General features: G+C 44.3%; 95 protein-coding genes, 1 tRNA gene and 1 pseudogene (2 of these 97 only partly in view). 52 read left to right on the top strand and 45 right to left on the bottom strand.

All coding sequences use genetic code 11. The annotated features are described in order from the left end of the window. The 6 genes in view from KFE98_19155 to KFE98_19130 are tightly spaced (at most 9 nt apart) and all read left to right on the top strand, a layout consistent with a single transcriptional unit that may run on beyond the window. Nucleotides 1–860 carry the 3' portion of a type II/IV secretion system protein gene (locus tag KFE98_19155; protein ID UTW62102.1) on the top strand. 517 nt of this gene lie to the left of the window's left edge, so the window shows 860 of its 1,377 coding nt (coding positions 518–1,377); its start codon lies off the left edge, out of view; it ends in the stop codon at nucleotides 858–860. A gap of 9 nt (nucleotides 861–869) precedes the next feature. Further along, nucleotides 870–2,795 carry a hypothetical protein gene (locus KFE98_19150; GenBank protein ID UTW62101.1) on the top strand — a complete coding sequence of 642 codons (1,926 nt, stop codon included), beginning with the start codon at nucleotides 870–872 and terminating at the stop codon, nucleotides 2,793–2,795. Next, nucleotides 2,795–4,012, top strand: coding sequence for a hypothetical protein (locus KFE98_19145; protein ID UTW62100.1), 1,218 nt, complete (start codon nucleotides 2,795–2,797; stop codon nucleotides 4,010–4,012). The genes KFE98_19150 and KFE98_19145 overlap by 1 nt, the downstream gene beginning before the upstream one ends. Continuing rightward, nucleotides 4,002–4,529 carry a hypothetical protein gene (locus tag KFE98_19140; GenBank protein ID UTW62099.1) on the top strand — a complete coding sequence of 176 codons (528 nt, stop codon included), beginning with the start codon at nucleotides 4,002–4,004 and terminating at the stop codon, nucleotides 4,527–4,529. Before KFE98_19145 ends, KFE98_19140 begins: the two co-directional genes overlap by 11 nt. Continuing rightward, nucleotides 4,510–5,472 (top strand): hypothetical protein, encoded by a 963-nt coding sequence (locus KFE98_19135; GenBank protein ID UTW62098.1) that lies wholly within the window; start codon nucleotides 4,510–4,512, stop codon nucleotides 5,470–5,472. Before KFE98_19140 ends, KFE98_19135 begins: the two co-directional genes overlap by 20 nt. Next, on the top strand, nucleotides 5,469–5,951 hold the full coding sequence (locus tag KFE98_19130; protein ID UTW62097.1) for a hypothetical protein: 483 nt from the start codon (nucleotides 5,469–5,471) through the stop codon (nucleotides 5,949–5,951). The genes KFE98_19135 and KFE98_19130 overlap by 4 nt, the downstream gene beginning before the upstream one ends. A gap of 100 nt (nucleotides 5,952–6,051) precedes the next feature. Here KFE98_19130 and KFE98_19125 read toward each other — a convergent pair whose 3' ends face one another. From KFE98_19125 to KFE98_19110, 4 genes are all read right to left on the bottom strand, one after another. Next, nucleotides 6,052–6,489, bottom strand: coding sequence for a DnaJ domain-containing protein (locus tag KFE98_19125; GenBank protein ID UTW62096.1), 438 nt, complete (start codon nucleotides 6,487–6,489; stop codon nucleotides 6,052–6,054). Nucleotides 6,490–6,508: 19 nt separating this feature from the next. After that, complete coding sequence (locus KFE98_19120) at nucleotides 6,509–7,066, bottom strand: DnaJ domain-containing protein (protein ID UTW62095.1); 558 nt, start codon at nucleotides 7,064–7,066, stop codon at nucleotides 6,509–6,511. Nucleotides 7,067–7,660: 594 nt separating this feature from the next. Continuing rightward, nucleotides 7,661–7,747 (bottom strand) — tRNA-Ser (locus KFE98_19115). A gap of 105 nt (nucleotides 7,748–7,852) precedes the next feature. After that, nucleotides 7,853–8,503, bottom strand: a complete 651-nt coding sequence (locus tag KFE98_19110; GenBank protein UTW62094.1) for a hypothetical protein — start codon at nucleotides 8,501–8,503, stop codon at nucleotides 7,853–7,855. Nucleotides 8,504–8,896: 393 nt separating this feature from the next. Between KFE98_19110 and KFE98_19105 the strand changes: the two genes are divergently transcribed. Beyond that, on the top strand, nucleotides 8,897–10,834 hold the full coding sequence (locus KFE98_19105) for a T9SS C-terminal target domain-containing protein (protein UTW62093.1): 1,938 nt from the start codon (nucleotides 8,897–8,899) through the stop codon (nucleotides 10,832–10,834). A 1-nt stretch (nucleotide 10,835) separates the two neighbouring features. Here KFE98_19105 and KFE98_19100 read toward each other — a convergent pair whose 3' ends face one another. Further along, nucleotides 10,836–12,905: an HDIG domain-containing protein gene (locus KFE98_19100; GenBank protein ID UTW62092.1), complete on the bottom strand. Its 2,070-nt coding sequence runs from the start codon at nucleotides 12,903–12,905 to the stop codon at nucleotides 10,836–10,838. Between the two features lie 170 nt (nucleotides 12,906–13,075). On the opposite strand from KFE98_19100, the gene KFE98_19095 reads away from it, so the two are divergent. The 7 genes from KFE98_19095 to KFE98_19065 all read left to right on the top strand — a co-directional run bounded on the left by KFE98_19095 (nucleotide 13,076) and on the right by KFE98_19065 (nucleotide 20,603). Then, the gene (locus KFE98_19095; GenBank protein ID UTW62091.1) at nucleotides 13,076–14,131 is read left to right on the top strand and encodes a PA0069 family radical SAM protein; all 1,056 of its coding nucleotides are present in this window, start codon (nucleotides 13,076–13,078) and stop codon (nucleotides 14,129–14,131) included. Between the two features lie 58 nt (nucleotides 14,132–14,189). Continuing rightward, nucleotides 14,190–15,293: a DUF3179 domain-containing protein gene (locus KFE98_19090; GenBank protein ID UTW62090.1), complete on the top strand. Its 1,104-nt coding sequence runs from the start codon at nucleotides 14,190–14,192 to the stop codon at nucleotides 15,291–15,293. A gap of 140 nt (nucleotides 15,294–15,433) precedes the next feature. Then, nucleotides 15,434–16,282: a transporter substrate-binding domain-containing protein gene (locus KFE98_19085; GenBank protein UTW62089.1), complete on the top strand. Its 849-nt coding sequence runs from the start codon at nucleotides 15,434–15,436 to the stop codon at nucleotides 16,280–16,282. After that, nucleotides 16,282–17,160, top strand: a complete 879-nt coding sequence (gene prmC, locus KFE98_19080) for a peptide chain release factor N(5)-glutamine methyltransferase (protein ID UTW62088.1) — start codon at nucleotides 16,282–16,284, stop codon at nucleotides 17,158–17,160. The genes KFE98_19085 and prmC overlap by 1 nt, the downstream gene beginning before the upstream one ends. A 30-nt stretch (nucleotides 17,161–17,190) precedes the next feature. Beyond that, a complete protein-coding gene (locus tag KFE98_19075) occupies nucleotides 17,191–17,733 on the top strand; it encodes a hypothetical protein (GenBank protein ID UTW62087.1) in 543 nt (180 codons plus the stop codon). Further along, entirely contained in the window at nucleotides 17,723–18,604 is an 882-nt protein-coding gene (locus KFE98_19070) for a 4-hydroxy-tetrahydrodipicolinate synthase (protein UTW62086.1), read from the top strand. Before KFE98_19075 ends, KFE98_19070 begins: the two co-directional genes overlap by 11 nt. A gap of 52 nt (nucleotides 18,605–18,656) precedes the next feature. Continuing rightward, nucleotides 18,657–20,603, top strand: coding sequence for a T9SS type A sorting domain-containing protein (locus KFE98_19065; protein UTW62085.1), 1,947 nt, complete (start codon nucleotides 18,657–18,659; stop codon nucleotides 20,601–20,603). Here the strand turns inward: KFE98_19065 and KFE98_19060 are convergent, their stop codons facing one another. The 5 genes from KFE98_19060 to KFE98_19040 are packed head-to-tail and all read right to left on the bottom strand — an operon-like array spanning nucleotide 20,604 to nucleotide 24,860. Beyond that, the gene (locus KFE98_19060) at nucleotides 20,604–21,347 is read right to left on the bottom strand and encodes a shikimate dehydrogenase (protein ID UTW62084.1); all 744 of its coding nucleotides are present in this window, start codon (nucleotides 21,345–21,347) and stop codon (nucleotides 20,604–20,606) included. Then, entirely contained in the window at nucleotides 21,347–22,336 is a 990-nt protein-coding gene (locus tag KFE98_19055) for a DUF368 domain-containing protein (protein UTW62083.1), read from the bottom strand. Before KFE98_19055 ends, KFE98_19060 begins: the two co-directional genes overlap by 1 nt. A gap of 2 nt (nucleotides 22,337–22,338) precedes the next feature. Then, nucleotides 22,339–22,662 (bottom strand): rhodanese-like domain-containing protein, encoded by a 324-nt coding sequence (locus KFE98_19050; GenBank protein UTW62082.1) that lies wholly within the window; start codon nucleotides 22,660–22,662, stop codon nucleotides 22,339–22,341. A gap of 6 nt (nucleotides 22,663–22,668) precedes the next feature. Next, entirely contained in the window at nucleotides 22,669–23,454 is a 786-nt protein-coding gene (locus KFE98_19045; GenBank protein UTW62081.1) for a phosphosulfolactate synthase, read from the bottom strand. A 2-nt stretch (nucleotides 23,455–23,456) separates the two neighbouring features. After that, nucleotides 23,457–24,860 (bottom strand): tetratricopeptide repeat protein, encoded by a 1,404-nt coding sequence (locus tag KFE98_19040; GenBank protein ID UTW62080.1) that lies wholly within the window; start codon nucleotides 24,858–24,860, stop codon nucleotides 23,457–23,459. Nucleotides 24,861–25,024: 164 nt separating this feature from the next. Between KFE98_19040 and KFE98_19035 the strand changes: the two genes are divergently transcribed. The 8 genes and pseudogenes from KFE98_19035 (at nucleotide 25,025) to KFE98_19000 (ending at nucleotide 35,183) form a co-directional block, all read left to right on the top strand. Further along, on the top strand, nucleotides 25,025–26,107 hold the full coding sequence (locus tag KFE98_19035) for a class I SAM-dependent methyltransferase (GenBank protein ID UTW62079.1): 1,083 nt from the start codon (nucleotides 25,025–25,027) through the stop codon (nucleotides 26,105–26,107). Between the two features lie 129 nt (nucleotides 26,108–26,236). Beyond that, the gene (gene glmM / locus KFE98_19030; protein UTW62078.1) at nucleotides 26,237–27,625 is read left to right on the top strand and encodes a phosphoglucosamine mutase; all 1,389 of its coding nucleotides are present in this window, start codon (nucleotides 26,237–26,239) and stop codon (nucleotides 27,623–27,625) included. Continuing rightward, a pseudogene (locus tag KFE98_19025) lies at nucleotides 27,622–28,753 on the top strand (cysteine desulfurase). The gene glmM and the pseudogene KFE98_19025 overlap by 4 nt, the downstream one beginning before the upstream one ends. A 9-nt stretch (nucleotides 28,754–28,762) precedes the next feature. Beyond that, nucleotides 28,763–30,157, top strand: a complete 1,395-nt coding sequence (locus KFE98_19020; GenBank protein UTW62077.1) for an MBOAT family protein — start codon at nucleotides 28,763–28,765, stop codon at nucleotides 30,155–30,157. Next, entirely contained in the window at nucleotides 30,154–31,260 is a 1,107-nt protein-coding gene (locus tag KFE98_19015) for a hypothetical protein (GenBank protein UTW62076.1), read from the top strand. The genes KFE98_19020 and KFE98_19015 overlap by 4 nt, the downstream gene beginning before the upstream one ends. Further along, a complete protein-coding gene (locus tag KFE98_19010; protein ID UTW62075.1) occupies nucleotides 31,250–32,773 on the top strand; it encodes a glycosyltransferase family 39 protein in 1,524 nt (507 codons plus the stop codon). Before KFE98_19015 ends, KFE98_19010 begins: the two co-directional genes overlap by 11 nt. Next, nucleotides 32,770–33,531, top strand: coding sequence for an MBL fold metallo-hydrolase (locus KFE98_19005; protein ID UTW62074.1), 762 nt, complete (start codon nucleotides 32,770–32,772; stop codon nucleotides 33,529–33,531). The genes KFE98_19010 and KFE98_19005 overlap by 4 nt, the downstream gene beginning before the upstream one ends. Nucleotides 33,532–33,533: 2 nt before the next feature. Continuing rightward, a complete protein-coding gene (locus tag KFE98_19000; protein ID UTW62073.1) occupies nucleotides 33,534–35,183 on the top strand; it encodes an endonuclease in 1,650 nt (549 codons plus the stop codon). Here KFE98_19000 and KFE98_18995 read toward each other — a convergent pair. From KFE98_18995 to KFE98_18960, 8 genes are all read right to left on the bottom strand, one after another. Beyond that, nucleotides 35,180–35,725 (bottom strand): hypothetical protein, encoded by a 546-nt coding sequence (locus KFE98_18995; protein ID UTW62072.1) that lies wholly within the window; start codon nucleotides 35,723–35,725, stop codon nucleotides 35,180–35,182. The two genes, KFE98_19000 and KFE98_18995, sit on opposite strands and share 4 nt — an antisense overlap. Nucleotides 35,726–35,810: 85 nt before the next feature. Next, nucleotides 35,811–37,406: a peptide chain release factor 3 gene (locus KFE98_18990; GenBank protein UTW62071.1), complete on the bottom strand. Its 1,596-nt coding sequence runs from the start codon at nucleotides 37,404–37,406 to the stop codon at nucleotides 35,811–35,813. 167 nt (nucleotides 37,407–37,573) lie between these two features. Beyond that, the gene (locus KFE98_18985; GenBank protein ID UTW62070.1) at nucleotides 37,574–39,451 is read right to left on the bottom strand and encodes a T9SS type A sorting domain-containing protein; all 1,878 of its coding nucleotides are present in this window, start codon (nucleotides 39,449–39,451) and stop codon (nucleotides 37,574–37,576) included. Nucleotides 39,452–39,553: 102 nt separating this feature from the next. Then, a complete protein-coding gene (locus tag KFE98_18980; GenBank protein ID UTW62069.1) occupies nucleotides 39,554–40,315 on the bottom strand; it encodes a response regulator transcription factor in 762 nt (253 codons plus the stop codon). 7 nt (nucleotides 40,316–40,322) lie between these two features. Continuing rightward, nucleotides 40,323–43,229, bottom strand: a complete 2,907-nt coding sequence (locus KFE98_18975; GenBank protein ID UTW62068.1) for a histidine kinase — start codon at nucleotides 43,227–43,229, stop codon at nucleotides 40,323–40,325. Nucleotides 43,230–43,298: 69 nt separating this feature from the next. After that, on the bottom strand, nucleotides 43,299–43,958 hold the full coding sequence (locus KFE98_18970) for an alpha/beta fold hydrolase (GenBank protein UTW62067.1): 660 nt from the start codon (nucleotides 43,956–43,958) through the stop codon (nucleotides 43,299–43,301). After that, the gene (locus tag KFE98_18965; protein ID UTW62066.1) at nucleotides 43,925–44,173 is read right to left on the bottom strand and encodes a hypothetical protein; all 249 of its coding nucleotides are present in this window, start codon (nucleotides 44,171–44,173) and stop codon (nucleotides 43,925–43,927) included. Before KFE98_18965 ends, KFE98_18970 begins: the two co-directional genes overlap by 34 nt. Further along, on the bottom strand, nucleotides 44,170–44,763 hold the full coding sequence (locus KFE98_18960; GenBank protein UTW62065.1) for a TetR/AcrR family transcriptional regulator: 594 nt from the start codon (nucleotides 44,761–44,763) through the stop codon (nucleotides 44,170–44,172). The genes KFE98_18965 and KFE98_18960 overlap by 4 nt, the downstream gene beginning before the upstream one ends. Before the next feature lie 126 nt (nucleotides 44,764–44,889). Between KFE98_18960 and KFE98_18955 the strand changes: the two genes are divergently transcribed. Both KFE98_18955 and KFE98_18950 read left to right on the top strand, forming a co-directional pair. Continuing rightward, the gene (locus tag KFE98_18955) at nucleotides 44,890–45,414 is read left to right on the top strand and encodes a DUF2911 domain-containing protein (protein UTW62064.1); all 525 of its coding nucleotides are present in this window, start codon (nucleotides 44,890–44,892) and stop codon (nucleotides 45,412–45,414) included. 193 nt (nucleotides 45,415–45,607) lie between these two features. Beyond that, a complete protein-coding gene (locus KFE98_18950; GenBank protein UTW62063.1) occupies nucleotides 45,608–46,441 on the top strand; it encodes a hypothetical protein in 834 nt (277 codons plus the stop codon). On the opposite strand, the gene KFE98_18945 is transcribed toward KFE98_18950, so the two are convergent. The 3 genes from KFE98_18945 to KFE98_18935 all read right to left on the bottom strand — a co-directional run bounded on the left by KFE98_18945 (nucleotide 46,438) and on the right by KFE98_18935 (nucleotide 51,744). Beyond that, entirely contained in the window at nucleotides 46,438–49,788 is a 3,351-nt protein-coding gene (locus KFE98_18945; protein ID UTW62062.1) for a gliding motility-associated C-terminal domain-containing protein, read from the bottom strand. The genes KFE98_18950 and KFE98_18945 overlap by 4 nt on opposite strands. Nucleotides 49,789–49,903: 115 nt before the next feature. Beyond that, on the bottom strand, nucleotides 49,904–51,145 hold the full coding sequence (locus KFE98_18940; protein ID UTW62061.1) for a permease: 1,242 nt from the start codon (nucleotides 51,143–51,145) through the stop codon (nucleotides 49,904–49,906). A 35-nt stretch (nucleotides 51,146–51,180) separates the two neighbouring features. Further along, nucleotides 51,181–51,744 (bottom strand): peroxidase-related enzyme, encoded by a 564-nt coding sequence (locus tag KFE98_18935; protein ID UTW62060.1) that lies wholly within the window; start codon nucleotides 51,742–51,744, stop codon nucleotides 51,181–51,183. Between the two features lie 182 nt (nucleotides 51,745–51,926). Between KFE98_18935 and KFE98_18930 the strand changes: the two genes are divergently transcribed. Continuing rightward, nucleotides 51,927–52,559 (top strand): DsbA family protein, encoded by a 633-nt coding sequence (locus KFE98_18930; protein ID UTW62059.1) that lies wholly within the window; start codon nucleotides 51,927–51,929, stop codon nucleotides 52,557–52,559. A 604-nt stretch (nucleotides 52,560–53,163) separates the two neighbouring features. Here the strand turns inward: KFE98_18930 and KFE98_18925 are convergent. The 7 genes from KFE98_18925 to KFE98_18895 form a co-directional block, all read right to left on the bottom strand. Next, nucleotides 53,164–53,550 (bottom strand): DUF4280 domain-containing protein, encoded by a 387-nt coding sequence (locus tag KFE98_18925; GenBank protein UTW62058.1) that lies wholly within the window; start codon nucleotides 53,548–53,550, stop codon nucleotides 53,164–53,166. A gap of 12 nt (nucleotides 53,551–53,562) precedes the next feature. Then, on the bottom strand, nucleotides 53,563–53,754 hold the full coding sequence (locus KFE98_18920) for a hypothetical protein (GenBank protein UTW62057.1): 192 nt from the start codon (nucleotides 53,752–53,754) through the stop codon (nucleotides 53,563–53,565). Between the two features lie 111 nt (nucleotides 53,755–53,865). After that, complete coding sequence (locus tag KFE98_18915; GenBank protein UTW62056.1) at nucleotides 53,866–55,629, bottom strand: hypothetical protein; 1,764 nt, start codon at nucleotides 55,627–55,629, stop codon at nucleotides 53,866–53,868. Between the two features lie 179 nt (nucleotides 55,630–55,808). Then, the gene (zupT, locus tag KFE98_18910) at nucleotides 55,809–56,612 is read right to left on the bottom strand and encodes a zinc transporter ZupT (GenBank protein UTW62055.1); all 804 of its coding nucleotides are present in this window, start codon (nucleotides 56,610–56,612) and stop codon (nucleotides 55,809–55,811) included. Nucleotides 56,613–56,618: 6 nt separating this feature from the next. After that, entirely contained in the window at nucleotides 56,619–57,002 is a 384-nt protein-coding gene (locus KFE98_18905; GenBank protein ID UTW62054.1) for an acyl-CoA thioesterase, read from the bottom strand. 97 nt (nucleotides 57,003–57,099) lie between these two features. Beyond that, nucleotides 57,100–57,924: a mechanosensitive ion channel gene (locus KFE98_18900; protein ID UTW62053.1), complete on the bottom strand. Its 825-nt coding sequence runs from the start codon at nucleotides 57,922–57,924 to the stop codon at nucleotides 57,100–57,102. A 66-nt stretch (nucleotides 57,925–57,990) separates the two neighbouring features. Further along, complete coding sequence (locus KFE98_18895) at nucleotides 57,991–59,133, bottom strand: aspartate aminotransferase family protein (GenBank protein UTW64747.1); 1,143 nt, start codon at nucleotides 59,131–59,133, stop codon at nucleotides 57,991–57,993. Nucleotides 59,134–59,274: 141 nt separating this feature from the next. Here KFE98_18895 and KFE98_18890 point away from each other — a divergent pair, with 141 nt between their 5' ends. Genes KFE98_18890 through KFE98_18880 form a run of 3 tightly spaced genes read left to right on the top strand, consistent with a single transcriptional unit; the run spans nucleotide 59,275 to nucleotide 61,219 of the window. After that, entirely contained in the window at nucleotides 59,275–59,886 is a 612-nt protein-coding gene (locus KFE98_18890; protein ID UTW62052.1) for a rhomboid family intramembrane serine protease, read from the top strand. Continuing rightward, nucleotides 59,886–60,368 (top strand): HAD family hydrolase, encoded by a 483-nt coding sequence (locus KFE98_18885; protein ID UTW62051.1) that lies wholly within the window; start codon nucleotides 59,886–59,888, stop codon nucleotides 60,366–60,368. Before KFE98_18890 ends, KFE98_18885 begins: the two co-directional genes overlap by 1 nt. Continuing rightward, nucleotides 60,365–61,219: an aminotransferase class IV gene (locus KFE98_18880; GenBank protein ID UTW62050.1), complete on the top strand. Its 855-nt coding sequence runs from the start codon at nucleotides 60,365–60,367 to the stop codon at nucleotides 61,217–61,219. The genes KFE98_18885 and KFE98_18880 overlap by 4 nt, the downstream gene beginning before the upstream one ends. Here KFE98_18880 and KFE98_18875 read toward each other — a convergent pair. Beyond that, nucleotides 61,212–61,823 (bottom strand): YqgE/AlgH family protein, encoded by a 612-nt coding sequence (locus KFE98_18875; GenBank protein ID UTW62049.1) that lies wholly within the window; start codon nucleotides 61,821–61,823, stop codon nucleotides 61,212–61,214. The genes KFE98_18880 and KFE98_18875 overlap by 8 nt on opposite strands. A gap of 11 nt (nucleotides 61,824–61,834) precedes the next feature. Further along, nucleotides 61,835–62,425, bottom strand: a complete 591-nt coding sequence (locus KFE98_18870) for a tRNA-(ms[2]io[6]A)-hydroxylase (GenBank protein UTW62048.1) — start codon at nucleotides 62,423–62,425, stop codon at nucleotides 61,835–61,837. Nucleotides 62,426–62,651: 226 nt separating this feature from the next. Between KFE98_18870 and KFE98_18865 the strand changes: the two genes are divergently transcribed. Then, entirely contained in the window at nucleotides 62,652–64,115 is a 1,464-nt protein-coding gene (locus KFE98_18865; GenBank protein ID UTW62047.1) for an aminoacyl-histidine dipeptidase, read from the top strand. A 79-nt stretch (nucleotides 64,116–64,194) separates the two neighbouring features. On the opposite strand, the gene KFE98_18860 is transcribed toward KFE98_18865, so the two are convergent. Further along, nucleotides 64,195–65,475 (bottom strand): sodium:proton antiporter, encoded by a 1,281-nt coding sequence (locus KFE98_18860; protein UTW64746.1) that lies wholly within the window; start codon nucleotides 65,473–65,475, stop codon nucleotides 64,195–64,197. Between the two features lie 430 nt (nucleotides 65,476–65,905). Between KFE98_18860 and KFE98_18855 the strand changes: the two genes are divergently transcribed. The 5 genes from KFE98_18855 (at nucleotide 65,906) to KFE98_18835 (ending at nucleotide 69,323) form a co-directional block, all read left to right on the top strand. Further along, nucleotides 65,906–66,433 carry a hypothetical protein gene (locus tag KFE98_18855; GenBank protein ID UTW62046.1) on the top strand — a complete coding sequence of 176 codons (528 nt, stop codon included), beginning with the start codon at nucleotides 65,906–65,908 and terminating at the stop codon, nucleotides 66,431–66,433. Nucleotides 66,434–66,509: 76 nt separating this feature from the next. Then, nucleotides 66,510–67,388 carry a hypothetical protein gene (locus KFE98_18850; GenBank protein ID UTW62045.1) on the top strand — a complete coding sequence of 293 codons (879 nt, stop codon included), beginning with the start codon at nucleotides 66,510–66,512 and terminating at the stop codon, nucleotides 67,386–67,388. 39 nt (nucleotides 67,389–67,427) lie between these two features. After that, nucleotides 67,428–67,901 carry a hypothetical protein gene (locus KFE98_18845; protein UTW62044.1) on the top strand — a complete coding sequence of 158 codons (474 nt, stop codon included), beginning with the start codon at nucleotides 67,428–67,430 and terminating at the stop codon, nucleotides 67,899–67,901. A gap of 3 nt (nucleotides 67,902–67,904) precedes the next feature. Further along, nucleotides 67,905–68,801 (top strand): hypothetical protein, encoded by an 897-nt coding sequence (locus tag KFE98_18840; GenBank protein ID UTW62043.1) that lies wholly within the window; start codon nucleotides 67,905–67,907, stop codon nucleotides 68,799–68,801. 6 nt (nucleotides 68,802–68,807) lie between these two features. Next, nucleotides 68,808–69,323: a hypothetical protein gene (locus KFE98_18835; protein UTW62042.1), complete on the top strand. Its 516-nt coding sequence runs from the start codon at nucleotides 68,808–68,810 to the stop codon at nucleotides 69,321–69,323. A 259-nt stretch (nucleotides 69,324–69,582) separates the two neighbouring features. Here the strand turns inward: KFE98_18835 and msrB are convergent, their stop codons facing one another. The 3 genes from msrB to tsaD all read right to left on the bottom strand — a co-directional run bounded on the left by msrB (nucleotide 69,583) and on the right by tsaD (nucleotide 71,892). Further along, nucleotides 69,583–70,062 (bottom strand): peptide-methionine (R)-S-oxide reductase MsrB, encoded by a 480-nt coding sequence (msrB, locus tag KFE98_18830; protein ID UTW64745.1) that lies wholly within the window; start codon nucleotides 70,060–70,062, stop codon nucleotides 69,583–69,585. 71 nt (nucleotides 70,063–70,133) lie between these two features. After that, nucleotides 70,134–70,868 (bottom strand): hypothetical protein, encoded by a 735-nt coding sequence (locus KFE98_18825; GenBank protein ID UTW62041.1) that lies wholly within the window; start codon nucleotides 70,866–70,868, stop codon nucleotides 70,134–70,136. Beyond that, nucleotides 70,861–71,892 (bottom strand): tRNA (adenosine(37)-N6)-threonylcarbamoyltransferase complex transferase subunit TsaD, encoded by a 1,032-nt coding sequence (gene tsaD, locus KFE98_18820; protein UTW62040.1) that lies wholly within the window; start codon nucleotides 71,890–71,892, stop codon nucleotides 70,861–70,863. Before tsaD ends, KFE98_18825 begins: the two co-directional genes overlap by 8 nt. 66 nt (nucleotides 71,893–71,958) lie before the next feature. Between tsaD and KFE98_18815 the strand changes: the two genes are divergently transcribed. Next, on the top strand, nucleotides 71,959–76,485 hold the full coding sequence (locus tag KFE98_18815; GenBank protein ID UTW62039.1) for a translocation/assembly module TamB domain-containing protein: 4,527 nt from the start codon (nucleotides 71,959–71,961) through the stop codon (nucleotides 76,483–76,485). Here the strand turns inward: KFE98_18815 and ribB are convergent. Beyond that, entirely contained in the window at nucleotides 76,482–77,615 is a 1,134-nt protein-coding gene (gene ribB / locus KFE98_18810; GenBank protein UTW62038.1) for a 3,4-dihydroxy-2-butanone-4-phosphate synthase, read from the bottom strand. The genes KFE98_18815 and ribB overlap by 4 nt on opposite strands. 209 nt (nucleotides 77,616–77,824) lie before the next feature. Here ribB and KFE98_18805 point away from each other — a divergent pair, with 209 nt between their 5' ends. Further along, nucleotides 77,825–78,382 (top strand): hypothetical protein, encoded by a 558-nt coding sequence (locus KFE98_18805; protein UTW62037.1) that lies wholly within the window; start codon nucleotides 77,825–77,827, stop codon nucleotides 78,380–78,382. Here KFE98_18805 and KFE98_18800 read toward each other — a convergent pair. After that, the gene (locus tag KFE98_18800) at nucleotides 78,363–79,454 is read right to left on the bottom strand and encodes a hypothetical protein (protein ID UTW62036.1); all 1,092 of its coding nucleotides are present in this window, start codon (nucleotides 79,452–79,454) and stop codon (nucleotides 78,363–78,365) included. The genes KFE98_18805 and KFE98_18800 overlap by 20 nt on opposite strands. 110 nt (nucleotides 79,455–79,564) lie before the next feature. Here KFE98_18800 and KFE98_18795 point away from each other — a divergent pair, with 110 nt between their 5' ends. The 3 genes from KFE98_18795 to KFE98_18785 are packed head-to-tail and all read left to right on the top strand — an operon-like array spanning nucleotide 79,565 to nucleotide 81,812. Then, a complete protein-coding gene (locus KFE98_18795) occupies nucleotides 79,565–80,590 on the top strand; it encodes a quinone-dependent dihydroorotate dehydrogenase (GenBank protein ID UTW62035.1) in 1,026 nt (341 codons plus the stop codon). A gap of 42 nt (nucleotides 80,591–80,632) precedes the next feature. After that, nucleotides 80,633–81,046, top strand: a complete 414-nt coding sequence (locus KFE98_18790; GenBank protein ID UTW62034.1) for an Rrf2 family transcriptional regulator — start codon at nucleotides 80,633–80,635, stop codon at nucleotides 81,044–81,046. A 55-nt stretch (nucleotides 81,047–81,101) separates the two neighbouring features. Then, on the top strand, nucleotides 81,102–81,812 hold the full coding sequence (locus KFE98_18785; protein ID UTW62033.1) for a phosphoadenylyl-sulfate reductase: 711 nt from the start codon (nucleotides 81,102–81,104) through the stop codon (nucleotides 81,810–81,812). Here the strand turns inward: KFE98_18785 and KFE98_18780 are convergent. After that, the gene (locus KFE98_18780; GenBank protein UTW62032.1) at nucleotides 81,809–82,507 is read right to left on the bottom strand and encodes an RNA methyltransferase; all 699 of its coding nucleotides are present in this window, start codon (nucleotides 82,505–82,507) and stop codon (nucleotides 81,809–81,811) included. The two genes, KFE98_18785 and KFE98_18780, sit on opposite strands and share 4 nt — an antisense overlap. Before the next feature lie 195 nt (nucleotides 82,508–82,702). Here KFE98_18780 and KFE98_18775 point away from each other — a divergent pair, with 195 nt between their 5' ends. After that, entirely contained in the window at nucleotides 82,703–83,470 is a 768-nt protein-coding gene (locus KFE98_18775) for a hypothetical protein (GenBank protein ID UTW62031.1), read from the top strand. Nucleotides 83,471–83,532: 62 nt separating this feature from the next. On the opposite strand, the gene KFE98_18770 is transcribed toward KFE98_18775, so the two are convergent. After that, the gene (locus KFE98_18770; GenBank protein ID UTW62030.1) at nucleotides 83,533–84,138 is read right to left on the bottom strand and encodes a superoxide dismutase; all 606 of its coding nucleotides are present in this window, start codon (nucleotides 84,136–84,138) and stop codon (nucleotides 83,533–83,535) included. Between the two features lie 215 nt (nucleotides 84,139–84,353). Between KFE98_18770 and KFE98_18765 the strand changes: the two genes are divergently transcribed. From KFE98_18765 to pdeM, 5 genes are all read left to right on the top strand, one after another. After that, nucleotides 84,354–84,962: a 2,3-diphosphoglycerate-dependent phosphoglycerate mutase gene (locus KFE98_18765; GenBank protein ID UTW62029.1), complete on the top strand. Its 609-nt coding sequence runs from the start codon at nucleotides 84,354–84,356 to the stop codon at nucleotides 84,960–84,962. A 25-nt stretch (nucleotides 84,963–84,987) separates the two neighbouring features. Continuing rightward, the gene (locus KFE98_18760; protein UTW62028.1) at nucleotides 84,988–85,416 is read left to right on the top strand and encodes a hydrolase; all 429 of its coding nucleotides are present in this window, start codon (nucleotides 84,988–84,990) and stop codon (nucleotides 85,414–85,416) included. After that, on the top strand, nucleotides 85,413–85,748 hold the full coding sequence (locus KFE98_18755; protein UTW62027.1) for a hydrolase: 336 nt from the start codon (nucleotides 85,413–85,415) through the stop codon (nucleotides 85,746–85,748). Before KFE98_18760 ends, KFE98_18755 begins: the two co-directional genes overlap by 4 nt. 81 nt (nucleotides 85,749–85,829) lie before the next feature. Beyond that, the gene (locus tag KFE98_18750) at nucleotides 85,830–89,018 is read left to right on the top strand and encodes a hypothetical protein (protein UTW62026.1); all 3,189 of its coding nucleotides are present in this window, start codon (nucleotides 85,830–85,832) and stop codon (nucleotides 89,016–89,018) included. Continuing rightward, the gene (gene pdeM / locus KFE98_18745) at nucleotides 89,018–89,656 is read left to right on the top strand and encodes a ligase-associated DNA damage response endonuclease PdeM (GenBank protein ID UTW62025.1); all 639 of its coding nucleotides are present in this window, start codon (nucleotides 89,018–89,020) and stop codon (nucleotides 89,654–89,656) included. The genes KFE98_18750 and pdeM overlap by 1 nt, the downstream gene beginning before the upstream one ends. A 9-nt stretch (nucleotides 89,657–89,665) precedes the next feature. Here pdeM and KFE98_18740 read toward each other — a convergent pair whose 3' ends face one another. Then, nucleotides 89,666–90,409 carry a response regulator transcription factor gene (locus KFE98_18740; GenBank protein ID UTW62024.1) on the bottom strand — a complete coding sequence of 248 codons (744 nt, stop codon included), beginning with the start codon at nucleotides 90,407–90,409 and terminating at the stop codon, nucleotides 89,666–89,668. 21 nt (nucleotides 90,410–90,430) lie between these two features. Further along, nucleotides 90,431–93,379: a histidine kinase gene (locus KFE98_18735; protein ID UTW62023.1), complete on the bottom strand. Its 2,949-nt coding sequence runs from the start codon at nucleotides 93,377–93,379 to the stop codon at nucleotides 90,431–90,433. Nucleotides 93,380–93,607: 228 nt separating this feature from the next. Between KFE98_18735 and KFE98_18730 the strand changes: the two genes are divergently transcribed. Continuing rightward, nucleotides 93,608–98,743 carry a zinc-dependent metalloprotease gene (locus KFE98_18730; GenBank protein ID UTW62022.1) on the top strand — a complete coding sequence of 1,712 codons (5,136 nt, stop codon included), beginning with the start codon at nucleotides 93,608–93,610 and terminating at the stop codon, nucleotides 98,741–98,743. A gap of 123 nt (nucleotides 98,744–98,866) precedes the next feature. Next, on the top strand, nucleotides 98,867–101,320 hold the full coding sequence (locus KFE98_18725; GenBank protein ID UTW62021.1) for a ligase-associated DNA damage response DEXH box helicase: 2,454 nt from the start codon (nucleotides 98,867–98,869) through the stop codon (nucleotides 101,318–101,320). On the opposite strand, the gene KFE98_18720 is transcribed toward KFE98_18725, so the two are convergent. Continuing rightward, entirely contained in the window at nucleotides 101,309–103,576 is a 2,268-nt protein-coding gene (locus tag KFE98_18720; protein ID UTW62020.1) for an inorganic phosphate transporter, read from the bottom strand. The genes KFE98_18725 and KFE98_18720 overlap by 12 nt on opposite strands. A 213-nt stretch (nucleotides 103,577–103,789) precedes the next feature. Here KFE98_18720 and KFE98_18715 point away from each other — a divergent pair, with 213 nt between their 5' ends. Further along, nucleotides 103,790–105,565 carry a DNA mismatch repair protein MutS gene (locus KFE98_18715; protein ID UTW62019.1) on the top strand — a complete coding sequence of 592 codons (1,776 nt, stop codon included), beginning with the start codon at nucleotides 103,790–103,792 and terminating at the stop codon, nucleotides 105,563–105,565. 37 nt (nucleotides 105,566–105,602) lie between these two features. On the opposite strand, the gene KFE98_18710 is transcribed toward KFE98_18715, so the two are convergent. After that, entirely contained in the window at nucleotides 105,603–106,109 is a 507-nt protein-coding gene (locus tag KFE98_18710; GenBank protein ID UTW62018.1) for an OmpA family protein, read from the bottom strand. Between the two features lie 26 nt (nucleotides 106,110–106,135). Beyond that, nucleotides 106,136–109,639 carry a TraB/GumN family protein gene (locus KFE98_18705; GenBank protein UTW62017.1) on the bottom strand — a complete coding sequence of 1,168 codons (3,504 nt, stop codon included), beginning with the start codon at nucleotides 109,637–109,639 and terminating at the stop codon, nucleotides 106,136–106,138. A 143-nt stretch (nucleotides 109,640–109,782) separates the two neighbouring features. Here KFE98_18705 and KFE98_18700 point away from each other — a divergent pair, with 143 nt between their 5' ends. Further along, nucleotides 109,783–110,559: a hypothetical protein gene (locus KFE98_18700; protein ID UTW62016.1), complete on the top strand. Its 777-nt coding sequence runs from the start codon at nucleotides 109,783–109,785 to the stop codon at nucleotides 110,557–110,559. Nucleotides 110,560–110,568: 9 nt separating this feature from the next. Here KFE98_18700 and KFE98_18695 read toward each other — a convergent pair whose 3' ends face one another. Further along, entirely contained in the window at nucleotides 110,569–111,570 is a 1,002-nt protein-coding gene (locus KFE98_18695; protein UTW62015.1) for a site-specific DNA-methyltransferase, read from the bottom strand. 178 nt (nucleotides 111,571–111,748) lie between these two features. Here KFE98_18695 and KFE98_18690 point away from each other — a divergent pair, with 178 nt between their 5' ends. Both KFE98_18690 and KFE98_18685 read left to right on the top strand, forming a co-directional pair. Then, nucleotides 111,749–112,960: an ABC transporter ATP-binding protein gene (locus KFE98_18690; protein UTW62014.1), complete on the top strand. Its 1,212-nt coding sequence runs from the start codon at nucleotides 111,749–111,751 to the stop codon at nucleotides 112,958–112,960. Then, nucleotides 112,957–114,645 (top strand): hypothetical protein, encoded by a 1,689-nt coding sequence (locus tag KFE98_18685; protein ID UTW62013.1) that lies wholly within the window; start codon nucleotides 112,957–112,959, stop codon nucleotides 114,643–114,645. The genes KFE98_18690 and KFE98_18685 overlap by 4 nt, the downstream gene beginning before the upstream one ends. 4 nt (nucleotides 114,646–114,649) lie before the next feature. Here KFE98_18685 and KFE98_18680 read toward each other — a convergent pair whose 3' ends face one another. Further along, nucleotides 114,650–115,063: a hypothetical protein gene (locus tag KFE98_18680; protein UTW62012.1), complete on the bottom strand. Its 414-nt coding sequence runs from the start codon at nucleotides 115,061–115,063 to the stop codon at nucleotides 114,650–114,652. A gap of 214 nt (nucleotides 115,064–115,277) precedes the next feature. Between KFE98_18680 and KFE98_18675 the strand changes: the two genes are divergently transcribed. Next, on the top strand, nucleotides 115,278–115,343 hold the start of the coding sequence (locus tag KFE98_18675) for a sigma-70 family RNA polymerase sigma factor (GenBank protein UTW62011.1). 489 nt of this gene lie beyond the right edge of the window; the window shows 66 of its 555 coding nt (coding positions 1–66); the start codon lies at nucleotides 115,278–115,280; its stop codon lies off the right edge, out of view.

Genomic DNA, 115,343 nt, shown 5'->3' with positions numbered 1-115,343 from the left:
ATGGCGAAAAGGTGGTGATGCGTTTGTTGAACAACGACGCAACCAATATCGATTTGGATACCCTCGGTATGCGTGATTTGGAAAAAGATTACTACCGGGAGGCTATTCGTAAACCCAGCGGGATAGTTCTAATCAGTGGTCCTACAGGCTCGGGAAAAACGACCACACTGTATGCTACACTGAAGCTTTTGAATAAAGAAAACCTGAATGTGGTTACCGTTGAAGACCCCATTGAATACACACTTCCTGGAATCAATCAGGTACAGGTAAAGGAATCCATTGGATTGAGCTTTGCCAGTGCCTTACGGTCTTTTTTGAGGCAGGATCCGGATGTGATTATGCTGGGGGAGATTCGGGATGCTGAAACGGCTAATATGGCCATCCGTGCTGCACTTACCGGGCACCTCGTTTTATCAACAGTGCATACCAATTCTGCTTGGGGAACCATTTCCCGATTACGTGATATGGGCGTACCGGCCTTTTTGCTGTCCGGAACGTTAAATGCTTCCATTGCCCAGCGATTGGTTCGAAAACTCTGCCCCCATTGCAAACGGGAAGAGGCTTTTGATTTAAAGAAATTTCCGCTTGCCTACAAACCACCGCGGATCTTGCAACACATTCATCAACCGGTGGGCTGTATTCATTGCCACCATAGCGGCTATCAAGGAAGATTGGCCCTGTACGAAATTATTCCGGTATACCGAGAATTGGTAGAATCGATCAAGAACAACGAAAACAACATAAGCGATTACCTCCTTAAATGGAAGATCAAATCCTTGTCAGATAACGCATTTGACGCTCTTGAGTCAGGTATAACCAGCCTGGATGAGGTCTATCCTTATTTAACCCATAACCACTAAATGAAAAAATTGACCATCATAATTCTGCTTTTTACCTGCTTGGGAGGCTGGGCTCAGAACGGTAATCGTTTTGTGGACCTTCGTCAGAAGCTGGTTAAAATGTCGGAATCCGAACCGGGGCTCAAAGAACAGGTAGAGCTATCTGTGAGCGAGATAAGTATCCAGGAATTCTTGCGAGGAATTGCTGAAGCTCATCAGCTCAATGTGAGTGTGGATCCTTCGCTGCAGGTGGAGGTGACCAATAACTTTTCTGACGCCGATGTTATTGATGTTTTGATGTATCTGTGTCGGCAGCATGATCTGGATATCGTTTTTATTGGCAGTATTTTGTCTTTTTCCGCTTACGTTGCTCCTGAGAAAGAGCCCGAACCATTGATTGCCCGAAAGATTAATGTGAAGTACGAGGTAAGGACCAACTTCCTTTCTGTGGATTTGAAGAAGGATACCCTGGCTCATGTCGCTAAGGCTATTACCGAAGTAGCAGGAATCAACGTGATTCTGGCTCCGGGAATTGATCAGCATATTGTAAGTGCCTTTATTCAAAATCGCCCGTTTAAGAATACCCTGGAGAAACTGGCTTATGCCAATGGATTAAAACTCAAGGAAACCACCGATAATTTCTTCATTCTCGAAAAGGTAGATGATCCCGAAAAAACAGCAGAGAAGCAAGATCCAAGGACGGTTCAGAAGAACAAGCGAAAACCCCTAAAACCAGATATGGATCTCGATCTCAAGATCAATGATCAACTGATTACCCTGGAGGCAGAGGATACGCCTATCAAAGATTTGATTAAACTGGTGTCGGATGAATTGGATAAAAACTTCTTTCTGTTCAACGATCCTGACGGTAAAGCAACGCTCTACATTGAGAATGCGACTTACGACGAGTTTCTGACTTACCTGCTCAACGGAACCGATTATACCCACAAAAATGAGGGCAATATTTACCTGATTGGTAAGAGACAATTGGAGCGGTTGAGAACTACCGAATTGGTTCAAATGCAAAACCGTACCATAGAGTCGGTGATGGACGTGATTCCGGCAGAGCTCAAAAAGGGTGTTGAAATCAAGGAGTTTGTGGAATTGAACGGATTGATTCTTACCGGATCTTATCCGAATGTGAACGAAGTAAAGGCCTTCTTAAAGCAAATAGACAAGGTAGTACCTGTGGTGATGATCGATGTGATGATTGTGAACGTGAGCAACAGTAAAACCCTCTCTACAGGCATTTCCATGGGAATTGGTGAAAATACCGGTAACGGGACTTCCACTACGGGCCCATCTGGCCAAACACGTTCCAGCCAATATTTGCCCGAGTACAATGTAAATCTCAATGCAGATGATGTGAACAAGGTGATCAATGGAATCAATGGATTTGGGATTCTAAACCTAGGTAAGGTTACCCCGGATTTTTACCTAAGCATCAAAGCCATGGAGGCCAATGGAATATTGAAGATGAGATCTACACCAAAGCTGGCCACCATTAACGGACATGAGGCCAATATGACCATTGGTCAGACCGATTATTACCTGGAAACATCAAATACCATCAACTCCGGGATCAATAATGTGGTTACCTCTCAACAAAACTGGAAATCGGTTCAAGCCGATTTGTCCATCACCATTAAGCCCTTTGTATCTGGGGATGAGCAAGTGACTTTGGAAATTGAAGTAAGTCAATCCGATTTTACGGGCAAGAGTGGTGTAAATGCTCCACCGGGAAGTGAAACTCGGCAGTTTAACTCAGTGATTCGGGTACGAAATGAAGAGATGATATTGATGGGAGGTTTGGAACGAAAACTCTCCAGCGAAGAAGGGAAGGGCCTACCGCTAATTTCCCGGATACCTGTGTTAAAATGGATTTTTGGACAACGCACCCGAGAGAGTGACAAGTCTAAATTGAATGTATTTATCAAACCAACCATCATCTACTAATGAAGGCCAAAGAATACCTGGAAAAAATGCTGAAACCTTCCGAAACGATCGGAATGGAGGTGAGTTTCTTTTCCCGGGATTCATGGGTCATTCATTTGGTTGCCCTTAAACGAAAAGGGGAGTCCGTTGAGCTTCTTTGGGAAGAAGGAAATATTAGAACCCTCGAAGATTTACCTCTTGATAAGCTCAAGCAAAAGCGACTGTTTGTTTCCGTATGTGGAAAAGGAGTATTGAGTAAGGAACTCTTTACTGACTCCAACGATTTGGAAGACTTGATGAAGAAGGCTTTTCCAAACATAACTCCTGAGGATTTTATGACTCAGGTAGATGCTCAAGAAGGATCGACTCAAGTTTCATTGCTGCGCTTGGATCAGATTAATCCGGTATTAAAAGAATTAGAAGCCGCTGGTGCTTCGGTGATCAATATGCGACTTGGTCCAGGTGTATTGTTTCCTTTTCTGCGGGAATCGAAGCCTGAAAGAGTGGGATATTATAGCCTGAATTGGACTGACCATGGCCACGTTGAAGCATCGGGGCCCATCACCGATCCCAATACAGATTACCTGGAATACCATGGTGAAACCCTTCGGGGCCCTCAAGTATTGGCCTATTTTTCGGCTTTAGCCGGATTGGTGGGTATTCCCGTATTGCTGGGAAGTCATCGTGAGCAATGGGTGACTAAGGAGCTTAATCTTAAGGGCAATCAGATAATTAAAAAGGTAGGAATTGGATTTATCGGATTCCTGCTGCTCATGCTTACCATTAATGTACTCGTATTTAGTCATTATGATCAAAAGGTAGCTTTGTTAGAGGGAGAGCTTACCTTACTATCCGGTGATATTGATCAGTTGGAAAAATTGAATCAATCTATTCAGGATAAACAGCAGCTTCTCGAAAAAATAAACTTCTCTGGGCAAAGCCGTTATGCCCGGTTTGCCGATGAAATTGCGGCCACGGTACCCAAACGACTTGAGCTATCTAAGATGGAATTTGCTCCTGTTCAGGAAAAGATTAACCGAGGTAAGAAGGAGCTCGCTTTCCGTACAACTACTTTGGTATTGCAAGGACAAATCAAGCAAAGTGACGAATTGCAGAGTTGGACCCGAGAACTGATGGAGTTGCCCTTCATTGCTGATTTGAGCATTGAGCAATTTTCCTACGATTTTGATAAGCGCACCAATTTTTTCATTCTAAACCTGACTTTGCATGTGGGATAAGCTCAACATAAAGCAGCGGTTTGCCGTGTTGTTAGGTGGAATGGTTGGAGTGCTGTGGTTGGTATGGTCATTTAGCCTTTCCAATACGCTGGATCGCTACCAGCGCTATCAATCTCAACAAGAACAAATTCGGCAGTATCAGGAAATGAAGGTTCAATTGATGACTCAAAAGAATCAGGTGGAACAACATTTGGCCGCCTTGAATCAACCCGAGGGGGAGGCTATTTCTGATTTTCAGGAGCGCATTCTCTTTCGATTGACTCAGGAATTGGAAAATCGAAAAGCTCGAATTGCTGAGTTTCCTCAATTGCATGAAGAAGAAAACAAACAACTGCACGTAAAGACCCAACATTTTGTGTTGGAAGGCAACTACTTTGATCTTCTGGAAGTGCTTAACCAGTTGGAAAATGGCCCTTATGTGGGAAGCATTGCCTCGGTTCACTTCTACAAGAAGAAGAATAAGCGCCTAAAGAGGGTGCAGTTATTTATGAAAGTCTATGTACAAGAAATTGCTTAATCATCATTCAGTCTGGTTTCTGGGGGTGTTAATCCTTCTCGGGAGTTGCCACCAAGCCATTTTGGAAGATATAACCGAAGCCCGTGTCACGTTGGTTGCTCCTTCTAACGGAGTGCAGATTGAAGATCAAACCATTACTTTCCTATGGAACGAAGTAGAGGGAGCGAGCTCTTATCGCTTACAGATTGGCAAACCAAGTTTTGATTCTTTGGCCACCGTGGTATTGGATTCTACCGTTGAAGCCAATAGCTATACTTACACCCTTAACCCGGGGAACTATGAATGGCGGGTTCAGGCCAAAAACTCCGGTTATGAATCTGGTTATACCACCTACCGAATTCGGGTAGATAGCTCTGAAAACCTGAGTGGGGCTCAAGTGGTACTATCCTCACCGGTTGATAGTTTTTTCACGGCTTCATTATATCCTCAATTTAGTTGGGAACCGATTGCTCTATCATCGTTTTATGGCTTTCGAATCGTTCGGGGAAGCGATTTTGAAAATGGCGAACTGTTTACGAGTAAAGTCGAAACCACCAACAATAGCCTTACCTTGACCAAGGCCTTGGAAAATGGAAAGTTTACCTGGGGAGTTAATGCGGAAAATGCCAAGTCTAAAACGGGCTATAGTAAGCGTTTCATTTGGTTTGATAATATCTCGCCTGTAGCTGCTACACCCAACAATCCACAGGATAATGCTACTCAGCCAGATGGCAACGTGGTGTTTACCTGGACCCGACCATCGGATAGTGGAACACCGCTTTACGATAGTTTGTTCCTTTATTCTGATCCCGGATTAACCACGTTGATCAAAAAGGTTTCGGGAGCCGGACAAACCTATTCTGATTCCCTGACAGCTGGAGACTACTATTGGCGAATTAGAGCCACGGATCGGGCTGGAAATGTGGGAACCTTTTCAGTTTCTCGTAAAGTCACCATTCCATGAAAAGCAAGCCGGTCAAAATAACGTTGCTGATCGGTGTGGTGGCCATTTGGGGCTTGATTGCCTACCAAATATTGGCACCTGCTTCTATAGAAGATGATAACTTGACTTTTGCGATGAACAGGCCTGTAGCACAAGTTTCTGAAGAAAAGAGAGAAGTCGTGGATCTCCAGAAGAACTATGCGGATCCGTTTTTTAAGAAGATGGCTTATCAACCTCCAAGTAATCCGATACAACCTGTTACGCAGAAGAAGCGCGCTAAGCCAGTTATAGCTAAACCTGTTAAGATTTGGCCTCCTGTGGTTTACAACGGAACGGTAAAAAACCACACAACGGGTAATTTGTATGCCTTCTTCGAGATCAATGGCCGCAAAGAGGCCTTGGAGGAGATGGAGGAATTTGAGTCGATCAAGGTGCTTAAAATCTGGAAAGATTCTGTTTTGCTGGAATTTGAAAATCAGCAACGCACTATTCACAAATAGCTAATCTACCAAGGGCCACGAACTTGTCGTCCGATATAGGTGCTTGCCAGGTAACCCAAATAGCCAACCCCGCCAGCAGCCGCAAAAACTACCAAGGTTGTTATAATTTCCCCAGAGTAAAAGCTATAGAATACCGGGTATAGAAACATAAGTGCGCAAAATCCAAAAATGATTCTATTCGCCCATGGAAAGGGGGAGGTTTGGGTTGAGCTTCTTCAAACTGCGAGTAGTTCATTTTGGCATAGCGCTCAGCCCGTTTGCGCGGATCTCTACGTCGACGTTGCTGTTTTCGAATATGATCCCGGTATTGTTGCCTTTTTGTTTGAGTTGATTGTCTGTTTACGCGCGGCGCAGGACGATCCAGACGTTCCAGGATTTTTTCATAAGCCAAGGTAATTTCCACAAAGCGTTCATGTGCGTCGGGAACTTTGCTGATGTCTGGATGGTATTTCTTCGCCAATTTCCGATAGGCGTTTTTGATCACCTTTTTATCGGTAGTTGGTTTTATTTCAAGGGTTCTGAAATGGCGTTGTAGCATGGTCGGGTAAAAATAGGATTTAATCCTGGGCCTCTAAGGCGTGTTTTTGATCTTTTCTCCAGCCTGTAAACCGCTTGAAGCATACGAAAAATACATAAACACTTGCGGCAACCTGAGCTGCGGATACGGGGTTGTGAGACTCAATAAGAACTATGGAGCTCATAAAGGTGAACCACCCTGCAAATAGCGTAATAAAGAAAAAAGCTACATAGTAGAACCATTTGTAGAATTTCAACTCCTCTGGGCTCTTGTAGGCAGAGCTTTTCTTTTTGTAACGTTGGTAGTTTAGTTCCGAGTATCCTGCTGCTCGATCACGTGGATGAATACGACTTTTACGAGCTTTACGCACCTTTTTCCGAATGGTCTTTTTGGATTGAATTCGGTAACTCAATGGTCGCTTTCTGCGCTCCAGAATGCGCTCATAGGCCAAGGTGACTTCAATAAACTTTTCCCGAGTGCCCGGGTCATTGGAGGAGTCAGGATGGTATTGACGAGCCAAAATTCGGTAGGCCTTTTTGATTTCCTCCAAACTCGCCTCCGGCGTGACTCCTAAGATTCTGTAATAACGTTGATACAATTTTTCTGCTGAGAATTATCCTAATTGGTTAGTATCAAATATAACGCTTGTAAGTACATTTTAGTTTTTGTGAAGCCATTAATCAGGTGAAATTCACCTTTTATTCGATTGGGGAAGAGGGGGGCTGGATTTGAGCAATTCAGGATTACCTCACTTTGTTCGGTGATTCCGGTTGGGGGAGCTTTATCAAAACCCTTTGTTTGGCACGCCAAACGGTTTTCTTTTTTTCGTTTTTGGATTACCTCACTTTGTTCGGTGATCCCTGTTGGGGGAGGCTTTATCAAAACCCTTTGTTTGGCACGCCAAACGGTTTTCTTTTTTTTCGTTTTGGATTACCTCACTTTGTTCGGTGATCCCTGTTGGGGGGAGGCTTTATCAAAACCCTTTGTTTGGCAAGCCAAACGGTTTTCTTTTTTTTTCGTTTTGGATTACCTCACTTTGTTCGGTGATCCCTGTTGGGGGGAGGCTTTATCAAAACCCTTTGTTTGGCAAGCCAAACGGTTTTCTTTTTTTTAACGCTCCTTGAAAACGTTTGTTTTCGTCGCTTAAAAAAAAAGAAAACCCCTCTGTCTGTCGACAGAAGGGTTTTGGTAGCGGAGAGAGGGGGATTCGAACCCCCGGTACGCGTTAACGTACGCATGTTTAGCAAACATGTGGTTTCAGCCACTCACCCACCTCTCCGGAAGGAGGGCAAAAGTAACACTAAATGGGATTTAGACAAGCTTTGTGGGATAGGAAATTTAAGGGAAAGTTTGAATTTGCTGAGATAGTGAAACTTAGATGCGATCAATTCGTGCGTCTTTCCCAGTTTTCGTCCAGTTTTTGCTCATCAACTTCAGGCGGATGCTCAAATAATCGATTGACTTTTGGTTGAACGATCCAGATCCCAATGGGATTAAACCAAATCAGAAAAAATTCACCGACGAATTCTGAGAAATCGACCTTACGTTGCATTTCCGCCGTTTTTATCGTTTTGGCAACCCAGTAGAGGCTATGGAACATTCCAAACACGGAAATGAGGTGAAGAGGAATTACAATTGTCATTGCCATTCCGATGAAAACGGGCTCTATTTCTCCGGCATCACTAAAAAAACTATTGATGAACGATAAAAAATAAAACAGCAATAGAGCTATATAAATAGCTGGAAAGAGCAAAAAGAATCTGAATCGATTGTCGGGAAACTTGATTTGGGCAGGAAGGCTTTTTTTAAGCCCAAAGTAGATGGACCAAAACCAGCCAAACAAGCCAAAAAACGATAAGGTAGCAACCCCAACAAACCCGCGAAAAACCCCAATAGCGTTATCGAATTCAGGTGTATTGCTTCCTACTGTATTCAAAATCAACTGCGTCATATTGAAGGAATGGACTCCAAATGGAATGGCAACGAAGAGTAGAAAAAATTGCCAGTGTTTGGCTCGAAGAAATAGGGATATCATGGTTTTGGTTTTATCGTTGATCGAAGATACACTATTTGGTTTCAGCAGGCTTAAATTGACTGATTCAAACACATGAGCCAAGTGTCACCCAATCACCATGAAATTTAGCACCCGTTGAAACGCACTTTTCTTGGACCTATGAACAGGGTGCTTTGTAAGGGGTGTATTCCTGTTAGGTAGTTTCGCGGCGAGAGAATTTTATGGTGCGAAACGTGGAAGGTTTAACAGATTTAAATCTTCTATTTGGTTCTAATTGATTGATATCAAGTCATGTGGGGTGTGTAGGAGCGTCTTTTGATATCCGTTGATTAGCGTTGTAGAACAGGGGTTTTAGCTGGGATTACTTCCACAGAACGCAACTTTTGATAATTAGACATCGTATTCCAGATGGTAATGAAGTTGCCCAACAACCCCTTAAACACCCCTCGGAGTGGTCGTCGTTATGCCACAATGATTCATGCCCTGAACTTGATTTGGGTTGCCCTAATCCTAATTTCCTGTATTCCCGTATTCGGACAAAATGTGAACGCCTATGCCACGGTAACGGGTATTGTTGGATCCACGTTGACCATTGATATGGTCGATGAAACGGACGACACTTTCGAAGATGGAGAATACGTGGTCATCATGCAAATGCAAGACGATGTTATTGGATCCAATACGTCCAATAATTCCAGTTTCGGAAACTTGAGCAATATCGCATCAGCTGGATTATATGAAATTCGACAGATAGATTCCCATACGGAATCAGGTGGAAGTCCTAATTCAATAACCCTCACCGGCAGTTTATCTAATAGCTATAATGTAGGGTCCAACTCTCAGGTTCAGGTGATCAGCTTTCCCACTTTTGGAAGTCCTGATTATACAACTACCCAAGAATTGTCAGCCAAGGCCTGGGATGGTAATAATGGTGGGGTACTGGCTTTTCAAGTGGAAGGTGTTTTAACCATTGCCCATAACATGAGTGTTGATGGCCTTGGTTTTAGAGGCGCCTCAGGCAACGGTGGTGGATCCACCGGATGCAGCGGTTCATCTAATTATCGCCTGGCAAGTACCGATCATTTTGCGGATAAAGGTGAAAGCATTTACCGAGTTTCAAACTCCAATTACGCTGCCGGGCAGGCCAAAATTCTGAATGGCGGCGGAGGCGGAAATAGTCACAACGGTGGTGGCGGTGGTGGAAGCAATGCTACCGCTGGTGGAGAAGGTGGCCCAGGTTGGCCCAATTGCTCTCCGTCGGCTGGAGGAGTAGGGGGTATTTCCCTGGATGCACATATTTCGGCCAGCCGCATTTTTATGGGTGGCGGCGGCGGAGCTGGTGAAGTAAACAACGGTGGTTCTGTAGCTGCTGGAGATGGAGGTGGAATCATTCTCATTAGAGCGGATGAAGTAAGAACTGGCGGCGTGTGTGTAGGAAGAACCATTCAAGCCGATGGAGAAACTGTGACCCAAGGTAGTGGAGGTGATGGAAACAGCGGCGGCGGCGGCGGCGGCTCGATAGTTTTTCAGGTTGGAGCCTGGAGCGTTTCTGCAACTTGTCCAATAACCGTTCAAGCCAATGGTGGCGGAGGGGGTGATGTAACCCATGCTCATATCCATGGTGCAGGTGGTGGTGGTGGAATGGGCGCTGTCATTTACAATACCTCGGAGCCTACCACGAACGTAACCACGAATACCCAAGCGGGAATGGGAGGCATTAATTGTAATGCATGTGGCCGTGCAGATAATGGCGCCGGAAGCAATGGTGACGGTATTCAAGATGGAATAACCGGGCCATTACCCGTGGAACTGGTTGAATTTGATGCGGACGTTTTAAGCACCGACGAAGTGAGAATACATTGGAAAACGGCCAGTGAAATCAATAACGATTACTTTGAATTGGAAAAATCGACCGATTCGGAGAATTGGAATTTCCACAGTTTGCGATCCGGACAAGGCAATACCAATGAATCGACAGAATATGAGGTCATTGATTCCGATCCAGCCTTACTCAACTATTATCGTCTAAAACAGGTAGATTTTGATGGAACGGCCACCTATTCACAGATTCGGATGGTTCAGTTTGACGCCAAGGAGACCTTAAAAAGTTTGTTTCCCCTGCCTAACGACGGTAAGTTTAGCCTGGTGTTGCATGCTTCTCAAAATACCTCGGCAGCGTTAATTGTGTACAATCAGCTTGGTGAAGAGGTGCATCGCGAAAGTGTTCAATTGAGTCCCAATGCCAATGATTTGACGTTCAATTGGTCGTTTTTGGGTATCGGCCATTACTTGATTCAGGCTGTTTCGCTGGACGGCTCGATGTTGGATACTCAACCTTTGATTATCCGATAGATTAGTCCTTGGGATATTCGATGCGAACATGGTATATGTTCAGTAGCATCTTCGTAAAGATTTTCTTTATTGTGCTAATGTCTTTAAACGTAATATCGGCATTGGCAAATTGACCTTGATCTGCCTGGCTATCGATAATTCCATTAACCAGCTTTCCAATACTCTCCACACTGTAATTCGGTAAACTACGCGAAGCAGCCTCACAGGCATCGGCCATCATCAAAACGGCAGTTTCCTTCGAAAAGGGGATAGGTCCGCGATAAGAAAAGCGGCTCAGGTCTATTTCTTCATCCGGATGCGCCTGTTGGTATTGGTACAAAAAGTACTTCACTTGGGAGGTGCCGTGGTGGGTCCGAATGAAATCGATAATGACTTCTGGAAGCCGACTTTTTTTGGCCAATTCTATACCTTCAAGTACATGATCGAGAATGATTTCGGCACTTTCCTCAGGAGCCAATTCGTCGTGAGGATTTACACCACCTACTTGATTTTCGATAAAGTAGTGCGGTTGTTTCATTTTACCAATGTCATGGTACAAAGCTCCGGTGCGAACGAGTAGCGGATCACCACCAATATTCAGAATGGCTCGTTCTGATAGATTAGCTACCTGCATGCTGTGCTGAAACGTTCCAGGAGCACGAGTCGCCAATTCTCGTAGCAATTTTGAATTGGTATCGGCCAGTTCCATCAGGGTAACATCGGAAAGGAAACCAAATAGCTTTTCAAACAGATAGATCAAAGGATAGACGAGTAAAGTAAGAATGGCGCTACCGGCAAACCAATACATATTTTGCCACTCGATGTTGTGCCAATCTCCTTCCTGAACGATAAGCAGGGCCAAATCCGATGCAACGTAGGTCACAAAAATAACCAGGGTGGTAGTGATCAGCTGAGATCGTTTTCGCACCGTAACCAGGCTAAATATGGCAATGAGGCCGGCCATAGATTGAAGGAAGACGAACTCATACCCATTCGGTGCTACGAAGCCAATCAATATCATGGCGAGTACATGAATGAAGGCCGCCAGTATTTCGTCATAGAATGCCTTGATAAGAATGGGAAGGAGGCAAAATGGCAGTACATAAATGGGAACTTGCTCGATATAGAGCGGAATGGTTCCCATGAGCACAATAAGGGTGAAGGTAACGAGGATAAAGAATACCCGGTTGCTCACGTTGATAATGTGTTGCCGGAAAATAGACAGGAACAGGACCAAAACAAGCAGGATCATTCCTACCAATAGGATTTGTCCAGCCGCAATGTAATATTGACTTCCAGCCCCTCCTTTACGCTTGAGGTATTCCCGTTTCAGAGACTCCAATCGTTGATAAAGCGGTTCAGTAACTACATTTCCTCGGGAAATAATGAGCTCATCTTTTTCGACCTTACCGCGTGTCGGGGAGATGGCTTCTATGCGTTCCTGCAATACGGCTTCTGTTTTTTCCGCATCGTAAAACACGTTATGAGACATGTTTCGAATTAACAGATCCTTCAGCAATTGCCTTTGCTCATCATCATCGATTCTATTGTACTGGGATTTGAGGTATTCCAAAACCGATGAAATCGTGTACAAATCACCCAGCACTTTTTCCTGGCCCAGGTTGTCACGACTAATCACAACCAACTGATCTTCTTCCAGATCTTCTATTTCGGAAACGGGTTTAACGATGCCTCGCTTGTAAATATGGGCTAATGCAGAGCGACCAATGGGGAGTAAGCGGTTGTAAATTTTCCGTTCTTTCTTTCTGCTGGTATCCAGCCGGCTTACCAGGTCTTTTTCGAACTGACGTAAGGCCTCTTCGCCCACAATTTCTTCCTGATCGAAAAAATATTGGGAGTTTCGGGTAACCGTCTCCCGTTCTTCCTGCATTTCCTGATCTGATTTGTAGATGGCAAAATCGTAAGGAGCCAACAGGTTTTCGTGAAGCCAGGGTTTTCCAACTTGAAATTCGTATTGAAACTTGGCCTCCTTAGGCAGGAAATAAACGATGGTGACCAAGCTGACCAAAAGCAACAGGCCTTTGAAGATGATATCGTGGCCGTCACGCAGCTTGTTGAGCAGTTCTTTCATCACCACGAAAATAGATAATGTTGCCTGAATTTGTAGTAAAATGCCCCCTTGTTGGAATTCTCGTTTATTCCCTGTCTCTTTGTGCTTCGAAGCGGCAGCTTAAGTTCCATTTAGGCTGCTATTCATGGGGATTATTCGTGTACCAAACCTAAAACCATGAAGGCCATATTATGTCCCATTCGCCACAGGCCGTTAAAGGCCAGGGAGCCCAGTCTAAAGTGCATAATCCCTATCTCGAGCACCGTTATGTTAGAGAAGAATATGATGGGTTAGATGTCCCCGATTCAGAAATTACAGAACCCACGATCTATCAGGAAGTTTATCCAAAATCCATTCTTAACAAGATTGATAGCCCAGATATTCCCTATCGTTGGGGATTAAATCCCTACCAGGGGTGCGAACATGGTTGCATCTATTGCTATGCCCGGCATACCCATAACTATTGGGGCTATGATGCCGGGGTAGATTTTGAGCGAAAAATTATGGTGAAAAAGACAGCACCCACCTTGTTGAGAGCCAAACTGCGCAGTCGCAATTGGGAAGGTGAGCCGGTCATGTTATCAGGAAATACGGATTGCTATCAACCTGTTGAAAGAGAGCTTGGAATTACCCGACAGCTGCTTGAAGTGTTTTTGGAGGAAAGGCACCCAGTAGGAATGATTACCAAAAACGATCTGATTCTGCGGGATTTAGATATTCTTAAAGAGCTGGCTTCCCGTCAATTGGTAACCGTGGCAGTATCGATAACTACTCTGGATGAGCGCCTTAGAAGAGCCTTGGAGCCTCGAACTTCTACTGGTTTACGCCGGTTGAATGCGGTTAAACAATTGAGTGAAGCTGGGATTCCGGTAACCGTGATGATGGCTCCTGTGATTCCTGGATTGAACTCTACTGAAATTCCTGAAATAATTCAGCGATCAGCAGAGGCAGGAGCTTCCGGTTTCCATCATTTGGTGGTACGTCTGAATCATCAGAATGGCACCCTGTTTGAAGTATGGGCTCAGCGCCATTATCCAGATCGGGCGAACAAATTGCTTAACCAGATTAAAAAACTGCATGGAGGAAGTCTAAGTGATTCTCGATCAAAAATCAGAATGAGGGGAGAAGGTGCTGAAGCTGATGCGATATCGGCCTTGGCTCGTATTCATCGAACCCTTCATTTTAAAGACCGGAAGCCAGCCTACCAACTAAGCCCCAAGAAGCCTGATCAACTTTCTCTTTTTTAGCTCTTTCTGTCTGTTGATTAACCTTTTGCATTGGGTGAAATGTTCTACTTTCACCCTCATGCTTCGCCCGCTGTTCTATAGTTTGATCTTTGTGTTGTGGTCTTCGGTGTCTTTTGGGCAAATTCGAGATCCACGAGAGGTTAACCAGTCTTGGAATACGGATACGCTCGAAGCTGAAGTGCCCTTGGATGAATTTCTGTGCCTGTTGCCACGTGACGGAATTCCACCCATTGATGATCCCTATTTTGTGGATGGGGCTAAGGCTCTGGTGCTTGGAATTCCTCAAGAGCCCGTGATCGTGGTAGAGCGAGATGGCGAGGCTAAGGCTTATCCCTTAAGCATATTGATGTTTCATGAAATTGTGAATGATCGAATTGGCGGATTAGGTATCACTGTTACCTTCTGCCCGCTTTGCCATGCATCCATCGTTTTTGATCGTAATCTGGATGTGAATGGCCAGCCCTTGGAACTGGATTTTGGTGTTTCAGGAATGTTACGCCATTCGGATCTGGTAATGTGGGATCGGCAGACGGAGTCGTGGTGGCAGCAAATGACAGGACGAGCTATTGTTGGAGAACTGTCCGGACAGGAACTCACTATACTTCCGTCCGAGATTACTTCTTTGGAGGACTTTGTTCAGTTTTATCCGCAGGGAAGAGTACTGCAGTCAAAAGCGGATAATAGCTATGGATCCAATCCCTACCATCATTACGATAGTCTGGGAAAAAAGCCTTTTCTTTTCCATGGTGAAGTGGATGACCGACTTCCTCCAACCGAGTATGTGGTGAATTTATATGGGCAGCGTATTCCCAAGGTCTATCTCTTAAGCGTAATTCAAAATCAACATTTGATTCAAGATCAGCACGAAGGGCAGGGGATTCTCTTGTTGCACGAGTCCGGACAACTTTCGGTGATGGATGAAAAAGAAATCCGTGAGTCAAAGGACTTGGGTAAAATTGCCGTGTTTGATCCAGGAGAGGACACTTTTCTATGGAAGGAGGGAGCGATTCATGATGAGCGCAGTCAGTCTATTTGGAATCATCGCGGTCAGTGTATTTCAGGTGATCGAAAAGGGGAGCAACTGAACCGATTGGCTTATGGAGTCCATTTTGCTTTTGCCTGGTTAAACTTCTATCCAAACTCACAGATATACGGCCAATAGTCCGTCCTCGGAAGGAGAAAAACCCACATTATCCCAAAGCGAAGATTGTGTGAATTTAGAATCGGTCTGTCTTAGGCTTATTCGTCGGTTCAGGGAATAGACTTACTTTTGCCGCAAATCTTGAACAGGTTATGAAATCGATGCGGATAATAGTTTGTATGATATTGATGTTGAGTGGGCTACAAGCTTTTTCTCAACAGATGGTTTATCAAAGTTGGAACAAGGTTGCTACTCAAAAGAATGGAGTATTGAACGCCTATTATTTCAACAATTACCCTTTTGCTTATCAGGATCCAAATGGCAAAATGATGGGGGTTGAAGTGGACATCTTATCGGAATTCTCCAATTGGTTGATGAAGTACAAAGGTGTACAGTTAGAAATCAACTATGTGAAAAATGAAGGCTTCAATAAGTTCTATGATGTTATCCGCGATGGTGGTAATGGAATGGTTGGTTTAGGTTCTGTAACCATCAATGCTGAGCGTAAAAACTCGGTTCAATTCTCTCAGCCCTATTTAAAAAATGTAGCAGTTCTTGTATCTGCTCTTGAGGTGAATTCGCTGGAAAGCGTAAAGGATTTTTCCGTTGTATTCAAAGATCGTGTTGCCTTGGTGGTAAAGGGATCATCACATGAAAAGGAATTGTTGAAGATTCGGGAAGATCATTATCCAGGAATGCAGATTAGTTACGTTTCCTCACCCAAGGAGATGTTGGTTAAAATGAAAGACGATCCCATTTATTATGGGTACGTAGATATCATTACCTACTGGGCCTTTACGAAAGAACAAGGAGGTATTTTACGGGTGCATCGCAACGCTGATTTAAATGGAGAACGATTTGGATTTATCTTCCCTCCAAACAGCGATTGGAACGATATTTTCAACGAGTTCATGGTCGGTGGTTTCGGTTTTGCCGCTACCGCTGAATACCACAGCATTCTGGACAAATACCTCGATTTGCAAGTGATCAACGAGGTGCAGATTCGTTAATGAAAGCCAGAGACAACACCCTCAAAAGTTTAGACCAGTACCTTCAATTACAGCTCGAGGAATTCTTCTCCAAGGAAGAAATTCGCGTGCTTCGAAATCGCTTTTTTGAGCACTACTTCCGGGTAAATGCCGCGGATTACCTGCTGGAACCCAATAAGCGGGTAAGCGAATCCGAAATGCTACTCATCGTTAAGGCTGCAAAGGCTTTGAAGCGAAATGAGCCTTGGCAATACATCGTTGGTGAAGCTGAATTTTACGGACGGATATTTAAAGTGGATGGATCGGTTTTAATACCCCGACCTGAGACGGAAGAACTCTGCCAGTGGATTATTGATGATCATCATAACGAGGCGGGACTGAAGGTTTTGGATTTGGGTACCGGTTCCGGTTGCATTCCGATTACCCTTCAGCAAGAATTAAATGGAGTAGAGGTCCACGCATGCGACCTATCTGCAGAGGCTTTGGAAACCGCCAGGAAGAATGCTGGCTTAAATGATGCTGAGGTTAACTTCCATGCGAAGGATATCCTACAGGATTCTTTCCAGCTGATCGACGGGGAGAAACCCTATGATATTTGGGTATCAAATCCGCCCTACGTATTAAAATCGGATGCAAGCGATATGCAGGCCAACGTTTTGGATTACGAACCCTCATTGGCCCTTTTTGTGGAGGACAATGATCCCTTGATCTTTTACCGCCGCATATCCGAAGAGGCTCAAAAGGCCTTAAAACCGAGAGGAAAGCTCTATTTTGAGATTCACGAAAAATACGGCCAAGGGGTAGTGGAGCTCCTCGATAGTCTTGGTTATGAGAACGTTTGCGTTCGTCAGGATTTATCGGGTAGAGATCGAATGGTTCGGGCGCAAAAAGGCCATTAAAATTGGCGTTGAAAGGAATATATTTGCGCTATGTTCTGGAGTTTTAGAGAACGGATTGGTAATGGACAGGTCAACAAAGCCCTTCAAGGTGCTGTGGCCGGTGGTTTCTTGCCCTTGGCGCAGATGAAAAGCCTGCTTATCATTCTGGATCCGGAAACACTTAAAGGTTTGGACCAGAAGAAGTTGCTGAAGGTTATTCATCAGGAAAATGCCCAAACGACGGTTCATTTTCTTTGCTTCGACAAAACCTTCAAACCCACGAAAACCGAGAATGGCCTTCAATTTGATCCTCAAATCATTTCTCCCAAAGAAGTAGGAACCTGGTTAAAGCCTAAAGCGGATAAGATTCCTAAGGTGGACGTATTCGTGGATTTAACCGAATCTTTTTCCATCCCAATGGCCTACAGCAGATTGATGTGCCAGGCAAAATTTCATTGCGGTCGGGAACAGGATTGGAACAAGGAATACCTTGATTTGATGATTGGCCTGAAAGAAGGAGAAGGACCTGTGGAGTGGGTAAAGCACTGGATACATTACATGAAACTGATAAACAATAACAATCATGCAGCATAATTTCAAAGGGCTCGGAGTAGCCATGGTTACTCCCTTCACCGACAAGGGTGAGGTAGATTACGCCGGGTTGGAAAACCTGACAAATTATTTGGTAGAAGGTGGCGTGGATTACTTGGTTGTTCAAGGAACAACTGGAGAATCAGCGACCATGACTTTGGCCGAAAAACAGGAAGTGTTGCGTGTAGTCAAACAGGTGAATCAGGGGAGAAAACCTGTGGTATTCGGTCACGGTGGAAACAACACTGCCTCGTTGGTAGAAGGTTTCTCCAATTTTGACCTGGACGGGGTATATGCCATTTTATCGGCAAGCCCTTATTACAACAAGCCTACCCAAGAAGGTATCTATCAGCATTACAAAGCTTTGAGCGAAGCTTCGCCATTGCCTATCATTCTTTACAATGTTCCTGGGCGCACAGCGAGCAACATGTCGGCCGATACCACTTTAAGATTGGCTCGGGACTTTGATAACATCATCGCTGTGAAGGAAGCTTCCGGTGATTTGGTTCAAATCGTGAAAATTCTCAAGGACAAACCCGAAGATTTTAAGGTTATTAGTGGTGATGACGCCTTGGTTGTTCCACACATTGCAGCCGGTGGAGACGGAGTTATTTCCGTTATTGGTAACGCTTTACCCAAGGATTTTGGAAAAATGACCCACGCTGCACTCAACGGCGATTATGCAGAAGCACAGCGTATTCAAAACCGCGTTTCTGATTTGATTGATCAGCTGTTTGTTCAAGGGAATCCCGCGGGAATCAAGGCTGCTCTTAAAATGAAAGGGGTTTGTGGAGAAGCGGTTCGCTTGCCTTTGGTGAATATTTCAGATGACCTTCGTACGGCCATGGAAAAAGAGCTGGAAGGCTTGAACTAATTCCCGTCATTTCTCAGACGTATTGAATGGCCTGCGCTGCTATATTTGTAGGATGCGCTGGCTCCTAATCATACTCTGTCTTTATTTCCCGTCTGTTTTACTTGCTCAAATTGAGTTTAAGCATCAATTGGGGCCCATTAGTAAGGCGGAGCAAAGTCGGTTTGCCGTGAGGCAAGCTGATCAAACGCAGGTTTATACTCAGCGGGGAAAGTTTGATGTAAGAGAGCAGAGTCTCTTTTTGCGGGTTGATCCTGCCGTCCACTATATCGAAGGTACGGTTCAAACGAAGGTGAAGGTAGTTGCCGAAGGACTCGATACCATTCAATTGGATTTGAGTAATGAACTGCAGGTGGACACTGTATTGGTTGCCAATCAGCTGATGGCCATTACCCATGAAAATGATGTTATCACCATTCCGCTGGACTCGGCCCTTCCATTAGATATGGAGCTGGACATCGTTATTCTCTACAAGGGGGAGCCGACTCGATCTACCCGCTCTTTCCAAACCGATACAACTGGGCAGGGAATTCCGGTTCTATGGACACTTTCTGAACCCTATGGAGCTAAGGATTGGTGGCCTTGTAAACAAGATCTTACCGACAAAATAGAGAAGCTTCAGATCTCCATCACCGCTCCATCAGCTTACAGTTCCGTTTCCAACGGATTGAAAAAACTCGTTGAGGACAAGGGGAACGGCTGGAGCAAAACGGTTTGGGAGCACAATTACCCCATAGTGAGTTACCTGGTTGCCATTACTGTGGCTCCCTATGCCTATTTTGAGGAGGATATTCCGGTAGGCGACAAGTCCTTACGTTTTGTCAATTACGTGTATCCTGAAGATTCTGCTGAAGCGGTAAATGATTTAGTAGACTTCGATCAAACCCTTCATTTGTTTGATTCTTTGTTTGGAACCTATCCTTTTATTGACGAGCATTATGGCCATGCCCAATTTAAGTGGGGTGGTGGTATGGAACACCAAACCATGAGTTTTATGTACCATTTCAAACACGGCTTGGTGGCCCATGAATTGGCGCATCAATGGTTTGGGGATCAAATTACTTGTGGGTCCTGGCAGGACCTGTGGTTAAACGAGGGATTTGCTACCTATTTGGAGGGCTTGACTTATGAGTTCAACATTCCTGTTCTTTGGAATGCCTGGAAGGAGGACAAAATAAGTTTGATTACAACCCACCCTGGGGGTTCCGTTCATGTGCCAGATACGAATAATTTAGGGCGTTTGTTCGATCCCAAGTGGACTTATGCCAAAGGTGCTTACTTGCTTCACATGCTTCGCTGGAAAATGGGAGACGAGGCCTTTTTTGAAGCCATTCGCAACTACCTCAACGATGAGTCTCTTAATTATGGATTTGCCCGGACCGAAGATTTGATACGTCACCTGAAAGAAGCCGGAGGACAGGGGATTGATGAATTTTTTAACGATTGGTTCTACCGTCAGGGCTGGCCCAGCTATACCATTGAGTGGTATCAGGACCGGCAATACAATCTCTATTTGATTTTGAACCAGGAGCAATCCTGGGTATGGGAAGGTACCTTTTTCGATATGGTGTTGCCTATCCATGTGGTAGGTGATAGAACAGATACCTTGTTGCGCCTCGATCATTCCTACGACAGGCAAGAGTACAAAATACCGCTGGAGGGGCCCGTAAGGGTTGTTTCCTTTGATCCTAAGAGGTGGATTCTATCGGCCGACAATGAGGTGATACATGTGGATTACAAGCATCAACCCGTAAGCTATAAAATTGCACCCAATCCTGTTCAAGATGACGTATTGACCGTGATTTACTCGGATGCTATTCTCCCATCCTTGCAGATTAGAATCTTTGATATGTCCGGAAGAATGGTCATGGAAAAGCAGGTCACCACGCAGCTTTCGGCTGAATCTTTTTCGCTTTCACTTGCCGGAATTGGCAAGGGGCAGTACTTGATAGAGATTAAGGACTTTTGGGAAGAAACGACCCTCAAGTTTCAGAAACAATAGCTAACTGTTCCAAATCTCCCAGCTTTTTTCAGCCTGGAGAACGAGCATTTCAAGCCCATTTTGAATGGTGGCACCTTGAGCTTCAGCTTGAGCTAAAAACAAAGATTTTTCGGGGTTGTAGACTAAATCGAAACAGAGATGGTCGGCTCCAATGACTTCGTACGGAATGGGTGGACATTCGTCTACATCAGGCCAGGTACCCAAAGGTGTAGCATTGATAATCAACTGAACATCGGCCACTCGCTGAGGCTTGAGGTTGTAGTAGTTGATTCTGGCCAATGGATCGCGACTAACGGACTTGTGTTTAATTTTCATTCGGTCCAGTACCCATTGCACCGATTTAGCCGCTCCGCCTGTTCCAAGGATCAAGGCAGTCTTAACTCGGTCGATACCTGGCATGTTTTGTAAGGATGTTTGAAAGCCATAGACATCCGTATTGTGGCCAATCCAAAACACGTTTTCTCCTTCGCGAACAATCTTAACGCAATTAACGGCTCCAACGGCACTGGCCTCTAGGGTGTGCCGATCCAAAAAGGTAACCATCTCTTCTTTGAAAGGTATAGTTACATTGAATCCCATTAATTCGGGATGTGCCTCAACGATAGGGGGGAGTTCCTCCAAATCATTGATTTCAAAATTGAGGTAGTCGTGATCCGTGAGATTTAGGCTCTCAAACTTATCCAGAAAGAAGTCCCGGGAAAAAGAGTGAGCTAAGGATTGCCCAATTAATCCAAACTGGGGCATTAGGCAGCCTCTTGATTTTCAGGAGCGAAACGATCCAAAATCATGATCAGTCCAAACCCAGCCAATGCCAATAAAATGGCAAAAAGAAGTTGAGGGTCACCGTTAAAAGCCTGTGGCAGCACGTTTTCTTCCACCATAGGAACTACCCGTTCGTTAGGTTCGCCCGGATGAAGGACAATCGATTCCAGGGTATGTTTCCAGGGCCACACCTTGTTGAGTGATCCAATTAGAAAACCGGTTAGAACGGCTACCGTGAAGTCATGGGCTTTTTTGAACAACCAGCTCAAAGCGCCACTAAAACCTAACAGACCTGTCAAGCATCCCGCTGCAAATACAGCGATGAGTGTAACACCGGATACCATTTCTCCGAACTGTCCATTTTTTAGGAATTGAATCAAATCGCTGACAGTGCCTAACACGGTGGTATAGGCGCCAAGCAGCAACAGGATAAAACTACCTGAGATTCCAGGCAAGATCATGGCCGTAATGGCGATAGAACCGCAGAAAAAGATGTAAATCAAGTTTTGGCTTTCTCCCGTTGGTGTGGCCAGGGTGATAAAGTAGGCGATCACCGTACCGGCTATCAGTCCTATTATATTAATAGGAGCTTTAAAGTTTCGTACCTGTTTTCCAACCAAAAAGACGGAGGCGATAATCAACCCGAAGAAAAAGGACCAAAGCAATACCGGTTGTTCGCGAAGCAAATACTTAATCACCGTGGCCAGCGAGGCAATACTGATCAATATTCCCAGAAAGAGTGCAACGATAAAGTTTCCGTTCAGTTCTTTCCAAAAGGATTTTAATCCCTCTTTTCTTAAAACCGTTATCAAGCGGGGACGAACTCCGCTAATGGTGCTCAAAAGTTCTTCGTAAATACCAGATATAAAAGCGATTGTTCCTCCAGATACTCCAGGAACTACGTCGGCTGCTCCCATGGCCATCCCTTTCAGGGTTAAGACCATGTAATCTTTAATGGATCGGTTGGACATAATTAGCGTTCAGCTACTTTTTCGGGGGCGTATTTATCCACCCAAGCTTCAATACCTCCAGTGAGGTTGATTAGGTTGTTAAATTGAAAGTTGCTTTCGAGAACATCGATCAGGGCTTCGGCACGTTTACCTGAATTGCAGTGCATTACCACCTCTTTATCCCGGCTAATTCGATCGACCTGATTCAGAATTTCTCCCATTGGAATAAGCTCACACCCTTCGATGTGGCACCAATCGTATTCATAACGCTCACGAATATCGATAAGCTGAAAATCCACCTTATCATCCATCCATTGCTTGAGTGTACTTACTTCAATTACTTTCATCCTGTATTAGTCCTGATGTTTTTCAACGATATTTTCCGGAAGGTAGGTGAAGAAGGTATCTCCACGAAGGCCCAAACGCAAGGTTTCCAAAGGAATAACCTCTTCCGGACCAATGTTACCCAAGTTTACGTTAGCACCCAACAACTTGATAAACCAAACCTGCTGCGGTTTTTTCGGTGCTTCCCAAAGAATATCATCTTGATTGACTTGAGCTAAAATCTTGTTTACCAATACGGTATGAGCTGTTCCATTGGGCCTGTAAATACCTACATTACCCGATTCCCGAGCTTCTGCGATCACTTTCCAGGAACCAGCTTCAAGCTCATTGGTCATCATACTAATCCATTTTCCAGGACTGATGAAAATTCCTTCTTCTTTACTACCCACTTCGCTCAGGGTAAGAAAGTCCTTAGCCATATCGCGGATAAGCTCACATTTTAGGTCATGTGCAATGGAGATGGAACCATCAGATACCTCACAAGCTCGAATGTCTAAGTCGTTCAACAAACGCTTGTAGTCATCCAACTTATCGCGAACCAAGAAAGCTTCAAACAAGGTTCCACCTAAGTAAACTTTGATATCCGCTTCGTGATACAGTTTGATTTTTTCCTTGAGCCTATTGGTGAGGTAGGAGGTACCAAATCCCAATTTTACAAAATCGGTAAGGTGTCCTGATTTCTCTATGAAATTTTCGGCCTCGCGAATGCTCAGCCCTTTATCCATCATCATGGTTATTCCCTTGTCCCTGGGCTTAGTGGCACGTTCGGGAATAAATGGTAACTCAAAATTCATTGCTAAAAATTTTCGAAAAACTCCTGTACTTCTAAAAGGTTTTGAAGTTCTGAGCAGTAGTCAAAAACCTGAATAAAAGCCTGGGGGTTCTCCATTCCGGCGGTGTTCCAATGATCGAAGGCCTTACTTTTCATTCCCATCAAATAGCAGTATGTTCCAGCCCTATAGGCCAATTCAACTTTATTTCCGGTAAGTGTAATGCCACTTTCAATCACAAACAGTGCCTCTTCTTTCTCGTCGTGTTCAAACAGCAGGGCCGAATAATCGAGGTAAACCTCCCAGTTATCCGAATCTGCTTGAATAACTTTTTTATAGGCTTTTCTGGATTCCTCGACAAATCCCAGACCCTGACAAACCTCGGCAAAAATATAGTTTGCCTGCGGATTAGAGGAGTCTAATTTGCAGGCTTTTTCACTATAGTTAAGTGCATTCTCTAAATTGTTCAAATCCAGATAGATATTCGCTGCACCTATCCAGGCTTCCAGGTATGATTCGTCGTGATCCAGTGTTTTTTGGTAGTAGTCAAGTGCATTTTGGCTATCCTCGAGGTTTTCATAACACTCGGCCATATTGCAATAGGTGGGGGCAGAAGGCCCCTCCAATTCAAGGGTTCGGCTGTAGCATTCGATGGCTTCCGTATAGCGGTCCAATTTGCTCAGCAACGTTCCTTTGTTGTACCACCCGGAAGAAAACTCGTCGTAACTCAATACAGAATAATCATAGGAGACCAAAGCTTCTTCTAATTGATCATTGGCGGTGTACAAGTTTCCCAGGTTAAACCAAATGTGGTGGTTGTATGGGTTTTGTTCCACAAACTGCTGAAAGAAGGAAATTCCTTCCTGAATACGGTCTAAGCTCTCAAAACACAAGGAAAGTTCGTAGAGCCCTTCGATGTTCTCCGGCTCTTCTTTAAGAAGGGTTTTGAGCCAGAATAAACTTTGAGCCGGCATATCCAAAATCTGGCATTCAGAAGACATCTGCAACAACACATCGCTACGGGCGTCATCCATTTTACTCAAGGCTTGTTTGTATGCGGCCAAGGCCTTAACATGTTGCCCAAACCGGCTGTAAACCGATCCCTGCATCATGTTTAATTCAGGATCAAAAGGGTAGGAGGTTTCCAGTTTTTTAAGAAGGGCTATGGCTTGGGCAGGCTTTTTATTTTCAGCGAGTACTTCGGCTTCTTTAAGCATCAGTTCCAAGTTCATCGGATGCTGATTTTGAGCGAAGGTGAGCGCCTTTACGGCTTTGTCCAATTTGAGTGAAGAAAGGTAGTGTTCGATGATGCCTTCCCATTCGTTAACGTCGAAGTAGTAATAGGCCGCATCGGCGAACATATCTTCCAATTTGATCAGGCGGTCATCGTTGTTTCTTTCGTCAAAAGAGGGGTCGAAATCTTCCTTCATATACTAAGACTCGAATAGGGGTACAAACAAATGTAGAAATTTTGAATCCTGGTACATTGTGGGCATTTATAAGTTGTTAAAAAGAAATTAACAGCGTGTTTTCTCCCGGAATAACTGATGGTAGTGCCGTTTTTCGGCCTCAATAAATGTGCTAATTTCGCGACATGATTGGCTCCATGCTCAAAGGCTTACCGGCCCCTTTAACGGGTGAAAAATGCGTTCGCAAAGAACCATGCCGGGTATGTGGTTCTCAGGAAGGAATTAAAATTGGTGAAGTTGATTATTGGGATATTCAATCTTCGGATTTGGTAAAGTGTCCCAACTGCCAGCACACCCAATTGGATCCCATGCTTAATGAAGAAGAAACGGCTCGCGGCTGTTTGGCTTACTACATAGAAGAGGGCCTTCGCTCAGGGCAACAAGAAATGCAGCGCAACGCGGTTCGCAATTTTCGTCGGGGTGTTCTTTTCGCCCGTGGATTGCAGAAGCGGGGCGAGCAGCCTCAACAGATTTTGGAGCTAGGTCCTGGATCGGGGTACTTTAGTCAGGGGATCCAATTTGTATTTCCTGAGGCACAGGTAACCGTTATGGATGTGAATCAGGAAGTGTTGGATTTCAATAAGAGCCATCATGGATATGCCACTGTTCAGGGAATACCCGATAGGCATGTGGTTGAATTGGACAATCGATTCGACCTGGTTATCGCCCGAGATATTTTAGAGCACGTTACCGATGTGCGACTGGTGGTGCAGCAGGTGAAAAAGTACCTGAAGAAGGGTGGACTCTTCCATTTTATTACCCCCAATGGCCAGGAGGATGTTTGGAAGCATTATTTGCGATACAAAAACCATCACGAGCCTTCCGAATTGCTCATTAACCACGTGAACTATTTTGATGGTAAAGGCCTAAAGGAATTATTGAAACAGGAAGGACTTAATCCTGTCGAGTACTATACCTATAAGATCAAAACCTCATTGAAGGGAAAGGGACGGAAAAACAAACCTAAACTGGTTGCCGATTCTTCCAAACGCCGGGCGGCAGGTGATTACATTGGTCGTGAAAAAGAACTTCAGGCAGAATCTTGGGATAAGCAATCCATCCTAAACGAGTGGTACATCAATCCCCAAAACAAAGGACTTGCTTATGCTTACAGTTCCTTTCAGCACGGGGTGTTGTTTAAGATTAATCCCGAGTATAATGTCGGTCACGAATTCTACGGTATTTTTAGAAAAGAATCCAGCAAATAGCCCCTTGTTTTTCTCACCGATAAGCTGTTAAAAAACTGGCTCAAATAATCCTATAGCCAGCTATTGGACACGTGAGATAAATTTATATTTGTTCGCTTGTTTTGCCCCATTAGGCAGTAAAGAAAACAGATGACACTGATAAAATCAATTTCAGGAATTCGCGGCACCATCGGGGGTGCACCAGGCGAAGGATTGACCCCTCCCGATATTGTAAAATTTGCTTCTGCGTTTGGTACCTGGGTTAAGGATAGAAATGCCGATAAGCGACTGAAGATCATCATAGGACGTGACGCCCGGATTTCCGGAAATATGGTTAGCCGATTGGTTACCGGATCTCTTCAGGGATTGGGCATAGACGTAGTAGACCTTGGACTAACCACCACGCCAACTGTAGAAGTGGCAGTGGAGATGGAAAATGCCGATGCCGGAATCATTCTTACGGCAAGTCATAATCCGAAGCAATGGAATGCGCTAAAACTTTTGAACGAAAAAGGTGAATTCATCAGTGCTAAGGATGGTGCAGAGGTTTTAGCCATTGCTGAAAAAGAAGACTATCAATTTGCTGATGTAAAAGACATCGGTTCTTATACCCAGGATGACTCTTACCTGGAAAAACATATTGAAAGTATTTTGGCTCTACCCTTGGTAGATGTTGAAGCTATTCGCAAAAAGAATTTCCGCATTGTAGTTGATGCTGTGAATTCAACCGGTGGAATATATGTTCCGGCTATGCTTAAGGCCTTAGGCGTTACAGAGGTTCATGAGCTGCATTGCGAACCTACAGGACACTTTGCTCATAATCCAGAGCCGCTTCCCGAAAACCTAACGGAGATTTCTTCCATGGTGACGAAGTATGATGCCCACTTGGGTATTGTCGTGGACCCAGATGTTGATCGTCTCGCCTTGGTTTGCGAAGACGGTGAAATGTTTGGAGAGGAATACACCCTGGTTGCTGTTGCGGATTACATTTTGGGACATACTCCCGGAAATACCGTTTCCAACCTATCATCCACTCGTGCTTTGAGAGACATTACCACCAAACACGGTCAGAGCTATGAAGCTTCAGCTGTGGGTGAAGTAAATGTAGTGGAGAAGATGAAGTCCATCGACGCGGTAATTGGTGGAGAAGGGAATGGCGGAATCATTTACCCGGAATTGCACTACGGTCGTGATGCTTTGGTTGGAATCGCTTTGTTCCTTACCCATTTGGCCAAGTCCAATAAAACGGCTTCAATTCTAAAAGCGACTTACCCGAACTACCATATTTCCAAAAACAAAATCGAGCTCACTCCAGAGATTGATGTAGATCGGGTATTGGTAGAGATTGAGAAGAAGTATAAAAAGTACCCTGTTAACAAGATTGACGGCGTAAAAATTGACTTCGACAACGAGTGGGTACATTTGAGAAAATCAAATACAGAACCCATCATTCGGATTTACACAGAAAGTGAAAACCTGAATACGGCCAACAACCTGGCTAATAAAATTATTAGTGATATTAAGGAGATTATTAAATGAAAATCAAGCACGTATACCTCGATAATGCAGCCACCACGCCCATTGATCCACTCGTAGTAGAGGAAATGATTCCGGTATTGCAGGAGGGCTTTGGCAATCCTTCGTCAACGCATTCCTTTGGCCGTAAAATCAAAGCTAAGATTGAGGTAGCGCGCCGTCAGATTGCGGCCATGCTTCACGTAACACCTGGAGAGATTATTTTTACTTCTGGGGAACAGAAGCCGATAACATGGCCATTCGTAATTCACTAAAACACCTCGGAGTAAAGCACGCCATTACCTCTGAAATTGAGCACCACGCGGTGTTGGATACCATGGAGGAAGCGGCCGAACTGGAAGGGATTAAGTTGAGCAAGGTTCGCTTGGATGAAAATGGGTACGTTGACCTGAATCACCTGGAAGAACTTCTGGCCAACAACGAGAAGTCTTTTGTTTCGCTGATGCATGCGAACAATGAAATTGGAAACCTGCTTCCAATTAAGAAAGTAGGGGAGTTGTGCAAAAAATACGACGCCATCTTCCATTCCGATACGGTTCAAACCATGGGGCACTATGCCTTCGATTTTAGTAACCTCAATGTACATTTTGCTACTTGTGCCGCTCATAAGTTTCACGGTCCAAAAGGTGTTGGCTTCTTATATGTAAATAAGAGCCTACACATTCCTTCATTGATTACCGGTGGTGGTCAGGAAAGAGGTTTGAGAGCGGGAACGGAAAACGTATACGGTATTGTAGGTTTGGCTAAAGCTCTGCAATTGGCCAATGATCATGTGGATGATCACATCGAGCATGTTAAAGGCTTGAAAATGTATATGATTGAGCAACTGGAGGAGAAGATTGAAGGCATTGCTTTTAATGGTGATCCTAAAGGAAGTTCCTTGTATACGGTATTGAATGTTTCCTTGCCACCCATGGATAAAGGGGAATGTTGCTGTTTAATCTGGATATTATGGGAATTGCTGCTTCTGGTGGTAGTGCCTGTTCCAGTGGTGCGGCTAAAGGTTCTCACGTATTAGAAGGTATTGGTTCAGATGGTATGCGACCAGCTGTACGGTTTTCATTTTCCCGGTTTACTACCCGCGAAGAAATTGATTATGCCGTGGAGAAGCTGGCTGATTTTTATGCCTAATCTCACCAAGTGCTTTTTAACTCCTACGAATTCATTTTTGTTTTCCTTCCCATTGCGGTAGGAGTCTATTTTATTCTCGGTCGATTATCGGCCTCTTTTTCCAAAGCTTGGTTGGTGTTGGCCTCCTTGGGCTTTTATGCCTGGTGGAAGCCTGACTTTCTCATCGTTCTGCTGTTTTCCCTGTTCTTTAATTATGCTTTGGGGCGGCAATTGGTGATTAAGCGATCCAAACCATTGCTCATTCTTGGTATCGTCGTTAACCTGGCTTTGTTGGGTGTTTTTAAGTACACTGATTTTGTACTTACCAATATCAATTTTCTGAATCTATTGCCGGAGCCTTTACCACTCACGCATTGGATTCTGCCCCTGGCTATCAGCTTCTTTACCTTTCAGCAAATTGCCTATTTGGTGGATTCATACAAAAGGGTAACACGGGAATCATCCTTTCTCAATTATGCCCTTTTTGTCACCTTTTTCCCTCAACTCATCGCAGGCCCCATCGTCCATCATTTGGAGATGATGCCTCAATTTGCCCAGTCATGGGTTAATCGCATTCGTTGGGACAACATTGCTAAGGGGAGTTATATCTTCTCTATTGGTTTGGCCAAGAAAGTTTTGATTGCCGACAATTTTGCCCGGCTCGCCACAGTGGGTTTCGATCAACTGCCCGTGTTGAGTTTTGAGGATGCCTGGGTAAGCAGCCTTTCCTACACCTTGCAGCTCTACTTTGATTTTAGTGGTTATACGGACATGGCCATTGGTCTTGCCTGGATGTTTAACATTAAACTTCCCTTCAATTTCAATTCACCTTACCGGGCGGTTGATATTCAGGATTTCTGGAAACGCTGGCACATGACTCTGAGCCGCTTTCTTAGAGATTACCTATACATTCCCATGGGAGGGAATCGCTCCGGAGAAGGGAAGACCTACCGCAACCTGTTTCTCACTTTTTTGTTAGGTGGTATTTGGCATGGCGCAGGGTGGACCTTTGTCATTTGGGGTGTTCTGCATGGAATTGCAACAGTGATTCATCGACTTTGGACAAAGGTGGGCGTTCGGCTTCCTAACCCAATAGCCTGGCTGATCACCTTTTTGTTTGTTCATATAGCTTGGGTCTTTTTCCGAGCTACGAGCGTTGATGATGCCTTGAAGGTATTTAAGGGAATGCTTGGACAAACGGGAATGGGTTTTTCCTGGCAGCTATCTCATGTCAATGCTTTTCCCATTGATCCGGGTTTATGTATTGTTTTGGCGCTTGCCTTTATCTGGCTTGTGCCCAACACCAATAAGCTGGCCGAGTCATTCCGTCCTACCTGGTATCGTTTGGCTTTTCAAGTGGCCACGTTTTCAGCGGTGATCATGAGTTTAAATGAAATTTCAGAATTTATTTATTTCGGATTTTGAAGCGCTCTCTGATATACCTGATCCTCTTTCTCGTTTCCTTTTTGGGAATCGGCTACAGTGTGTTTCAATACAACTGGAAGGTAGATCCTTATCGATTTGCTTCGAAAGCCTCCACTGAATCTGATCGTTTTTACAAACCAGATTACCACCGATATACCCGTTCCTTGAAGCCCTTGCAATGGAGTATAAAGTCCGAAAAAAGAGTGTTTCTGGGGACTTCCAGAATGGAGTATCTGGCTCCGGATATTTCGGCATTTAGCGGTGAAACAAATCCTGGTTTCAATCTGGCCTTAACAAGCGGCAGTACCTATGAAATGCACAAGGTGCTTCAGTTCGCTTTAAACAACGAAGACCTGGAAGAGGTGTGGTTTGGCCTGGATTTCTACTCCTTTAGTAATCTGTCAGAAGAGAAAGACTCCCTCTTGGATTTAGAACTTCTGGAAGGAAGGAAATGGGCGAAGTTTGAAGTCATTAAGAAATACCTATCCTTTCAAGGACTCAAAGATTCTGAAGCTTGCCTGCACTATAATACCACTCGTGGCGATTCACTGGGGCTTGATATTCAATATCAATACAACAACCGAGGTTCACGAACCGGAGGGTGGAGAGAGTTAACGTTAAGCAAACGCGGCAATGGCTGGTTGAAAGAAGTCATGGATATTTCCAGAAATCAGTATAAAGGATTGTACAACCGGGACACTTTGGAGATGAGCAGTGCCAACTTAAAGTGGTACAAGAAAACGGTGCAATCCTTGGAGGAAGAGAACGTTAGCTTTTATCCATTTGTGAATCCACTTTCAGCCGGGCATTTTAAAGAGTTGCTGATTTCTGATGGTTTCGATGATTACAAGCAATGGCTTGACTCGCTGGCCTATACGGGTGGGATGTATTATTTTGGAGGGGTGAATAAATGGACCTCTGATTCAAGTTTGTATTGGGATTCTCACCATGCCCGAAAGGAAATGTTCCCCATACTAAAACAGCGAATGGAAACCCGCCAAAAAGAATTAAGACCTGATATCTTTGGCGTTTGGATCGACGAACAGAATGTGGAGGAGTTAAAGGCAGAACTTGATAAACTCAGAATGATCTATGATAAGTAGTAGTTGGGCTGATAAATGGAACCTGAAACCCTTGACCGCTTTGTTAATTCTGGCGACCATACCGAGGCTGGTTTCTATGTTGTTTTCTCAAGGGTACGGCATGCATGATGATCACTTTCTGATCATTGAAGCTGCCCAAAGTTGGTTAGATGGAAAGGATTACAACGCCTGGCTTCCTCAAAACAGACCCGATGCCACACCTACAGGTCACTCCTGGTTTTATGTAGGGCTTCATTACTACTTCTTCATGTTTTTGGAATCCATAGGCATTACCGCCCCAGCGGCTAAAATGTTTCTGGTTAGAATTATTCATGGATTCTATTCCTTACTGCTCATTCCTCCTTTCTACCGTTTGGTGAAAAAATACGGTGGCGAAGAACGTGCTTGGAATGCGACTTTGATCATGGCCCTGTTGTGGTTTTTACCCATTTTGAGCGTTCGGAACTTGGTGGAGTTGGTTTGTGTGCCGCCGTTGATGTGGGCGTTTTGGCTGCTACTCAAGGAAGATAAGCAACCCCTAAAGCATGTGATTTTTGCCGGATTTCTGGTCGGTGTTGCCATGGCATTGCGCTTTCAGATTATTCTGTATGCAGGAGGTATTGGCTTAGTATTGCTGTTTCAAAAGAAGATTGGCAAGGCCGTTCTGTTTGGAATAGCTCTGTTAGTGGCTTTATTCTTTACCCAAATTGGTGACCTCTTTTTGTGGGGAAGGCCTTTTGCTGAGATTACGGAGTACATCATGTACAATTTCAGGAACTCAGAGACCTATTTTAACCGGCCATGGTACATGTACTTTGGAACTCTGGCAGGTCTGCTGCTGCCACCTTTAAGTGTGGCTTTGATGTTTGGTTACGGACGAATGGTTAGAAAATACGTGATGCTGGCCGTTCCGAGTTTAATCTTTTTTGCCTTTCACAGCTACTTTCCCAATAAGCAAGAGCGGTTTATTGTTCCATTTATTCCCTTCTTGATTCTTTTGGGATACCTGGGGTGGACGGAATGGATTGAATCGCCAGGAAGAAAAGAGATTTGGAAAAAGGTACACAAGTTTTCCTGGACCATGTTTTGGGTGCTCAACGGTATTCTGTTGTTAGCTGTTACCCCTGCCAGTACCAAGAAAAGTAGGGTAGAGGTAATGACGATTTTAGGCGAACAACCCAATTTCAACGGTGCCATTGTAGAGCGCTCCATCGAATACAGCACCTTTCTATTGCCCGTATTCTATGCACATGACACTTCCTGGAATAGCGTATTCTACATCACCAAATCCAACTACGACGAAGAGGCTGCCATCATTTTGAATCGCCCAATAGATCAACGAGCCAAGTACCTGGTCATGTTCGAACCCGATGAATTAGATAGTCGATTGGTGCGTTTCGAGCAAACCTTTAGTGCGAAGCTTACCCCAATTGCCGAAGTAGAATCCAGCTATTTGGATCGATTGCTACATTGGCTCAATCCGAACAACGACAACGAAAAAGGATTCATTTACAAAATTGAATACCAACGATGAGAATGACCTTTTTAGGCACCGGAACCTCTCAAGGTATTCCGGTAATAGGGAGCACTCATCCGGTTTGTCTCAGTGACGATCCCAAAGATACCCGCCTAAGGAGTTCCGTATGGATTGAGGTAGATGGCCGCTCTTGGGTAATTGACACCGGACCCGATTTTCGGCAGCAAATGCTGACCCATAAGGTTCCTAAGCTGGATGCTATTTTATTTACCCATGAGCACCGGGATCATACGGCTGGTTTTGATGATGTGAGGCCATACAATTTCATGCAGAAGAGACCGATGGAGATCTATGCTCAGCCCAGGGTCTGTGAAGCCTTGAAACGAGATTTTGCCTATGTATTTGCCGCGAATCGTTATCCAGGTGCACCCAGTGCAAACTTGCATGAGTTGGACGGGTCTCCCTTTCAGTTAGACGGAATAGAGGTGACGCCTATTGAGGTGATGCACATGAATTTACCTGTGTTGGGCTATCGTATTGGTGATTTGACCTACATCACCGATGCAAAAACCATTACATCAGAGGAGAAGGAAAAAATCAAAGGGAGCAAAGTATTGGTTTTGAACTCCTTGAGAATTGAGGAGCATTATTCCCATTTGAACCTGGAAGAGGCATTGGCTTTGGTGGAGGAGTTAAAACCAGAGCGTGCCTACTTTACCCACATATCGCATTTGCTTGGTTTTCACCGGGAGGTGTCGGCTGAGTTGCCTGAAAACGTATATTTAGCCTACGATGGCTTAACTGTAACTATTTGATCATGAAATCATTTTATTCATTTGCAATCTTTGTTCTGGTAGGTTTCTACGCTGTTGCTCAACAGCATGACACCCTTCATTTTGCGGATCAGAACGAATTGTCTGATCAAACCATCTCTTACGCTTTACAAGACAGTGCCTATGCAGATTCCACACTTACTGTGACTGCTTGGAACTACTACCGCTACCCACTCACTTTTAACGCTACAGCCCAGGTGACCTTGGGATCGGATGGAAAGGGAAATCAGGATGTGGTATTTGGTCCGGATCATAATTTGTTTCACTCTGGGCTATTACTGGTCGAGTCCAAGCGTCACATTCTACGAGCAGTATACTTGGATGGCCAAGGAACCTATTCCAATAACTACTACCAGTCTACCCAAAACCTTAGTGAGCAAGCGCTGAGAGATGAATTGGCCAGAATTGTTTCAAACGGCTATGTAAGTTTGGGTTACACTACGGCACGTGATCGTATGTATGGTCAAATTGATAACCACAACGGCGATATAGAATGTGTGTACACGGGAACTAAAGCGACCTTTAATACAAGAGCTGGGGCTAACTCCAATGGTTTCAATTGTGAGCACACCTATCCTCAAGGGTTCTTCAATAAATCAGAACCAGAACGCTCGGATATCCATCATTTGTTTCCAACTACCGTTACTTCCAACTCCCGAAGAGGTAACGATCCCTTTGCCCGGGTAACGGGAACTCCAACCTGGCAACAGGGTGGATCAAAATCCGGAGGTGGGAAATTTGAACCTCGCGATGTACACAAAGGGGCCTGCTCGAGAGCAATGATGTATTTCGTACTTCGCTATAAAGACTATAAAGATGGTGGAGGACAGTACTTTTTCGAACATCAGGAAAATACCCTAAGAGGCTGGCACCACCAATATGCACCCACTGCTGCGGAAAAGCAACGTAACGACGATATTTTTAGCTACCAAAAGAACAGAAATCCGTTTGTAGATTATCCACAATTCGCTGATCGCATTTCAAGGTTGGTTAATGGCACTTCAGGTGAATCACAGAACCCAGGAATGAAGGTGAGTCAAACTTTTACCAATCACGTTTATTCGGATAGCATTTCCCGATACAGCTATCAGTTCCTGTGGTATAACTACGGTAACAAACCGATTAAGATAGAGTCCATTGAGTTGGCTGTCGGCCTTCGAATGGATATGGATACATCTGAGCACTGGACCCGAGAAATTCAACCTGGAGAGTACAGCTACCTGGAAGTTCATGCCACTGGTGATCTGAATGGCTGGGTGGATTATGACGATTCCCTTATCGTTAAGTTTGATTTGTTTGGACACGAGAGAGAGGCTATTCGTATCAAAGGCCGCTGGAACAACGGTTCTGGTGGAGGATCTGGACCTGATGGTATAAAAGAGGAATCTTTGGTTAATGGTTGGTCCATTTACCCAAATCCGGTAGGAGCTGAGCTTTTTGTAAATTTTGAAACGATGCCCACCGAGGATCTCAACTACAGGGTAGTGAGTTTAAATGGTCAGGAGATTCTTACAGGCACTATTCAATCCAAAGAGTTCATTGACGTTAGTACTTTGGATGCTGGCTGGTATTTGCTCAAGATAGAGGATATGAATGGAGAAGTTGGTACACAGAAGTTTTCCAAACTTCCTTAATCACGTACCCACCAAATAAGGGTGTACCCCTTGTAATAGCCCCCTTTTAAGATCAGAGTAGAAGAGTTGAACAGAACGATAGGGTAGTTCACATTGCCTACTGTTAGCGTGGCTGTGGTATCGTTGTAGCTGTAGGTCAACTCATCGTCAAAAAAGAAGAAGCTCTCGTTTTGATGACTCACTGCGATGTTGGTGTCAGCCACCGAGTAGGACTCTGGAATAATTTGGGTATCCACTTTTTTGTTTTGAAACACACTTAAGTTGGGATCCAGAAACAATTCTTCATACCATTCTACACGCTCCAGTTTCCAATCTCCTTTTAAGTCTTCCGCATTGGGAGCTACAACAGTGACCTCATCCAAAGCAGTGGCACTTTTGTTGGAATTTCGGCTAAAGGATTGCAAAGACACCGTATAGGTCCCAGGGCTATGGTAGCGGTGATAAGTGGTTTCAATATTAACCAGGCTTGCTCCGTCGCCGGGCTTCAATATGTTTTCATGGCCATATTTGGAGCAGTCGGTAAACTCTACTTGAGCACCCAATGAAACCCGCTGATTCGAAATAGAAATGCAGGGTTTGGGTTGCCGGTTACAGGCGGTTAATACAAGCAGGCTAGCTATCCAAAGGCTAAATGGCCATTTTAAACTCTGAGGTCTTATGGAATTCGAGGTCCGGATAGTTTTCTCTTGCTTTTTCCAGCATCCAGGCTGAGGGCGCTAAAAATACGTAATTTCCATCTTTGTCAGTCGCAATCTCTGTTGACTTCACCCGAATAAATTGATCCAATTGAGGCTGATTATCAGTGGTGATCCAGCAGGCCATGTGAAAAGACAGCGGTTTGAAATCGACGGTGGCGCCATATTCATTTTTTAAACGGTACTGAATCACCTCAAACTGGAGGTTTCCAACCGTTCCAATGATTTTGATATTACCCGGTTGACGGGTAAATAATTGAGCCACTCCTTCCTCGGTCAATTGTTGCAGTCCTTTTTCCAATTGCTTGGTCTTCATCGGATCCTTGTTAATCACTTCCCTAAAAATTTCAGGAGAGAAACTTGGAATTCCTTTGTAAGACATCGTTTCACCTTCGGTGAGGGTATCGCCAATTTTGAAGTTCCCCGTATCGTACAATCCGATTACGTCGCCCGGGTAGGCCTGTTCAATGATTTCCTTGGACTGAGCCATAAAGGAGGCCGGGTTGGCAAACTTTAATTTCTTGTTTAAGCGAACGTGATGGAGGAATTTGTTTCGCTGGAAAGTTCCAGATACAACTCGTAAGAAAGCAATTCGATCCCGGTGATTGGGGTCGATGTTGGCGTGAATCTTAAATACAAAGCCAGAAAATTTGCCTTCGGTTGCCTGAACTTCACGAAGATTGGTTTCGCGTCCCTGAGGGAAAGGGGCGATATCGCAGAAGGTGTCGAGCATTTCTTGAATACCAAAGTTGTTCAATGCTGATCCAAAAAACACAGGAGCAACAGCGCCAGCCTGGTAATCTTCTTTGTTGAATTCGTCATATACGCCGTCGATCAACTCTACGTTTTCACGTAATATTTCGGCGTCTTCCTCTCCAACATATTTATCCAAAACAGGGTCGGAAAGGTTCTCAATGGAAATACTGTCTTCGCTTACCTTGGTTTTTTCTGTCCCATCAAATAGGTTGAGCGAGTTGTCGTATAACTTGTAGACTCCTTTAAAATCCTGGCCTCCGTTAATTGGCCAACTGAGGGGTCTTACTTTGATGTTTAACTTTTCTTCCAGCTCATCCAACAGGTCAAATGGGTCCTGACCCGGGCGGTCCATTTTGTTGATGAAAACGATCACCGGAGTATTTCGCATGCGGCAAACTTCCATCAATCGTTCGGTTTGTTCCTCAACGCCCTTTACGCAGTCAATCACCAGGATTACACTATCCACAGCAGTTAGTGTTCGGTAGGTGTCTTCAGCAAAGTCTTTGTGACCTGGGGTATCCAGAATGTTGATCAACAGATTGCGGTAGGGGAAGGTCATAACCGAGGTCGCTACCGAAATCCCCCTTTGTTTTTCAATCTCCATGAAATCCGAAGCGGCGGTTTTCTTGATCTTGTTCGACTTAACGGCACCGGCCACCTGAATGGCTCCTCCAAACAGAAGGAACTTCTCGGTCAAAGTAGTTTTACCTGCATCCGGGTGGGAAATAATGGCAAATGTTTTCCTGCGGTTTATCTCTTCAGTTAACTTCATGGACGTCAAAAATGGCTGCAAATATACAATTCGCCTCGGTAAAAGGGTCAGGGAAGAGGGTAGGAGAATTACCGTTAAATGGGATCAACGATTCACGTTACAACCAAAAAAAACGGCCTTAGAAAACTAAGGCCGCTTCGGGGGCAGAAATGGTTTTACGACATGAATCACTGCTTCATGATTTTTCTGATTTCTACACCATCCGTAAAATCCACGCGCAAAACGTAGGTTCCTGGTTCTAAAGATGAGGTATTCAATAGATACCCACCGTTTTGCTGTACAGTCGGAGAGTTGATAACCCTGCCCTCAATAGATATCAGCTGTACTCGAGTAACTCCATCCGATTCAACATGAAGTTGATCCTTTACCGGATTAGGGTAAACATGAATGGATCGTTTGTCCGCCAATTCGGATATTCCCACAGTTTCGGTCAAATCGTTAAGGTTGATGGTAAAGGCTTTCTCAAAGAATTTCTGATCTGGATTGGTTACCCGAATGCGAACGCTCAGTTGAGGTTTGGTTTCAAAGTCAAGTCCTGGTAAGGCCATAAGGTTAGCTCCGTTTAGGGTAAACTGGGCGTTGTCAGTGTCACCGGCACCAGCTACGAGACTGTAGGTGAATTGGGATGTGTGTTTGCAATCCTCAACGGTAAGATTTCCTACCGTCACCTGTTGGGTGTTGTTTTCATCGATGGTGTCATTAGACAATTCCATGGCGTATGGGGCCGAGGAGATTGAGTATTCCACCAGAAAAACGTTAGCATGATTGCTTGCTGGGCTATTGTTGGATTCATCCAAGGTATCTGAATCGAAAATTATTCCTCCACCAAAGTTTCCAGCAACCAGCAAGTTTCCATTGGCCTTAAAGGCCACTCGTGAACCTCGGCTAAAGGCGTCGTTAGAATTTCCTTTGGAGCCCTTTAACCAGATAACCTCACCAGAGGAGTTTAACAGAAGTACAAAGGATGTTCGCTTACTGGAGGTTGAATTGGAAGTAATATTAGCGGCTCCAACCTTAAGCTGATCCACATAGGCACCGGTTACGGCTACATTTCCACAATCGTTTATGGCTATTCCCTGAATAAAGGATTCAGCTCCTTCAAACTCTGTTAACCACTTGAGTTGGCCCTTCTGGTTGATACAAAGAACGAAAGCTCCCCATCCTGTAGTTGCGTTGACTAAGGTTTTACCTCCATATTTAAGGGTATCCTTAAAATGGCCACCAATTAATACGTTGTCACCTGAAATGGCAATGGTTGCGGCTCTTACTGTTCCACCTCCTATCGAAATTGCCGTGTCTTCAGATAGGTTTAGGCTTCGTCGAAGAATAAGGCCATTGGTTTTGTCGGCATTGGGTAAGGAGTCGAATACTCCACCATATTGACCAACACCCCATACTCTGCTTTGATCGTCTATAGCTACATTAGTGATGTACAAGTGATCGGAAGCCGAAAAATCTCTCATTATGTTCTTACTCCCGGCCATGGTAACTAGGCTCGAAGTTCTAATGGTGTTGCTGTAGTCAACTCCGCTCACTACATTGGCACCGCTTGAACTTACGGCGATGGAGTTTAAAACAAAATCCTTTGCTTTTTGAAATTGCTCAGTGGATTGTCCGCTAAAGTCTGTATTCAAAGACATTGCATAACCTTTTTGATAGCCTCCGTTTAACTTATGACCTCCAACGGCAATGATCTTGTTTTGTGCTTTATTGTAGGCAATGCCTAACATTTGCCCAAAGGTTTGGCTGGGAAAATCTTTATGCGTCGTGTATTGGTTTTGAGCGTTGTATTTGGCACAAATAACTTGGTGAAAATTGTTGTTGTAGTAGGAGTTCTTGTTAGCAATCTTCACTAATGGGTTGTTGTTTTTTTGAGAGAATGTAGCCAGGAGATATGCATTGTCATCTTTGTCTACACACAGGCCAACTCGGTTCAATTGGCAATCGCCATACATGGCATGCGTAGAGAGAACCGTCTGACTTTTAAGAGAGCCACCGGAAAGCAGTATTCCCGAAGCTAAGAGAGTAAAAATCTGATTTTTCATGTCGTAATAATTTGACGACAAGAATCCGAACAACTCTTTGGTTAAAGAGCTGCTAACCCATGAAAGTCCCGTTTGAACCCATGAGGCTAAACCAAGGTGGTATTAAGCTTGACCGGCTATCTTCTGGAGAAGTTCTTCGCGTTTGTCCTTGCTTACCGTTGCCGTACAATCTCCGGTTAGTAGGAGGTAGCCACCACTTTCTCGTACAAATTGATGGATTTCGTTTAGGTTAATGATATAGGAACGATGGCAGCGGTAAAAGGTGTTTTGGGAAAGCAAATCTTCCAACTCACCGAGTTTTTTGGAAATCACCAATCGTTCTCCGGTAACAGTGAAAATCTCCGTGTAGGATCCATCCGCTTTTAAACACACCAGCTCTTTTTCTTTCTTAAACAGAAACCCATTGGCCACGGGTAGGGCAATTCGTTTGTCTGATGGAGTAGGGCTGGGTTTTATATACTCCTGCAAAATAGACAACTGTTCGCTACGCATTTGTTGGGAAACGGCCGTTCTGCAGCGTTCAACCACAGCTTTTAATTCTTGAATTTGAACCGGTTTTAGAAGGTAACCCAAGGCCGCTTGCTTAAAGGCTTTAATCGCATACTGGTCATAGGCAGTTACAAAGACAGTATGGAATTCAACCGGATTTACGTAATCGAAAAGCTTAAACCCAGATTCTACGGGCATATCAATGTCCAGGAAAACGACATCCGGCTTTTCTTGTTTCAGCAACTGCAGTGCTTCCTGCACGCTTTCTGCCTGCCCAACGATGGTTACAGGGTCGCAATAATCACTCAATAAAGTGGCTAAAGTTCTTCTTGCTTTGGGTTCATCATCGATAATCAGTGCTTTAAGTGCAGTCATGATAGTCTTAGTGGTTCTTTTTAATGGTGATTATTACCTCGGTACCTTCATTGTTCGGGCCGATTTGAGTTAAAATATGGTAGGAGGAGGAAGTATTCTTGTTAACCAAATCTACTCGTTTGCTATTGGCCATGGTGGCAAAGGGTTTATGACTTCTCCCATCCCTTTTTTTGATTTCCTCCGACCGAGCATGGCCAATTCCGTTATCAACTATGTGAATATCAATCCCATTTTGGATTTTCTCCACAATAATCTGAAGTTGCTTGGAGCCTTTTTTGTGAAACAATCCGTGCTTAATTGCATTTTCCACATAGGGTTGGAGAAATAGGGGAGGTAGAAAAGTGGCATTCTGATCAATGTCCTTGTCTACCACTAATTCGTAATCAAAAGCGGGTTCGAACCGAAGCGCTTCGAGTTGAATATATACAGATAGGTTTTCCAATTCCCGGGCCAGGGTTATTTCCTTTTCCTGGCTCATTTCCAAGGTGTTTCTTACGAGGTCGGCAAATTTGCCCAGGTATAGATTGGCCAACTCTTTCTCATTTTGAAGAATATAGTCTTGGATGGAATTCAGGGCATTGAATATAAAGTGCGGATTCATCTGCGATTTGATGGCCTCCAGCTTCAAATCGGTGACGGATTGCTTGAGTTTTTCTTGCTCCAGTTCTTTTAAGACGCTTTGTTTTCTCCTATTCAATATATAGGAAACCAAAATTGCGGTCATTGCCATAGATAAAAGGATGAGCCCAGAAACAAACCACCAGGTACTCCAAAAAGGGACTTGAATCACCAGATTCTTCTTCCATACTGGTGAATCTAATAGAGAAGAGTTAACCACCCTTACCTGGAGTTGATAGTCTCCCGGAGACAGTGACGAGAATTCTACATTCTGATTCGGGGATATGGATTTCCAACCGGCATGGGCACCCCATAATCGGTATTCAAGTTTCTGTTTTCGATTGGCTTTAAAGGAAAGAGCGGCAAAGGCAAAGCTTAGGTTGTTTTGATCATAAGCTAAATGCAAGTCGCTCGAATCGATAGGATGAGGCTGGTTGTTGACAGTAATCCTCTTAATCTGAATCAAGGAATGTACTGAGGGCGGGTAGGAATTGGAAAGGTTTTTTTGGAAAAGGCCTAAGTTAGAACCAATCCATAAGGTGTTCTCGATTTTGGCCAGCGCGTATATTTCACCGAGCGACATTCCGCCCCAGTCAGCTAGAGGACTCAGCGATTTCAAGGATTCATCAAATCGGTATACTCCATCATCTCCTGCCAGGAAGCAAGTGTTGGAATCGCCTATACAAAAGGTATGGATATCGAACTGGTTGGAATCGATAAGAGTGGTTAAGTTCCATTGATTCTCTTTCAGCTCCAATTTTAGAAACTGATTGGTAAAAGTGAGAACAAGGAAGCGATCGTCGTTTGAAATTCTTTCAAACTGCTTGACAATGATAGGTTTACCTTGCCACTGAATGTCTTGCGCAGAATCGCTGGCCAGATTCGAATACCAGGATAGCTTATCGTCGTAGGCCACCAAGGCTCTCCTTTCATCCAGCAGTTCGGCCTTTAGGGATCGGCGCACTCGTAGCCTCCTCCAATTATCTTTAGTTCGATTCTTTACATCGGCAAACAGGTAGGCGCCCATGGCTGAAGCAAAAAGTGTTTTTTCTCCGTAGAGTGAAATGTCTTTTAAAATCAGATGGGGAACTTCGTGTGGGATATGAGTGGAATCGCCAAATTGAAAAATACTTACTCCATTTTCAATGGCATAAAGCAAGTTTTTGTTCTGGTCGAGTTCCAAATCTCGCACATCTTCCACCCCCTCAGCCAGGTACGATTGTACTGAGTTCTGATTTAAGTGGACTATTTTTCCATTATTTCCTCCGATGAGAATTCCTGTCTCCAAAGGTTTTAGTAAAGTAACCCGTTGCATACCTACTGGCGAAAATGCATTCCAATGAGTAAGGCCAATATCAGGAACCACGAATACTCCGTTTCTCAGAGTGGTTAACCAGAGGTTATTTTCCCGGTCAAACAGAAGATTAGATAAGAATACATCCTGGAAATAATGGTTGCGAACCACCAGGGAATCTCCAACAATATCGCATTGAAATAGCCCATTTTTACTGGTGATGTAGAGAAGTCCATCCGGACCATAGGATACATGGGTGGCGGCTATGGGTTGGTCATAATTGGCCAGATTGAGTTCTTGGTATTCTAAATCGGTGTTAAACAGACCAAACTTTTTAAGAGGGACTTGATGCCATAGGAAAAATTGATCTTTTTGGATGGAGCTCCCTACATTGAAATTTGGCGCCCAAATCAGGGATTTATTGCTGTTGGCCGACTTTTTTTTCTCCAATCCAGAGACGACAATCTGATCGCTGGAATCACGTATGGGAAAATAATAGAATCGGCCTCGTCCGACAAGATCGTAAACTAACTTCAGTTGTGTTTCATTCCCCAAACTTGCCCCATAGAGTTTGGTGCTGTTCAAGTAAAAAATGGAGTCAGATTTAAAGGTAAAGTCCTTTATCTCCACGTATTCACCTTGGTAGACGGGTTTGATCCACTTGAGCTGATCGTCTTGAACCTGAAAAACGGCTCCTGAAAAGTTTCGGCACCAAATTCGACCCAAGGAGTCTTGTTTGATATAGGAAACATCTCGGTTAAAAGGTCCATTGGAGGTAATGGATTGGAATTGGATGCCATCGTATTTGCAGAGGCCATGCTCGGTCCCAAACCAGATCATTCCTGAATGATCCTGCATCACGTCATACACCGTCATGGCCGGGAGACCATGTTCTGTGGTCAGTTTCCAATGAGCTGGATTCTGTCCAAAGCTTTGAATAGGAAGAAGGAAAAGGAATACGTACAGACAAACGGACTTCACACCATCAAATACCAATCTCACCTAACAAACCTAATTTTTTAGGTTCAGTTTTGAGCATCTCACTCAAAATAAAGAAGATCAAAAGATGATTTAGGCAGAAATGGTTTGGCGCTTTTCCAGCCTGGCAAAGGATACGATTTGACGGATGATTCCGGCATCTTTAAGAATTCGGTTGTGGCCCAAACCATCTGAAAGTGAACTTTTGGCGTGAGGTAGTACCTCTTGTAGTTTTTCCAAATGGCGTATACTCACCTCTTTGTCTTTCAAGTCGTGAAAAAGTAGGGTAGGAATGGCAGGAGCAAGGGGAGCATTTACATAAGCTCCAAAGGATTCAAAACTGCGATCCACCAAATTCTCTACGTGGTCTTCCAAGGCCTTACCGGTGCGGGCCGAAGCATTTATGCGTACCAGGTATTCCTGAATGATTTGGGCAGGAATAGATGGGGTACTAATGGAAACCATTTTACCTACTTCCAGTCCTTCTACACGGGCATACCAAGAGGCAGCTCCTCCCAATGAATGGGCGATAAGCAAGTGAATGAAGCCCAGTTCTTGTTGAATTTTGAGCAGGGCATCCTTAAATAGAATGATGTTACTTTCTTTTCCCGTCGATCGTCCATGACCGGGAGCATCAAAAGTGACCACCTGATATCCTTCTTCAAGCAGAGGAGCAATCATTTCTCTAAACTGCAGTCCTCTTCCAGACCAGCCGTGCATCAGTAAGGCAACAGGAGCATCTTTGGCCCCCACTGGTAGATCTGTATTTCATCCTCATTTACCTGAAGCCGGGTCCACCTGGCATCGGCCGCTCGTTGTTCCTCGGGTTGAGGAGGCTTAAATCGAAAAGGCGTGAAAAATAGTTTGGTAGCCCATTTACCCGCCAAGGAAGGACTAACCGCTTCCAACACGGGGAAAATGCGTTGAATAATGCGCTGGACCAGTGGAGTTTTCCTTTTCTTTTTCATGAAATGAGGTAATTGTTAAGGTAGTTTCTCATTTGATTTGCAGCCCGGTCCATGTAACTCAGATCGTCGTTTACCCTTGAAATCATCAAGGCCCCTTCTAAGGTGGACACCAAAAACAGAGCAAAGTCAGATGAATCAAAATCGGTGCGTATGGCACCACTTTCGCGTCCTTCTTCAATTTTTATCTCGACATAGCGAAGAAGCATATTCACCGCTTCACGAGCTTTTTGACGTAATTCAGGATGTGAATCGGTGGCGTCATTGGCTGTATTGAATATGGGGCAGCCTCCTTTAACAACTGGGTTTGAGGCAAAGCTTTCGAAAACAGCAATGATAGAGTAGAGCTTATCTGCCGGGGTATTATCCTTGTCCAATCGATTGCGAAACCGCATGATGACTTCCTGAAAAGAGTAGTCAAACGCAGCTAAAGCGATTTCGTCCTTGTTTTTAAAATGATTGTAGATTCCCCCCTTCCTGAGCTGTGTAGCTGCCATAATATCGCTTAGCGAACATCCATGGTAGCCATAGATATTAAACAGCTCTGCTGAGCGTTCAATAATGTCTTGTCGAGTGTGTTCTCCTTTTTTCATTTCAGACCGATCGGTCGCAAATTTAAGAAATATTATTAGAACAAACCGAACGGTCTCCAAAAATTGTTGGCTAGCTAACATAATGACTCTGGAATGTGATTTAGTTTTGGCCTAAACTTCGAAACAATGAAACAAATCATATCCCTTTTTACTGTTGCCTTCCTAATGGGAGCTGCTTTTATTAATCCTATCAACGCTCAAGACAAGTCGGAAAGAAAAAGTCCACCTATGACCACCAACGCTACCGTAGGTGGAGTCAATGTAACGATCAACTACAGCTCACCTGCTGTGAAAGGTCGCACCGTTTGGGGAGATTTGGTTCCTTATGACAAGGTATGGAGAACCGGAGCCAACGAAGCCACGACTTTCGAAATTGACAAAAACTTGATGGTAGAGGGTAAGAAGCTGCCAAAAGGAAAGTACAGTTTGTTTACTATTCCAGGAGAAAAACAATGGGTGATCATCTTTAATGCTCAGCCGGATCAATGGGGAGCCTACAAGTACAAAGAAAAGGAGGACGTATTACGCGTAACCGTTCGTCCTGTTCCATCTGCTGTACAAGTGGAAAATCTGGCCATCGAAATTGAAGATGGCATGTTGGTGATCAAGTGGGACAACTTGATGATTCCTGCTCGGGTTAGCGCAAAGTAGGAATTACCAAAAGTTTATTCCGAAGGAGATTAGGAGTCTGAGCATTAACAGTCTCGCTGCCTTGATCGAGTTCCCTTCCTGACGGGTTTGAATACTCGTTTCAGAAAAAAAATATTTCCCTTAGCGGGAGGAAAACCGTTTGTGCCTGATCAAACGTACCTATCCTTCTCAATTGGGGTGCAATATAAAATCTATGATAGATCGAATTGTTAAATCGTTTTCGGGATCCGTCCTGATTTTGCTGGCTCTATTCTTTCTTCAATCTTGTCAGGGTGACGGGGGAGAAGATACGAAGGATAACTACCTGGAGTTGAAACCCGAGCTGATTGAAGAGCCCGTGGAAAACCCTAAGGAGATCCCAGTATTGGTAGAAAAGAGCATTGAATACTATGGAGGAGAAGCCTTCGAAAATTTCTCTTTCGGATTTCATTTTAGGGATAAATGGTATTCCATCAGTGAAGAGAAGGGTGTGTTTAAGTACATCCGAAGTTTTGTGAATGAAGACGGCGAAAAAATAGAGGATGAGCTCAGTAATACCGGGTTTTCAAGAAATCTAAATGGTAATCCGGTTGAGTTGGATGCTCAAAAGCAAGCAGCTTACACGGCCTCTGTCAATTCTGTGGCCTACTTCATGTTGCTTCCTTATCGTTTAACAGATCGAGCCACCCAGTTCAAACCCTTGGGGCCTGATACGCTAAAAGGAGTGGTTTACGAACGAATGGGTGTCACTTTCGCTCAAGAGGGTGGAGGAGAGGATCACCAGGATAAATTCATGTTTTGGATAAACCCTGAAAACTACCGCATGGATTATTTGGCGTACAGCTACGAAACCAATGGCGGAGGTATACGCTTTAGGGAAGCGATCAAGCAGCATCACTTATCCAATGGTATGATCCTACAGGATTACCTGAATTTCAAATGCGAAGATTTGACCTTACCTCTGGAGAACTTGGGACGAGAGTTTGAAAAGGGAAATTTGAAAGAAGTATCAAGAATTGAGGCAGCCAGTATTCGGGTAATCTACTAATCGTGGTAGCGAAGTAGATTCACACTGCCTGTTTCATTCTTAAGTGCATTCTGGTTATCGTCTCTGTAAGTTACCTTCCAGATGTATTGTCCTGAAGTACATTTTTCACCATTACGAATGTTGGTGCCATCCCATCCTTCTTCAATGTCAACACTTTGGTAAACAATGTTGTTCCAGCGATCTACAATGGTAATAGAGAAGGTGCGGATTCCATTTTTTACAATGTAGAAAATGTCGTTGTCGCCATCTCCGTTAGGAGTAAAGGCACTGGGTACAAAGAAGGGAGAGCCACAATCAACCACTCGCATGTGTTGGCGGTTGAAACAGCCGTAATCACCGGTTAATTCTACGTAATAGTTTCCAGCTTTGTGAAGGGTGTACTGCTTCTCTTCAGAATCGTCCTGCCACTTCATTTCATAATCGAAAGAGCTGAAATCAAAGTCCATGTAATCGTTGCAAAGCAGGGTGTCTACCGGAAGTGGTACACGGGGTAGTGGTACGCTGTAAACATGAATAGTATCCCTGGAAACACCACAATTGTTACTGGCTTTAACATGATAATCACCTTCTGAATTCACGTCAATCTTATCCTGATAGAGATTATCCATCCAAACCACACTGGTTCCTTCAGGATATTGATTGATAAGTTCAGCTTTTAGTCGGATCTCATCGCCTTGACAAAGATGAATATCGGGTTGTTTGAGCAGAACTGGGGTATAGGTGCTTTCAACCGAAATGTGGTCGGTAAATGAACCACACTGATTTGTTACGGTAACGCTGTAAATTCCGGTTTCAGTTATGCGAATTCCAGGGTTTTTGATTCCCGAATTCCATTCGTAATCTGGGTTGTTGGGGAATGTCAAGTACAGATCGAGCGGTTCTCCATCACAGATGGTCGTATCGACTCCTAAATTAATCTTCAAGTCGCGGTCAATAGAAACAACTACGGTATCAGAAGATGAGCCACATACGTTTTCAGCTTTAGCCCAATATTTTCCAGGTTTAGTCACTTTTATTTCGTTGGATCGAATACCCGTATTCCATAGCATATCGCAAGGATGTGTATTTATGGTAAGAAAGATATCCTGATCCTCACATGCTGTGAAATCCGGAGGAAGATTAACTACCGGTGATTCTAAACCAATTACTTCAATGGTGTCTCTAACGGTACCGCAGCTTTTGGTAGCTTGGATCCAATAGGTACCAGGTTTGTTTATCGTGAGATGGGAGTTTTGGCTGTTATCACTCCAGGAAATGGTGGCTCCTGTAATCAGGGGAGGGTAAAGGGTAATGCTACTTCCTTTACACAGAATAGTATCGGCTCCAAGATTAACATTAACCGTGGTGTCGAAGGTGATGAAAACACTATCCAGGGTGTTTCCGCAAATATTGCTGGCTTCTGCAATTACCCAGCCTGTTTTCGAAGGCATGAATGTACTGTCAGTCGTTCCATCTTGCCAGCGGTAGCTGGAACGCGATGCACTGGCATTGAGTAATAGTGATTGTCCTTGACAAAGAGTAGTATCACGTCCAAGGTCGAAAACGGGTTCATTTTCCGAGGTAATTCGGATATTGTCGTAGCTCATGCCACAGAGATTTTTTACCCGGGCGGTGTACACACCAGGTTTGGTCACTGCAAATTGGGCATTTCTGGAACCATCTTGCCAATAGTAGCTGGCAGCAGTATCCGATACATCAAAGATCAAAGTATCTCCTACGCATAAGAAGGAATCCGGACCGAGACTAACCGTTTTCCGAAGGAGTTTTGTGATTTGGATGGTGTCTTTATCTATTCCACATTGGTTGGTGGCCTCTACCCAGTATTGCCCTTGGGCCATAACGGGAATGGATTGAGATTGTGAACCATTAGACCATTTTAAGTCGTAATCGGCCGTATTTCTCACAGTAACCCCAAGAACTGCGGAAGTGCACAATATGGTGTCATTACCCAAGTCCACATCTGGAGCAGAGTGAACGGTTAGGTAACCAACCACCAAATCGGTGATAGGATCTTCCTTGTAGGTGTAATAAATCTTAGCGGTGATTTTGTACTGACCCGGAAGTTTGTAGTTATGAGAATCGGCTTTGTTTTTCGACTGGTTTTTACCCATGCTCATCAAATCTCCGTAGTCATATACGATGGAGTCGATAGAAGCCGTGTCTTTCAGGGAAATGGTGGTGTAGGCTCCGGCACATGCCAAACCAATTTCGAAAAGTGAGGAATCAAAGTAGTGGGGGAGGAATGCAGGAAGTCCCATTTCACTTCGTGTTTGATGACGAAGTTGGAAACCGTTAGGGTTAAAACCACAGGCTGCACCCAAATTAGTGGGTTGGTGAATAACACCTAAAACACTTTTACGTGGTGGGTTAATGGAGCGGGCTACGTAAATTTTGCCATCCGGAGCCAATTGCATCTGGCGATAGTTTCCGTCCTTGTTCTGATCTATTCGAATAACCGATGGATTTCCAGATGGGGTATAAAGTTCATATTGGTCAATCCAGTTTTTACTGGAAACATAGAGTATTCGCGAGTCTTGTGAGAACTCCGCTCCATAAACCGCTCCGGTAGAATTCTTGGGATAGGTGTATTGTCCTCTTTCATTAATGGCACCAATGGCTCCATTAAAATCAAAAATCATTAGGTGGCTATGGGTAAGTGAGGTGGAGGCGATGAGCTTGCCATCAGGTGAAGCTTTAAGACATCCCATGTGGCCAACCTTTACATTTGCCGGGCGGTTGTTGAGCAGGTTAACCGTTGGGTTTTGAGAAACTCCGTTACCATTAACCAGGTAAGCGTAGATGGTCCAATCATCATTGTCCTGCAGCAATACCCAAAAATCGCGACCATTAATATGGCGGATGGCAGTGAGTTTGTCGGCAACCTTGAAATTGGATATCGGTGTGTTTTTGTTACTGGCTATCACATCACCCATTCCTTGGTTAAGGGTCATGTCGACGATCGAGTAACAAGCTTTTTTATTGGATTTTTCAGGAACGGTAAAAATGTAGTACCTGCTCGAACCAGCCGGATCAGGAACAATTAAAGCTGATTGGGCAGCCGAGGAGTGCCCCTTAAGACCTATTCCATTTGGCATCCGCTGATGGCGTCTGTCCCATACCTGAACACCATCGGTGTAAAAAAGAAGCTGACCAGATTTTTTATCGGAAATGGAAGCGCAACCTTCAACCGTGCTCATCGCACTACCTGTGACGCTTACCGGTGAAGAAATAGTAGAGAAATCGATACCTGCATTTTGGCCAAAGAACCACCAGTTAGCCTCCTTTTGTGCAAAGAGGTTACTACACCCGAAGAGTGTCAATAATACAAAGCAACTACGCCAATTCAAGTTGGATCAAATTTCCCTCCATAAAAATAGGAAAATTGACCCGAACAGGCAGAAGGTGTACCGACAAAAACGTAGCAGGGTTGGCTGAAATGAACTTTAATTGGACGAAATTTTGTTAATTTTTTCGTAGTCCCTTAAACAAATATCCAACCGATTCTACCTTTTTTTGGACTTCATTTTCATCCACATTTCCCGAAACTTGAAGGCGATTTTGACGGAAATCTGCTTCCACAGAATCCACGCCAGACAACTGTTTCACGGCATTTTCAACATTGGCAACACAGTGGTTGCATGACATTCCTTCTACAATAAAAACCTTACTTTCAGGTAGTTCCTTATCATTCATAGGACGACGAATTGCGAGTTTTTGGTATTCAGTATAAAATAAAGTTATTAACAATAGACCGGCACTAAATTGATGCAGCCATACTGGTAATATATGTGCTCCATGACTATGGGGAGCAAACAAAAGATTGGTAAACCATTCGGATGGCAAAAAGTAATCGATCAAAACCCCGGTAGCCAGGGCGAAGAAAACGATGCTTAAGAGGTATTGAAGAGTCAGCTTTTTTCCCAGACTTTTCCAGAGTACAGTGAGCGTGGCCAGATTGGTTGCAGGTCCCGCCATAAGAAATACAAAAACGGCTCCTGGGCTTATTCCTTTTAACAACAAAGCTGCACCAATTGGAATGGAACCAGTGGCGCATACGTAAAGGGGCACAGATGCCAAAAGCATTACGATTAAATGCAGCCAGGGGTCATTCCAGGCTTCGGAAAACAAAGAATCCGGTACAAATAAGGTAATCGCGGCAGCCAGAAAGATTCCAGCGAGCAGGGTGCGGGAAATATCAGGTAGAAATTCAAGGAAGGCATAACTCAACAACCGCTTGATCGATCTTGACGGTTTTTCTTCTTCCACATTCATTTCCAGAGAGTCTGATTCGATCTTTTTTTGAGAATCGACCCACCAACCTGAAAACACTCCTGAAAAGAAAGCTGCGAGCGGGCGGGTAATAGCCCACGCAGGATTGAGCATGGTATACGTAAGAATCAAAGAGTCAATGCCGGTTTGAGGAGTGGATATCAAAAAGGAAACCGTCGCTCCTTTTGAGGCTCCCTGTTGGCGGAAAGAAATGCCAGTTGGAATAACCCCACAAGAACAGAGGGGGAGTGGGATGCCGATTAAGGCAGCCTTCAAGGAAGAGGAGAATCCGGATTTACCTACCCATTGTTTAATCTTCTGGGTGGGAACAAATACTTTAAGAATTCCGGCGAATAGCAGGCCCAAAAGAAGAAAGGGGGCCAGCTCCATAAATATGTGCCACCATTCGGTGAAATAACGGCCAATCCAATTCATACCGCAAATTTAGGCTGAAATGGTGGTTTAAAAAGTTAATCGTAGTTATATCCACCTACTTCATCAGGAGAAGATTCTACCCCAAGGCCTAATACCGTTCGGTTAACAAAGTTGAAATAAGCGATAACCAAATTGGCATCCAACAAACTACGGTCATCTACCCCTTGAGCTTTCAACCTTCTATACAGTTCTCCCTTGGAATCGAAATGAGGTTTTAAGGTCATTTGTTCAGCTAACAGGCATAGCAGCAAATCCGTGTCATCGAGACCAGCTCGAGTAAAATCCTTGATCAAAAGTTTGACCTTTTCGGCGTCCTTCCAAAAATGTTGAAGAGCCACTGAATGATGCTCTACGCAATATTGACAGCGATTTGTTCGACTCACGATAACACCCAACATTTCTCGCTGGTAGCGTTTTAGTGGAGATTTGCCAAACATGATCAACATATACAAATCCATATGCTTTACAATGCTGTCAGGATTTAAACTTTGAATCATGTGTACGGCAGCCAGTTTTCCGCGTTTATTAATCAGGTCCTCATAGATTTCCCGCAAGGCGCCGTCGGAGTTTTCATGATCAATGACTTCAATAAATGGCATGATTTGCAGTTTTCGTGTTTTGCAAGATAGTGTTTATCAATAAATTAATTTGCCTCGGATTACCTGGCGAATAGGGAACGGAAAAAAGAAATGTTAAGTGTGATCTTTAGTGGTTTATTTGACACCTCCGTTGCCTACTGTAATCGTACTTTTGCTCTTTCTTATTCCTTATTCTTAGATTCATGGAAATTGAAAATGCCTTTTATTATTTCGCTGACCCAATGTGCTCTTGGTGTTATGGATTTGCACCCGAAGTGAGTGCGGTATATGACCAAAACAGGGATCGGTTTGGATTCCATTTGATCATGGGAGGCTTACGTCCGCATGGTACTGAAACCTTTGGAGGTTTGGCAGATATGCTTAAGCACCATTGGAAACAAGTGGCTGAGCGAAGTGGGCAACCTTTTGATTATTCGGTATTGGATCATGAGGATAGGGTTTACGATACCGAACCGCCTTGTCGTGCTGTGCGTGTTATGCGGGAAATAAAACCAGAAGCCGAATTTGAATTCTTTAAGCAGATTCAAAAGGCCTTTTACCGGGAAGGGAAAGAGATGGATAAGATTGATACTTATCTGAATTTGCTACCAGAACTGGAAGTGGACCCTGCCCAATTTAAGGAGCAATTTGAGTCGGAGGAAATGAAACTTCAAACCACCTACGATTTTCATCAAGCCCGCGATTGGGGTATTACGGGTTACCCTGCGCTGGTAGTAGGCTGGGAAGGGGAGCTTTTCCTCATTGCCAAGGGGTTTAGTGACCGTGAAACCCTATTTCGCATTTTGGACGAAATAACGATAAAGCAAAAGTCGTAGCAATTGCCTTACTTATTGACAATCAGGTTATAAACAACCTGTTGATTTCTTAGTTTTATTCTTCGTTTTTCCTCTAAAACCCTTATAGACAGTAGGTTTCTTCAAAATACACAATTGTTTATAAGCTTGGTGTATACTTTGTGCAAAAGAGGTACTTGAAAATACATCGTATTTCCTTGATTTTGAGATACATTTGGGTATCGTTCTTTGTAAAACGTTCTACTGAACAGGCTTCTGGCCCAAGTTCGTTTCCGGTTCATCTGAAAGGGCTGTTCGCAGTCTGAAAAGGTCTACCTCAAAAAGAGGATCGGTTCAGTTGACCTTTTGAAAAGAAGGCCTGCTTTGAGTGAAAGCCTGTGTTGAATTCATTTTTCGGAATGCAATTCAATAACCGAGTGGTATTTTCTGTGTTAAAGGAAAGATTACTAAATGTCCATCTGGATATTTACAATCTACTCCAAGGAATTTACACCCCTGGTGGAAGCTGCAGAGTTGGATTTTTCCACCTCCGGTTTTACAAAGCACTTTATTCAATGGAACCTCCGTTCCAGTGAAATCTAAAAAAGGCTCGCTTGCGGGCCTTTTTTATTCCCATCTATTTAGATTAATCCATGACCGTGGCTTGGCCCGGAGATACGACCGTGATGACACCTCCCCAGGCACAATTGCAGGTGGAGGTATTGTTAATAATGGGTTGGTTACCAATGGTTACCATGGGATTTCCAGGAGTCCATGGAGCTGGAATAACAGGAATGCATGGCATGGGAGTTAAAACTCCGAATGCTGCGGCAGTGGCGCTGGCAACGGTTGGATTAGAAAGAGAAGTACACATGCCAAAGGGAAGAATATTGACCAATGGAATATGATCCATAATATTGGCTGCCGGCATATTGGAAGTCATTACCCGGTTGGTGGGGAGTACCACTAAACTTGAAGGAGCTACCCCGAAAGAACACATTAAACTGGCTCCCATGCATACTTGTTGTGGCATAGTTCTGATTTACTATTTAGCCGACTTGGCGGCGGTTGCTACTTTCTTAACTGCGGTTTGAATGGCTCCATTTACAATGTGAACGAAGTAAACGCAGACTACCGATGTTGCGTAAAGGTAAAGAACGAATTCATTGAAAGCCATCTGCTCTCCGGCAAGAACTTCTTCCAGATTGGGTAAAATTTCTCCAATTACCCAAGCCATGACCAAAAAAACTGGGACACCTAAAATGAGCGATAGGAGGGACCAGAGAAATTCTTTGGCAATGAATTTCTGAAGCTTGGGCAATAATTTGAGCAGAGATTCCAAAGGGGATTAAGGTTTTTCTTTAGGTCGTAAGAAGTGCAACATTTGTAAGGAATTAGCGGCTAAGAATCCCAGTGCAAAGAACAACCATGAATAGATGGAGTTGTTGCTAAAGATCCCCAGAAACTGAAGTATGGCCATTAGAGAAACGGCAAAAAAGGCTGAAAATACAAGGCGAAAAGTCCTACTGGAAAATAGAATTTCACGGGTTTGACAGCCGGTCATAGCAAGTACAAAAGCAAGTAGAGCGGCAATGACAAAAAAGCTAAGAATAGTAAGCAGCAGCGGCGGGTGATTAAAAACAAACTCAACAAATTGCTTGCTGCCATCACCTCCGGCTTTTGCTGGATCACTATGGGCGGCCGAACTATCGGGTGTAACGGAGCCTGTGGTATCCTTAGGGCCGGTAAACTTTTGGTTGAGAAGTGCCCAGAGGGAGGTATAACCGTCATCGTAACCCAAGGCCCAAATTCCTACTCCAGCAACCTTATTCTTAAGTACCCAATCGTATTTTCCAGCTAAGCTCAAACTGTCATCGTACCAGACTTGCATCAAGTCATTGTTGCTGGAGGTGTAGGGGATCCAGGCACTAATACTCGAAGTATCAAACTGAGGGGGAGCGGAAATGGTTTTTTGGATGGTAGCATAAGTAAGGTTGGTTTTAAACACCTTCGCTCTGGAGGGGATAGTCAGGTTGTCGGTTTGCCATTCAGCTCCATAATAGGGAAATGCGATAACCAGTTTAGACAAGTCGAGCTGCTTTTTCTGGTAGGTTTGCACTGCGTTGGCGATGTCGTATTTGCCCCACATAGCACTGGACTTCAAAGTGGAAATCGGGCCCGCAAAATCGCTTTTGGCTCCGTGAAAACCGTAAGCCATCATGACCACCATATCTACCTGTTCATTCAAAACATTGATGGTAAGTACATTGGTAGGATCATATACCGCTATGGTCATGCCCAATTTCAATCCCTTGCCATGCAATCGACCGGCCGCTTGAATTATGAAATTAGCATACCTCTGGCGATCGGTGGCAGCTACATTCTCAAAGTCGAGCATAAGACCTTGTGCACCGCGTAACTCCAATAGACTTATCACGCTATCCAAAAAGGTGGACATCGCTTTTTTGTTGGATAAGAACCGTCGATTGTCTGATTTTCCAAACAAAGTAGCTGTGAGGTAAACCTCGGTTCCATAGGCCTGGGCGGAATCAACCATTCCGGTTTCTTTCCAATCGTGAATACTCTTGTAATTTCCCGTTGCCGGGTCCACTTCATAGGAGAAATAGGCGATGGCGCTAAGCAATTGAAAATTGTAGTTTCTGTATTTACTTCCCTGCCAATAGGGATGCCAGCCCATCACCACCGAGTTTAAGGTGTCATTTACCGGACCCAAATACCTAACGTTACTTGGTGGGTAGAGCGAATCGTAGTGGGATTCCTCCGACAAACCCGATCGGCTGTACTTAACCATGTGTTTGAGGTGTACATGGGCCGAGCGGTATTTCTTGGCCTTTTCGAGATCTCCTTTAGCTTCTTCCGCCTTCTTTTTGTCGGACTTAAAAATCTTGAGAATCTTTTTGATAAAACCGGCTCCCGTCTTTTCGTCTTTGGCCAATTCGGTTTTATCCTTTTTGGCTTCATCAATGGGGGAAGAGGTTTGGGTGGAATCCTGAGACGCCAAGGCCGAAACTGAAATCCATAGAAAGAATACCAGAAGCAATCCGCGCGAAGGACTCCGGCCAATTTTTACAGCTTGTTTAAGTATACCCATGGGCACAGATCGGTCGGGGAAATTCCCCGTTAACAGCCCAATTCCTTGGTTTTCATGATGCTACAAAAAGCCAGGATGGGCGTCTAATTTCCCTTCTAAATTGTGCCAATTAGCAGGAAGTTGTAAGCGTAAGAATACTTGAATTACCCAGGTATTTATACGTGGTCGGTAAAAGGGGGTTAATGAGAGAGTAAAAGGCTGATGGCCATGACTGCCATTCCAAGGATAAGCCCATAAAGTGAGCGGTGATGGGAACCGTATTTTTGTGCAGCAGGCAGGAGTTGATCGAAGGAAATAAAAACCATAATTCCACCTATCGCTGCGAATACGATACCAAAGACCAGATCATTGAGAAACTGCCTTAGAACCAGGTAACCCACCATGGCTCCAAATGGTTCGGCTAAACCACTAAGAATCGAGAAGGTTAGGGCTCGTTTGCGATTGCCCGTGGCGTAATAAATGGGAGCCGATACGGCAATTCCCTCTGGAATGTTGTGAACGGCTACAGCGATGGCGATACTAATACCCAAATGAGTATCCTTTAAGCTTCCCATAAAAGTCACCATTCCTTCTGGGAAATTATGAATACCAATAACCAAAGCCGTAAATATTCCCATTCGGTAGAGCTGTTTATTGGCAGCCTCCTTTCCGGTCGGTTCCGGACCTTTGTCAAATTCGTGGGGATTTTCGAAAGAGGGAACAAGTTTATCGATTAGGCCAGTTACAAGCATTCCACCGAAGAATGATGCGGCGACAATCCATCCGCCATAGGACTTTCCCACTTCTTCAGCGAGCATTTCCATCGAATGAACCAGAAGCTCGGCAAAGGAGACATAAATCATCACTCCAGCCGAAAATCCCATGGCCGAAGACAATAACTTGGTGTTCGTCTTTTTGGCAAAAAAAGCTATGGCGCTTCCAATGGCCGTGGAAAGACCAGCAAAAGTGGTTAGCAGAAAGGCAAGACCTACGTTTTCCTCCATCCAGTATTAGGAATAGCGCTGTTTTACGAGTTGCGGAATAGGAACCGACTCACCCGATTCATCAATGCGAACAAAAACAATTCGCGTTTTACAAACTAAGGTTTCTTCTCCGCTATATACGTTGTATTTGCGGGCTTCAATTTGCATGGTGATGGACGTATTTCCAACATGTTCCACCTCTCCATAAATTCGAATCTGGAATCCAACCTTAACGGGCTTTTTGAAGGCTACTTCCTCAATTTTTACCGTCACCATATTTGGGGTGTGGCAAATTTGAGACGCGTAGCTCGCCGCGGCCTCGTCGATCCATGACATCATGATTCCACCAAACAGGTTTCCATGAATCCCGATATCGCGAACCATGCAGAGTTTTTGCATTAATAATTCCATAGTGCCATTTTCGATCGGCAAAAGTACGCCAAACGTTTCGGAATGGAATCATCGCCCTTACAAAAGGACAGTTATCGAAGTAGGAAGTAGTTTTTTACTACGATTCTTTGATCAGGTGCACGTCGCGCTGAGGGAACGGAATAGTGATTTTGGCGGCATCCAGAGCCTCTTTACCTTTTTCCAGGGTACCAAAGTATACATCCCAGTAGTCGGCCGGAGTAGCCCAGGGTCTAACGGCCAAGTTCACAGAGCTATCAGCGAGTTCAGATACGGCTACCATAGGAGCAGGGTCCTTTAACACCTTAGGATCACTTTGCATGACGTCCATAAGAATCTCACGGGCCTTTTTGATATCAGAGTCGTAGGAAATGCCAATCGTCAAGTCAACCCTTAGCTGGCCTTGCTCTGAGAAATTGGTCAGACTTCCGTTGGATATTGCGCCATTCGGAATGACTGCTGTTTTTCCATCCGGAGTAATGATCACCGTAATGAAGATTTGAATCTCCTTAACTTCTCCAAAATACCCTTGGGCCTCAATCAAATCACCAATTTTATAAGGTTTGAAGAGTAGAATTAAAACACCACCCGCAAAGTTGGCCAAAGTACCTTGAAGAGCCAGACCAACGGCCAAACCAGCAGCACCAATAACGGCTACAAAAGAGGTAGTTTCAACACCCATCATGGAGGCAACGCTGATAAATAGCATCAGCTTGAGCATCCAGTTTACCAGATTAATCAGGAAAGGGCGTAGGGTAGGATCTACTTTCTGTTTGTCGAAAATATTATGAATCAACTTGGTCATCCACTTGATCACCCGTAAACCAATAAAGAGGACAAGAAGGGCCAAAAGTAATTTCGGGCCATATTCGGCGGTTAGGTCAATGATCTTGTGAAGGTATCTGTCGAGTACAGTTAAATCCATAATAGAGTAAGTTTTGATTTCGTACTAAAATATAAAACCCGCTGTACTCGAAGGGTCTTCCCTGTATTAAGAATTGGCCCGAATCAGTTCTCGCCGAATGATTTGACAGGCTTTTTCCAAGTTTTGAGTGGAAATATTCAAGGGAGGAGCAATACGGAAACCGTTACGCAGACTGAGAAACCAAAAGAGCAGTACTCCTGATTCACGGCAAGCGTTAATGACTTGATTGACCTGCTCTGGGTTGTCAAGCTCTACGGCAATCATCATTCCTTTTCGACGAAATGCACGCAGCTGAACTCCTGGAATTTGAGTGAGGGCATTTTCTATAAAACGTCCTTTTTCTTCCACTTGATCCAGGATTCGGTGTTCTTTGAAATAGCGTAATCCGGCCAGACCCGAGGCACAAATAACAGGGTGCCCGCCAAAGGTGGTAATGTGTCCCAGTTCAGGAGATCGACTCAATTGATCGAGGTATTTCTTTTGACTTACAACAGCTCCAATGGGCATTCCAGCCCCAAGTGCCTTACCTAAGGTAACCACGTCGGGAACAATGTCAAAGTGCTCAAAAGCACTAAACTTTCCAGTTCTTCCCATGCCTACTTGTACTTCGTCCAAAATCAATAAGGTACCCGTTGATCGGCACTTTTTCAAAAGGGCTTGCATGTATTCAACTGTGGGGATACGCACTCCGGCATCTCCTTGAATGGTTTCCAGAAAAACAGCAGCAGTCTTATCTGTAATTTGATTTAATTGGTCGGAGTTATTCAAAGCAATAAAGCGAACATCCGGCAGCAAGGGCCTAAAGGGGTATTTTCTATCCTCATTGTAGGAAATACTCATCGAACCTGTGGTATTTCCATGGTAAGCTCCTTGGAAGGAAATAATTTCAGATCTTCCGGTTACCCTTCGGGCCAGTTTTAGAGCTGCTTCATTGGCCTCCGTTCCAGAATTGACAGGATACATCGCATTCAGCCTATCAGGAAAAAAGGAGAGTAGGGTATGGGCAAATTCGGTCACCACTTCCTGTTCATATTCACCATAGACCATCACGTGGGCATGTTTGTCTAACTGCCGGCGAATCGCTTCCTTGATTTCCGGAAGGTTGTGGCCCAAATTACTCACCCCGATACCTGAAATGAAATCAATGTACTCCTTGCCAGAACGATCAATGATCAAATCACCTTGGGCTTTAATAATGTCCAAACCTATAGGATGAGAGGTAGTGGGGCAAGAGAAGGACTTAGTTTGCTCATAGTGGCCAAAATTAGCGGATAGATTCTTTCGGTCAAAAAAGCTTAAAACTCTTCCTTCTGTCCATTTGGAGAAGTTGTACTTGTATAGATTTGCGGAATGAGCGTTACCCTATTTATCATCATTCTTACCGCCGGGGTTTCCATCATGGCTTTTAACAATCAGGAGCTTTTTCATAAATGGAAATTGAGCCCCTACATGGTGGTTAATCGCAAGGAGTGGTACCGGATTTTTACCCATGCTTTCATTCATGCCGATTGGGTTCATTTGTTTTTTAACCTCTTTGTGCTTTACATGTTTGGTGAAAACACCGAACTCTTTATGAAGCGGGAATTTGGGGCCACCCAAGGCACGTTCTTGTTCCTCTTGTTGTACGTAGGAGGAATTGCATTTGCGGCATTGCCAGCCGTTATTCGTCATGGAAATAATGTGGTTTATTCTTCTATTGGTGCTTCAGGAGCAGTAGCAGGAGTGCTTTTTGCTTCCATTCTGTTCTTTCCTCTAATGGAACTCATGTTGCTCATTTTGCCCATACCTATTCCTGCTTACATCTTTGGTCCTCTCTACCTGGCTGCTGAGTATTATTTGGATAAACGGGGTAATGACAACGTAGCTCACGACGCTCACTTTTTTGGTGCTCTATTTGGCTTTTTCTTTCCCATTGCTTTCCGTCCTGATTTATTTTTGAGGTTTATATCTGCATTGATTTAATGAACAAAGCGATTTTCTTAGACCGTGACGGTGTTATCAACCGGGAACGAGGAACGTATACCTGGAAGGAGGAAGATTTTGAGTTTACTCCAGGCTTGTTTGAATCCTTAGTCGAATGGCAAAATAAAGGTTACAAACTCATTGTCATCACCAATCAGGGAGGAGTAGCTAAAGGACTCTATTCCTTGCAAGAGGTTTATGAAGTGCACCAATACATGAGTGAAGCTCTGGCCGAAAAGGGTATTGAATTGACCGATATTTACTTAAGTCCCTATCATCAGGACTATTCGCTATCCCTCAGTCGCAAACCCGATTCGCAAATGTTGGAAAAGGCTATTGCCGTTCATCGGATTAACCCTGAGGATTCCTTTATGATTGGAGATTCTGAACGAGACGTAGTAGCGGCAAACAAAGTGGGGGTGAAGGGCATTTTAATTGAGCCCAACTCCGATATTCGTAATCTTTTACCTCAAATTCCATGAGTTCAGCCACATCCTGGATTATTCACAACGGTATTCTAATTCCCCAAGAAGAGTGGAAGGTCTCTACTAAAAACCGGGCTTTTCGGTATGGCGATGGTCTGTTTGAATCCATGCGTAGCTTTGGTACTTCTGTTCCTTACCTGGCCATTCATCTTCAGCGGCTAAAAAGAGGAGCGGTAGAGATGGAATTCGAAACTTCGGGTGACTTGTTTAATCTGGAAGTGATGAAATCGAAGGTTGCTGAACTTTTGGAGCGAAATGGCCATACAGATTCAGCCCGATTGCGACTATCCGTGTATCGATCAGGTGGGGGAGCCTACAGTCCCGATTCGGTGGAAGGGGAGTTCATTCTTGAAAGTGAAAGAGTACATGATTCTCGATTTGCTTTAAACGGGAGAGGGTGGAAAGTAGATGTGTTTGATTATTGGAAAAAGCCAGTCATACCTTGGTCCGGGATAAAAACTACGAGTTCGCTTTTCTACGTCAAAGCCGGGCTGTTTCAAAAGAAAAATGGAATGGATGAGGTGCTCCTGGTCAATGCTGGAAATCAGCTTTGCGAAGGTTCATTTACCAATCTATTCGTAGTGCGTTCAGGAGAACTTTTTACTCCGTCTTTAGCTTCCGGATGCCTACCAGGAGTGATGCGTCAAGTGATCATCCATGAAGCCACCAGAATGGGGTTGAAGGTTTATGAAAAAGACCTCAGTGTAAACGATCTCATGGTGGCCGATGAAGTGTTCATGACCAATGCGGTTAGAGGAATACAATGGGTGGGTGCCTTTCGAAGCAAACGCTACTTTCATCGCATTGCCGATAAATTGGTCCATGCGCTAAACCAGAAGCTTAGTTGAGGTGCGGGTCCTTCGGGAAGTTTGAAATGATTCGATAAGAATCACCCAGTTTGTTGAGCAATCGTCCCCAAAGTCTACCCGTGTTTTTGATCAATACTTCGGATGAGGCAGCTTTGGTCACGATCCAACTCTTTTCTTCCATTTCCTGCTCCAGCTGACCCGATTCCCAGCCTGAGTATCCTACAAAAAATCGAATCTGTTTAGGGTCTACTTCACCTTTATCAATAAGCTCTTTCAATAGGTCGAAGTTTCCACCCCAGTAAAGGTTTCGTTGTACTTTGAAGCTCCCTTCAAGTTTGTCGCCCAGGGAGTGGAGGTAGAAAAGACTTTCGCGGCCCACAGGTCCTCCAATGAAAACCCGGGATTCAAAATCGGGAAAGTCATCCACCACTTCGTTGATGTAAAAATCAGATTCTCGGTTCAATACGAAGCCCACACTTCCTTCAGGGTCATGACGAACCAACAGGACTACGCTACGACTAAAATTGGGGTCTGACAAAAAAGGTTCAGACAGTAATATTTTTCCTTTTTCAGCTAATTGTTGTTGGTTGTTCAGTTTTCTAAAAAATGCATCAAAGGCCTCTTCTTCACGGTTTCTACTCATATCCTTTAAATTTAATGCAAAGCAGGTTTAAACGGAAGTGCACTCAGTATATTACCTTCTTTTTCGAGGAAAACCTGCAAGCGGTCGTTTATTTGGTCGAATGGCCAATAGTGCTCCGCCAGGCGCAGAAATATGTCGCTGTGTTTGTGCTCTGATTTCCACAACATATCGTAGAATTTTTGCATTTCAGCATCCGGGTGATTCTCAGCCACCAATCGAAAGCGTTCAGCTCCTCGGGCCTCTACTACAGAGGCTACAATCATTCTATCCATTAAGCGTTCTTCACGTCCTGATCTGCATGCTTTGATCAGTTGATTGATATACTCATCCTGGGGCATGTCATTTTTTAAGGAAACCCCTCTTTTTTCCATAACTTCATACACCAGCTTAAAATGCACCAATTCTTCGAGAGCAGTTTCAATTAGTTCTGGAATAATTTCATTGCGATCGGGACACTTGGCAATAAAACTCATAGCCATGGAGGAGGCTTTGCGCTCACAGTCGGCATGATCCTGTAAAAAGGAGTCAAAATCCGAAAGAACAGCTTGGGTCCATTCGACTGGAGTGTCCCAGGATAACTTCAGGTTGTATTTCGTGCTCATAATCAGTTTTCAATCATCATCAATCTCGAATCTCGCTTCTCGAATCCTCAAGATTCAAGATTACCCGCGGTGATCGCTTCGCTCTGAGTTGAAAATTCAAAATTCAAATGTGCTCATTTGTACGGAAACCACCCCGATCATTTAACGAAATTTACACCTATTGAATCGCGAATAGAACGCCTCAAATTGGATATATTTGGAACCCTTAAAAAAGACAAGTAATTCTATGAGTTCAGAGGTTAGAAACCTGGAGCCAAAAGCATTGTGGAACAACTTTGAAGACCTCAATGCAGTGCCCAGACCATCAAAAAAAGAAGAAAGAGTAATTCAGTTCATCGTAGACTTTGGAAAAAAGCTGGGATTGGAAACAGAGCAAGACGAAATTGGCAATGTTTTGATTCGCAAGCCTGCAACTCCAGGAATGGAATCCAGAATGGGAGTGGTTTTACAGTCTCACCTGGATATGGTGCACCAAAAAAACAACGAAACCAATTTTGATTTTCTAACTGAAGGCATCCGCTCCTACATTGATGGAGATTGGGTAAAAGCAGAAGGTACTACCCTGGGCGCTGATAATGGAATTGGAGTAGCCGCAGCAATGACTGTTTTGGCCGCTACCGATATGCCACACGGCCCGATTGAGGCTTTGTTTACCATCGACGAGGAAACCGGAATGACCGGAGCTGATAACCTGACTCCAGGTTGGTTGAAAGGAGATATTCTCCTGAATATGGATACGGAAGACGAAGGAGAGCTTTGTATTGGTTGTGCGGGAGGTATTGATACCACAGTTTCATACAACTATGCTTCTGATGCCATTCCAGCTGACTGGAGTACTTATAAATTGACCATCAAAGGATTGTTTGGTGGGCACTCAGGTTGCGATATTCATCTGCAGCGGGGAAATAGCAACAAGATGATGAGCAGACTTTTGCTTTTGTTGAATGAAAAGACCGATGTTCGTCTTATTCAGTTCGACGGAGGTAGCCTGCGTAACGCCATTCCACGTGAGGCTTTTGTAACCGTTGCTTTTGATGCGGCCAAATTGGGCGACCTGGAAGGTGTAATTAAGGAATATGAAGCTGTATCGAAGGTAGAGTTTGCTCAAACCGACAAGGGATTGACCTTGGTTTGGGAAGAGGCTCAAGCCAGCGGACAGATGATGAATAAAGACGATCAGTACAAGTTGTTGCGGGCCTTAGATGGTGCTCCAAATGGAGTATATCGCTGGAGCAACGATTTTGAAGGACTGGTAGAAACCTCTACAAATACTTCTCGTGTATTGATTGAGAATGGAACATTTAAAGTGGATTACCTGACGCGTAGTTCAGTGGAGCATTCCAAAGACGATTTAGCCGCTAAAATTCAACATGTATACGAATTGATCGGTGCTTCTGTGGAACACGCCGGAAGCTACCCGGGATGGGCACCAAATCCAGATTCTGATATTTTGAAAGTGATGCGTGGCATTCATGAAGACTTCTTTGGAGAGAAGCCTATCGTAAATGCTGTACACGCTGGATTGGAGTGTGGGATTATTTCCAGAACTCAACCTCAGTTGGATATGATTTCTTTTGGTCCTACCATTAAGAATCCTCACTCTCCCGATGAAATGGTGCACATTGGTACCGTGGAGCGTTTTTGGAGATACCTTCAGAAGATTCTAAACGAAATTCCTTCTAAGAACTAAGAAGGAAAACATACACCATAAAAAAAGTCCGTGAGTCGATTGACCACGGACTTTTTTATTTAGGTGAAACCCGTTGGGGTTATATGTACTTTTTAACCAGTTTTTCGATGGTTAATCCTTGAACAAGGATGGAGAATACTACCACGCAGTAGGTAATGGTTACAATCAAGTATTTTACATCCTGCCCAATATCATCAGCCGATAGGGACAGGGCCAAGGCAATGGAGATTCCGCCACGTAGACCTCCCCAGGTTAGTATAAGTATCGTCCCCTTTGCCGATTTTTTGAAAAAGTCCAAAACCAATACCGGAATACTTACACCAATAAAACGTCCAAATAGGATGATAAGAATACCGCTCAACCCAACAATGAGGTAGGTACTGGTAGATTCTTCAATGATGATCAGCATTTCCAACCCGATCAGGATAAATAGGATGGCGTTCATCGCTTCATCGACCAGGTGCCAGAATTTCATTACATATTCACCCGCAATTCCTTCTTCTTCGCTATCATGGCTGTTTCCACGACCAATGATAAGTCCCATAACCACCATGGCCAAAGGAGCAGATACGTGAAGGTGAACAGCGATTTGAGTACCCACCAAAACCAGAGCAAGTGTAGTCAGCACCTCCAATTCTTCGTGAGCATTATCAATAATTACCAATAGCCAATAACCCAGTGCACCAAAGGCGGCACCAAGCAACACACCACCAAACACCTCTTTAAGGAAGAGAAGGGAAACCGTACCCGCAGAGATTTCTTCTCCGCCTCCGTGGCCGCTTCCGCCCGTGGCAATCGCAAGAATGGTCAAAAAGACCACAACACCGATACCGTCATTAAACAGAGATTCTCCCTCGATTTTAATCTGAAGGTTCTTCGAAATGTTAGTGGTTTTCAAAATGGCCAGTACCGCAATCGGGTCGGTAGGGGAGATAAGGGCACCCAGCAATAAACATTCAATGAATCGAATCTGAATAGGCAGATCCAAAACTTGAAGGAAGTACCAAATCATACCACCAATCAAAAAGGTAGAGATCAGTGTACCGAAAATAGCGAGTATGAATACAGACGCCGCTTCTTCGCGCAGTTTGTCGATATCCACATGTAGCGCTCCAGCATACAGTAAGAAGCTCAGCATAATGTTGAGCAGTACTTCACTAAAGTCCACATTACGCATAATGCCTTCAGCGCCCTCCTTCAAACTGGGGACAACGAAGCCAATACCCACAATGATCAGACTGAGAACCAGGGCTTGCATCATGAGCCCAATGGTACCCGGGAGCTTGATGTAATGAATGTTGATAAAGGTGAAGACAGCAGCGAGGAATATTAAAATGGCTATAATGTCCAGAATATTCATGCCTTTACCGCCGTGTCCGCCATGTTCATGACCGTGCTCGGCTTCTGCGGGTTCGGCAGCACTGCCCGAATCATCCTGAGCCTCAGGGTGGTCTACCTCAACCGAGGCAATTAAATCTGAGCTGTTCAGGCCATCCGAACTGCTACTTGAATAGGCCAACGATGGGGCCGTCAATAACATCGCCAGGAGCGATATCCAAAGTGTTTTCTTGAGAATTTCCATGCTAAAAAATGATACGATCCTTCCAAAAATATAAAACTTTTGATAATGGCAATGGGGTGTAATGTGTTTGTAATTTATTGTTTATCAGCTGATTAGTTTATGTTGGTTGATTTTGATAATTATCTGGCGAAATGTTCGTAGAAAGCACATCTTTACCTACTTTTAGCCTGGATTGTAACCCAGATCAAAATACGTTAATACCGGTTGTATGAAACTGAAATCTTCACTACTGCTTGTGGTTGTTTTGCTTTTTGCGGGAATGGCATGGGGGCAAAAACACGACAAGAAGAAAAAGGGTTCAACAGAGAGTGAATCCAGCTTAACCATTCAGGATGCGTGCAAAAAGGAAGCCTCCTGTGAGCGAATAAAGTCTGATATTACCCCCTTTAAGCTCGACAAAATCACCACTACCAAGATTCATTATAAAGCCTACGATCAGGTGAAGGAAATAGCCGTACCTATTTTCTATTCCACGGGTTACAAGTTCATTATCAATACGGAAGGGATGCCTACCGGAGTTACCATTCATATTACCGATAAACCTCACAAGATGAGTTCGGCAAAGATCTTACATGAATCTTCGTCCAATCACTTCAGTTATGAGCTCCCTAAAGATTTTGAGGGTTCCCGAATTTACATCAGTGTAAAAGTGCCGGCGGATAAGGAATTTCACAACGGTATTCGCAACCGCGGATGTTTGATTTTAGGGGCCGGATATTCGAATCTGGATTTTTGAAAAAGGGCCGCAGACCGCCGTTGGTCAATGGCATAAATTTATATATTCGCAATTGTAACACCCATAAAAAACTATCATGAACGCTAATAAATTCAACGCTTTTCTTTTGGTCTTGTGCGGGTCGATTTTGTTCTCCTGCGGAGGTGAAACGAACGATGCAACGCCAGTCGAAGATTCTGACCCGGCCGTGGTCGAAGATGTAGTGGTGATGGAGGACGAATCGGATGAACCAGAATTTATTATTCCTTCAGCTCTTCAAATTCATACCATTTTTAAAAGCTCAGGTCTTACTTACATTGATGGAGTAACAAATCCACCTGAGAATACAGGAAACTACTTTTCAAAGTTTGAAAAGTTGATGAACTTTGGGGTGTACTCTGCTGACCTATTTTACTGTGTATTAAATGATCAGCCTAATCAATCCATTCAATACCTAAAGTCTATTCGGACCTTGGCAGATGAGACTGGAATGTCAGCCATTTTCAATGCCGGCCCAATTTTTGAAAGATTCGAATCCAACATCAGCGATGTTGACTCTATGTTGAACATTATGTTGGAATTTCAAGAAAATACAGATGTGTTGATTGCTGAAAACAATGAAGAGCACTCAGCCATGATTATTTTTACCGGAGCCTGGATGGAAGGAATGTACATCGGTTTAGACGCGGCTCGTAGCAGCGACAACGAAGTGTTGCGTGAGCGTCTGGTAGAGCAGATGACCATTTTGCCTAACCTGGTTAAGGGACTTGAATTGCTACCTAATCGTAATAATGAGTCAGACGCTGTTCATGCTCAATTGAAAAGCCTTCAAGACTATTTTGATGGCATCGAAGGGTTGAAAGGAGAGGATGAGTACTCCTTCAACATGACTGCGATGGAAGACAAGCACTTTTTAGAATTGTACAATCGGGTGAAGGAAATTCGCAATACCATCGTAAAAGAAGGTGCCCAATAAAATAGACGGAACGGTTAGTGCTAACTACAAATTATTATGATGAAAAAAATTCTGATTCTATTACTGATTATCTCCGGAAGTTTAGCCGGTCAGGCTCAAACCGTAAAGAACTCCTGCAAATGGGATGACGAGGTGAAGAAGAAGTGTAAGGGAGATTTGAAACCCTACCATTACTACGCTTTTAAAATCACCAAGATTACCTTTTCAGGAGAAAGTCAGTTTAAAGAGGTAGAAGTTCCTCTGTTTCACGATGCGAACTACCGCTTCGTGTTCAATACAGAAGGACTGCACCAGGATGTGAAGGTGGAGATCTATGACAAGCCAGCTTCTGTTCAGAGTCGCAAGAAAATATTCGAAGGAAGCACACACGAAAGACATTTTGTGTTTGATCCTCCCAAAAGCTCAACACATAACCGTATTTATATCAATTACATCATTCCTGCTTCCAACAGTTCTAATGCTAATGTGATTGAGAAAGGTTGTGTTATTTTTTACTCAGGTTTTAAACATTAATTCATGAACCGAAATCGCATGAAGCACAGTTTATTCTATCTAATGTTTGGTGCTGGAGTTCTTACTTTCACCTCTTGTGGAGGAGAAGGAGGGAACGGACCAGATCACCAGTCGCAGGCTGAAAAGGCCCAAAATGAATTGTTGGATGAAATGGCGGAAGCCGGAGAAGATGAAACGACTCCTACTTTCTACCTGCCATCGGCCCTGCAAATCGGATCTATTTTCCAAAAGTCTGGACTTACCTATGTTCAGGGAATTACGAATCCGGTAGAAAATGCTAAGAATTACTCGACCAAATCTTCTCGTTTGCTCAACTTCGGAGTATACTCAGCGGATTTGGCTTATATCGTATTGAACGGTCAGAGCCAGGATGCGAGAGACTATTTGGTAGCCATTCAAGAGTTGTCCAATAAAATTGGTTTCGGTGTGGTATTCGAATCAGAAGATTTGATGAAGCGTTTCGAGTCCAGTTTGGGTAACAAAGATTCCATTGTAAACGTACTGGTAGATATTCAGGCACGTACAGACATGTATGTTGATGATAACAACATGCACGACGTTACCTACATTATCTTCTGCGGTGCCTGGATCGAAGGAATGTACTTAGGTGTAAACGCTGAAGGCGTGGATAACCAACACTTTATTTCCGGACGATTGGTGGAGCAAATGACGATTTTGGAGAACCTGATTAAGGCTCTTAACTCCAATGAGAATCAATCCGATGAGGTAAAAGAGATTACCAAGGAATTGGCGAAGCTCGACAAATTTTTTAATCAATTAGAGGAAAACAAGAATTCTCAAAACTTGAAAAGCTTTAAGGATTACAAGATTTCCGAAGAACATCTAAAACAACTTTCCGAAACCATTATTGGGCTGAGAGAAAAGATTACTAAAGTTTAATTACTTATGAAGAAGAGTCAACTGTATGTGCTGCTAATCGCCATTTTGATGGCCTGCTCCGTTGGGGTTTCGGCTCAATCATCGAGCTACTGCCCAAAAGATGAAGTGGTGGTAAAATGCAGAAAAGCCCTGGTGCCTTACAAGTACACCAACATGGTGGTAAAGCGTATTGTTTACAAACGTTACAACCACATTGATGAAGTGAGTATTCCTCTGTACTACGATGCTCGTTACCGTATCGTTTTCAATACGGAATTACTTCCAAAAGACATTAAGATCGAGATCTATGACAAGGCTCAAGGAGAAAAGAAACGTAAGCTTCTGGCCTCTTTTGAGAGTAGTGAAAAGCAATTTAACTACGAGCCGGATGACGATGGCATTTATCAGGTTTATGTAAACTTCCTGATCCCTGCTTACATCGCAGATGATGGTTCGTCATTCTTGAAAGGATGTTTGGTTATGATGACCGGATACGAGGATGAAATTGCAGAATCCTTTAGCAATGGAGGAGGAGAGGAGTAATTGAATATTCAATGATTAATATTCAGATTCAATCTGATAGCCATCGGATTTGAACCCTTTGATGATATATAGATTGGCCCCTTTTAGGGGCCTTTTTTTTGCTCCAATAATTGAAATTGGAGGCCAACTTGATTTGATTGCTTTTACGCCGTTTTTGCATGCTTAAGCTGATGTGCCATGCAGCTATAGCTTATGCCTAATCTTTCAGAACGGCTAAGAAAATCTTTGGTAAACTGGGATAAATGATGTTCGAGAGCAACTACTCTTTAACATCCAGAGAAACGGAATTGATGCAATAGCGCAATCCGGTAGGTTTCGGGCCATCGTTGAATACGTGGCCAAGGTGTCCGTTACATCGGCTGCAAACTACTTCATCTCTAACCATACCGTGACTACGGTCTCCAACTAATTTGACTTTGGTAGGATCAATCACGTCCCAGAAACTTGGCCAACCACTTCCAGATTCAAATTTGGTGGATGCGTCAAAGAGTTCTTGCCCACAACCGGCGCATACAAAGATGCCATCACCGTGATAATCTACGAATTCACCGGTCCAGGCTCTTTCGGTGCCTTTTTGACGAAGCACGTAGTATTCCTGTTCGGTCAATCGCTCCTTCCATTCTTTGTCGCTTTTGGGAATAGCATGGGTGTGTTCATGATTAGTGTTGGTTTGCTGATTTTGCCCGCAGCTGGTAAAAGCTGGTAGAACACATACGAGAATAATTGCCAATCTTGTCATCATAATACACCCATTTAAGTTTCGGTTATAAAATTACAAGTGAGCGGGAAAAAGGATTGTTGGTTAGCAGACTAAAACCGAAATCCCATGTTGATTCCTATGTTGATCTTGAGGTTGGAGCCGAAAATGAAATCGTCTTGCAGGTCTGGATCGTTGATTCTGCGAGAGCTCTGGTTGATAACTTCAAATACCTGATTTTGCTTGTATCCCAGTCCCCAATAGGGATCAAGTACCAATTTGTCGCCCAATAGAAACTGAACACCCACATTGAGCGTGTAGCTTATAAAATTGAAGCGGTAATACTCGTTGGGATACTGTTTTAGGTAGTATTTGGCGTTGGAGTAGGATACAAGTCCCATCACATAAAAACCTCCGGGAGCGGGCTTAAAATCAGGGTCAGTAAGTCGCACACCAGGTTTCTTAATGTAGTACCGGAATCCACCTTGAAGTCGAAAACCGTTGAATCCGTAATCCCAACTGCTGTATCCGGTATTGATGGAGTCGGCATCCAATGCAGAGCGCAATATGAGGCCCATTCCAAGGTAGGAAGCACCCAATACCACACCTGTTCTCGGTCCGGTTACATACTCTCCCAACAAACGAAACTCAGCCGAGTAGAGCGGAATCTCCCCGGAGACAATGGCCAACGGATTCGTCTTGATAATGATGTTGCCCTTTCTAAACTTTTCAGCTTGCCTTACCACATTGGAATCCACATAATAGCCGAATTCAGAATCTTGCTGAGCGCACAAAGAGCCTGCAAAAAGCAAAAACGCAATTACGGATATGGTCGTAAGTCTAAACATGGCTATAGGCCAGTCGGGCATCTGGTAGAGCGGAAAGATCGCAATAATCTTCGTTCAAAAGTTTAAAATGCCCGACAATTCCTATCATGGCAGCATTATCGGTACAGAACTCAAATTTAGGGATATAGGTTTTCCAATTATGGATCTCGCCAAGCTCTTTCAACCGACTTCTTAACAATCCATTGGCAGATACCCCACCAGCAATGGCCACAGTTTTGATGTTGAGATCTTCAGTAGCCTTGAGTACTTTGTCAAAAAGTGTATCCACAATGGTGTGTTGCACAGAGGCGCACAAATCATTGACATGATGCTCAATAAAAGCTGGGTCCTTTTTGATTTGATCCCTTAAAAAATAGAGAACAGAGGTCTTCAATCCGCTAAAGCTGTAGTCATAGCCCTTGATTTTTGCCTTAGCAAAGGAATAGGCCTTTGGATTTCCGTCCCGAGCCAACTTGTCAATTTGTGGTCCTCCCGGATAGGGGAGTCCAAGAAGTTTAGCGGTTTTGTCAAAAGCCTCTCCGGCCGCATCATCCAAGGTTTGACCAATGATTTCCATATCCAGGTAATCGCGAACTACGATGATCTGGGTATGGCCACCGCTAACCGTAAGGCACAAGAATGGAAATTCGGGCGGATGATCATATTCGTTATTATCGATGAAATGGGCCAAAACGTGAGCTTGCATGTGGTTTACATCAATCAAAGGCTTTCCAGTGGCCAGAGCCAGTCCTTTAACGAAAGAAGTACCCACCAGCAGCGAACCCATTAAACCTGGGCCACGGGTAAAGGCGATCGCATCCAGTTGACTCAATTCGATTCCGGCCTTTTCGATAGCCTGATGAACAACGGGGATGATATTTTTTTGATGAGCCCTACTTGCTAATTCGGGTACTACGCCCCCGTATTGCTCATGAACTTTTTGATTTGCAACAAGGTTGGAAAGTATGGCACGATCTTTTAGCACTGCTGCTGAAGTATCGTCACATGATGATTCGATGGCCAGTATATAACGCGGTCTGCTCAATTCCTTAATTTTGTTCTCAAAGGCAGCAAAATTATCAAAAAACTAAGGAAAATACTGTTCTACCTATTGGGTGGGCTGGTGGTGATTTTGTTGCTGGTCTACTTGGCGTTACTTGCTACGCCAGTCCAAACCTGGTTGGCCAATAAGGTCCTTACCAATCTTGCTGAATCCCATGGGGTTACCTGGAGAGCTGGTGAAGTGGATATCAAGCCAGTGAGCGAAATTCGATTGAAGGACGTTTACATTGAGGACTTAAGGAAGGACACCTTACTCTATGCTTCTGAACTGGTTGTTTTGATTGACGACTTTAATCTGGACAAGAGCATTTTTGACCTGGAAAAGGTTGAATTGTATGGAGCGCGTTTCTTTTTGAAGTCCTACGAAGGGGATACGGTGACCAATCTGCAGTTCATTATAGATCAATTCACATCTACAGATACCAGTAGCTCTGCAGCCCCGCAAATCAGCATTGCTGAAACCCAGATCGAAGATTTAAAATTCGTTTGGTGGGATTACAACGATTCCAGTTCTACCCAGGGAATTGACTTTGCCCATATCGATGTATCCGCTTTTGCCACTCAAATTCAAAACTTTGAATGGGCCAACGAGGAGATAAAAGCCGATATCCAGCAACTAAGTTTTCAGGAACGATCAGGATTTACGCTCAATTCGCTACATACCCAGTTTGCCATGCTTCCTCAGGAAATGGTATTCGATGAACTTTTGTTGACTACTCCAGCCACCTTTGTTCGCGGAGATTACCGAATGAAATATGACCAATTTGCCGATTTCGCCAACTATATCGAAAAGGTGAAGATGGTTGCTCATTTGGATTCGGCCCAGGTTAATGGAGGAGATATCGCCTATTTCTCAGATGCCCTATTGGGATTGAATGCTGAAGTTAGCATGGGCGGTCAGTTCACCGGTACGGTTGAGGACTTTAGTATTCGCGATCTGGATTTGGGATTGGGAAGTCAAACCCGAATTCGAGGTGATTTAATGATGAAAGGATTGCCGGATATCGAGCAAACACGCATTAGTTTGGACTTGGATCCTTCTGAGATTCGTATTCGGGATTTACTTCAGATTCCGCTACCGCCATTTGATCAACAAAAACACCTCACATTACCCAAAGAAGTATTGGCTCTGCAAAAGGTAAAGGTTCAAGGGAAATTTAAAGGAACCTATAACCACTTTCATACAGATTTGGCACTGGAGTCACCTATGGGAGCGGCTTTGGCCAAGTTGGCGGTTCATGAAGAGCGCAGCCAGATACCGGGATACGAGGGTTTTGTAGCGGTCAAAAAACTCAATGTTGGAAAATTACTGGGCAATGAGCAAGTTGGATTGTTATCTGCTCAGCTTGATATCAAAGGACATGGCATAACCTTGGAAACGCTGGAAACCGAAATCAAAGGGAGTCTGGATCGATTCGATTTTAGTGGCTATTCTTATCGGGGAGGTGAGATTGATGCAGAGCTCAAGAAAGGTTGGTTTGATGGCGATTTTACCTTGAACGATGAGCTTGCTGAGCTTGACTTTAGTGGGCAAATCAACTTTAATAGTGATTTACCACGATTCCAGTTTCAGTTGGATGTAGATACGTTATATCCAGTGGCTCTTAATTTGATTGATCGGGATTCGAGTGCCTTTTTTAGTGCCATTTTAGATGTGGACTTTCAAGGTTTTCAGCCCGATAACTTGAGTGGAAAAGCGCTGCTGAGAGAACTTAAATACAGCGAAGAAGGGAAAATCTTTAAACTCGATGAATTAAAGGGTAGAGCCTTTACCGTTCAAGGGATTCCTCAAATAGAATTTAGGAGCTCAGCCATTCGAGGCATTTTTAAAGGAACTGCGACACCTGGAGATCTGCAAGCATCCTTTCTTAGGATGATGGATCATTCGCTACCGAGTTTGGTCGATCAGCATCAGGAAGAGGATTTGGATTTCATCTTTTCGGCTTATCTGGAGATTTTTGATTTGAATGACTTGTTGGCCATTTTCGTTCCAGAGCTATCCTTCGATGAAGCCATCAAATTCAGGGCTCGTTATAATACCGAAAAAGACATTGTTCGCCTGGAAGCAGAAGTACCTCAAGCCAGGTATCAGGGCTATTCACTGGATACCTTCGAATTTGAGCTCTTCTACCAGGATTCGGCTTGGGAACAACAAACCCGGGTTCAAAACATTCACCTGGATGAGGATTTAACCATTCGCAATTTTGTGGCCCTGGGCAATGCAAATCGCGACTCCGTAGATCTCCAATTTCAATTTCTCAACATTAGTCAAACCGAGAACTCCAGTGATATCCGCATTCATGGTAGAGTCCTGGGACCGGAAGAATTTCGTTTTCAAGTAGATTCAAGTGAAGTAGTCGTAGCCGACTCCGTTTGGTCCATTCCCGGAGGCAACCAAATTCATATTGATGGTAGGGAAGTGGTATTCAAAAACCTGAAAGGATCGAGTGGAGAAAAATTCATTTCACTAAATGGGGAGATATCGAAAAGAGCAGAGAGCGAATTGGTAGCCCTATTTAAAGGACTTAACCTGTCCAACTTTAACCGGATTACTGGTTTTTCTGAGGCCCAGCTGTCCGGACACCTAACCGGGGAAGTAACCTTACAAGATGTGTATAACAATGCCTTGTTGCACAGTGATCTTGACCTTAAGAATTTCTACCTCAATGGAGAATCCATCGGTTCCGGTCGATTATTGTCTTCCTGGGAAACCGAATGGAAACGCCTAAAAGTCTACTTTGATCTATCCAGACCGGCCCCATTGGGTATTAAGGATACAATTCATTCAGTACTCGTCCACGGGTATTATTACCCCAACAGCTCCGACACCAGCCTTCAGTTGAAAGTAAGGAGTGATGGACTGGAGCTTCGAGCGGTTCAGCCCTTTGTAGCCGAATACATGGATGAACTGAAAGGAAAGATCCATGGTGAATTGGATTTGAAAGGAAACCTGGAACATCCCGAACTCAGTGGATACTTGACCCTCGATAGTGGAAGGTTACAAGTGTCTTACCTCAAAGTACCTTACCACTGCCACCAACAAACGCTGCAGATTAAACCCGACTCCGTCATCATTGACAATTTTGTGGTTTTGGACAAGTATGATCACGAAGCCCGTGTGGATGGTTGGTTGACCCATAAAAACTGGCAAAACCTGCGGTATCAAGTAGATGTGACGCCTCACAACTTCATGGTGTTGAATACCACTTCAGATGATAACTCCCTTTATTACGGAGTAGCGTTTTTGGATACAGGTGCCTCCAAGGAAAATATTGTTCAGATTTTTGGGGCAGAAGATTCCCTGGGCCTTACCGTCAAGTCGAATGTGGTTAATGAATCGAAGTTCTACATACCGCTTTACACGGCCGATGAAGTAAGCAAAACAGGTTACATCACCTTTGTTCAATCCTCTCTTCCCGAAGAAGAGAAAATGGAGAAGGAGCCAGAAACCGATTTAACCGGTATTTCGATTGAGTTTGACATCAATGTGGATCCAAGTACCGAAGTACAACTCATTTTTGACGAAACCACGGGTGATATTCTAAAATCGGTCGGTGGAGGAAATATTCAAATGGACATTAACTCCAGTGGCGATTTCGAGATGTTTGGTACCTACGAAGTCCGCGACGGGAGCTACATGTTTACCTATGAAAACCTATTTAGCAAACGATTCAAAATTCAACGAGGTAGCCAGATTATCTGGAACGGGGATCCCTTCAATGCCCAGTTGAACATGACCGCTGTATACCGGGTGAAAGCGCCATTAGGAGACATTCTTGGAGATAGTACCATGACCCGTAAAGTGGATAATGAATGTTTGATGATTCTAACCAAAAACCTGGCTGAGCCCGATATTGATTTTGACATCCGCATTAGAAACGTGGATTCGGAGATTGAGAGCCAGGTAAAAAGCCAAATGCCTACACAGGATGATGTGACTAAACAAGTGTTTTCCTTGTTGTTGTTTAACCGCTATTCTCCTCCCGAAAGTAACTACTCAGGCGGTGGACTTGCCAGTTCAACAGGTAGTGAACTTCTAACGAATCAGATTAATAACTGGTTGTCTAAAATGGATAACAGCATTTTGGAAGTCGGCTTTAGCGAGTTGAAAAAGGACAATGTGGAGGTGGCTCTATCGAAGAACTTGCTCAACGATCGTTTGAAGTTTGAAAGTAACGTGGGGGTAAACAACAGTGAGACCAATACTTCTCAAAATCAGTTTGTGGGTGACTTTACCTTGGAATACCTGATCAAGGAAGACGGTAAGGTGCGAGCCAAGGTGTTTAACCGTACGAGTGATTATTCCATCGAAAATCAAAACTCATCTTCTCAAACCCAGGGGATAGGAATTTTCTACCAGGAAGACTTCAATACGATTGGGGAATTCCTACATAAGGTTTTCGGAAAGAAAACTCCTGAAGAGAAAGCCCAGAAAGAAGCTGAAAAAGCTTTGCAAAAAGAACGCCAGGAAGAGCGTAAAAAGCAAAACAAAGAGGATAAAGAAGCTCGAAAAAAAGCCCGTGAAGCCGCCCGTATGGGGACCGAGGACGAAACGGAAGGGGAATCTAATCCTTAGTTTCCTACAGGAACCGTATCCGTAATTTCCAAACCGTAACCTATAATTCCAATACGATTTTGAGGCTTATTAGTGATCAAACGCATTTTGCGGATTCCAAGATCCCGGATAATTTGAGCACCAACTCCATAATCCTTCTCGTCCATTTTCAGGTTTAGATCAGGCGTTGATTCTTTGTCTTGTTCCAGGTCGTATTGGTAGCTTTTCAGCTTGTTTACCAATCCCAATCCACGAATCCCTTGTTGCATGTAAATAACGGCTCCTTTGCCTTCTTTGTGAATTTCTTCAAAAGCACGGGAGAGCAAGGAAGGACGATCGTGCTTAAAGGAGCTAAAAATGTCTCCCAAGCTACTGGCCGAGTGTACCCGAACCAAAACTTCATCATCTTCTTTCCAGTCACCGATGGTTACAGCAAGGTGTTCGTCATTGGTTGTCAATTGACGGAATCCAATCAATTTTACAGGACCGTATTCAGTAGGCACATCTACTTCTACCTCTCGGCTAATAATACGTTCTTCACGCATCCGATAGGCTACCAAATCTTCAATAGAAATCACCTTCATATCAAAGCGTTCGGCGATTTCAAGCAACTGTGGTAGTCTGGCCATGGTTCCATCTTCATTCATGATTTCTACCAAAGCACCACCTGGTTTTAGTCCGGCCAATCGAGCCAAATCGATTGTGGCTTCTGTATGACCCGTACGTCTTAGCACTCCGCCCGATTTGGCGCGTAGTGGAAAAATGTGTCCAGGTTTACCTAACTCTTCCGGATTGGTATTTGGGTCAACCAAGGCCTGAATAGTTTTAGCACGGTCTGATGCCGAAATACCGGTCGTACAGCCATGGCCAATCAAATCCACTGAAACGGTGAATGGAGTAGCATGAAGAGCCGTGTTATCGGCAACCATAAGCTCCAAACCAAGCTCATGACAGCGTTCCTCAGGAATAGAACAACAAATAAGACCACGCCCGTGGGTAGCCATAAAGTTTACCATTTCAGGGGTCATGTGCTCGGCTGCGGCAATAAAGTCACCCTCATTTTCGCGATCCTCATCGTCTACTACGATAACGATTTTTCCCTGGCGAATATCTTCAATGGCTTCCTCAATGGTATTCAAACGTGATTTCATAAGTCCTGTTTAGGCCGGCAAAAATACTAAATACCTAATAGGAGAGTGCGAAAGAATTCGCCTTTGAATTTTCAATTGTTAAACCGGTGATTTTGAACCAGCTTTTCCAACCTCAAAGTGCGATGTGCTCCAACTAAAGGTTGAAAATTTAACCTGATCATTTAAGATTCAAAAGGTGATTGGTTATCTTGCCCACCAATCCCAAGCTTATGGACTTAGACCTTTTTCTTCAGTTATTGCCGTATATCGCTGCTGGAATAGTGGGTGGAATAAGCGTGTTTTTCCTGCTCCAGTGGATCGATCGTTCCAAGCAGACCAAACGGTTGCGCAGAGGGCGGGAAAAGGAGCAAGAGGCCTTAGGATTTCTGGAAGAACAAGGATTTACCTTGGTGGATTATCAACCGGAATTGTCTCATGACTTTAATGTGGATGGGAAAGTCGTTTCTTCCACCATCCGGCCAGATGTAAAAGTCAAGAAGGGGGGACAAGAGTATTTGGTAGAAATAAAATCCGGCGAAAAGGCGATAAGTCCTCAATACAGTTCTACCCGCCGGCAATTGTTGGAGTATGCCTTGGTGAATGGAAAAAGCAAAATTCTGCTTGTGGACATGGAGGGGTATTCCATTAGTACTATCGAATTTCCGTTAATTAAAGGGCGGTCTACCTGGAAAGCAACGCTTTGGAAAGTGCTTGCACTTTGCTTACTGGCGGCCAACATAGGGGTGATTATCTACCTGGCTGCCTCGGCTATTCTTGCTCAGCTCTAAATAGAGGAATCAGTTGACGTTGCCACTGATCCGTTACTTTAGGATCCGGATTGGGTGGCGTTTTTATATCCCGTAGAGCCCATTCATAAGTCCGGATGTATACCGAATCCTTAAAGTTGTAACTCAGATTCTCCAGGTGGTTTGGAAGGTGCTTGACATCGCTTTTGTGAAACTGAAGGTGCCGGGTGTAATTGGTGCCGGAATACAGTTCGAAGGATAGGCTTTTGTTGTATCGTCCCGTCATGTTCAGTGCCGGTATTACCAGCACAAAGGCCAGCGCGATAAGTCCAACCCATTGAATACGGAATAGGTGGCGGTTTAGCCCAAAGTCTTTTTGCTTGAAGAACAAGAGAAAGAGAAGTGGAATTAACACGATATTCCAGGGCCAAATCACCGCATTGGTGTTATGTCCTAAAGGACCCAATAAATACAAGATGCCTAAATGAAGCGTAGTGCCTAACAAAACCGCAACGGTCCGTGTTCTTGGGATTAATAGCGCAATGGCAGTGGCCATTTCCAGGTAAGGTGCCAACAGGGCCATTCGAAATACTATCCGGTGAATAAAGGGGTGAGCCATCCACCATTGATTGTAAATAGGATAAACCACGTAGGGAACGATTTTTTCAGAATAGCCATCGTTAAGCTTGTACCATCCGCTCCAGAAGTAGAGGCCAATAACCCCCAATTGTACCGCAGCAAGCACCGGTTTGGCTGGAAGATAATGCTTGTATTTTCCAGGAAGGGATTGCAGAATGACCAGGAGCATGACGAAATGAAACATCCATGGTTGCATCCTGTTCCAGTCTTGGATCATGAGTCCCATAACACCTGCCAGAAACAGAAGCCCGGGCCAACTCTTTTTAGGCCAAACAATGGCCAGCAGCCCAGCCAAGGTCGTTAGGCCAAGCAGTATTTGATCGAAGGGAGTTCTAAGAACCAACATGCCTTCCAAAAGTGGAATAAGCGGAAGGGATCGGCTATTGAGCCAGAGTGGAAGACATAGAGCCGCACAGGAAATAATTCCAATTAGAATCACTCGTTTTGCCCAAAAGAGTCTCCGGTAGTCATCCATTCTTCAAATGTAAGGCCCAGCGTATGGAATGCCTACACTGTTAAAAAGGTTTTTCAACAGGACGGGGTGTACGAGAAGGAACGTACTACTTTTGCCGCACAACTTGGATTATGTACGCTCTAATTAAGCCCCTTCTGTTTACGATGACTCCTGAAAAGGCGCATCATTTTACCACCCGAATGCTCAAGAATGTTTTTATGATTCCTGGTATGCGGTCACTCTTTCGCTCGATGTACACCGTGAAGCACCCATCCCTGGAGCGCGAAGTTTTTGGGCTTAAATTCCCGAATCCAGTTGGACTGGCAGCTGGCTTTGATAAAAACGCCGAGTTGTATCCTGATTTTAAGGACTTGGGCTTTGGTTTCATTGAAATAGGTACAGTAACGCCCAAAGGTCAACCGGGAAACCCTAAGCCCCGCATGTTTCGTCTACCCGCCGATGAGGGACTGATCAATCGTATGGGCTTTAACAATGAAGGAGTAGAAGCCGCTGTGGCCAATTTGAAGAATCGGGATAAGAACCTGATTATTGGTGGAAACATCGGTAAAAACAAGGTGACTCCTAATGAGGAAGCCACCGAAGACTATCGCTTGTGTTTTCAGGCCTTGTACCCCTATGTGGATTATTTCGTGGTCAATGTTTCTTCTCCAAATACTCCGAACCTTCGGGCTCTGCAAGACAAAAAGCCGCTTACCGAATTGCTGAGTGAATTGCAACGGCTTAATCAAGAGAAACCTAAAACTAAGCCCATCCTTTTGAAAATTGCTCCGGATTTGACCGATGAACAGTTGGATGATATTGTAGATATCGTGAACGATACCCAAATCGATGGCGTTATTGCCACCAATACAACAATTGATCGCAGCGGCTTAAAGACTTCAGAAACCATTACCTCGGAAGCCGGTGGATTGAGCGGAGCTCCGGTAAAAAATCGTTCTACGGAAGTGATTCGTTACTTGCACCAAAAAGGACAAAACAAATTCCCTATCATCGGAGTAGGGGGAATTACTTCTGCTCAGGATGCCTTGGAAAAACTGGATGCGGGCGCGGCCCTGGTTCAGGTTTATACCGGATTGATTTACAAAGGCCCCGGTCTAATTAAGGCCATTAATCAGGCTTTGGTTAAGCGGGCATAGAACTCTTTCAGGAAAATTTGAGGCAAGTATTAGCTTTGCGGTATGATTTCTAAGAAAACGAAATATGCCTTATTGGCTTTGGGGTATTTGGCCGAAAAATACGATCAGGGACCACAGCTGATTTCTGAAATCGCCGTGGAAACCAAGATTCCCAAAAAATTTTTGGAAGCCATTTTATTAGAACTGAAAAAGATCGGTGTGCTTTCCAGTAAGATGGGCAAGGGGGGAGGTTACTACCTGCGTAAACCGCCATCGGATGTTGGATTGGCCAAGATCATTCGATTTATGAATGGCCCGATTGCCATGTTGCCCTGTGTGAGTCTGAATTTCTATGAAAAGTGCGATGAGTGCACGAGTGAAAAGGAATGTGGTTTGAACAAGGTGATGATTGAAGTTCGCGATACAACACTTAAAGTATTGGAAAATAAGACAGTAGCAGATTTGATTAACCGTTGATATTTTTTTGATTTATTAATCTATTAAATTGGTAGATTATATAGATTTGTCCACTATGAAAGCAACAATGAGTGATGCGGAATTAACAGGGATGAGGGCCGAGTTGAAAGGGCTCTCACCGGTAGAAGGAATTCAGCGGGTAGCTCAATGGGCGGGTAGAGGAGTGGTGTGCTCCACAGCCTTTGGACTGGAGGGACAATTAATTACCCATTACATCGCCACCCATCAGCTTCCGGTAGAACTCTTTACCATAGACACAGGGCGCTTGTTTCCTGAGACATACGACACTTGGTTTAGAACGCTCAATCGCTACGCCATAAAAATTCAAACCTATGTTCCCGAGCATACCGGACTGCAGATGATGCTTGAAGTGGATGGACCCAATTCCTTTTACCAAAGTCCCGAGAATAGATTGAACTGCTGTTTTCTCCGAAAGGTGGAACCTCTGCAAAGAGCGTTGACTGGAAAACGTGTATGGATTAGTGGTTTACGAGGAGGACAGTCCAAGGATAGGGCACAACGATCGCAGTGGGAATATGACGCCAAAATGCACATTTACAAGTATTATCCCCTGTTTAATTGGAGCGAAGAGGAGGTTATTCAAAAGATAAAGGAGTACCGGGTACCCTATAATCCACTGTATGATCAAGGATTTAAAAGTATTGGTTGTGCTCCGTGTACCCGTTCACTCACGCTGGGAGAAGAAGCCCGGGATGGCCGTTGGTGGTGGGAAAGCTCTAAAAAAGAATGCGGTTTGCACAGTTAAGCTCTCTTATATAAACGCTCAAATTCTCGTACAAATACGTCGCTTCGTGTTATGGAATGAAGGGCCCAATTCAATCGTTTCTCCCGCTGTTCATCGGCCGATAGTCGCCAGTCGAGATTGGAGTTGTGTAGTTTTTGGGTAAGCTCGTAAAGGATGAGTGCTGCGGATACCGATATGTTATAGCTCTCCGTAACGCCATAGATGGGAATACGCAAGCAAACATCGGCCTGCTCGACAATTTCAGGAGATAGCCCAGCCTTTTCTTTACCAAAAAAGAAAGCCGATTTTTGGGTGAAATCAAATTCCCTTAAGTCTACATCATTGGAATGGGGAGTGGTAGCTACAACCTGATAGCCCAATTCGCGAACCCGATCCATGCAGTCGTAGGTCGAACGCCCTTTTCGCCTGTAGTATTCAATGTCTAACCAATGCTCCGCACCTTTAGACATGCCTTTTTGCACATTAAAATCGTTGATGTCTTGCATCACAAACAGCTTCTGAATCCCAAAGCACTCAGCTGTTCTTACCAAGGCGCCGGCATTGTGTTCGTGGTAAACATCTTCTACACAAACCGCAAAATGGTCGGTTCTGTACTCCAATATTTGCTCAAATAGCTCCCGACGCTCATCGGTCAGGTATTGTTGCAAAAAGTCCCACAGAGCCTCTTTTTTGGTCGAATTCCAATTTTCGTGCATTTTGCGAATATAGTAGCATTATTGAATTTTCAATTTTCAGGTTCAATTTTCAATCTTCATGTTGAATCTCGAATCTCGAATCTCGAATCTCGAATCTCGAATCTCGAAGATTGAAGTTTGAAGATTGAAGTTTGAAGATTGAAGTTTGAAGATTCCACCTAGGTACCAAACCGAAGGATTTCTCGTTATCCCGCCATGCGCACCCTTCTATTGATTCTATTACTTCTTGGTATCAGCTCGTCTTTACTGGCTTCCGAGGTTAAAACCATTCACGTGTTTGTAGCCCTTTGCGACAATCAGAATCAGGGCATTGTTCCGGTTCCCAGTCATTTAGGTAATGGGCAGGATCCGGCTTCTAACCTCTATTGGGGGGCAGCCTATGGGGTTAAGTCCTTTTTGCGGTACAAAAGCGACGAGTGGATTTATGTAAAAAGGGTAGAAGTAGATAACCCCATGATATTGGAACGTATCCTGTTTAAACACCGTTCTGGAGAAGCTTATTTACTAGCCGATGCCTATGACGGACGCCACATTCGATCCTGCATTGTGGATTTTCTTTATGCTTCCAACTACCAGCGCAATCAGTGGGTTACTCACGAAGATGATTCCATTCCCTTTGGGGGAGCTTCAGATTTAGTGGCCTATTGTGGACATGACGGTTTGATGGAATTTGATGTCGCCCCGAATATGAAGAGTTCAAAGAAATCCATGCCGGCGATTGTCCTGGCCTGTTATAGCAAAGATTTTTTCTACCAACCCTTACTTAATTCAGGGGCACAACCCTGGTTATGGACAACGCACTTAATGGCCCCGGAGGCCTATACACTGGTAGCCGCTTTGGAGGGATGGCTGAAGGGAGAAACCCCGAAACAGGTGGAGGAGCGAGCCGCGCAAGCCTACAACCGCTATCAGAAATGCGGAATCAATGGGGCACGGAATCTATTTACTACCGGATTTAATTGATCCAAAAAAAATCCCCTCGAGCAAACTCGGAGGGGATTTATATTTTGAATTAAGCGTTTCGCTTATCTCGCTTCCAGGAAACGACGGTTTACTTCGTCCCAGTTGATTACGTTGAAGAAGTTTTCGATGTAATCAGGTCTGCGGTTTTGATACTTCAAGTAATAAGCATGCTCCCAAACGTCTAATGCAAGGATTGGAGTTCCACCACAACCGGTATCAGGCATCAATGGATTGTCTTGGTTTGGAGTAGAGCAAACTTCCAATTTTCCGTTGTTTACGCAAAGCCAAGCCCAACCTGAACCAAACTGAGTAGCAGCTGCATTAGAGAAAGCTGTTTTGAAAGCTTCGAATCCTCCTAAGTCAGCATTAATTGCGTCGGCCAAGTCTCCTGTAGGCTCACCACCGCCGTTTGGCGACATGATTTCCCAGAAAAGACAGTGGTTGTAGTATCCACCACCGTTGTTACGAACACCGCCACCGTACGAGCCAATGTTAGCAAGAATATCTTCGATCAATTTGCCTTCACCGTCTGTTCCTTCTAGAGCAGCGTTAAGTTTGCTGGTATATCCAGCGTGGTGCTTGGAGTGATGAATCTCCATGGTTTGAGCATCAATATAAGGTTCTAGCGCGTCGTAAGCGTAGCGCAGATTTGGTAATTCAAAAGCCATAATTAATAATGTTTAGTGTTCCACATAAAATTGAGGGATCAAATATAAAACAAGCCAATAAGCTCCAAAGTTTAGCTTTACATTTTTTAAGGACCCGATCTATGACTCAAAGATTCGGTAAAATTTGTTCAAAAATCGCTTCTTATTCCCTTGACTTAGGTCCTATTTTTAGGGGGAATACACTAATTTAGCCGGCGGAAAATCAAAATCAATTTATGCCCCAATTAGTAATAGTGCGACACGGTCAATCGGAATGGAATTTGCAAAACAAGTTTACCGGATGGGTAGATGTGGATTTGACCGAAAAAGGAGAGAATGAGGCTGCCAATGCTGGTGAAAAACTGGCTGATTATTCCTTTGACAGAGCGTTTAGCTCAGTACTGAAAAGAGCGAACCGTACCCTGGATATCATTCTGAGTAAAAATGGTAACGGAACGATTCCTGTGATTAAAGACCAGGCGCTCAACGAAAGAATGTATGGTGACTTGCAAGGAAAAGACAAGAACGCTATGCGTGAAGAATACGGAGAGGAGCAAGTACACATTTGGAGACGAAGCTACGATATTGCCCCTCCTGGAGGAGAAAGCCTGAAAGACACCAAAGATCGGGTGATCCCTTATTACGAAGCTGAAATTGAACCTCTTCTCAAAGAAGGAAAGGATATCCTGGTAGTGGCTCATGGAAATAGCCTACGTGCTCTTGTTATGCACTTGGAAAACATGAGTCCTGAAGAGATTCTTCAAAAAGAAATTCCGACTGGAACACCTTATTGCTATGACTTAAGCGATAATCTTGAGGTGAATTCTGCGGAATTTATGAGATAATTATTGACCCAAAATCATTAGGCGTTTGGTTATTGCCATCGACTTTGACGGAACCATTGTAGAAGACAGGTACCCTGAAATAGGGGAGCCCAAGATTTTTGCCTTTGAAACCCTTAATGAAATGATTAAGGCGAGGCATCAATTGATCTTGTGGACCCGTAGGGAAGGGCAGCTACTCGAAGATGCGGTAGAATTTTGCCGCGAAAATGGCATTGAATTTTATTCGGTTAACCACAGTTATCCGGGTGAAGACTTCAACGAAGACGATGGTAGCCGAAAGCTTAATTGCGAACTGTTCATCAGCCAAAAAAATGTGGGCGGATTGCCCGGGTGGGGCGAAGTTTGGCAAGAAATCAAACGGATGGAAGATCCCAATGGCATTTATGGTAATGAGGATGCCAAACCCCAGAGTTCAGGTTTTTGGGGTCTGGTAAAAAACTTAATGGGCAAATGATTATTGCGGTAGACTTTGATGGCACCATTGTGGAGCACCAGTATCCTAAAATTGGGAAACCTATACCCGATGCCATCGAGGTGATGAAAAAGCTGCAACAAGCGGGGCATAAGCTCATTCTTTGGACCTACCGTTATGGGGATACCCTGGAAGATGCCGTGGAATACTGCCGACAAAATGGGGTAGATTTTTATGCGGTTAATGCCTCCAAACCGGGAGAATCCTGGAAGCCTGGAATGTCCAGATTAATCGAAGCCGATCTTTTTATTGACGACCGAAATGTATTTGGTTTAAAGCCTTGGAGTGAGATTGAACAGGAACTTCTTTCGTGAAGTTTTAGGTTCTTACATCAACGGTTTTCTTCTTCCCAAAAGCTGGCTTATCTTCGTCGGTCTTTGCACAAACCAAATAACATGATTAGGTACTCTTTATTCGCTTTAATAGCTTTATTTTTTACTTTAAGTTCATATACTCAATCTATTGATGATGAAAAGCTTAAAGGTTATTATGTTAGGGCCATAGGTCCAGCAGGAATGAGCGGGCGGGTAACCAGTATTGATGTTCATCCAGAGCATAAAGATCACATCTTGGTGGGAACCGCTTCGGGTGGTGTTTGGCAATCGGTTAGTGGTGGAATTACCTGGCAACCCTTGTTTGATAAGGCTCCGGTACAATCCATAGGAGCAGTAGCATTCGATCCCAGTAATCCCACTGTATTGTGGGCAGGATCGGGTGAAGGAAATCCGCGAAACAGCCAGAGCAGTGGTGCAGGAATATTTAAAAGCCTTGACGGAGGTAAAAACTGGACTCGAATGGGATTGGAAAACACCAAAACCATTCACCGAATCATTCCGGATCCACAAAACTCTCAAACCCTATACGTAGCTGCCACCGGATCGGCATGGGGACCAAACCCAGAAAGGGGAGTGTTCAAAACGACTGATGGTGGAAAAACCTGGAACAAAATCCTATTCATTGACGATACGACGGGTTGTGCAGACTTGATCATGGATCCTACAAACCCCAACAAGCTTTTTGCCGCTATGTGGCATTATCACCGCCAGCCTTGGTTCTTTGAGTCCGGTGGAGAGAGCTCAGGTTTGTATGTTACCTACGATGGCGGAACTACTTGGAAAAAACTGGGCAAGAAAGAAGGGTTGCCCGATGGACCCTTAGGCCGCATGGGATTGGCCATTGCTGCCAATAAGCCATCCGTGGTTTATGCCTTGATTGAAAGCAAGAAAACAGCGCTGTACCGCAGTACCGACGGAGGAGAAAACTGGACCATGCGAGCTGATAAGAACATTGGAAATCGCCCATTTTATTACGCCGACATTTACGTAGATCCAAACAACGAAAACCGCGTATTTAACTTGTTTTCAACTGTTTCAGTAAGTCAGGATGGTGGGAAAACCTTTAATAGCCTGATTTCTTATTACAAGGCGCACCCCGATCATCACGCTTTTTGGATTGATCCAGACAACTCCGATTACATCATTGAAGGTAATGATGGAGGACTCAATATTTCAAGAGACGGCGGTGCCAATTGGCGCTTTATCACCAATCTGCCCTTGGCTCAATTCTACCACATCAATGTAGATAACGACCACCCCTACAACATTTATGGCGGTATGCAGGACAATGGTAGTTGGGTAGGCCCGGGATATGTATACGAACACGGTGGAATGAGAAACCACCACTGGCAGGAAGTGATGTTTGGAGATGGCTTCGACGTGGTGCCTTATCCTAAAAACTCACGCTACGGGTATGCTATGTACCAAGGAGGGCACATCAGTCGCTATGATCGGGAAACGGGACGTAAGAGCTTTATTCAGCCTATGCACCCGGATAAAACACCATTGCGCTACAACTGGAATGCGGCTTTGGCTCAGGATCCGTTTCATGATTGCGGTATTTATTTCGGTAGTCAGTTTGTTCATTACAGCTCCAATTGTGGCGATAGCTGGGAAGTGCTTTCCCCCGATTTGACAACCAACGACACCGCACGACAAAAGCAAGCCCTCAGTGGCGGACTCACGATTGACGCCACCCGGGCAGAGAACTATACAACCCTTTTAGCCATTGCACCCAGCCCGTTAGACAGCCAGGTGATCTGGGTGGGAACCGATGATGGAAATTTGCAATTGACTCAAGATCGCGGTAAAAACTGGACCAATCTGGCCTCCAAGTTACCCGGATGTCCAGCAGGTTCATGGATTCCTCAAATTCGCGCATCATCTTACCATGCCGGTGAGGCCTTTGTGGTGGTTAACGACTACCGTAGAAATAATTGGGATCCTTACCTGTATCACACCATCGATTATGGGAAAAGCTGGAAGCGATTGGCAAGTCCTGAAAACATCAAGGGCCACGTTTGGAGCGTTATTCAGGATCCGGTAGAAGAGAATTTGTTATTTCTGGGAACCGAATATGGCTTGTATTATTCCCTGGATAAAGGACAGAACTGGAACCACTGGAGACACAACGACTTTCCAGCTGTAGCCGTTAGTGACCTGGCTATTCAACCCAGGGAACATGACCTGATCATTGGAACCTTTGGTCGATCAGCCTTCGTATTGGATGATATTCGTCCGCTTCGTCGATTGGTAAAGGATCAGGGTAAAACCTTTGAAGATACCCTGGTGGTGTTTGATCCGCCTGTCGCTTACCGAGCTCCACATAAGCCTGCTCGTGGTGTGCGCTTTGTTGGACAAGGAGATTTTGTGGGACAGAATCGCTCAAGTGGTGCTATGATATCTCTTTGGATTAACCCCAGTTTGTTTGAGCCGGCTAAGAAGGCTGAAAAAGGCAAGGATAAAACCAAAGCAACGCCCGGAAAGAAAGGTAAGAAAGTAAAAATGTGGGTGATGAACGAGGCTGGAGATACCATCCGGACCACTTCATTCAAGGCCGACTCTTTGTTTAGCCGGGTGTATTGGAATATGCGTGAAGATGGTACCAGGGGATTGGTAAGAAAGCGTCAAAAGAAGAAGAATGATGATTTACCCGCCGGAGTTGGGGTATTACCTGGGGACTACAAGATCGTTTTGTCCTACGGCAAATTCAAAGACTCTTGTGAACTCACCGTTTTAGAACATCCCAAATTGGGTTACAACCAGGAAGAGGCGAAAGCACGTTACCGTTTGCACAAGGATGTGGAAGCCGAGCTTAAGTACATCATTGGACGGGTAGAGGAGTTGAAACAAATGTTGTCTACCGTGGATGAAATGAACCGTGTAGCGGCCTATTTGCCAGATTCTACAGCCAAGGACTTCAGAAAGCAGGGCAAAGCGGTCAAAGACAGTGTGAATCAAATTTTGGATGAGATTTTCCTGAAAGAAGGATTTACCGGATACGATCACGTAACGATTAACCTTTCTGCCAAGGCTGGGCAGGTGTATAGCTACTTGTATTCAGAAAATGTGACTCAGAACAATTCTTTCCGCTTGGCCTGGAATGATATGAGCGAAACCTTCCAGGGAATCAACAAGCGTATTATAGCCTTAGAAAGTGGAGCCTGGCATGAATACAGAACCGAAGCCGAAAAGCTTTCTTTTGACTTCTTTAAAAAATACGATCAGGAAAAAGAAGACGACCGCTAATGTACTTGCGTGCCGAAGTGGCTGGAGAGTCCCTCGACCTGTTGCCGGATAAGGCTGTTTTTTGGCCCGATCAGAAAGCCCTGTTAATTGCCGATCCACATTTTGGGAAGGCCGAGCATTTTAACCGGGCGGGTATTCAAGTGCCCAAGGGAGTGAAATATCAAAATTGGCAACGCCTGTTTCGCGTACTCCATTTGCCCGATTTGGAAGAAGTCATCTTTATGGGCGATCTGTTTCATTCCGATTTCAACAACGAATGGAAGGATTTTGAGCATATAATGGCCCATTTCCCGCATATCACCTTTCATTTGGTACTGGGTAACCATGATATCTTTCCAGAAGAGATTTACCACCGTTCTGGCCTCGTGTTGCACGAATCGATGAAACGAGGTCCCTTTCATTTTACCCATGAACCCGAACCTGGTGGAGAAGGGTACAATCTGGCTGGGCACATTCATCCGGCGGTTCGTCTCAAGGGAGCTGGACGACAGAGTTTGCGACTGCCATGTTTCTTTTTTGGGCGCGACCATGGCATATTACCCGCCTTTGGAACCTTCACCGGTACCTATACGCTTAAGCCCAAGAAAGGAGATCGGTTTTATGCCATTGCCGATAATGAGGTGATCAATCTCTCTTAAATCAAGGATTTAAAGACTTATTTCATCCAGGAAATCCTTGCGTTGGTTGGGGCTGATGTACACTTCCTCACCATTTTCCATCACAATGAGGTGATCTTGATGGACAAATTCCCGAACGTAGCGGTAGTTGATAATGAACGAGCGGTGCACCCTTCTAAATCGCTTGTCCGTTAGCAGTTGTTCGTAGTACCGAAGGGTTTTGGAAGAGAGAATCGGTTTTCTGCCAGCTACCTGAATCTGCGTGTAGTTGGTTTTGGCCTTGAGTAAAATGATTTTGTCGAGGTTGATAAACTCTACTTTTCCCACCTCCTTAATAGCCAGCTTTTTGGGCGTTTGTTGCTCGGTTAGGTGGTTTAGCATCACCTTGAGTTGGTTGAGTTCAGAGTTAATGGAATCCTCTTCTGGAAGAGACCCAACCAAGGCTTCCAATTCTTCAGGATCTATTGGCTTGAGCAGGTAGTCGAGCGCACCAAACTTAATAGCCCTTAGGGCATACTTGCTGTGTGCCGTGGTAAATACTACTTTAAAATCGATCGTGTCCAGCTGCTGCAACAGGTCGAAACCCGTTCCCTGGTTAATTTCTACGTCGAGAAACACGAGTTGAGGTTGAAGCTCGGTGATCAACCGGACTCCATCTTCTACATTGTCAGCATGTCCAAGAACTTCAATTCTATTTCTAAAACCGTCCAGCTGACTTCTAAGTTCTTTGAGTGATCTGGGTTCGTCTTCAATAATTACCGTCTTAATCTTCATATCTCTCCTTCTGCAACTTATTCAGGGAATTATCCTAATGCGCAATTCTACCTGGGTTCCCTTCATTTTCCCATTGGTAGCTCTTTCCAGGTTGGTCATACGAATTTGATTTTCTGAGCCTCCTTGTCCGTTGAGCAAATCCAGTCTCTTTTGAGTTATGGACAAGCCCATGGATTTTCGAATTAGCTTGGTGTCTGCCTCATTTATCCCGCTTCCATTGTCGCGAATAATGCAGATCAAAAAGTCTTCCTGCTTTTTAATATCAATACTTATCGCGCCACCATTGGGTTTGTTTTTCATTCCATGAACCACTGAATTTTCGATGAATGGTTGCAAAATCAAGGGAGGAACTTTTACCCATTCAGGATCTATAGATTCATCGAGATGTAGGTCAAATTGGAGTTTTCGTTCAAATCGGAGTTGTTCCAATTCTATAAATCGAGTCACCAGGTCCAATTCATCTTGAAGAGATATACTGAGTTTATCTGAACTTTCAAGAACGGTTCTATTAAGTCGGGCAAATTTGGCCAGGTAGCTTTTACTTTCCCGGATGTGATCGGATGAGATGTAAGATTGAATCGAGTTGAGTGCGTTGAACGTAAAGTGGGGATTCATTTGAGAACGAAGTGCCTTTAGCTCCAATTCGGCTTTTTCACGGCGAATGGCTTCTTGTTTGCGTACTTTTTGGGTCAGTTTCCTTAAGCGCCAGGAGAAAAGAAAAAACAGAAGAATTAGCAGGCCGACTATTTCCAACGAAAAGAACCACCAAGTAAGCCAAAATGGGGGAGTGAGCGAGAAATAGAAAGGGGAGGGCTGAGTAGACCAAACCCCGTGCTTATTGGCTACATAGAGCTCAAACTCATAAGACCCATAAGGTAGATTGGTGTATTGAATTTCTCGGTTAGTGGTGTATTTATAGTCCTGGTCGTAGCCCTTTAGCTTGTATTTAAATTGAAGGTGCTGGCTGCTTCGAAAACTAATTCCATCGAATTCAAAGCTTAGGTCTCTATTCGTTTCAGAAAGTTCGGCATGTTGCTCCAAGTAAGAAGGGCTTTTTCCCAGTTTTACGCAACGCACCCGGCAACGAGGAGGTGGCGGTTTTTTCGTTTCAGGAACAAATAGCGATAAGCCCCCTCTTGTGGCCATTACCAATCCTCTACCAAGTGTATCCATCTGATGAATGTGGTTCGAAGGAATTCCATCAAACCGATCGAAGTTTTCAATGGTATATTTCAGCGGATTCAAATTGGAAATGTCTATCCGGTCAAGGCCCTGGGTAGAAGCCACCCATATGGTGCTATCCTGAACGAGCACGTCGGTGATGTGCATACTCGATAAGCCTTCTTTTAGGCCAATGGTGTCCAAACGATTGTTTCGGTAGAGGAGAAGGCCTTCATTTTGACTTCCAATAACCGGTATGTAATTTTCCAGGATTCCCAGGTCTACAACTATTCCGGAATAGATGGGAGCAGGGATCTCGTTGTTAGGCCCTTCTTGTATTTCCATTTGGTGGTAGACGCCACGTAATGTTCCAAAAAGATATTGGTCTTGCTCCAAAGGGATAATGTGGATAAACCGAATGTCATTTTTCCAGGACAAAACCTTGATATTATCTTGTTGAATTTTGAATATCCTAAAAACACCACCTGCAATAATTCCCTCCGAAAGGGGATCTCGGGTGATGAATTTGAGTAATAAATCGCTGCTGTCAGGGGCTTTGGAGATTTTGTGAAGGTTGAAAAGCGGGTCTTCTTGATGAAAAAAGAACAAACTACCGCTTAGCGTAGAGAAATAAACATGGTCCTTTCCCAAGGCAATGTGATCTACCGATAAGTCGGATGCACTCTGACGCCGGATAGTTTGAATTGTCCCACTTTTTAAATCGATACGTTGTAGATTACCCTGAGCACTTCCGGAATACAGCAGCTTATTTGGGGCCGTCAATACAGAGGTTTGCTCCGATTCAGCCAACCCCGAATTTTGGGTAAACATGCGTTGATTTAAATCCGGTACATAGTACACTCCGTTGTTTTCTGAGGTTATCCAAAAACCATTTTCAAAATCCTTAAGAATGGACGTTATCCGATTGCCCAAAAAGAAGGTTGGGCCCCGCCTTAAAGAATCGTTGTCGAGAATTTCGGCTTGGATTAAGCCGTTGCCTGTGCCTATCCACACTTGGTTGTCAAATGATTTAATGGCATTGATTCTCACTTGCAAATCGCTCAATTGATAGAGCGTATCAGAGGTAAACCGAAACAGGTGAGAACCGTGGGAAAACAGAACACTACCATCGTCCAATATTTCATAATAGGCTCGAAAACTTGGATTGAATTTGGGAATTGGAATGGAGTCCTTTCGGGTTGGTGTTTTAATGACCAATAAATTGGAGGTGGACTGGCGACCTGATCTTTTGTAAATGAATTTATCCTGAGATACCTGCTCAAACTCCATAATCATTGAGTTTAACCTGTCGGGAGGAAGCGAGATACGTACTTTTCCAAAAGGATCAAACTCGGCCAATCCTATCTCATGGGAGTAGTATTTAACCCGGTTTTGTGCATCGGTATAGAAATCAACAAAATAGCTCGTACGAGCCTCTGGAGACCATAAGGTATCTGCCGGGCTATAGTAATGAAACTCGTCGTTTTCAAAATAGAAAATACGTGATGAAAGAGGAATAAACCACATCCGGCCATTGGGAGACCGGCGTATTTCAAACACCAGGTTATCCGGAATACCATCTTCGGTACTGAAGTTCTTAAACTTCACACCATCGAAACAGGAGACCCCTTTTTCGGTAGCAAACCATAGATTTCCTACCGAATCAGCTTCTACGTCATGCACTGCCATGGCCGGTAAACCATTATCGGTGGTATAATGGAAGTAAACCAATTCCTGAGCTGAGCTAACCTTCATGGCAAGGAGGAACGATAAACCAAAGAGTAATACGCGTTGGACTAAATCGGGCAAAGGTTCTATGTTGAAAGTACCCTGCAAAGAAACTCACAATGTACTTAGGCTATTTCGAGTAGAGTAAAGATAAGTGCAAAACAAGATCAATTTGTGGATTCTTCATCGATTCTTAAAATAATTGAAAACCGGGTTTCAACACCGATTTATTGGGCTTCAATAATCCTTCGATATTTTCTGCTTTGCCCATGCTGAACTTTGGGTGAATCTTAAAATCAAATCTAACTTATGTTCAGCAGAATCAATATTTCAAAACTTACTGCTTGGCTTCTGATTTTTTTCAGTTTAGGCTGGAATGAACTACGAGCCCAGCATCACGAAGAACCTTGCGGGACGGGTGTTGCTCATCAATGGAGGATGCAGCATGATCCAGACTATAAAGCTCAAATTGAGGAGTGGAATTCTCACATTCATCAACTCGAGGAAAACGGAAGTCGCGGGGCGGTTAATGGCATTTATCGGATACCCGTCGTATTTCACGTAGTTACTCATTCGAGCAATATTTTGTCAGGAGGAGGATCAGCCGAGTATCAAATGCACACCAAGTACCACGATCCGGCCGGCAACTGGGACCGAATTCAAGATCAACTTAACCGCTTGAATACGGAGTTCCAATCCGCCAATATTCAATTTTGCCTGGCCCAAACGGCACCTCCTTCCTTTGAAGGTGTTCCGGGTGTTCCTGGAAGTTGGCAAACCTTTACCGGAGGAGGAAATACGATTACTTCGGTGGGGGTAACCTACCATGTGGATGACGTATTGTCTTCTTTTCAAAGTACCAGTGTTCCCCAAGTGACAAGTTTGGAAGCGTTAGTTCCCTTTAATCAACCGAATGAGTACCATTACCTGGATATGTACATCGTGGATAATGTGGTAAGCATGTCCGGTGGCTCGCCTTATGGCGAAGCTTCTTACGGTGTTGGTTACCCGTTCAACGATGTGGTTCTCAAGCATAACACGGTAGGGGATGAAACAGCTACTACGCCATCTGGAACCTTGATCTCAGGCGGAAATATGGGAAAAACCGCTGTTCATGAAGTAGGGCACTGGCTTTTATTGGGGCACGTATTTGAAAAAGATCAACTCTGCAATTCTAACTGGGCCGGATTAACAGGTGATCAAGTTGCTGGAACACCCCCTCAAATTGAGAGTTATTTGGATGGAATCGCGCCCCCCAATGGCGCTTATGTAGGATACACTTGTGGGGCTTATGGAGGTCCATCTCCAATATCTTGTGACGCATCTGCAAACTTGTATTTCAACAACCACATGGAATACTGTGAGGACGGCTGTAAGGTTTCAGTGAATGGTACCAATTCGTTTATTCCCGGACAAATTACACGGATGCAAAACTTCATCGATATTGCACGTCCAGAATACCATTCTACCCTGAACCGAATCAACACGGGAATAGAAACCACGAGCTGTATTCCCAATTACACACCACAGTTGTTCACCGCAGAATTTGAACTGAGTACAGAAATTCTATGTGAGGGTGATGATATCACCTTTACCGGAATGGGCATTGATCACTTGCCTTCAGGTGCTCAAATTGTAAGTTGGACCTTTACCTTAACTGATGGTGGTGGAAACGCTCAAACCTTATCTACAGTAGGAAACAATCCGGTATTGGTAACCCTATCCACAGGTGGAACCTACCTGGCCGGAGATTATACGGTTAGCCTTACGCTCAATTATGATGACAACGGTACCACCGGGTCGGTAAACTACACGCACCCTATCACGGTAGTGGTGGAAGATTGCTCGGCGTCACCTTTGCGCTTCATCAAGGGGTATGATTATGGCGATGATATCACAGACCTGGCCATTGTAGTGGATTGGGCCAATGAAGGATATCTCGTTTCAGGAACCCGTCATTTGAATCAAAATGAAAAGAGCATTGTCATTTTCAAAATCAACCTAATGGGTGAGATTGTTTGGAATTGGGAGTTTGAAGCACCCAATGGTTCTCAGCATGCTCGGGCTTTCGATATCATTAAGAAGAATGGAGCAACAGACAACTACATCATTACGGGATATGCAAGCACAGGATCAGGTTTTTACGAGGTGTTGGCTATGCAGATTTTGGACAATGGAAATGGATGCCAATTGAGTGGCCCAGGTGCGGTTACTATTCCAATTACTTCCAATGATTACCTCAATACCGGGTTGGATATGCAAAACTCCGTTGGGGTAGAAATTATCAATACCACCGACGGTGGATTTGCTATTGCCGGAGGCATTTTGTACGATTACAGTCCGACAGATCCCAAAAAGCAACTGCTGGTAAAATTGGACAACAACCTGGATGTGGAGTGGATCGAAGAATTTGACTTTACCCAATCGGGTGACGGTACGGATTATGATTTTGCCAATTCGGTTGTCGAGATTACCGGGTATACCACCTCCAGTAACCCCGGAACCTTTGAAGCAGCCTACTTTTTGGGGGGATCCAAGAGCAAACGAACCGGGAATATGAATCAAGGTATTTCTGGATTTATTGTAGAGGATCATCAAACCAACAACCGAGTGACCGTGGGAAGCATGAATGCATGGGGACCTTCTTCTCCAGATTATGATTATGCCACGGATGTATTGTATGATCCAGTGGATAACCGCATTTACCAGAAATCCTTTACCAAGGTTACCCATGGTATTTTGGTGGCCAAGATTGACCCGGCAACGGGAAACATTGAAAGCTACCTGGAGTCCAATTTGTTGAAACATGGCGTAGAATATTTAGGACTTAAGTTGATTCATTCCACCAATCATCAAAATCTGGTCATGACCGGTCATATATCGGGAAATCCATCAACGATGATGGTTGGAAAAACGGGCTGGCCCGTGTTTGGTGCGGTTGGAACAGGGTTATTGAACAATTTCGTAACTCGCAAATACCAGGTAAGTTTGCTCGACGCACCAAACGCCGGCCCGGATTATCCATTGCATCCGGATCAGAATTCTGGCCCTAAGCATTTCTATTGTTCTCCGAAGAATATTTGTCGAAGCCCCAATGGTGGATACATGCATGTGGTTCATGGTACGTCGGCACTTGGTGGTACCAGTTTTCAGGTGATCAAGTTGGATGAGAACTTATTGTCAGGATGTGGAGTGATAGAAACTATGCGACCAAACAATCAGTTTTCTCCGATTAAGTCCATTGAGCCTATATCGCAGGTAGATAATCTTGTACCAGGCAATTCAGCTGTTTTACCCGATCAACAAATTCAGAATGCTCCATGTAGTGATTTCTGTTTTAATGATCACGTGATTGAAGCCTGTGACAACGATAATGATGGCCTGGCCCTATTTGATCTCGATTGGTCTATGTCCAACATGTTTGGATCTGGATTTCAATACCAATGGTACACAGATGCCTCGCTTTCCACGTCTATCAATGGAGGTATTTCCTACCAAGCATCAGATGGAACGGTGGTTACTCTGATTTTAACAACACCTGATGGATGTACGATTCAGACCACCGTTACCCTCTCAATTTTTACTGCTCCAACGATCAATCCTATCGTTATTCAGCCTACAGCCTCTGGAACCTTCAACCTTACGGCCGCTGAATTGCAATTAACCAATGCCGGGTACATCATTACCTGGTATCTCGATCCTCAATTGTCACAGGTGATTACCAACCCGTCCAATTTCCCTGGAACTCCAGGCGGAGTGGTTTATGCACATATCATTGAGCGCAACAAGTGTGAAATTGTGGTTCCTGTGGATCTTGCCTGTGGCGGTGGAATTTGGCCCAAACAATCAGGTTCTGTAGAACGGGAAGTGATTACCGATATGGTCAGCGATGAAAATGGTAAGCATTACATCACGGGATATTTTTACGAAACCTTCGAATTTATGGGTACTTCGCACACCAATATCATTGGAGGAACCACCTTCTTTGTGGCCAAATACGATGATTGCGATTTGGATTGGGTGCAGTTTAACAACAACGGTAACTACACGGGTGGTTATGGAATCGACATCGATGATCAAGGTGATGTCTATGTAACCGGATTCTTCCGTGATGCCATGGACCTTGGTAATGGAGTCAATTTAACAACGCCTGCAGACGAAAATGCCTTTATCGCCAAGTATTCTTCTTCGGGCGTATGTCAATGGGCTCATGCTGTAACGCCTTGGGCAATGAATTCACGAGGAAACGATATCGCTGTAGATCCTATAAACAATAAGGTCTTTATCACCGGTTATCAAAAACACAAAAAGAGCCCTCACTATTTTGTGGCAGGATATACCACTGCGGGATCATCCTTGTGGTACGTAGAAGATCCTCAAAATCAGTTATCTGTTCCAAGTGAAGGAAAAGCCATTGATGTTAACCGCTTTGGTGATGTTAAAATGGTTGGCCAGGTCTATGGTGCGGGAACCTTGCAACTCAATGGGTTTTCGTTAACAACCACAGCTCCGAATCAAGGAATGGTTACCTCATTTAACTCTTCAGGAACCTGTGTAGGGGCAAGACGGTTCAATTTTGAGCCCCAGGATGTGGTTTGTTCTGAAAATGGCATGTCTTATTATGTAGTTGGTGCACATGATGGTACTGGCTTTCAATTTGCTGGAATTTTCCAAGCGGGTGACATGTTCATTACTAAGTTTTCGAATATTGTAACAGAGACCTGGGCAAGAACTGCTACGACCAATAACTCTGGAGCAAATGCTCGACCTATAGCCAACTCTGTATCCATTGCTCCTGATGGAGAAATATTTGTAGCGGGTAGTTATGGGCTTCAACTGGTTTTCCCAAACATCCAGCTCGTTAGCTCGAATCTCAATCCGAATAGTACTAACTATTTTATGGCAAAGTATGATTTGAACGGAACGACACTTTGGGCCAATACAACGGCTGTGGGTTATGTGGTTAATCCTGGAGATTTTGCTAAACCAGTATGTATCTCCACAGCTGCAGATTATACCTTTTTGGCCGGTGAGTTTAAAGGAGGTATCACTTTTGGCTCATCCACTATGAGCAGCACCTTGTCAGGGGATGATTTCTTCATTGCTCGATTGTTGGATCAGGGAAGTTCTGGTGCCTATCAGAAAACGGAGAACCAGCAATTGACCATCGTGCAAGAAGAAAAAGTAGAAGAGTCGGTATCCATTCGAATTTATCCTAACCCTTCATCTGGAGTTTATCAGTTGGAATGGACAGGCGATTTGAAGGGGGTTAAACAAGCCGGTATTTACGATATGCAAGGAAAACTGGTTCATAGCTGGTCACCCAAAGAGTGGGAGGACCCAACTTTAACCGTGGATTTGACACATCTGAATAGCGGAGTTTATCAACTTACCGTGATTTCTGATAAAGCCCTTCTTCAAGAAAGATTGATATTGAAGAAGTAGTCACCATAGAGCTTATCATTAAGAAGGGGCGTCTGATTCAGATGCCCCTTTTTTGTTTTCAACTTTTGATACGTTTCCTGGTGGCTTTGAAATCTGCCTCACAATTTCCCTTTACTTTGAATCGTGTCCTCCAAAAAATCCATTTATCACGATTGGTTTGCCCATAGAGGCTGGAAGCCTTTTCCTTTTCAGGAACGGGCCCGTGAAGCCTATTTAAAGGGAAACCAGGGATTGGTAAATGCGCCAACTGGTAGTGGTAAAACTTACTCCTTGGCCTTACCCATTTTGGAGGAATTTATTCACAATCACCCGGAGGCTCAAGGTAAGAAATGGGAGAAACGTCCAGGGCTACAGGCTATTTGGATTACCCCAATTAGAGCCTTAACCAAGGAAATTGAAGGAGCGGTAAGTCGAGCTGTTCAGGAGTTGGATTTGGATTGGCGGGTTGCGATTCGTTCAGGAGATACGTCCCAAAAGGAAAAGGCGGATCAGAAAAAGCAGATGCCCGAATTTCTCATTACTACTCCAGAGTCCATTCACATCCTGTTGGCTCAAAAGGGCTATGCACGGCATTTTAAAAATCTGAAGGCCGTTGTAGTGGACGAATGGCACGATCTGCTTGGAACCAAGAGGGGAGTGCTGGTTGAGTTATTACTCAGTCGATTGCGTGGACTCAATCCGGCCTTAAAAACCTGGGGTATTTCGGCTACCATTGGAAACCTGGACCAATCGTTGGAAGTATTGCTGGGCAAAGCCTTTGATCCTGAAAAACACCACATCATTCAATCAAGAATCAAGAAGAAGATTGTAGTGGAAACCCTCATGCCCGATGAGATTGAAGAATTTCCCTGGTCGGGTCACATTGGCATTCGCTTGTTGAAGAAAGTGATTCCCATTATTCGAAAAAGTAAATCAACCCTCATTTTTACCAATACCCGATCCATGGCCGAGATCTGGTATCAGCGGTTGTTGGCTGAGGAGCCCGAACTGGCTGGAGTAATGGCCATGCATCATGGATCCATATCCAAAGAAATTCGGTTTTGGGTGGAAGATGCTTTGTATGATGGTCAACTTAAGGCTGTGGTGTGTACTTCGAGCCTGGATTTGGGTGTAGACTTTCGACCGGTCGAAAACATTGTTCAGATTGGGAGTCCTAAGGGCGTGTCGCGGTTTATGCAGCGGGCAGGTCGAAGTGGTCATCAGCCTGGAGCAACGAGTAAGATTTGGTTTGTGCCTACGCATTCTTTGGAAATTGTGGAGTCTGCCGCATTGCGCTACGCCATGGAGCAGGAGATGATAGAGGACCGAACGCCCTATGTGCGTTCCTTCGATGTGTTGGTGCAATACCTGGTAACCCTGGCTGTTTCGGATGGATTTTATCAGGAAGAACTGTACGCCGAAATTAAGGGTACACACTGTTATTCCACCGTTAGTGAGCGGGAGTGGAATTGGGTTTTGGATTTCATTACTTCCGGAGGCCAAAGCCTGAGTCAATATCCCGATTTTCACAAAGTAGTCGTGCAGGAGGGGCTTTTTAAAGTAGTTAGCAGAAAGGTGGCCCAGCGGCATCGACTTTCCATAGGTACCATTGTGAGCGACGTCATGATGACCATCAAATACAAACGGGGCAAGCGCATCGGCAATGTAGAGGAGTGGTTTATCGCTCGTTTGAATCCGGGTGATGTTTTTTGGTTTGCCGGCCGAAATCTGGAGTTGGTTAAGATCCGTGATCTCACTGTTGAAGTGATTGATAGCAAACAGAAAACGGGAAAAGTACCTTCCTGGCAAGGGGGCAGAATGCCTTTGTCTTCCCAGATGTCGGCAACCTTAAGGGATCAGCTCAATCGAATTGCGAATGGAGAGCAGGATTCTCTGGAATTAACCACTTTACAACCTTTGGTGGCCATTCAGCAAGAACGAAGTATTGTACCCAATGAGAATCAATTGCTCATCGAGAAAACCTATACTGAAGAAGGCTGTCACGTTTTTGTTTTCCCGTTTGACGGACGCAATGTTCATGAAGGAATGGCGGCCTTGTTGGCGTATCGGATCTCCTTACTGCAACCCATTTCTTTTTCCATGGCCATGAATGACTATGGCTTCGAGTTGCTTTCTGATCAGGATATTCCTATCGAAACGGCAATTGATAGCGACTTACTGAGCTCCGACTATTTGCGGGAAGATATCCAACGAAGTCTCAATGCTACGGAAATGGCTCGCCGACGCTTTCGGGATATTGCTTCTATCGCTGGGTTAATCTTCCAGGGTTACCCCGGTAAACAAAAGAAAACAAGGCATGTTCAAGCTTCTTCGTCGCTCTTTTTTGATGTTTTTAATGAGTATGAAGGAGATAACCTATTGCTGCTACAGGCCTATGAAGAAGCCATGGAGTTTCAACTTGAGGAAGCTCGATTGAGGCAGGTTCTGGACCGAATTGCTCAACAGGAAATCGTGCTGACCTATCCCGATAATCCGAGTCCCTTTGCTTTTCCAATCATGGTGGATCGCTTACGTGAAAAGATTACTTCCGAAACCCTGGCGGATCGAATTAAGAAGATGCAGGTATCATTCCGTTAACAGGCCTTCCTCATTTTCCTGGTACTGTCCGCCCAAATGCAAGAGATGCATCCGGTAGATCAAATCCCCGGCATCTAAATGACGAATGAGGGTGGAGAGAAAAAGCTGGCTGTTTTTAAACGAATACTTTCTTTCTGAAAGACCCTGAATCTGATGGTATTTGGCTTCTTCTACATGATCCTGAATTCGTTTCAAATACTCCCGGGCAATCTCAGAAGTGTTTTCGTTTTCCGCAGAAGGTTGAATGGAATTGATGTACTGGCCGAGCAGTTCTGAAAACTTTTTCAGGTAATTCTTCTGTTCCTCGGATAACGGACCGTGTAGATTCAATACATGATCTCGGGCAATTTTCAGTGAGATGTACAGCTCGTCCCATATTTCCGATTCCAGAATGTAGAAGTCAATGAGCAACTTTCCACTATCAATCCGAGCCCTATCTGAATCCTTTATAAGCTGAGCAATGGTTGAGCGATACGTGTGGTTAATCTCGATTTTCGCCTGTAGGTCTTTTTGAAGTGTATTGAGTAATCGACCGTTGTTGTTGACTACAGCCAGAATGAGTTGATCAACAAATAGTTGAAAGGCACGATCCGTTTTAGCCGAGACCTGTTTCAAACGCAAGCCTACTTCCTGAGGAGATTCTTCGATCCATTGGGCGGTGAGATCCACCTGCACGGCTTGGCGCACTTCATTATCCGTAAATCGGTTAACCAGAAAGAGTCCAGCCAATACAACTACGACAACGGCACCTACGCCTACAAAGTCAAATTGATAACAGATAATGGCAAACAGGGCCGAAATGCTCAAAGCTGACAAGGCGGTAATAAACCAACCTCCAATCACAGTTAACACTCCAGATACTCGATAAACGGCGCTATCCCGGTTCCAGGCTTTATCGGCAAGCGAGGTTCCCATCAGCACCATAAAAGAGACGTAGGTGGTCGATAAGGGCAATTTTAAACTCGTACCCACGGAGATTAAACTCGCTGCCACCATGAGGTTGACTGAGGCTCTAACCAAGTCGAAGGCCACGGCTGGGCGAGTAGGGGATGCTTTTGCTGGCTGCAACTCAAAACGATTGTTGATCAAGGCTCGCCAGGTTCGAGGCAGTAAGGCACTAACGAAATAGGCAATAAAACTGGTAAATCGAACCACGCTACGAGCTAAATCATTGCCCTGAAACCGCTCAATGCTATCTGATTGCTGGCTTAACTTGACCGTTGTTTGAATCACATTTCTCGCTTTTTTGGAGGTCCAGAGCGTAATGATCATGATGATTCCGGCGATGTACAAAAACAAGGGATTTGAGGTGGTAGATCCTGCTGGCCCGTTGAACACCTCCAAGGTATATTCATCGGCAGGCTGGCCGGATTGTTTCCAGAATTGAAAGGCTTCGAACCCGGCCACTGGTACGCCAATGAAATTGACCAAATCGTTGCTCGCAAAAGCCATGGCCAGAGCGAATGTCCCTAAAAGGGTAATGATCTGAAAGATATCTACCTTCTTTTTGCCGCCAGATAGAATGAAGAAACTAACGAAAGCGATGGTAAAGACTACGACAAACAAGATTAGCAGGTGATCGGTCATCCAGAGAACTGCGCCAGAATCCTTCAACGGAGAATGCTTTAGGCCAACTCGAATGATGAAGTTGAGCACGATGAGCACGGATAATCCTCCAAAAAGAGATCCGCCCCATTTCATGTACTTCTTGTACTTAAAAGAGACCAGCGCCCGAATGATGAACTGCATCAACCAACCGATCACGAATGAGAGGATAACTGAAATGAAAATGGCTATGATCATTTCCACGGCCTTGCCCGTGTTGATGAAGGACAACCACTGTGACAGGGCCATATCCTGGTTATATACCTCTAAAAAGGAGATGGCCAGAGAAGCACCCAACAATTCAAAAACAATGGAGATAGTGGTGGATGTGGGTAGCTTGAGGGAGTTGAAGAGGTCTAAGAGAAGAATGTCTGTGAGCATGACCACTACATAGACGAACAGCACATTCTGGAAAGTAAAGAATCCGGGATTGAAGATTCCCCGTTTGGCTATTTCAATCATTCCGCCGGAGGAGGCTGCGCCTACCAGAATTCCGATGGAAGCTACAATCATAATGGTTTTGAAAGTGGAGGCTCGGGAGCCAATAGCGGAGGTTAAGAAATTGACGGCATCGTTGGAAACACCAACAACCAAATCGAAGGCGGCTAACGCCAACATTAAAATAACTAAGGTAAATAATAGGGTTTCCATCCACCTGCAAGGGCCAGTACCCAATTTGTTTGGTGGTCCAAAGCTATTTCAATGTGAGGCAGGTCTGTGTCAAGTTATTATTAAGAAATGCGAGGGGAGAGTGGCAGTGATAGAATGGGGTAATAATCCGTCGTTCACATTCTCTAACCTAAAACTGATTGCCCGGACAATGGATAATCGATAATATTGCAATCCCAAAGAAAAACCGAATACATGGCCACGTCCCTTCAGCAGTTTTATGAAAAAAGAAGCGAAGAGTGTAAAACAGAAATCACTCAATTAACCGCTCGTATTTGGAAGATCAGTGGATTGCGCCTCTTGGTCTTTTTGCTCGTTGTTGGAGGAATCTATTGGGTTTGGGACGAATGGAGAATAGCACTGGCTATTGGCGTTGGAGGAATGGCGCTTTTTATCTACCTGGTGCGCATTACGGCAGAATTAAGTACTCGTAAACGGTTTTTCCAAAAGAAACAGGCTATCAATGAAGCTGAGGTTAAGGCTTTGGCGGGTGACGTTTCCGAGTTTAGGGATGGCTTGGCCTACCAATCGGGAGACCATGCTTTTAGCCACGATATTGATCTTTTCGGTCAGGGATCCTTTTTTCAATACCTCAATCGCAGTGCCTTGCCAGATGGCGAGCAGAAATTGGCGAGCTGGTTGCTATCTAACGATATCGCTTCCATTGAAGAAAAGCAGCAGGTTATCCAGGAACTGAAAAATGAGGTTGAATGGAGACAAAACTATTCGGCACATGCTTCCTTGGTCAAAAACGAGGTATCCAATGAAAGCATCTTGAGCTTTCTGAAAGACTATAAACCCTTTTTAGGTTCGTCCACGGTTTGGCTTACCTGGGGTTTTGGAATCCTGTCAGCAGTGGTTGTAGCTCTGGCGGCCTTATCCGTTATTTCAGGCATGATGGTTTTTTACTGGACCTTAATCGGAATCGGGATTGTGGGTCGTTACTTCAAGTCAGTTTCCAAGTTGCAAAATGCGACTACTCGAATTAAATCTACTTTCTCTCAGTATTCACAGCTAATGGAAATGATTGAGGGGAGTAGTTTTCAATCGAAGTTGCTTCAGGAACAAAGCCAACGGATTAATCAGGGAGAGGAGAAGCCTTCTGAAATTCTTTACAAGTTTTCAAGAGCATTGGATCAACTTGATCAACGGAACAACCTTCTGTTTGCCTTTGTGGGTAACGGTTTCTTCCTCTGGGACCTGATTCAGGCCCGACGAATAGAAAAATGGATTGCCCAGTATGGTTCACTCGTTGAGCATTGGTTCGATACCGTAGCCACTTTCGATGCCTGGCATTCTCTCGCCAACTATGCCTACAATCACCCTGATTTCACGTTCCCAACTTTGAGCAGCGATGAGCTGATTCGATTGGATGCTGAAGGAATGGGCCATCCGCTAATTCACTCCAGCGTGAGGGTAGACAATGATTTAAAAATTGATCATCGCAATTTCTTTATCATCACCGGTGCCAACATGGCGGGTAAGAGTACCTTCCTGAGAACGGTTTCATTATCTATGGTAATGGCCAATAGTGGACTCCCAGTGTGCGCTCAAAAGTATTTGTATCGGCCTATTAAGCTCATTACGAGCATGCGTACGACCGATTCACTTCAAAAGGACGAATCCTATTTCTTTTCTGAACTAAAACGCTTGAAGTACATCGTGGATCGAATGAATCAGGATGAGTACTTTATTGTATTGGACGAAATCTTGAAGGGAACCAATAGTGAAGATAAAAAGAATGGTTCCAAAAAGTTCGTGGAAAAGCTGGTGTCCACGGGATCAACGGGAATTATAGCCACCCATGATTTAAGTTTGTGCGAAATTGCCGATCGGATAGAGGCGGTCAAGAATTACTTCTTTGAAGCCCGAATAGAAAACGACGAACTTCATTTCGACTACCTGATCAAATCCGGAATCTGCCGGAATATGAATGCCTCATTTCTATTGAAGAAGATGGAGATTGTTTAGCATGCGATAGCCATCGGATGAACGTTGAAGCCTTTGATTAAGGTTTGATCAGGATCAATTCCGTTCTTCGGTTTAATTGATGGGCCTTTTCTTTTTCTTCTTTGGTTTTGAGCTGGGCGATTGTTTCCTCCTTAATCACAGGATCTGACTCGCCTTTACCCAAAGCGCGCAGTCTATCGGCAGGAAAACCGAGTTCCACCATTTCATTTTTGATCCTTTCGGCCCTTTTGGTTGATAATTCGGCATTGGCCTCTTCGCTGCCTCGAGCATCCGTGTGGCAAACAATCACATAGTCGAATTCAGGGTGCTTGGATAGAAAGGAGTAGAGGGAGCTCGCCCATTCGGAAGGACCAATTTTCAATCCATCCAGTTCAAAAAGGTATTCAATTACCAAAGTGTCCCCAGCCGCAAAGGATTGGCTCTCTACGGTTTTGTAGTGCTTTGGATAACCCCCTGTTTCCTGCGCCGAACAGGAATATAGCAATCCCAGGAAAAGAACTAAGGTGGAAGAAACGAGAGTAGAGGTGTAAGTTTCGAATTTCAAAATTCAAAATTCAGCATTCAAAATTATTAATACCCGTATTCCTCCATTTCGCCAATTAATCTCAAGGCATGACCTCGCCAATCTTCTTCCTTGAAATTCCAATCCGTATAAGCTGGATAATCTTCATAACCATAGTCCTTAACTCCAGGAGCAAATGGGCCGGCAATTCCTATGAATTCGCCTTCGTAGTATTTGGTCTTATCAAAGTTGTAGGAGAAAACATAATACACCGAGTCGTTGACCATCATGGTATCCAAAAGGTCCGTGTTGTCAGGGAATACGTCGTCCAGACCTATGAAATTGACGAGACTCATTCGGGCAAACTCTTCTTGAGTGTCGTATTTTTTAGGAATCAAATCGGAACTTCCAGCTCGAAAGCATTCTGACATCATTTCGAAACGGGAGTATTCATTTTTAAACTTCTTTTTGAGCAGTTTAGGAGATACCTCCAGTCCGTTTTTGATTCGGGTTTGAGCGGCAAGTGTACTCATCCAGGAATCCAGTCCTACGATTTCAATCACACGTTGAGTCACTGGATCGGCACTCTTTAGTCCAGTAATGTTTCTCTGAATGGCCAAGTAGTTGTTCATCTCACTCATGTAATAATAGTCTTCGCCTTTGGCCAGTTCTTCATAGATGTCCAGATCATCGTTGATATGGGCAAAAAGCAGGTCTTGTTTTTCTCTAATCAAGGCATGGCTTGAACTGTCTTTACGGGAAAGAGTTTCGGCAAGGTCGAGCGCAAATTTGCGGTAAGCCGATTTATCCGTCAAAGCCAAAATCTCATCCCACTTTTCTTGGCAGTAGGGGAGACTATCTCTTAGCGGTTGGCCTATCCACCAGCTCATTTCATCAAGATAAGGCTCATTCATGAGCAAATGATAACTCGCTTCAAAACCCAAGCTGTCTTCCATGTCGTCGAGAAGCAACAGGATGTTTTGGCGGATTTCATTGGTGGTCGATTCCTTGCGGTACAATTTCGATACAAACTCCACAGTCGCTTCATTGGCAATCGGCCTAATTCCGCCAAGAATAATGCATCGGGCACCATAATCCAGAGTATCATCTTCGTACTCCCGACTAAGCATTTGATAAACTACCGGTAGCTCATCTTCTGAATACTCATAAAAGCCGAGCGCATCCATGGAATAGTTGTAGATAATGGTATCTGAAGTACGCAGCCCGGCATAAATATCTTCCAGCTTGGAGGCATATATGTCGAAAGTTTCAAAGGTGTCCGTTTTCACATAAGACTCCTCAAAGAACAGATCGTTACCCTCACTCAGAAGCTCATCATTCGACACTTCAGAGTAAATAAAGAAGTACTTTTTGTTATCGATCCAGTAACGAAACCGGGATTGTTTTTCGGTAAAACGGTTGCCCAAAACCACATCAATTCCGTCAGCGTCACCCATTTTTACGGGTGTCAATTGAACGATGGTATCAGAGTAAGAACCGTAGTCTCTCGCAAATTGGTGGTAGAAAGTATCCAGGTTGTTGATGCGGAAATAATCGTGCAATTCACCATACTCAAATTGATACATTCCACCTGACATGGGATTGGTACAAAAGATATCCGTCATCGTCATCAGGTAAGAGTCACCTTCTTCTTCCTGAATGTATGGGCTGGAGAACAGTTGCACCTCAAAGGGTTCGCCTTCGGGCTTGTGACGTTTTTTGAAAGTAGGAGTAGCATAAGGTTCAAGGGTGAAGGAATCGAAGAAATCATCGCGGGTAAAATCCCGTGCTCCTTCCAACAGGTTTTGGGCCAATAGTACATAGGTACGGTTTCCGCGAACATAGGCTCGGACTCGGGTATAGTACTTATCGGCCAGCATCATGTTAAAGGATCGTCCCGGGTAACCATCAATTTGAATGGTATCGGGAGTTCCCATCAATTTGGCATTGGCTTGCAATTCCTTGATTAGCTCTTCCAGCATCACATCTGGGTCCGGGATATAGTATCCGGAAGGGTTGTCGTTATAGCGGAGTAGGTAGTTGCATCCGTTGGCAATATCCACCGCATATTGGATGTAGACCACATAGTCATCCGACTCTGAATCGATGGGATTAGGAGTCACCGTTACTTTGGTCTCAGGCTCCTTTGGCCATTGTACGGAAAAGGCCGCCTTTTTCTCCGAGTACATCTCCCAATCAGAGGAGAGGTAGGCTGGCGATTTGAAACTTTGGAAGGAATCAAAAAAGCGATCAACAGATGGGCCTTCCAAATGTCTTTTTTCAGGGCCAACAGTGAGTACGTAAACCACATTGTTGCGAATCAGGAAACGGCATTTAACAAATTGATCCTCTTTGGTTTTGATCACTGCTTCAGCCGCATCGAATCCATTCATCTTGACTCTTTTTTTGCGGATTAATTCACCTTGGCTGTTTCCAAAGTTTTGAATCAATAAGTCAACGAATTGTTGTTCATCAAATTGATCCGAATTAACCTTGCCGCGGAAATCCATGGCAATCATCATGTAAAACTGTCCGGTACTGATGTCGGGATAGATGAACGTAGGAATTTCCTTGACGGATTCAATCAAAAAGAGCTTTCCTGGGGTCTCCAATTGAAAACCAAATTCTTCGTTTCGGTTTTTAGCCCATTCAATTTTGGAAGGATCCACTTTGTACTGTTCGGCAATTCCGGTGTAGGCCGATACAACTGTTTCCACTTTATACCCCTTGGCTCTCAATAATTCCACCACACCTTCTTTTCCTGGAAGATGAGCGGCACCCATGGCGGCGAAAAGGCTTTGTTTTTTAACCAGTGAATCAATAGTATTGACCATTACCTCATTTCGTTTGAGCATGGATCCGTTCTTGCCCAGTTCTTTTTGACTCAATTTTTCAATGCCATCAACGTCCCCGTTCCGGTAGAGTTGAACTACGGAATCGCGCAACATTTCCTGGTAGTTTTCCGAAGAATCTACCGTAACCATAAGCTGGTCGCGAAGCTGATCATCACTCATATTTCTAAGCATACCGAGCTGATCTTCCAATTCTTCCAGGCCAAATACAGGCTTTTGGTAGGTACGGGCTATTCCATAGAGGTAGCCATCCATAAAGGTTTCTTTGTCCGATTTACTCCGCTTCTTTTTCTCCATCATGGTGGCCAGGAGTAGGGGATTGTTTTGGTTCATATCCGCCAGATCCAAACCGGTAACTTCCTTGAATTTTTTTGCAAATCGTTGGTATTCATCTTCCGATAAAACCTCTTTCAATCGACTGTCTTCGCTGTCTTCTTCATTACCAAATCGTCCGGCTAAAGTCTTGGTAAACAGGCCTTGCAATACGGTGTCAGGATGAAGTTCCATGGCAAAGGCGTCTGAAGCCTCCAGGCATAGAAGCACTGAATCGGCAAACTGGAAGACTTCCTCATCCTGAATGTGAATGGTTCCAAAAAGGTAGGAGGGCTTGTCCAAACCATTTCCACTTACTCGCCAAAGCAAGCTGTGCTTTTGTTGCCCATGCAGGCTAATGGAAGTAAATAGTAGTGCGCTTAGGATGGTTGCAATCAGGGTTCTCATAGGGCCTAATTTGATGGATTGCGAAAAGGGTTAACTGGAGCAATATTAAAGAATAAATGAGCCAGAGCCTAATGAAACGGCCATGTCTATCGTTTCCGGATAAAAGTTAATTTAGGCTATTCATACCTTAAACTAATGATCTCATGGATGCCTTTAAGAATCCTCTTGAAAAATCCAGGTTTGAATCAACGAATGGACCTTGGAACCGATTACGCCTCAATGACCCCTGGAGCGTAGGCTACGTTTCCTCACTGATCGTATACCGCGACTTTCGCAGCAAAGAAGATTGGGAGGCGTTTTATTACCAAAGTGGCGAGTTGCGGAATAACCGATTACTGGAATTAGCTGAGCAAGAACGGCAGCAGCTAAATAATTTTCGCCTCATTTTAACCCATCCCAAAGAGGTATACAAAATTGACCCTTCCTTACGTGGAGTTAACACCTCTTATGGTCGTACGCAGGAACAATTGATGGAGCGGGCTGCTGTTCTTTATCAATTTATGCTCAGCCAGGGAAGTGACTTGAGTTTGATGGAGTGTTTTCATTGCGTTTGGTTCCGAACTATTGGCCAAACCTGGAATGGAATTGTATTGCGCGAAAAAAACACGCTTCAGCGTTTGGCTGACTACTTTCCGGATTGCACCTGGAAAAACACCGATGGTCAGTTTGATCATCGCTATGCGGTAGACTACGAAATGTTTAAAAACGGAGAGAGGGTGGCGGCTATTCAAATAAAGCCACGTAGCTACCAGCAGGGAAATCAGCCTTATTTAATAAAAGCCCGGGAAGCGAATCGACGGAAAAATGAGGCTTACAAGCGTTTGTTTGGATGTGAGGTGTTTGATATAATCTCCACAACCGATGGTTCCTTGCTCAATACCGAGGTGTTGGATAGAATGAGATTAGCTCTTCAGAATTGAGTACGGAAGTTACCAGGAAAATTGGCAATGGATTTCTTGGGCCATACATTCCACCGATTTGAGAGCCGGCCAGTTGATCTCTTTTTCTTGTGAGGTCATAACAGGTATATCCCAGGCTTCATGGTGGTGTTTAAAAGCATTCGGGCCTTTGGTCTCTTTACGATGAGCCACAAATTTTTCGTGGTTTTGCAGGCGGTTTTTAATCCAGTCGTTTTGTTCTCCTTTCCAGCTGTTTAGGTCGCCGGTGAAAAGCTCTTCGGTGAGTCCAGGATCCAATTCATAGCCTATGCTACTTCTGCCTGAAAGGAGGGCTGCCCGGGTAGTGGTTCCGGTTCCCAAAAACGGGTCTAAAACCACATCGCCAATAACTGAAAACATCTGAATGAGTCGCCAGGGGAGTTCGAGTGGATAGGCCGCACTGCGTTCCCGACCTGCCGATTTTCGAGTCGATTGGCGGGTACCTGTAAATTCCCAGAGATCGCTAAACCACTGGTTTCGTTCTTCCCAGAAATAGGCACTTTCACGGCGCCGTTGTTTGTCTTCTTCTAAGGTAAAGTTGCGTTTACCTCCCTTGCGAAACAGTAGAATGAATTCATGCTCGAGGGTGACATACGCTCCCGGAGAGAGCATGCCCGAACCCATAAACTTATTGGGAGAGTTGGTTGGTTTGCGCCACAGGATAGAAGGAAGTATGCTCATGCTCAGATCTTCCATGGCCTGTATGATTCGGCTGTGGTTGGAATACAATCGAAAGGTTTTTCCAAGAGTACGAGTTGCATCTCCAATATTGATTGCTGCAATTCCTCCTGGTTGCAAAACCCGGTAGGCTTCCCGCCAAACGGAATCCAGTTCCTGGTGCATTCCTTCAAATGCTTCCATGCCCATGTTCTTTTCGAGGGCAGTGCTTATGGCAGGGTTTTGTGTCACAAACAACTCGTCCCACATTCCTATCATGGGGTAAGGTGGGGAAGTAACGATCAGGGGGATGGATTCATCTGCGATTTCCTCCATTTTTTGCGCAGATCGGTGGATGACTTTATGCGTTGTTTTGAGCACGATTCGAAAGTAGATAGAATCCGGAAATAAATGTTAAGATCACAGCCAAGAGCTCGCAATTTCTCTGGCATTTTATAGTTTAGAAAGCTAAACAACCAGCAAGGGAGTTTTTAATCCTCTATTTTTTATAGGTATGTCGAAAAACCAGCAGCGGGAAGAATACCTGCGATTTGTCTCCAGTGAAAACCTGAGTTTAGCCACCCGAAGGGCCATGGATCTTACGGTGGACATGGATGAGTTAGCTTCATTTCGTGATGAAGTAACCGAAGTAAGAGCCCATTATAATCAGCTTAGGGGCCTGGGAGAAGGCGAACTAAGCGGGGAACAGAAAAACCAGGTGATTCAAGGACTAAGCGCCTTTACGGCAGCGGTTGAAAAAATGAAGCTCGATGATCCTTCAGAAACAACTTCACCCGCCAAAACCGTAGTTGAGATCCGGGATTTACAAAAGCATTACCGAAATGGCGGTCACAATTTCGACTTGGGCCCCATTAACCTGAGTTTGAAATCCGGGGAAATATGTGGTGTAGTAGGGGAGAATGGAAATGGAAAAACCACCCTGTTACGAATTTTGGCCCGTGAGACCGCTCCAGACACTGGAGATATAGACTACCAGGGCATAGGGCTCAACAACTTGCCTGATTATGAACGAAAACAACGCATTGCCTTCATTCCGCAACGGCTTAAACGTTGGAATGGAACCTTGCTTCAAAACCTACACTTTGCTGCCGCCATACATGGAGTAACTGGTGAAGAGAATGAAGAACGGGTGCGCTTCGTAGTACACCGATTGGGACTAACGCGGTTTCAGCACTTAACCTGGTCGCAGCTTTCATCGGGGTATAAACTTCGGTTTGAACTGGCTCGTATGATTGTATGGAGACCTCAGTTTTTGGTGTTGGACGAACCCATTGCAAACCTCGATTTAGTGGCACAGCAGCAGTTTCTTCAGGATTTATCACACCTGGCCAGTTCCACGCGATATCCCTTGGGTATTATTTTGAGCTCGCAACAGTTGCACCAGATTGAAAGTGTAGCCGATCAAATTGTGTTTTTGAAAAATGGAAAAGCCTTGTATTCTGGGCAATCCGGTTCGTTTGGAGACGATCGGGAGCACAATACCTACCAGCTTTCAGGCCCCTTTAGTTTCATCGATCTTCAAAACGCTATGCAATCTGCTTCAGGGGTAAAAGTGCTGGACAACGGAACCTCATTTACCCTTGAAACTCCGATTGAATGGACCACGCAAAAACTTTTACTGCATCTTGTTGAGCAGTCCATTGAAGTAGAGTATTTCCGAAATATCAGCCGTTCCACCCGCAAATTATTTTCCGACACCCTATGAAAATCCTGAAAAAAATTCTCCCCGGTTTTCTGCAGCAAATCGACCACAAACTTTTGATCAATGCGCCTTGGCTATGGCAGGTTAAAATTCATTACCACATCTGGATATTGCTTTTGGTCAACCTCCTGTTGGCAGCAATCGCTTGGGTGTGGCCCTTGCATTTCGATCGTATTCCCGATCTGGAACTCCTGTTTGCTCTTCTTTTCATCTTGCAGGCTACCTATTTCTGCTTCTGGGTGTATCGGATGTTGCGTTTCAATTCAGACAAGAATTTTGGGCGGTGGAAGTTTTACCATGCTCAGATTCAATTTCTGCTCTGGTTTATAAGTATCTTCTTGATAATCAGTCTGTCTTTTACGCCTACCATGATTATGAGCTATCGGGTTTCTCACTTGATAAGTGATGAAGATTTTCAAAACGATTTGAATACGCTCGAGATGGGGCAGCCCTTTGAAATGGACGAATTGAATGATTACGAATATTTCTTTAGTAAAGAAGATTTTGTGAGGCGGGCTCAGCGTAAAATCGACATTGATAATGACACGAATTACCGTGCGATTAATTATCCGGAATTTCCAAGTTCATTGGAATTACTGATTGCGGAGGCCCAGGAGCGTGAGGATGAGTTTAGAGTGGTTATTGATGGACGAATGGATACGATGATGTTTAGGGATAGTATTTTACATTATCGAAATCTCTGGCAGAGTTTGGAAAGGGATCATTCGAAGTATTTCAATTCATTCTATCCTTATCATTATTCTGAAGAAAGGTTTCCCAAGTTGTTAGATAGCCAGGGATTATTGGACAGTTATGTCAAGGCCTTGGGTGAGCCCGTTTCTTATGCTCAACGCAAACTTTTGGCCCGAATCGAAGTAGCTCAGAAGTACGGTAGATCCTACCGCTGGGACCCTCAGGTTTACGCGGATTATTACGCCTATTTTCATGGGAAATACATCAGTAAATCCAATCCCAAAGCCACTTGGATGTTCCCGGCAGAATCGACCAACTTTTCCAACAGTTCAGCTCCCTCTTTTGGGACGAATATCAGTCGTATTGTCGATGCCAAAATGAAGTACCATTATTTCTTCAAATCCGGATATTGGTGGATGATGACCGTGGTTGTCTTTTGCATCACCGGACTATTGTTTCTGTTTACTTCCTTTCGCTGGCAAAACTTTCTCGCCGCTGTGGCTACCGGAATTGTGATTTCCATTTTTATGGGGTTAAGCTTAGCCTTCGTGGAATACTACAACGAAGAAAACCTACTTGCCATGGAGTTCTTCGGACTCTTTTGGTTGCTTCTTGGTGTCGCATTCCTTTTGGGAGTGAGCCGCGTTCATTCCCACATTGCATCCACGCTTTGGATTTTACTCATCGCCGCCATGCCTTTTATTCCGGCTGTGGGCTTTCATATTTTGGATCGTCAGTTCGACTATTTTGATAGAGATCAGTACGATGTTCAAATCGATGCTTTACGCTTAAAGTATCAATCCGATGAAATTAGTTACGAGGATTTTGAGGCGGAAAGGAAAAGGCTGGATAAGCTGGATGATGAACTCAGGGCTCAAATTGTCGGTTACTTGGTGATGTGTATTGTGGGAGGCATTTTGTTTTTCTATTTGGTTTTAGTGCCCTTGGTTAAGGGGCGGGCCAACCGAATGCTGGCCTACCCAAAACGGAGCTAAAACACTAATCTTTGTGGTGCGTGAGTGGAGTAGAAGTCGACTTGGATTCTTCATTCTGCGCATTCTTTTCGGCCTCTTCGGCCTCTTTGAGACGCTTTTGCATCACTTGGTCTGCGATGTACAAACCTATACCACCAAAGATGAGACACATGGAAAAGTAGGCCACGTCATCATTTATGCCTGTATACTGATCGAGGAAGTTGCCGACTAACAACCCTACACCAACACCACCAGCAATGAGGGCAAACTTGAGCATGAGGCCTTTTTTCTTGGGAGGTTCAACCATGTCTTTGGGGTTAAATCCCATTTCGATCATTTTCATTTTTTCAGCGTTCTCATATCTTCTGAGAAATACGATCATAACAAATGAGGCCAATGAGATAATAATGGGTAACGAAACTGCAATAACTCCTTCCATAGGATTCGATTTTTAAGTGTTTGCCCATTAGACACCAGCTTAGGAAGAGAGGTTACAGGATTTTGAATTTTTTTTTGCGATTGGCTTGTCTATACCTCTATATACAACTTGGCTGATTTTTAGAAAAAATGAAAGGGCACACAAAAAAATCCTAGATTAGTGTAACCTTCCCCAGCCAAAGGGTGTCTAACCCCAAAAGCGATTCGCGTTTACGTTGAACGAACAAGATTTGATACAGGGCATTCGAGCTGGTTCACCTGGGGCCATTCGCTACTTTGTG

This window comes from bacterium SCSIO 12741, assembly GCA_024398055.1.
GTDB lineage: Bacteria > Bacteroidota > Bacteroidia > Flavobacteriales_G > Salibacteraceae > SCSIO-12741.
The sequence above is the reverse complement of the archived record's forward strand: the minus strand, read 5'-3'. Positions and strand labels throughout refer to the sequence as shown.

What these genes read in the sequence shown, in the direction of transcription:
- KFE98_19145 (UTW62100.1), top strand. Translation starts at nt 2,795, where the DNA reads ATGAAGGCCAAAGAATACCTGGAAAAAATGCTGAAACCTTCCGAAACG.
- KFE98_19140 (UTW62099.1), top strand. Translation starts at nt 4,002, where the DNA reads ATGTGGGATAAGCTCAACATAAAGCAGCGGTTTGCCGTGTTGTTAGGT.
- KFE98_19135 (UTW62098.1), top strand. Translation starts at nt 4,510, where the DNA reads ATGTACAAGAAATTGCTTAATCATCATTCAGTCTGGTTTCTGGGGGTG.
- KFE98_19130 (UTW62097.1), top strand. Translation starts at nt 5,469, where the DNA reads ATGAAAAGCAAGCCGGTCAAAATAACGTTGCTGATCGGTGTGGTGGCC.
- KFE98_19125 (UTW62096.1), bottom strand. Translation starts at nt 6,489, where the DNA reads ATGCTACAACGCCATTTCAGAACCCTTGAAATAAAACCAACTACCGAT.
- KFE98_19110 (UTW62094.1), bottom strand. Translation starts at nt 8,503, where the DNA reads ATGATATCCCTATTTCTTCGAGCCAAACACTGGCAATTTTTTCTACTC.
- KFE98_19105 (UTW62093.1), top strand. Translation starts at nt 8,897, where the DNA reads ATGAAGTTGCCCAACAACCCCTTAAACACCCCTCGGAGTGGTCGTCGT.
- KFE98_19100 (UTW62092.1), bottom strand. Translation starts at nt 12,905, where the DNA reads ATGAAAGAACTGCTCAACAAGCTGCGTGACGGCCACGATATCATCTTC.
- KFE98_19095 (UTW62091.1), top strand. Translation starts at nt 13,076, where the DNA reads ATGTCCCATTCGCCACAGGCCGTTAAAGGCCAGGGAGCCCAGTCTAAA.
- KFE98_19090 (UTW62090.1), top strand. Translation starts at nt 14,190, where the DNA reads ATGCTTCGCCCGCTGTTCTATAGTTTGATCTTTGTGTTGTGGTCTTCG.
- KFE98_19085 (UTW62089.1), top strand. Translation starts at nt 15,434, where the DNA reads ATGCGGATAATAGTTTGTATGATATTGATGTTGAGTGGGCTACAAGCT.
- prmC (UTW62088.1), top strand. Translation starts at nt 16,282, where the DNA reads ATGAAAGCCAGAGACAACACCCTCAAAAGTTTAGACCAGTACCTTCAA.
- KFE98_19075 (UTW62087.1), top strand. Translation starts at nt 17,191, where the DNA reads ATGTTCTGGAGTTTTAGAGAACGGATTGGTAATGGACAGGTCAACAAA.
- KFE98_19070 (UTW62086.1), top strand. Translation starts at nt 17,723, where the DNA reads ATGCAGCATAATTTCAAAGGGCTCGGAGTAGCCATGGTTACTCCCTTC.
- KFE98_19065 (UTW62085.1), top strand. Translation starts at nt 18,657, where the DNA reads ATGCGCTGGCTCCTAATCATACTCTGTCTTTATTTCCCGTCTGTTTTA.
- KFE98_19060 (UTW62084.1), bottom strand. Translation starts at nt 21,347, where the DNA reads ATGCCCCAGTTTGGATTAATTGGGCAATCCTTAGCTCACTCTTTTTCC.
- KFE98_19055 (UTW62083.1), bottom strand. Translation starts at nt 22,336, where the DNA reads ATGTCCAACCGATCCATTAAAGATTACATGGTCTTAACCCTGAAAGGG.
- KFE98_19050 (UTW62082.1), bottom strand. Translation starts at nt 22,662, where the DNA reads ATGAAAGTAATTGAAGTAAGTACACTCAAGCAATGGATGGATGATAAG.
- KFE98_19045 (UTW62081.1), bottom strand. Translation starts at nt 23,454, where the DNA reads ATGAATTTTGAGTTACCATTTATTCCCGAACGTGCCACTAAGCCCAGG.
- KFE98_19040 (UTW62080.1), bottom strand. Translation starts at nt 24,860, where the DNA reads ATGAAGGAAGATTTCGACCCCTCTTTTGACGAAAGAAACAACGATGAC.
- KFE98_19035 (UTW62079.1), top strand. Translation starts at nt 25,025, where the DNA reads ATGATTGGCTCCATGCTCAAAGGCTTACCGGCCCCTTTAACGGGTGAA.
- glmM (UTW62078.1), top strand. Translation starts at nt 26,237, where the DNA reads ATGACACTGATAAAATCAATTTCAGGAATTCGCGGCACCATCGGGGGT.
- KFE98_19010 (UTW62075.1), top strand. Translation starts at nt 31,250, where the DNA reads ATGATAAGTAGTAGTTGGGCTGATAAATGGAACCTGAAACCCTTGACC.
- KFE98_19005 (UTW62074.1), top strand. Translation starts at nt 32,770, where the DNA reads ATGAGAATGACCTTTTTAGGCACCGGAACCTCTCAAGGTATTCCGGTA.
- KFE98_19000 (UTW62073.1), top strand. Translation starts at nt 33,534, where the DNA reads ATGAAATCATTTTATTCATTTGCAATCTTTGTTCTGGTAGGTTTCTAC.
- KFE98_18990 (UTW62071.1), bottom strand. Translation starts at nt 37,406, where the DNA reads ATGAAGTTAACTGAAGAGATAAACCGCAGGAAAACATTTGCCATTATT.
- KFE98_18985 (UTW62070.1), bottom strand. Translation starts at nt 39,451, where the DNA reads ATGAAAAATCAGATTTTTACTCTCTTAGCTTCGGGAATACTGCTTTCC.
- KFE98_18980 (UTW62069.1), bottom strand. Translation starts at nt 40,315, where the DNA reads ATGACTGCACTTAAAGCACTGATTATCGATGATGAACCCAAAGCAAGA.
- KFE98_18965 (UTW62066.1), bottom strand. Translation starts at nt 44,173, where the DNA reads ATGAAAAAGAAAAGGAAAACTCCACTGGTCCAGCGCATTATTCAACGC.
- KFE98_18960 (UTW62065.1), bottom strand. Translation starts at nt 44,763, where the DNA reads ATGAAAAAAGGAGAACACACTCGACAAGACATTATTGAACGCTCAGCA.
- KFE98_18955 (UTW62064.1), top strand. Translation starts at nt 44,890, where the DNA reads ATGAAACAAATCATATCCCTTTTTACTGTTGCCTTCCTAATGGGAGCT.
- KFE98_18950 (UTW62063.1), top strand. Translation starts at nt 45,608, where the DNA reads ATGATAGATCGAATTGTTAAATCGTTTTCGGGATCCGTCCTGATTTTG.
- KFE98_18940 (UTW62061.1), bottom strand. Translation starts at nt 51,145, where the DNA reads ATGAATTGGATTGGCCGTTATTTCACCGAATGGTGGCACATATTTATG.
- KFE98_18935 (UTW62060.1), bottom strand. Translation starts at nt 51,744, where the DNA reads ATGCCATTTATTGAAGTCATTGATCATGAAAACTCCGACGGCGCCTTG.
- KFE98_18930 (UTW62059.1), top strand. Translation starts at nt 51,927, where the DNA reads ATGGAAATTGAAAATGCCTTTTATTATTTCGCTGACCCAATGTGCTCT.
- KFE98_18925 (UTW62058.1), bottom strand. Translation starts at nt 53,550, where the DNA reads ATGCCACAACAAGTATGCATGGGAGCCAGTTTAATGTGTTCTTTCGGG.
- KFE98_18920 (UTW62057.1), bottom strand. Translation starts at nt 53,754, where the DNA reads ATGGCTTGGGTAATTGGAGAAATTTTACCCAATCTGGAAGAAGTTCTT.
- KFE98_18915 (UTW62056.1), bottom strand. Translation starts at nt 55,629, where the DNA reads ATGGGTATACTTAAACAAGCTGTAAAAATTGGCCGGAGTCCTTCGCGC.
- zupT (UTW62055.1), bottom strand. Translation starts at nt 56,612, where the DNA reads ATGGAGGAAAACGTAGGTCTTGCCTTTCTGCTAACCACTTTTGCTGGT.
- KFE98_18905 (UTW62054.1), bottom strand. Translation starts at nt 57,002, where the DNA reads ATGGAATTATTAATGCAAAAACTCTGCATGGTTCGCGATATCGGGATT.
- KFE98_18900 (UTW62053.1), bottom strand. Translation starts at nt 57,924, where the DNA reads ATGGATTTAACTGTACTCGACAGATACCTTCACAAGATCATTGACCTA.
- KFE98_18890 (UTW62052.1), top strand. Translation starts at nt 59,275, where the DNA reads ATGAGCGTTACCCTATTTATCATCATTCTTACCGCCGGGGTTTCCATC.
- KFE98_18885 (UTW62051.1), top strand. Translation starts at nt 59,886, where the DNA reads ATGAACAAAGCGATTTTCTTAGACCGTGACGGTGTTATCAACCGGGAA.
- KFE98_18880 (UTW62050.1), top strand. Translation starts at nt 60,365, where the DNA reads ATGAGTTCAGCCACATCCTGGATTATTCACAACGGTATTCTAATTCCC.
- KFE98_18875 (UTW62049.1), bottom strand. Translation starts at nt 61,823, where the DNA reads ATGAGTAGAAACCGTGAAGAAGAGGCCTTTGATGCATTTTTTAGAAAA.
- KFE98_18870 (UTW62048.1), bottom strand. Translation starts at nt 62,425, where the DNA reads ATGAGCACGAAATACAACCTGAAGTTATCCTGGGACACTCCAGTCGAA.
- KFE98_18865 (UTW62047.1), top strand. Translation starts at nt 62,652, where the DNA reads ATGAGTTCAGAGGTTAGAAACCTGGAGCCAAAAGCATTGTGGAACAAC.
- KFE98_18860 (UTW64746.1), bottom strand. Translation starts at nt 65,475, where the DNA reads ATGAATATTCTGGACATTATAGCCATTTTAATATTCCTCGCTGCTGTC.
- KFE98_18855 (UTW62046.1), top strand. Translation starts at nt 65,906, where the DNA reads ATGAAACTGAAATCTTCACTACTGCTTGTGGTTGTTTTGCTTTTTGCG.
- KFE98_18850 (UTW62045.1), top strand. Translation starts at nt 66,510, where the DNA reads ATGAACGCTAATAAATTCAACGCTTTTCTTTTGGTCTTGTGCGGGTCG.
- KFE98_18845 (UTW62044.1), top strand. Translation starts at nt 67,428, where the DNA reads ATGAAAAAAATTCTGATTCTATTACTGATTATCTCCGGAAGTTTAGCC.
- KFE98_18840 (UTW62043.1), top strand. Translation starts at nt 67,905, where the DNA reads ATGAACCGAAATCGCATGAAGCACAGTTTATTCTATCTAATGTTTGGT.
- KFE98_18835 (UTW62042.1), top strand. Translation starts at nt 68,808, where the DNA reads ATGAAGAAGAGTCAACTGTATGTGCTGCTAATCGCCATTTTGATGGCC.
- msrB (UTW64745.1), bottom strand. Translation starts at nt 70,062, where the DNA reads ATGACAAGATTGGCAATTATTCTCGTATGTGTTCTACCAGCTTTTACC.
- KFE98_18825 (UTW62041.1), bottom strand. Translation starts at nt 70,868, where the DNA reads ATGTTTAGACTTACGACCATATCCGTAATTGCGTTTTTGCTTTTTGCA.
- ribB (UTW62038.1), bottom strand. Translation starts at nt 77,615, where the DNA reads ATGAAATCACGTTTGAATACCATTGAGGAAGCCATTGAAGATATTCGC.
- KFE98_18805 (UTW62037.1), top strand. Translation starts at nt 77,825, where the DNA reads ATGGACTTAGACCTTTTTCTTCAGTTATTGCCGTATATCGCTGCTGGA.
- KFE98_18800 (UTW62036.1), bottom strand. Translation starts at nt 79,454, where the DNA reads ATGGATGACTACCGGAGACTCTTTTGGGCAAAACGAGTGATTCTAATT.
- KFE98_18795 (UTW62035.1), top strand. Translation starts at nt 79,565, where the DNA reads ATGTACGCTCTAATTAAGCCCCTTCTGTTTACGATGACTCCTGAAAAG.
- KFE98_18790 (UTW62034.1), top strand. Translation starts at nt 80,633, where the DNA reads ATGATTTCTAAGAAAACGAAATATGCCTTATTGGCTTTGGGGTATTTG.
- KFE98_18785 (UTW62033.1), top strand. Translation starts at nt 81,102, where the DNA reads ATGAAAGCAACAATGAGTGATGCGGAATTAACAGGGATGAGGGCCGAG.
- KFE98_18780 (UTW62032.1), bottom strand. Translation starts at nt 82,507, where the DNA reads ATGCACGAAAATTGGAATTCGACCAAAAAAGAGGCTCTGTGGGACTTT.
- KFE98_18775 (UTW62031.1), top strand. Translation starts at nt 82,703, where the DNA reads ATGCGCACCCTTCTATTGATTCTATTACTTCTTGGTATCAGCTCGTCT.
- KFE98_18770 (UTW62030.1), bottom strand. Translation starts at nt 84,138, where the DNA reads ATGGCTTTTGAATTACCAAATCTGCGCTACGCTTACGACGCGCTAGAA.
- KFE98_18765 (UTW62029.1), top strand. Translation starts at nt 84,354, where the DNA reads ATGCCCCAATTAGTAATAGTGCGACACGGTCAATCGGAATGGAATTTG.
- KFE98_18755 (UTW62027.1), top strand. Translation starts at nt 85,413, where the DNA reads ATGATTATTGCGGTAGACTTTGATGGCACCATTGTGGAGCACCAGTAT.
- KFE98_18750 (UTW62026.1), top strand. Translation starts at nt 85,830, where the DNA reads ATGATTAGGTACTCTTTATTCGCTTTAATAGCTTTATTTTTTACTTTA.
- pdeM (UTW62025.1), top strand. Translation starts at nt 89,018, where the DNA reads ATGTACTTGCGTGCCGAAGTGGCTGGAGAGTCCCTCGACCTGTTGCCG.
- KFE98_18740 (UTW62024.1), bottom strand. Translation starts at nt 90,409, where the DNA reads ATGAAGATTAAGACGGTAATTATTGAAGACGAACCCAGATCACTCAAA.
- KFE98_18730 (UTW62022.1), top strand. Translation starts at nt 93,608, where the DNA reads ATGTTCAGCAGAATCAATATTTCAAAACTTACTGCTTGGCTTCTGATT.
- KFE98_18720 (UTW62020.1), bottom strand. Translation starts at nt 103,576, where the DNA reads ATGGAAACCCTATTATTTACCTTAGTTATTTTAATGTTGGCGTTAGCC.
- KFE98_18715 (UTW62019.1), top strand. Translation starts at nt 103,790, where the DNA reads ATGGCCACGTCCCTTCAGCAGTTTTATGAAAAAAGAAGCGAAGAGTGT.
- KFE98_18705 (UTW62017.1), bottom strand. Translation starts at nt 109,639, where the DNA reads ATGAGAACCCTGATTGCAACCATCCTAAGCGCACTACTATTTACTTCC.
- KFE98_18700 (UTW62016.1), top strand. Translation starts at nt 109,783, where the DNA reads ATGGATGCCTTTAAGAATCCTCTTGAAAAATCCAGGTTTGAATCAACG.
- KFE98_18695 (UTW62015.1), bottom strand. Translation starts at nt 111,570, where the DNA reads ATGGAGGAAATCGCAGATGAATCCATCCCCCTGATCGTTACTTCCCCA.
- KFE98_18690 (UTW62014.1), top strand. Translation starts at nt 111,749, where the DNA reads ATGTCGAAAAACCAGCAGCGGGAAGAATACCTGCGATTTGTCTCCAGT.
- KFE98_18685 (UTW62013.1), top strand. Translation starts at nt 112,957, where the DNA reads ATGAAAATCCTGAAAAAAATTCTCCCCGGTTTTCTGCAGCAAATCGAC.
- KFE98_18680 (UTW62012.1), bottom strand. Translation starts at nt 115,063, where the DNA reads ATGGAAGGAGTTATTGCAGTTTCGTTACCCATTATTATCTCATTGGCC.